Source organism: Anaerosalibacter sp. Marseille-P3206, from assembly GCF_900155565.1.
Classification (GTDB): domain Bacteria; phylum Bacillota; class Clostridia; order Tissierellales; family Sporanaerobacteraceae; genus FUHM01.
The window spans coordinates 346,029-461,371 of record NZ_FUHM01000002.1; the positions used below are offsets into that span (position 1 = coordinate 346,029).

The 115,343-nt window shown below is 30.4% G+C and carries 112 protein-coding genes, 1 tRNA gene, 1 other RNA gene, 1 riboswitch and 1 other annotated feature (1 of these 116 only partly in view); of the genes, 7 read left to right on the forward strand and 107 right to left on the reverse strand.

Annotation, left to right across the window (positions count from 1 at the left end; translation table 11 throughout):
- From BQ9840_RS02985 to BQ9840_RS03010, 6 genes are all read right to left on the reverse strand, one after another.
- Positions 1 to 213, reverse strand: partial view of a Na+/H+ antiporter NhaC family protein gene (locus BQ9840_RS02985; protein ID WP_077367909.1) — the beginning only. It extends 1,479 nt beyond the left edge of the window; only the first 213 of its 1,692 coding nucleotides appear in the window; its start codon is at positions 211 to 213; its stop codon lies beyond the left edge, outside the window.
- Positions 214 to 335: 122 nt separating this feature from the next.
- Entirely contained in the window at positions 336 to 908 is a 573-nt protein-coding gene (locus BQ9840_RS02990; RefSeq protein WP_077367911.1) for a hypothetical protein, read from the reverse strand.
- A gap of 19 nt (positions 909 to 927) precedes the next feature.
- Complete coding sequence (locus BQ9840_RS02995) at positions 928 to 1,953, reverse strand: C40 family peptidase (protein ID WP_143254308.1); 1,026 nt, start codon at positions 1,951 to 1,953, stop codon at positions 928 to 930.
- A 190-nt stretch (positions 1,954 to 2,143) separates the two neighbouring features.
- A complete protein-coding gene (locus BQ9840_RS03000) occupies positions 2,144 to 3,016 on the reverse strand; it encodes a cation diffusion facilitator family transporter (RefSeq protein WP_077367915.1) in 873 nt (290 codons plus the stop codon).
- A 207-nt stretch (positions 3,017 to 3,223) separates the two neighbouring features.
- On the reverse strand, positions 3,224 to 4,465 hold the full coding sequence (locus BQ9840_RS03005) for a metal-dependent hydrolase family protein (RefSeq protein WP_077367917.1): 1,242 nt from the start codon (positions 4,463 to 4,465) through the stop codon (positions 3,224 to 3,226).
- Positions 4,466 to 4,590: 125 nt separating this feature from the next.
- Entirely contained in the window at positions 4,591 to 5,418 is an 828-nt protein-coding gene (locus BQ9840_RS03010; RefSeq protein WP_077367919.1) for a carbon-nitrogen hydrolase family protein, read from the reverse strand.
- 251 nt (positions 5,419 to 5,669) lie between these two features.
- Positions 5,670 to 5,763, forward strand: a riboswitch (THF riboswitch).
- A gap of 67 nt (positions 5,764 to 5,830) precedes the next feature.
- Between BQ9840_RS03010 and BQ9840_RS03015 the strand changes: the two genes are divergently transcribed.
- On the forward strand, positions 5,831 to 6,349 hold the full coding sequence (locus BQ9840_RS03015; protein WP_077367921.1) for a folate family ECF transporter S component: 519 nt from the start codon (positions 5,831 to 5,833) through the stop codon (positions 6,347 to 6,349).
- Between the two features lie 44 nt (positions 6,350 to 6,393).
- Here the strand turns inward: BQ9840_RS03015 and BQ9840_RS12815 are convergent, their stop codons facing one another.
- The 44 genes from BQ9840_RS12815 to gpr all read right to left on the reverse strand — a co-directional run bounded on the left by BQ9840_RS12815 (position 6,394) and on the right by gpr (position 50,695).
- Positions 6,394 to 6,600 (reverse strand): arginase family protein, encoded by a 207-nt coding sequence (locus tag BQ9840_RS12815; RefSeq protein WP_234978608.1) that lies wholly within the window; start codon positions 6,598 to 6,600, stop codon positions 6,394 to 6,396.
- Between the two features lies 1 nt (position 6,601).
- Positions 6,602 to 8,101 carry a glycerol kinase GlpK gene (glpK, locus tag BQ9840_RS03025; protein WP_200804856.1) on the reverse strand — a complete coding sequence of 500 codons (1,500 nt, stop codon included), beginning with the start codon at positions 8,099 to 8,101 and terminating at the stop codon, positions 6,602 to 6,604.
- Between the two features lie 36 nt (positions 8,102 to 8,137).
- Positions 8,138 to 8,866, reverse strand: coding sequence for an MIP/aquaporin family protein (locus BQ9840_RS03030; protein WP_077367923.1), 729 nt, complete (start codon positions 8,864 to 8,866; stop codon positions 8,138 to 8,140).
- A 168-nt stretch (positions 8,867 to 9,034) separates the two neighbouring features.
- The gene (recQ, locus tag BQ9840_RS03035) at positions 9,035 to 11,170 is read right to left on the reverse strand and encodes a DNA helicase RecQ (protein WP_077367925.1); all 2,136 of its coding nucleotides are present in this window, start codon (positions 11,168 to 11,170) and stop codon (positions 9,035 to 9,037) included.
- Positions 11,171 to 11,293: 123 nt separating this feature from the next.
- Positions 11,294 to 11,634: RNase P RNA component class A (rnpB, locus tag BQ9840_RS03040), an RNA gene on the reverse strand.
- A 38-nt stretch (positions 11,635 to 11,672) separates the two neighbouring features.
- Entirely contained in the window at positions 11,673 to 12,401 is a 729-nt protein-coding gene (locus tag BQ9840_RS03045; RefSeq protein ID WP_077367927.1) for a zinc ribbon domain-containing protein, read from the reverse strand.
- Between the two features lie 15 nt (positions 12,402 to 12,416).
- Entirely contained in the window at positions 12,417 to 13,217 is an 801-nt protein-coding gene (locus BQ9840_RS03050) for a Nif3-like dinuclear metal center hexameric protein (protein ID WP_077367929.1), read from the reverse strand.
- Positions 13,204 to 13,902: a tRNA (adenine(22)-N(1))-methyltransferase gene (locus tag BQ9840_RS03055; protein WP_077367931.1), complete on the reverse strand. Its 699-nt coding sequence runs from the start codon at positions 13,900 to 13,902 to the stop codon at positions 13,204 to 13,206. The genes BQ9840_RS03050 and BQ9840_RS03055 overlap by 14 nt, the downstream gene beginning before the upstream one ends.
- A 60-nt stretch (positions 13,903 to 13,962) precedes the next feature.
- Positions 13,963 to 15,060, reverse strand: a complete 1,098-nt coding sequence (gene rpoD, locus BQ9840_RS03060; RefSeq protein WP_077370084.1) for an RNA polymerase sigma factor RpoD — start codon at positions 15,058 to 15,060, stop codon at positions 13,963 to 13,965.
- Between the two features lie 42 nt (positions 15,061 to 15,102).
- Positions 15,103 to 16,926: a DNA primase gene (gene dnaG, locus BQ9840_RS03065; protein ID WP_077367933.1), complete on the reverse strand. Its 1,824-nt coding sequence runs from the start codon at positions 16,924 to 16,926 to the stop codon at positions 15,103 to 15,105.
- An 86-nt stretch (positions 16,927 to 17,012) separates the two neighbouring features.
- Positions 17,013 to 18,029, reverse strand: a complete 1,017-nt coding sequence (locus tag BQ9840_RS03070) for a deoxyguanosinetriphosphate triphosphohydrolase (RefSeq protein ID WP_077367935.1) — start codon at positions 18,027 to 18,029, stop codon at positions 17,013 to 17,015.
- A gap of 137 nt (positions 18,030 to 18,166) precedes the next feature.
- Positions 18,167 to 18,994 (reverse strand): pyruvate, water dikinase regulatory protein, encoded by an 828-nt coding sequence (locus BQ9840_RS03075; protein WP_077367937.1) that lies wholly within the window; start codon positions 18,992 to 18,994, stop codon positions 18,167 to 18,169.
- A gap of 14 nt (positions 18,995 to 19,008) precedes the next feature.
- Positions 19,009 to 19,656, reverse strand: coding sequence for a helix-turn-helix transcriptional regulator (locus BQ9840_RS03080; RefSeq protein WP_369800162.1), 648 nt, complete (start codon positions 19,654 to 19,656; stop codon positions 19,009 to 19,011).
- 49 nt (positions 19,657 to 19,705) lie between these two features.
- Positions 19,706 to 21,787, reverse strand: a complete 2,082-nt coding sequence (gene glyS / locus BQ9840_RS03085) for a glycine--tRNA ligase subunit beta (protein WP_077367941.1) — start codon at positions 21,785 to 21,787, stop codon at positions 19,706 to 19,708.
- Positions 21,780 to 22,667 (reverse strand): glycine--tRNA ligase subunit alpha, encoded by an 888-nt coding sequence (gene glyQ, locus BQ9840_RS03090; RefSeq protein WP_077367943.1) that lies wholly within the window; start codon positions 22,665 to 22,667, stop codon positions 21,780 to 21,782. Before glyQ ends, glyS begins: the two co-directional genes overlap by 8 nt.
- A 59-nt stretch (positions 22,668 to 22,726) precedes the next feature.
- Positions 22,727 to 22,899 (reverse strand) — a binding site (T-box leader).
- 76 nt (positions 22,900 to 22,975) lie between these two features.
- Entirely contained in the window at positions 22,976 to 23,395 is a 420-nt protein-coding gene (locus BQ9840_RS03095) for a DUF4342 domain-containing protein (RefSeq protein ID WP_077367945.1), read from the reverse strand.
- 1 nt (position 23,396) lies between these two features.
- Positions 23,397 to 24,155, reverse strand: a complete 759-nt coding sequence (gene recO, locus BQ9840_RS03100; RefSeq protein ID WP_077367947.1) for a DNA repair protein RecO — start codon at positions 24,153 to 24,155, stop codon at positions 23,397 to 23,399.
- A gap of 14 nt (positions 24,156 to 24,169) precedes the next feature.
- Positions 24,170 to 25,054 (reverse strand): GTPase Era, encoded by an 885-nt coding sequence (gene era / locus BQ9840_RS03105; protein ID WP_077367949.1) that lies wholly within the window; start codon positions 25,052 to 25,054, stop codon positions 24,170 to 24,172.
- 10 nt (positions 25,055 to 25,064) lie between these two features.
- Complete coding sequence (locus BQ9840_RS03110) at positions 25,065 to 25,466, reverse strand: cytidine deaminase (RefSeq protein ID WP_077367951.1); 402 nt, start codon at positions 25,464 to 25,466, stop codon at positions 25,065 to 25,067.
- Positions 25,467 to 25,476: 10 nt separating this feature from the next.
- On the reverse strand, positions 25,477 to 26,511 hold the full coding sequence (locus tag BQ9840_RS03115) for a DUF3048 domain-containing protein (protein ID WP_077367953.1): 1,035 nt from the start codon (positions 26,509 to 26,511) through the stop codon (positions 25,477 to 25,479).
- 13 nt (positions 26,512 to 26,524) lie between these two features.
- Complete coding sequence (locus BQ9840_RS03120) at positions 26,525 to 27,223, reverse strand: diacylglycerol kinase (RefSeq protein WP_077367955.1); 699 nt, start codon at positions 27,221 to 27,223, stop codon at positions 26,525 to 26,527.
- 13 nt (positions 27,224 to 27,236) lie between these two features.
- Entirely contained in the window at positions 27,237 to 27,692 is a 456-nt protein-coding gene (ybeY, locus tag BQ9840_RS03125; protein WP_077367957.1) for an rRNA maturation RNase YbeY, read from the reverse strand.
- Position 27,693: 1 nt separating this feature from the next.
- Positions 27,694 to 29,799, reverse strand: coding sequence for an HD family phosphohydrolase (locus BQ9840_RS03130; RefSeq protein ID WP_077367959.1), 2,106 nt, complete (start codon positions 29,797 to 29,799; stop codon positions 27,694 to 27,696).
- Positions 29,800 to 29,825: 26 nt separating this feature from the next.
- Entirely contained in the window at positions 29,826 to 30,794 is a 969-nt protein-coding gene (locus BQ9840_RS03135) for a PhoH family protein (protein ID WP_077367961.1), read from the reverse strand.
- Positions 30,795 to 30,796: 2 nt separating this feature from the next.
- Positions 30,797 to 31,981: a sporulation protein YqfD gene (yqfD, locus tag BQ9840_RS03140; protein ID WP_077367963.1), complete on the reverse strand. Its 1,185-nt coding sequence runs from the start codon at positions 31,979 to 31,981 to the stop codon at positions 30,797 to 30,799.
- Between the two features lie 11 nt (positions 31,982 to 31,992).
- A complete protein-coding gene (gene yqfC, locus BQ9840_RS03145; protein WP_077367965.1) occupies positions 31,993 to 32,271 on the reverse strand; it encodes a sporulation protein YqfC in 279 nt (92 codons plus the stop codon).
- Positions 32,272 to 32,415: 144 nt separating this feature from the next.
- Positions 32,416 to 32,826, reverse strand: coding sequence for a hypothetical protein (locus BQ9840_RS03150; protein ID WP_077367967.1), 411 nt, complete (start codon positions 32,824 to 32,826; stop codon positions 32,416 to 32,418).
- A gap of 18 nt (positions 32,827 to 32,844) precedes the next feature.
- Complete coding sequence (gene floA / locus BQ9840_RS03155) at positions 32,845 to 33,828, reverse strand: flotillin-like protein FloA (RefSeq protein WP_077367969.1); 984 nt, start codon at positions 33,826 to 33,828, stop codon at positions 32,845 to 32,847.
- A 1-nt stretch (position 33,829) separates the two neighbouring features.
- Positions 33,830 to 35,119 carry an NfeD family protein gene (locus tag BQ9840_RS03160; RefSeq protein WP_077367971.1) on the reverse strand — a complete coding sequence of 430 codons (1,290 nt, stop codon included), beginning with the start codon at positions 35,117 to 35,119 and terminating at the stop codon, positions 33,830 to 33,832.
- Positions 35,120 to 35,260: 141 nt separating this feature from the next.
- The gene (locus tag BQ9840_RS03165) at positions 35,261 to 35,704 is read right to left on the reverse strand and encodes a GatB/YqeY domain-containing protein (RefSeq protein WP_077367972.1); all 444 of its coding nucleotides are present in this window, start codon (positions 35,702 to 35,704) and stop codon (positions 35,261 to 35,263) included.
- Between the two features lie 12 nt (positions 35,705 to 35,716).
- Complete coding sequence (gene rpsU / locus BQ9840_RS03170; protein ID WP_077367974.1) at positions 35,717 to 35,899, reverse strand: 30S ribosomal protein S21; 183 nt, start codon at positions 35,897 to 35,899, stop codon at positions 35,717 to 35,719.
- 112 nt (positions 35,900 to 36,011) lie between these two features.
- Entirely contained in the window at positions 36,012 to 36,356 is a 345-nt protein-coding gene (locus BQ9840_RS03175; protein ID WP_077367976.1) for a histidine triad nucleotide-binding protein, read from the reverse strand.
- Positions 36,357 to 36,402: 46 nt separating this feature from the next.
- Positions 36,403 to 37,710, reverse strand: coding sequence for a tRNA (N(6)-L-threonylcarbamoyladenosine(37)-C(2))-methylthiotransferase MtaB (gene mtaB / locus BQ9840_RS03180; RefSeq protein ID WP_077367978.1), 1,308 nt, complete (start codon positions 37,708 to 37,710; stop codon positions 36,403 to 36,405).
- A 10-nt stretch (positions 37,711 to 37,720) separates the two neighbouring features.
- Entirely contained in the window at positions 37,721 to 38,461 is a 741-nt protein-coding gene (locus BQ9840_RS03185; RefSeq protein WP_077367980.1) for a 16S rRNA (uracil(1498)-N(3))-methyltransferase, read from the reverse strand.
- The gene (gene prmA / locus BQ9840_RS03190) at positions 38,454 to 39,410 is read right to left on the reverse strand and encodes a 50S ribosomal protein L11 methyltransferase (RefSeq protein ID WP_077367982.1); all 957 of its coding nucleotides are present in this window, start codon (positions 39,408 to 39,410) and stop codon (positions 38,454 to 38,456) included. The genes BQ9840_RS03185 and prmA overlap by 8 nt, the downstream gene beginning before the upstream one ends.
- A gap of 110 nt (positions 39,411 to 39,520) precedes the next feature.
- Positions 39,521 to 40,630 carry a molecular chaperone DnaJ gene (gene dnaJ, locus BQ9840_RS03195; RefSeq protein WP_077367984.1) on the reverse strand — a complete coding sequence of 370 codons (1,110 nt, stop codon included), beginning with the start codon at positions 40,628 to 40,630 and terminating at the stop codon, positions 39,521 to 39,523.
- An 83-nt stretch (positions 40,631 to 40,713) separates the two neighbouring features.
- Positions 40,714 to 42,546 carry a molecular chaperone DnaK gene (gene dnaK, locus BQ9840_RS03200; RefSeq protein ID WP_077367986.1) on the reverse strand — a complete coding sequence of 611 codons (1,833 nt, stop codon included), beginning with the start codon at positions 42,544 to 42,546 and terminating at the stop codon, positions 40,714 to 40,716.
- Between the two features lie 28 nt (positions 42,547 to 42,574).
- Positions 42,575 to 43,165 carry a nucleotide exchange factor GrpE gene (grpE, locus tag BQ9840_RS03205; RefSeq protein ID WP_077367988.1) on the reverse strand — a complete coding sequence of 197 codons (591 nt, stop codon included), beginning with the start codon at positions 43,163 to 43,165 and terminating at the stop codon, positions 42,575 to 42,577.
- Between the two features lie 96 nt (positions 43,166 to 43,261).
- Positions 43,262 to 44,299, reverse strand: a complete 1,038-nt coding sequence (hrcA, locus tag BQ9840_RS03210) for a heat-inducible transcriptional repressor HrcA (RefSeq protein WP_077367990.1) — start codon at positions 44,297 to 44,299, stop codon at positions 43,262 to 43,264.
- 139 nt (positions 44,300 to 44,438) lie between these two features.
- Positions 44,439 to 45,575 carry a radical SAM family heme chaperone HemW gene (gene hemW / locus BQ9840_RS03215; RefSeq protein ID WP_077367992.1) on the reverse strand — a complete coding sequence of 379 codons (1,137 nt, stop codon included), beginning with the start codon at positions 45,573 to 45,575 and terminating at the stop codon, positions 44,439 to 44,441.
- Between the two features lie 39 nt (positions 45,576 to 45,614).
- Positions 45,615 to 47,429 (reverse strand): translation elongation factor 4, encoded by a 1,815-nt coding sequence (lepA, locus tag BQ9840_RS03220; protein WP_077367994.1) that lies wholly within the window; start codon positions 47,427 to 47,429, stop codon positions 45,615 to 45,617.
- A 400-nt stretch (positions 47,430 to 47,829) separates the two neighbouring features.
- Positions 47,830 to 48,378 (reverse strand): signal peptidase I, encoded by a 549-nt coding sequence (gene lepB, locus BQ9840_RS03230; RefSeq protein ID WP_077367997.1) that lies wholly within the window; start codon positions 48,376 to 48,378, stop codon positions 47,830 to 47,832.
- Positions 48,379 to 48,449: 71 nt separating this feature from the next.
- Entirely contained in the window at positions 48,450 to 49,637 is a 1,188-nt protein-coding gene (spoIIP, locus tag BQ9840_RS03235) for a stage II sporulation protein P (RefSeq protein ID WP_077367998.1), read from the reverse strand.
- Positions 49,638 to 49,720: 83 nt separating this feature from the next.
- A complete protein-coding gene (gene gpr, locus BQ9840_RS03240; RefSeq protein ID WP_077368000.1) occupies positions 49,721 to 50,695 on the reverse strand; it encodes a GPR endopeptidase in 975 nt (324 codons plus the stop codon).
- A gap of 163 nt (positions 50,696 to 50,858) precedes the next feature.
- Here gpr and rpsT point away from each other — a divergent pair, with 163 nt between their 5' ends.
- Positions 50,859 to 51,134, forward strand: coding sequence for a 30S ribosomal protein S20 (gene rpsT, locus BQ9840_RS03245; protein ID WP_077368002.1), 276 nt, complete (start codon positions 50,859 to 50,861; stop codon positions 51,132 to 51,134).
- A 63-nt stretch (positions 51,135 to 51,197) separates the two neighbouring features.
- Here the strand turns inward: rpsT and holA are convergent, their stop codons facing one another.
- From holA to arcA, 5 genes are all read right to left on the reverse strand, one after another.
- Positions 51,198 to 52,250: a DNA polymerase III subunit delta gene (gene holA, locus BQ9840_RS03250; RefSeq protein WP_077368004.1), complete on the reverse strand. Its 1,053-nt coding sequence runs from the start codon at positions 52,248 to 52,250 to the stop codon at positions 51,198 to 51,200.
- Positions 52,219 to 54,708 (reverse strand): DNA internalization-related competence protein ComEC/Rec2, encoded by a 2,490-nt coding sequence (locus BQ9840_RS03255; RefSeq protein ID WP_159436067.1) that lies wholly within the window; start codon positions 54,706 to 54,708, stop codon positions 52,219 to 52,221. The genes holA and BQ9840_RS03255 overlap by 32 nt, the downstream gene beginning before the upstream one ends.
- 27 nt (positions 54,709 to 54,735) lie before the next feature.
- A complete protein-coding gene (gene arcC, locus BQ9840_RS03260) occupies positions 54,736 to 55,674 on the reverse strand; it encodes a carbamate kinase (protein WP_077368008.1) in 939 nt (312 codons plus the stop codon).
- A 49-nt stretch (positions 55,675 to 55,723) separates the two neighbouring features.
- Entirely contained in the window at positions 55,724 to 56,716 is a 993-nt protein-coding gene (gene argF / locus BQ9840_RS03265; protein ID WP_077368010.1) for an ornithine carbamoyltransferase, read from the reverse strand.
- Between the two features lie 126 nt (positions 56,717 to 56,842).
- Complete coding sequence (arcA, locus tag BQ9840_RS03270; RefSeq protein WP_077368012.1) at positions 56,843 to 58,069, reverse strand: arginine deiminase; 1,227 nt, start codon at positions 58,067 to 58,069, stop codon at positions 56,843 to 56,845.
- 443 nt (positions 58,070 to 58,512) lie between these two features.
- Here arcA and BQ9840_RS03275 point away from each other — a divergent pair, with 443 nt between their 5' ends.
- Positions 58,513 to 59,712, forward strand: a complete 1,200-nt coding sequence (locus BQ9840_RS03275; RefSeq protein ID WP_077368014.1) for an alanyl-tRNA editing protein — start codon at positions 58,513 to 58,515, stop codon at positions 59,710 to 59,712.
- A 37-nt stretch (positions 59,713 to 59,749) separates the two neighbouring features.
- Here BQ9840_RS03275 and pcp read toward each other — a convergent pair whose 3' ends face one another.
- The 4 genes from pcp to BQ9840_RS03295 form a co-directional block, all read right to left on the reverse strand.
- On the reverse strand, positions 59,750 to 60,397 hold the full coding sequence (gene pcp, locus BQ9840_RS03280; protein ID WP_077368015.1) for a pyroglutamyl-peptidase I: 648 nt from the start codon (positions 60,395 to 60,397) through the stop codon (positions 59,750 to 59,752).
- A 67-nt stretch (positions 60,398 to 60,464) separates the two neighbouring features.
- Complete coding sequence (locus BQ9840_RS03285) at positions 60,465 to 61,427, reverse strand: DUF979 domain-containing protein (RefSeq protein ID WP_077368017.1); 963 nt, start codon at positions 61,425 to 61,427, stop codon at positions 60,465 to 60,467.
- A gap of 14 nt (positions 61,428 to 61,441) precedes the next feature.
- The gene (locus BQ9840_RS03290; protein WP_077368019.1) at positions 61,442 to 62,140 is read right to left on the reverse strand and encodes a 5-oxoproline transporter, DUF969 family subunit; all 699 of its coding nucleotides are present in this window, start codon (positions 62,138 to 62,140) and stop codon (positions 61,442 to 61,444) included.
- A 65-nt stretch (positions 62,141 to 62,205) separates the two neighbouring features.
- Complete coding sequence (locus tag BQ9840_RS03295) at positions 62,206 to 65,478, reverse strand: M14 family metallopeptidase (RefSeq protein WP_077368021.1); 3,273 nt, start codon at positions 65,476 to 65,478, stop codon at positions 62,206 to 62,208.
- A gap of 223 nt (positions 65,479 to 65,701) precedes the next feature.
- On the opposite strand from BQ9840_RS03295, the gene BQ9840_RS03300 reads away from it, so the two are divergent.
- Positions 65,702 to 66,292: a TetR/AcrR family transcriptional regulator gene (locus BQ9840_RS03300; RefSeq protein WP_077368023.1), complete on the forward strand. Its 591-nt coding sequence runs from the start codon at positions 65,702 to 65,704 to the stop codon at positions 66,290 to 66,292.
- Positions 66,293 to 66,373: 81 nt separating this feature from the next.
- Here the strand turns inward: BQ9840_RS03300 and BQ9840_RS03305 are convergent, their stop codons facing one another.
- From BQ9840_RS03305 to BQ9840_RS12355, 10 genes are all read right to left on the reverse strand, one after another.
- Positions 66,374 to 67,429, reverse strand: coding sequence for a hypothetical protein (locus tag BQ9840_RS03305; protein ID WP_077368025.1), 1,056 nt, complete (start codon positions 67,427 to 67,429; stop codon positions 66,374 to 66,376).
- Positions 67,430 to 67,543: 114 nt separating this feature from the next.
- Positions 67,544 to 67,924 carry a universal stress protein UspA gene (locus BQ9840_RS03310; protein ID WP_077368027.1) on the reverse strand — a complete coding sequence of 127 codons (381 nt, stop codon included), beginning with the start codon at positions 67,922 to 67,924 and terminating at the stop codon, positions 67,544 to 67,546.
- A gap of 239 nt (positions 67,925 to 68,163) precedes the next feature.
- A tRNA-Sec gene (locus tag BQ9840_RS03315) sits at positions 68,164 to 68,260 on the reverse strand.
- A 114-nt stretch (positions 68,261 to 68,374) separates the two neighbouring features.
- On the reverse strand, positions 68,375 to 69,235 hold the full coding sequence (locus BQ9840_RS03320) for a GerMN domain-containing protein (protein ID WP_077368029.1): 861 nt from the start codon (positions 69,233 to 69,235) through the stop codon (positions 68,375 to 68,377).
- Between the two features lie 19 nt (positions 69,236 to 69,254).
- Positions 69,255 to 70,562 carry a sensor histidine kinase gene (locus tag BQ9840_RS03325; protein ID WP_200804857.1) on the reverse strand — a complete coding sequence of 436 codons (1,308 nt, stop codon included), beginning with the start codon at positions 70,560 to 70,562 and terminating at the stop codon, positions 69,255 to 69,257.
- Between the two features lie 100 nt (positions 70,563 to 70,662).
- Entirely contained in the window at positions 70,663 to 71,361 is a 699-nt protein-coding gene (locus BQ9840_RS03330; RefSeq protein WP_369800215.1) for a response regulator, read from the reverse strand.
- A 72-nt stretch (positions 71,362 to 71,433) separates the two neighbouring features.
- The gene (gene selB / locus BQ9840_RS03335; RefSeq protein ID WP_077368033.1) at positions 71,434 to 73,341 is read right to left on the reverse strand and encodes a selenocysteine-specific translation elongation factor; all 1,908 of its coding nucleotides are present in this window, start codon (positions 73,339 to 73,341) and stop codon (positions 71,434 to 71,436) included.
- Between the two features lie 13 nt (positions 73,342 to 73,354).
- Complete coding sequence (gene selA / locus BQ9840_RS03340) at positions 73,355 to 74,767, reverse strand: L-seryl-tRNA(Sec) selenium transferase (RefSeq protein ID WP_077368035.1); 1,413 nt, start codon at positions 74,765 to 74,767, stop codon at positions 73,355 to 73,357.
- Between the two features lie 18 nt (positions 74,768 to 74,785).
- Positions 74,786 to 75,820 carry a selenide, water dikinase SelD gene (gene selD, locus BQ9840_RS03345; RefSeq protein ID WP_255371021.1) on the reverse strand — a complete coding sequence of 345 codons (1,035 nt, stop codon included), beginning with the start codon at positions 75,818 to 75,820 and terminating at the stop codon, positions 74,786 to 74,788.
- A 15-nt stretch (positions 75,821 to 75,835) separates the two neighbouring features.
- The gene (locus tag BQ9840_RS12355) at positions 75,836 to 76,489 is read right to left on the reverse strand and encodes a helix-hairpin-helix domain-containing protein (protein WP_083717923.1); all 654 of its coding nucleotides are present in this window, start codon (positions 76,487 to 76,489) and stop codon (positions 75,836 to 75,838) included.
- A gap of 151 nt (positions 76,490 to 76,640) precedes the next feature.
- Between BQ9840_RS12355 and BQ9840_RS03350 the strand changes: the two genes are divergently transcribed.
- On the forward strand, positions 76,641 to 77,912 hold the full coding sequence (locus BQ9840_RS03350) for a D-alanyl-D-alanine carboxypeptidase family protein (protein ID WP_077368037.1): 1,272 nt from the start codon (positions 76,641 to 76,643) through the stop codon (positions 77,910 to 77,912).
- 19 nt (positions 77,913 to 77,931) lie between these two features.
- Here BQ9840_RS03350 and BQ9840_RS03355 read toward each other — a convergent pair whose 3' ends face one another.
- The 28 genes from BQ9840_RS03355 to BQ9840_RS03490 form a co-directional block, all read right to left on the reverse strand.
- On the reverse strand, positions 77,932 to 78,312 hold the full coding sequence (locus BQ9840_RS03355; RefSeq protein WP_077368039.1) for a RidA family protein: 381 nt from the start codon (positions 78,310 to 78,312) through the stop codon (positions 77,932 to 77,934).
- Between the two features lie 42 nt (positions 78,313 to 78,354).
- Complete coding sequence (gene rsfS / locus BQ9840_RS03360) at positions 78,355 to 78,717, reverse strand: ribosome silencing factor (protein ID WP_077368042.1); 363 nt, start codon at positions 78,715 to 78,717, stop codon at positions 78,355 to 78,357.
- A 20-nt stretch (positions 78,718 to 78,737) separates the two neighbouring features.
- Positions 78,738 to 79,706, reverse strand: coding sequence for an LCP family protein (locus BQ9840_RS03365; protein ID WP_077368045.1), 969 nt, complete (start codon positions 79,704 to 79,706; stop codon positions 78,738 to 78,740).
- A 6-nt stretch (positions 79,707 to 79,712) separates the two neighbouring features.
- Positions 79,713 to 80,285 (reverse strand): bis(5'-nucleosyl)-tetraphosphatase (symmetrical) YqeK, encoded by a 573-nt coding sequence (yqeK, locus tag BQ9840_RS03370; RefSeq protein WP_077368048.1) that lies wholly within the window; start codon positions 80,283 to 80,285, stop codon positions 79,713 to 79,715.
- Positions 80,286 to 80,302: 17 nt separating this feature from the next.
- Positions 80,303 to 80,908, reverse strand: a complete 606-nt coding sequence (nadD, locus tag BQ9840_RS03375; RefSeq protein WP_077368050.1) for a nicotinate-nucleotide adenylyltransferase — start codon at positions 80,906 to 80,908, stop codon at positions 80,303 to 80,305.
- A 37-nt stretch (positions 80,909 to 80,945) separates the two neighbouring features.
- A complete protein-coding gene (yhbY, locus tag BQ9840_RS03380; protein ID WP_077368053.1) occupies positions 80,946 to 81,236 on the reverse strand; it encodes a ribosome assembly RNA-binding protein YhbY in 291 nt (96 codons plus the stop codon).
- Positions 81,237 to 81,254: 18 nt separating this feature from the next.
- Positions 81,255 to 81,437 (reverse strand): hypothetical protein, encoded by a 183-nt coding sequence (locus BQ9840_RS03385; protein ID WP_077368055.1) that lies wholly within the window; start codon positions 81,435 to 81,437, stop codon positions 81,255 to 81,257.
- Positions 81,438 to 81,460: 23 nt separating this feature from the next.
- Complete coding sequence (obgE, locus tag BQ9840_RS03390) at positions 81,461 to 82,735, reverse strand: GTPase ObgE (RefSeq protein WP_077368058.1); 1,275 nt, start codon at positions 82,733 to 82,735, stop codon at positions 81,461 to 81,463.
- Positions 82,736 to 82,821: 86 nt separating this feature from the next.
- Entirely contained in the window at positions 82,822 to 83,295 is a 474-nt protein-coding gene (locus BQ9840_RS03395) for a Spo0B domain-containing protein (RefSeq protein ID WP_077368061.1), read from the reverse strand.
- 85 nt (positions 83,296 to 83,380) lie between these two features.
- Positions 83,381 to 83,671 (reverse strand): 50S ribosomal protein L27, encoded by a 291-nt coding sequence (gene rpmA, locus BQ9840_RS03400; protein ID WP_077368064.1) that lies wholly within the window; start codon positions 83,669 to 83,671, stop codon positions 83,381 to 83,383.
- A gap of 4 nt (positions 83,672 to 83,675) precedes the next feature.
- Positions 83,676 to 84,023: a ribosomal-processing cysteine protease Prp gene (locus BQ9840_RS03405; protein ID WP_077368066.1), complete on the reverse strand. Its 348-nt coding sequence runs from the start codon at positions 84,021 to 84,023 to the stop codon at positions 83,676 to 83,678.
- A 5-nt stretch (positions 84,024 to 84,028) separates the two neighbouring features.
- Positions 84,029 to 84,340 (reverse strand): 50S ribosomal protein L21, encoded by a 312-nt coding sequence (gene rplU / locus BQ9840_RS03410; RefSeq protein ID WP_077368068.1) that lies wholly within the window; start codon positions 84,338 to 84,340, stop codon positions 84,029 to 84,031.
- Between the two features lie 111 nt (positions 84,341 to 84,451).
- Positions 84,452 to 85,678, reverse strand: coding sequence for an Rne/Rng family ribonuclease (locus BQ9840_RS03415; RefSeq protein ID WP_077368071.1), 1,227 nt, complete (start codon positions 85,676 to 85,678; stop codon positions 84,452 to 84,454).
- 15 nt (positions 85,679 to 85,693) lie between these two features.
- On the reverse strand, positions 85,694 to 86,389 hold the full coding sequence (locus tag BQ9840_RS03420; RefSeq protein ID WP_200804858.1) for a TIGR03936 family radical SAM-associated protein: 696 nt from the start codon (positions 86,387 to 86,389) through the stop codon (positions 85,694 to 85,696).
- A 2-nt stretch (positions 86,390 to 86,391) separates the two neighbouring features.
- A complete protein-coding gene (locus BQ9840_RS03425; protein WP_077368076.1) occupies positions 86,392 to 88,236 on the reverse strand; it encodes a TIGR03960 family B12-binding radical SAM protein in 1,845 nt (614 codons plus the stop codon).
- Between the two features lie 118 nt (positions 88,237 to 88,354).
- Complete coding sequence (locus tag BQ9840_RS03430) at positions 88,355 to 90,286, reverse strand: O-antigen polymerase (protein WP_077368078.1); 1,932 nt, start codon at positions 90,284 to 90,286, stop codon at positions 88,355 to 88,357.
- Positions 90,287 to 90,298: 12 nt separating this feature from the next.
- On the reverse strand, positions 90,299 to 90,505 hold the full coding sequence (locus BQ9840_RS03435; protein WP_077368080.1) for a hypothetical protein: 207 nt from the start codon (positions 90,503 to 90,505) through the stop codon (positions 90,299 to 90,301).
- A gap of 16 nt (positions 90,506 to 90,521) precedes the next feature.
- Positions 90,522 to 93,767 (reverse strand): UvrD-helicase domain-containing protein, encoded by a 3,246-nt coding sequence (locus BQ9840_RS03440; protein WP_159436068.1) that lies wholly within the window; start codon positions 93,765 to 93,767, stop codon positions 90,522 to 90,524.
- 4 nt (positions 93,768 to 93,771) lie between these two features.
- Positions 93,772 to 96,906, reverse strand: coding sequence for a PD-(D/E)XK nuclease family protein (locus tag BQ9840_RS03445; RefSeq protein WP_077368086.1), 3,135 nt, complete (start codon positions 96,904 to 96,906; stop codon positions 93,772 to 93,774).
- Positions 96,907 to 96,937: 31 nt separating this feature from the next.
- Positions 96,938 to 97,843, reverse strand: coding sequence for an ROK family protein (locus BQ9840_RS03450; RefSeq protein WP_077368089.1), 906 nt, complete (start codon positions 97,841 to 97,843; stop codon positions 96,938 to 96,940).
- Positions 97,844 to 97,857: 14 nt separating this feature from the next.
- Positions 97,858 to 98,508, reverse strand: coding sequence for a hypothetical protein (locus BQ9840_RS03455; protein ID WP_077368091.1), 651 nt, complete (start codon positions 98,506 to 98,508; stop codon positions 97,858 to 97,860).
- Positions 98,509 to 98,526: 18 nt separating this feature from the next.
- The gene (locus BQ9840_RS03460; RefSeq protein WP_077368094.1) at positions 98,527 to 98,967 is read right to left on the reverse strand and encodes a DUF523 domain-containing protein; all 441 of its coding nucleotides are present in this window, start codon (positions 98,965 to 98,967) and stop codon (positions 98,527 to 98,529) included.
- Positions 98,968 to 98,977: 10 nt separating this feature from the next.
- Complete coding sequence (gene nagZ / locus BQ9840_RS03465) at positions 98,978 to 100,204, reverse strand: beta-N-acetylhexosaminidase (protein WP_077368096.1); 1,227 nt, start codon at positions 100,202 to 100,204, stop codon at positions 98,978 to 98,980.
- Positions 100,205 to 100,320: 116 nt separating this feature from the next.
- Positions 100,321 to 101,238, reverse strand: a complete 918-nt coding sequence (gene glsA / locus BQ9840_RS03470; RefSeq protein WP_077368099.1) for a glutaminase A — start codon at positions 101,236 to 101,238, stop codon at positions 100,321 to 100,323.
- A 17-nt stretch (positions 101,239 to 101,255) separates the two neighbouring features.
- Positions 101,256 to 102,911: a nucleoside kinase gene (locus BQ9840_RS03475; RefSeq protein WP_234978610.1), complete on the reverse strand. Its 1,656-nt coding sequence runs from the start codon at positions 102,909 to 102,911 to the stop codon at positions 101,256 to 101,258.
- Between the two features lie 106 nt (positions 102,912 to 103,017).
- Positions 103,018 to 103,446 carry a CBS domain-containing protein gene (locus BQ9840_RS03480; protein ID WP_200804859.1) on the reverse strand — a complete coding sequence of 143 codons (429 nt, stop codon included), beginning with the start codon at positions 103,444 to 103,446 and terminating at the stop codon, positions 103,018 to 103,020.
- Between the two features lie 53 nt (positions 103,447 to 103,499).
- Positions 103,500 to 103,970 (reverse strand): GNAT family N-acetyltransferase, encoded by a 471-nt coding sequence (locus BQ9840_RS03485; protein WP_077368101.1) that lies wholly within the window; start codon positions 103,968 to 103,970, stop codon positions 103,500 to 103,502.
- Positions 103,970 to 104,917 carry an RluA family pseudouridine synthase gene (locus BQ9840_RS03490; protein ID WP_234978611.1) on the reverse strand — a complete coding sequence of 316 codons (948 nt, stop codon included), beginning with the start codon at positions 104,915 to 104,917 and terminating at the stop codon, positions 103,970 to 103,972. The genes BQ9840_RS03485 and BQ9840_RS03490 overlap by 1 nt, the downstream gene beginning before the upstream one ends.
- A gap of 137 nt (positions 104,918 to 105,054) precedes the next feature.
- Between BQ9840_RS03490 and BQ9840_RS03495 the strand changes: the two genes are divergently transcribed.
- On the forward strand, positions 105,055 to 105,510 hold the full coding sequence (locus BQ9840_RS03495) for a type IV pilin (RefSeq protein ID WP_077368107.1): 456 nt from the start codon (positions 105,055 to 105,057) through the stop codon (positions 105,508 to 105,510).
- A gap of 34 nt (positions 105,511 to 105,544) precedes the next feature.
- On the opposite strand, the gene BQ9840_RS03500 is transcribed toward BQ9840_RS03495, so the two are convergent.
- Both BQ9840_RS03500 and BQ9840_RS03505 read right to left on the reverse strand, forming a co-directional pair.
- Positions 105,545 to 106,096: a DUF6648 family protein gene (locus BQ9840_RS03500; RefSeq protein ID WP_077368110.1), complete on the reverse strand. Its 552-nt coding sequence runs from the start codon at positions 106,094 to 106,096 to the stop codon at positions 105,545 to 105,547.
- An 84-nt stretch (positions 106,097 to 106,180) separates the two neighbouring features.
- Positions 106,181 to 106,903 (reverse strand): pseudouridine synthase, encoded by a 723-nt coding sequence (locus BQ9840_RS03505; RefSeq protein ID WP_077368112.1) that lies wholly within the window; start codon positions 106,901 to 106,903, stop codon positions 106,181 to 106,183.
- Between the two features lie 135 nt (positions 106,904 to 107,038).
- Here BQ9840_RS03505 and BQ9840_RS03510 point away from each other — a divergent pair, with 135 nt between their 5' ends.
- Positions 107,039 to 107,215 (forward strand): DUF1540 domain-containing protein, encoded by a 177-nt coding sequence (locus BQ9840_RS03510; protein WP_077368115.1) that lies wholly within the window; start codon positions 107,039 to 107,041, stop codon positions 107,213 to 107,215.
- 36 nt (positions 107,216 to 107,251) lie between these two features.
- Here the strand turns inward: BQ9840_RS03510 and BQ9840_RS03515 are convergent, their stop codons facing one another.
- The 8 genes from BQ9840_RS03515 to proC all read right to left on the reverse strand — a co-directional run bounded on the left by BQ9840_RS03515 (position 107,252) and on the right by proC (position 115,291).
- The gene (locus BQ9840_RS03515) at positions 107,252 to 107,677 is read right to left on the reverse strand and encodes a hypothetical protein (RefSeq protein ID WP_077368117.1); all 426 of its coding nucleotides are present in this window, start codon (positions 107,675 to 107,677) and stop codon (positions 107,252 to 107,254) included.
- Positions 107,678 to 107,763: 86 nt separating this feature from the next.
- Positions 107,764 to 108,708: a TIGR01212 family radical SAM protein gene (locus tag BQ9840_RS03520; protein ID WP_077368119.1), complete on the reverse strand. Its 945-nt coding sequence runs from the start codon at positions 108,706 to 108,708 to the stop codon at positions 107,764 to 107,766.
- Positions 108,709 to 108,756: 48 nt separating this feature from the next.
- Complete coding sequence (locus BQ9840_RS03525; RefSeq protein ID WP_077368121.1) at positions 108,757 to 109,593, reverse strand: Cof-type HAD-IIB family hydrolase; 837 nt, start codon at positions 109,591 to 109,593, stop codon at positions 108,757 to 108,759.
- 18 nt (positions 109,594 to 109,611) lie between these two features.
- Positions 109,612 to 110,922, reverse strand: coding sequence for a M18 family aminopeptidase (locus BQ9840_RS03530; protein ID WP_200804860.1), 1,311 nt, complete (start codon positions 110,920 to 110,922; stop codon positions 109,612 to 109,614).
- 69 nt (positions 110,923 to 110,991) lie between these two features.
- Entirely contained in the window at positions 110,992 to 111,366 is a 375-nt protein-coding gene (locus BQ9840_RS03535; RefSeq protein WP_077368125.1) for a DUF1292 domain-containing protein, read from the reverse strand.
- An 85-nt stretch (positions 111,367 to 111,451) separates the two neighbouring features.
- On the reverse strand, positions 111,452 to 112,903 hold the full coding sequence (locus BQ9840_RS03540; protein ID WP_077368128.1) for an aminoacyl-histidine dipeptidase: 1,452 nt from the start codon (positions 112,901 to 112,903) through the stop codon (positions 111,452 to 111,454).
- Positions 112,904 to 112,933: 30 nt separating this feature from the next.
- A complete protein-coding gene (locus tag BQ9840_RS03545) occupies positions 112,934 to 114,331 on the reverse strand; it encodes a site-specific DNA-methyltransferase (RefSeq protein ID WP_077368129.1) in 1,398 nt (465 codons plus the stop codon).
- Positions 114,332 to 114,484: 153 nt separating this feature from the next.
- Positions 114,485 to 115,291, reverse strand: coding sequence for a pyrroline-5-carboxylate reductase (gene proC / locus BQ9840_RS03550; protein ID WP_077368132.1), 807 nt, complete (start codon positions 115,289 to 115,291; stop codon positions 114,485 to 114,487).
- Positions 115,292 to 115,343: the final 52 nt, after the last annotated feature.

A 115,343-nucleotide genomic window follows, 5' to 3' on the forward strand; every position in this document is an offset into this window, starting at 1 on the left:
CCAACCATTGAGCATCGTTGCGCCTATAAAAATACCTAAAAATAAAGATAGCAAAACTTGTTTAGTGACAAAAGCTAACACTATTGCTATTAACGGTGGTAAGATAGAAATCCAACCAAAGTTTGGTATTTCCTCTTCTCCTTCTGCAAATACTGGTAGGGATAATATTAGAACAAATAGTAATACGAGTACGAAAAATCTCTTTTTGTCCATTACATAACCTCCCTTATTTATTTTTGATAAAATTAGAAATATCACTCCTTTCTTAATTATCAATACTATTCGACATTTCTGAAAATTATCCTTCTTTTTTTGTATAATAATCTAAAAAACATTTAAAAAAAGCAAAGAGCAATAATTGTTGAAAATATACCAACAAAAGTTCCTGTTATTAACTCCTTAAAACTATGTCTATTTAAACTAATTCTCGCCCAAAAAACTATAGGTAATATCAGATATAACCATAAAACAGGACTGCCTAAAAAATGATATAAAAGTGTAATAGGACCAGATATACCACAGGCATGTCCACTTGCTTTAAATTTTATAAATTTGTTGATTAATGCCAATATTCCTCCTGAGGTTACATAAGCAGCAAACATCTTTTGTACAATAACAGGAGCCTTAAGTACAAAAGAAAATATTATACCTACAAAATATCCTATAACAGCTAATATAAAAGCTAGTTTTCTCTCTCCTTTTCTGCCTGCATTTTTATATTTAGGTAAAATATATTGTAATGGATAAGCTGACAAAGGAAGTATTGTTAAAAAGAAAATCGAATAGATATACCACCAAATATTTCTAAACTGCTTATTAAAATTTATATATAATATAGTTATTACAAAAAATGCTACAATAGGTACAACAGTTATAACGCTTATGAATTTTGCTATTTTCTTTTTCAAACTATCTCCCCCATATTTACTACTTCGTAATAATTCTTCTAGCCTTTACATATCTAGAGCTATAATACTTAGAATTAATATCCGCTATTTCAATTTGACTATTGCTTGTAGAAGCATGAATCATTTTTCCATCACCAATATAAAGCCCTACATGAGATATACCATTACCAGATGTATTAAAAAAGATTAAATCTCCTGGTTTTAATTCCGATCTCTCAACAGAAATACCATTTAATGATTGATCTCTTGAAGATCTATTTAGCTCTATTCCCATACTCGCTTCATAAACACTACATGTAAACCCTGAACAGTCAAATCCTCTACTACCCTTATCACCATATACATACGGTCTACCAATCTTACTATAAGCATCATTGATTACCTTATTTAAATTGGATGTTTTTCTTGATATTATATTTCTTGATGTAGATCCCTTACCATCATTTAATTTCATACAAGTTTTAGGTATACTAAACTCACATCCGTTTTCATCTAATGCTATAAACTTTTTATCTCTATAATCTTTAATCGGAGTAGTTTCTCCAATTTCTAGCACATAATATTTATTGTTATCATATTTAATAACCTTATCTACAGTTGCCAATCCATGTGATATAAAAGCTTCTTCTGATGGATTTCCCTTGAAATATTTTAACATGCCAAAACCTTTATTCATATCTTCAGTAACAAATATTCCCCAGTCTCCAACACTTCTAACTAAATTTACAATCTCCCCTGGATTCAATGTTTTTATAATATTACCACTTTCCTCTGGTTTGTCCAAAAGAAAAGTTTTTTCTAGTACTTTATAATCTTTTTTGCTAACCTTAGTTTTTAAAACCTCAGATTTTGGTACTTCAAAATATTCTGAGCCTTTTCCTATTATATATGTATTTTCGCTTTCTCTTTCTATATCCACAACGTCTTCTTCTGCAAACTCTGTAATAGTACCATTTTTATTTTTTAAACTAAAACTGTTAATAAAAACCCCTGTATCAGCAAACACTATAGATGATAACATGACAATAATAATAATTGTCGCCAAATAAGATCTTTTCCTCCCCACCGAAAACACACCCTTTACAAAATATTGTTTTACATATTTAATTATTTGAAATTTATATATGCTATTATATTATATATTTTATTTACAATCAAGTTTTTAGTTAACGATATTTTTGTATTATTCAGAATATTTATATTTGTTTTTTTGCCAAAATACAAAAACTCAAGAATTAATCTTGAGTTTTTGAAGGTTCAACATGAACCATACAATGTTTTACTTCTTCTATTTTTTCTTCTATATCATCATGGACTTTCTCTGCAATATCGTGGCCTTGTTCAACATTAAGATTACCATCTACTGTTATCTCAATATCTACATATAGTTTGTTTCCAAACATCCTAGTCTTAAGAGACTTTATACTATCTACTCCTTTTACTGAATGTGCAATATCCATTATCCTTTCTTCTGTTTGATCATCAGCTGACTGATCAACTAGTTCTTTAGTTGCCCTAAAATATAAATCTACTCCTACTTTGATTACAAAAATACTAACTACAACACCTGCTATAGGATCTAATATCTTAAGTCCCAATCTAGCACCAAGTATACCAACAAAAGTACCAACTGATGAAAATGCATCTGATCTATGATGCCAAGCATCAGCTTCAAGAGATAAACTTTTTATTTTCTTCGCTGCTTTTACAGTATACCAGTACATTCCTTCTTTTACGCCAATTGAAGCAATTGCTGCTACTAAAGCTATTAATCCTGGGGTTTTTATATCACCACTTATTAAAACCTTTATACTTTCGTATCCTATATACAATCCTGTTAAAACAAGCATTGTACTTAACAATTTTGCAAATATTGGTTCATATTTCTCATGACCATATGGATGTTCCTTATCAGCCTCTTTTGAAGAAACTTTTAAACCAAATATTACAACTATTGTAGTCAATACATCTGATAACGTGTGAACGCCATCTGCAAGCATCGCATTACTTTTTCCTACAATACCTGCTATAATTTTAAAAGCAGATAAAATCACATTAACAATTATTGTTATAAACGAAACCTTTATTCCTAAATTATAGTTCTCCATTCCCTTGCCCCCTAACATTAACATATATTATTATATGTTATATTTGTTTCAATTGATAATATTATATACCCGTTATTATCAAAAATCCACTGTTTTAGAGAAACAAAAGTATTTATCAACTGATAATGACTATTGTTATAAAAAAGGAATTATAAAAAAATGTGGGAAAAATTATCCCACATTTTTTATTTTAACCTATATTGTTTTTTAATTAATTTTCTTAACAAAACTTCCTTCTTTCATGATAACATCCATCTTTTCAACATCAACATCGTGAATGTCTTTTAATGGATTGCCATTTATAACAAGAAGGTCTGCAAATTTACCGTTTTCAAGAGTTCCTGTTATATCATCAATTCTAAGCATTTCAGCACCATTCTTAGTTGCAGCTACAATTGTTTCCATTTCTGTTAATCCAGCTTTATTTAATGCATACATTTCAGTAATAGCATATTTTCCATATGGAGTTAAGCTACTACAGAATGAATCTGAACCTACTGTTATTCTTATGCCTTTTTCATTTGCATTTCTAAGATTGTCTATAATACGATTTAATTCTTTTTCAGCAGTTGTCTTTCCAGGATATTTGTCATGAATTGGTCTATATGGTGGTTCATATACTGTAAACCATTCAAAGAAGAATTGTAGTGTTGGACAGAATGTAATATCCTTTTCTTTCATTATTTCAAGACATTCTTCATTTAATTCTTGACCATGAATGATTACTGATACTCCAGCTTTACATGAATCAAGTGCCCCACCATATCCTTCAGCATGAGACCATACAGGTAGCCCTACCATATTAGCTTCGTCTACAACAGCTTGTATTTCTTCCATAGAATAATGGGAGTCAGCCTTTGCATCATGTCTCCAAATTCCTCCACCTGTTGACCAAATTTTTATTGCATCTGGGTTTTCACGAAGTCTTTTTCTTATAGCTTTTCTTAAATCCCATGGTCCATCTACTCTTTCTGCCCATGGATGAGACTCATTATTGTATTCTAATGGAAGCTTATGTGAGTCTCCGTGTCCTGCTGTTCTACAGAAACCAAGACCTGTTGAAACCATACGAGGACCAGGTATTATACCTTCTTCAATCATGTTACGAATATGTAATCCAGATCGAGAAATTTCACCAACTGATGTAAGTCCATGCTCTAATGCTTCACGAGCTTGAGCAACTGCTACTATTGTTTTTTGAATTGTAGGTTCTAATACCCATTCTGAATCATTATCAGTTAGATTACCACTGAAATGTAGATGAGTATCAATAAGACCAGGCATAATAGTTTTTCCTGCTATGTCTACTACCTCATAGTCTCCTTCAACTTCCTTCATTTGACCAGCATATATAATTTTCTTGTCCTCTACAAGAACAAGTGAATTCTCTACAGGTGCTTTGCCTGTACCATCAATAAGTAAACCACCTTTAAAAGCAATTTTTGCCATTAAAATCCCTCCTTTTATTTATTCCAAAGATATTATATCACAATTAAAAAAGTCTACAACACCTAATGGTGTAAATACTATATTTATTGATATACTTGATTAATATATCTAAATTATAATCTTATTTACCTAATCTTATTTATCTCATATAAATCTGTTCTTCTATGATTTAACAAAGGCAATTCTCTTCTGACCCTTTGAACCAATTCTAAATCTATATCTCCATATATAATACATTCCTTTTCATCTGCCTCGCTTATGACTGTACCCCATGGATTTACAACACTTGAATGTCCGTAAGCATGGTAGGATGCAGATTGATTCCTTGCTGGGGACGCTGCAATAAAGTATACCTGATTATCTAATGCCCTAGTCCTTACTAACAATTCCCAATGAGCAGGACCTGTTGTCATATTAAAAGCCGCAGGTACTATTATTACTTCTGCTCCTTCTAATGCCATAAGCCTTATTAATTCTGGAAATCTCATATCATAACAAATAGCTACACCTATTTTACAAAACTCTGTAGGAAAAACAGTAACTTCTTTACCATATCCTAAAGTATCTGATTCTTTAAACTTAATTCCATTTTCTACTTGTATGTCAAATAAATGAACTTTTCTATGCTTACCAACTAAATTTCCTTCTCTATTATATATGTAGGAAGTATTATATATTATATTATTATCTTTTTCAGGTATAGAACCCCCTACTATATATACGCCTAATTCCTTAGATAATCTGGCTAATGTATTTGTCGTTTTTCCCGGAAATTCTTCCGCATACATTGGAAAATATTTGTTTTCATACGGACAATTAAACATTTCAGGTAGAACTATGATATCACTTCCATTACTAGCTGCATTCCTTATCATATTTGAAGCTCTTTTTATATTTTCATCCTTATCTTCCTTAACTATCATTTGACATATGCCTACTTTCATCTTTCCCATAATATCACCATCCTAATTAGAATTATTATATATTTTAAAACCTACAATTAATATTCTTTATAAAAGTCTTCCAATAATAATTTAGCATTATATTTTTATATTATCACATTGCATAATTTTTTTTAAAAAAAGCTAGATTAATTATATTATTTTAAAATAGCTTTCTTTTTCTAAAAAAATAACATTTCGTTGAAATATTCGCTTTTATCTGATATATTGTATGTGTAAGTTTCAAATATAAAACTTAAAATGACAGAGTAGATAATATGCGTAAAGTGTCAAAGGATGGAACGTTGCCTTTGAACGAAAAGCAAGCGCTTGCGACATATTATCGCGTTCGCTGACACTATCAGTAATATCTTCTTTCTGATGTGGCAGACTGTCATATCATATATGAAAGGAGGTATTTTTTGTGAAAAAGTTGAATCCAAGAATTATCGCTATTTCAGGTTTTTTGATTGCTCTAAATATTGTATTGTCTAGAGTTATTACTATCCCAGGCGTTATTAACTTTGGAGGATTCCCAATTATTTTCGCTGGTGTAGTATTTGGGCCTGTTGTTGGTGGAATTGTTGGAGCAGTAGGAGATGTGGTTAGTTTTATAGTTAGACCAACTGGACCATTTATGCCACATTTTGTTTTAACTTCAGCCCTTACTGGGATCATTCCTGGAATTCTTATGAAAGTGTTAAAGGCTGATTTGCCAAAACTACCATTGTGGAAAATATTTGTATCAATATTAGTTGGACAAGTTACTACATCTGTACTAATGGTTCCTTATTTTAGATACATTCTATTTGGTCATCCATTGCTTGTGACTATGTCAAAAGCAGCAACCAAACAAGCTATAAATATTCCTGCTTATTCTATACTAATAAAAACTCTAGTAGAATCATTAGCTAGAACAGGAGTACTTAAACAAGAGTGTTAAATACAAAACCCTTTGGTCTTTTTATAAGATCAAAGGGTTTATATTTACTTATAAATCTGTAATAAAAGTTCTCTTAATAATTTACAAGCTAATGCAGTTGAAGCTCCACTTTGGTCATAAACTGGAGATAACTCGTTTATATCAAAGGCAACAATATTTAAACCAGATATCATATGAATAGCTGCCAAAAGTTCCTTAGATATTACAAAACAAAAAAAGAATAAGGTGGCAGGAGAATCAACTCCTGTCACCTTATTCTTCTTCCCAATCTAAGGATCTTCCAACGGCTTTCTTCCAACCTTTATATATTTTCTCTTTGTGTGCTTCATCCATCTCTGGGTTAAATACTCTGTCTACATTCCATTTCATAGATATCTCCTCCATATCTTTCCAGAATCCAACTGCTAACCCTGCTAGATATGCTGCACCAAGTGCTGTAGTCTCGATTACTTTTGGTCTGTGAACAGGTACACCTAATATATCAGACTGGAACTGCATCAAGAAATTATTCGCAACAGCTCCACCATCTACTCTCAGCTCTTTTAGGTCAATTCCCGAATCTTCTTGCATCGCTTCAAGTACATCTCTTGTCTGATATGCTATGGATTCTAATGCTGCTCTTGTCAAGTGGTTTCTATTTGATCCTCTAGTAAGACCTACTATAGTTCCCCTAGCATACATATCCCAATATGGCGCTCCAAGGCCTACAAAGGCTGGTACTATATATACTCCATTTGTATCATTAACTTTAGTTGCAAAATATTCACTATCTGCTGAATCCACAATAAGTCTCAATTCATCTCTTAACCATTGAATAACTGCTCCTGCTATGAATATACTTCCTTCTAATGCATAGTTAACCTTTCCATTAATTCCCCAAGCAATTGTTGTTAAAAGACCATTTTTTGAAGGAACTATCTTCTCTCCTGTATTCATAAGCATAAAACATCCAGTACCATAGGTGTTTTTAGCCATACCTTCACTATAGCATGCCTGCCCAAATAATGCTGCTTGTTGATCTCCTGCAATTCCTGCTATAGGTATTTCCGCTCCACCAAAGGTCTTTGGATCTGTAACACCATATACTTCACTAGATGGTCTAACTTCTGGAAGCATGGATTTTGGTATATTTAATTCTTTAAGTATTTTTTCATCCCAACATAATTCTTTTATATTAAATAACATGGTTCTAGAAGCATTAGAATAATCAGTTACATGCACTTTTCCCCTTGTCAAATTCCATAATAACCAAGTATCAATATTACCAAATAGAAGTTCTCCCTTTTCTGCGCTTTCTCTTGCTCCTTCAACATTATCTAGTATCCATTTGATCTTTGTACCTGAAAAATATGCATCTATTACAAGTCCTGTATTTTCCTTGATATAATCTTCTAATCCTTTTTTCTTTAAATCGTCACAAATTGGAGCTGTTCTTCTACATTGCCAAACTATAGCATTGTATATAGGTTTTCCTGTATTTTTGTTCCAAACAACAGTAGTCTCCCTTTGATTTGTAATGCCTATAGCAGCAACTTCATTTGGTCTCGCACCTTCTCTTTCTAAAACTTGTCTAGCTACACCCATTTGTGTAGCCCAAATTTCCATTGCGTCATGTTCAACCCAACCAGGTTTAGGATATATTTGCTCAAACTCATTTTGTGCTACTTGAACAATTTCAGCATTGTGATTAAAAAGTATAGCTCTAGAACTTGTAGTCCCTTGATCTAATGCCATAATATATTTCTTTTCCAAAGTTACTTCCCCCTTAACATTTTGTATTTTAAAAAATTATACCCATAGTTTTAAAAATAACTGATAAATAAAAGCTCCTATAACTCCACCTACTATTGGTCCAAATACTGGTATTGGTGCATAAGACCAATCTGAATCCCTCTTTTTTGGTATTGGCAATATTGCATGAGCTATTCTTGGTCCTAAATCCCTAGCAGGGTTAATAGCATATCCTGTAGGTCCACCTAAACTCATACCTATTACCCAAACTAAGAAACCTGCTAATAATGCACTCAATGGTCCTACACCATTGTTTGCATGGTTGATTCCTAATATACCACCAACTAGCATAGCTGTTCCTATAACCTCAGTAATAAAATTTCTTGCATAATTCTTGATTGCTGGTGCTGTACAAAATACTCCTAGTTTTACATTTCCATCTTCTGTTGCTGCAAAATGATCTTTAAATGCTGCATAACAAAGCATTGCTCCAACTATAGCACCTAGCAACTGAGCGATTATATATCCTGGAACTAGTGCCCAATCTAAAGAGCCTATTGCTGCAAATCCAATAGTTACTGCTGGATTTAAATGTGCTCCACTTACCCAGCCTGTTGTATATGCTGCTATTGCAACAGCAAGACCCCAAGCTGCTGTAACAACTATCCATCCACCACCCTCAGCCTTTGATTTCTTTAGACTTACATTAGCAACTACACCATTACCTAGTAATATTAATATTAGTGTACCTAAAAATTCCGCAGAATACAAAGCAATATTTGACATTACCCTTCCCCCTTTTAATATTTTAATAATATATTTAACATTATTATCAGATATTTTTCCTTAGTTTACTTTTATCACCCCCTGTTATACTCTATGATGTAATAAGAAAATTTATTATTTATTTCTAACTTTTATAAAAAAAACATCAGTAAAATCTATTAATAGATTTTACTGATGTTTTCCATAAATCATCTTACATAATACTTTTTTAATATCTAAATATGAAATATTATCAGGAAGTCTTTCTTTAATTGGTTTTAAATATCTAGAACCAACCTCATCAACTACAGATAAAACTTGCTTTTCTATTTCTTTATCTACTATATTGGACCAATCAACGTCCTTTCCTTCTTTAGAACATATAGCTAAATGATTTATAACTGTATCTAAAGTCAACTGCCTATCCTCTGCTATTTGTATTGGAGATTTTCCCACGCTATATAGATTATAAGTAATTTCATGACTTTTTACCATATTTGAATTATCTTCTATACTTTTGTAATTCTTCTTTGGAGCAATACTGCCTGTTCTCTCTTTGTATTTTTGTATAGCATCAATAAACACTTCACCATAACTTTCGTATTTTTTATTACCCACACCTTTTATCATGAGCATTTCTTCTCTAGTCTCTGGAAGATACATACACATTTCCTTTAAAGTATAATCTGCAAAGATTATATAAGGAGGAACCATTTTCCTCATTGCTATTTCCATTCGAATGCCTTTTAATTCTCTAAACAATTCTTCATGTACAAGTAAATCTCTTCTAAATTGTTTGTCTTCAACTTCAACTCTTTTAAAAACCTTTTTCTTTCCCCTTAAAACTTCTACAGAATTTGCCGTCAACTGAACCACAGGATATTTCCCTTCTGTCAATTGTAAATACCCATCTGCTATAAGAAGTAGAATTGTTTCTTTTATGTCTTTTTCAGTATATTCTTTCATAATCCCATAAGTTGATAATTTGTCTAGTTTAAATTCTAAAATTCGCTTATCCATTGAGCCTCTTAAAACCTTAGCTACCATAGTAATTCCAAATCTCTGTTCCATTCTATATACACATGATATTATCTTTTGTGCTTCTATACTAATGTCCTCCAAATCTCTTTCATCCAAACAATTACTACAATAATTACATTTTTCATTGATTGGCACTTCTCCAAAATAATTTAAAATCCTTAACCTTAAGCAATCTCTAGTGTGACAATAGTCTACCATATATTGAAGATTGCTATAAGCTATTTCTTTTCTTTTAGGACTTGAAATACTCTGTTCTATTAAATATTTTTGTTTTATTACATCTTGAGGTGAAAAAAGTAAAATACATTCACTTTTCTCACCATCTCTTCCAGCACGTCCAGCTTCTTGATAATATGCTTCTATATTTTTAGGCATATTATGATGGATAACAAATCGAACATTAGATTTATCAATACCCATTCCAAAAGCATTGGTTGCAACCATTATTAATATTTTATCATATAAAAATTCATCTTGAGTTCTTTTTCTTTCTTCATTTGTCATTCCAGCATGATATATTCCTACCTTAAACCCACTATCATTTAGTAAATTTCCTATGCTTTCCACTTCTTTTCTTGTAGCACAATATATAATTCCAGAATCATCTGGATTTTTCTTTAAATAATTAAGTATAAAGGATTTCTTGTCTACAGACTTTTCCACTTGTAAATATAAATTAGCTCGATCAAATCCTGTTATTAGTTTTAATGGATTATCAAGCTTAAGTATATTAGAAATATCGTCTATTATTTCATCTGTAGCTGTTGCTGTAAATGCTCCTATTATTGGCCTATAGTTTAAGTTAGCAATAAAATTCGGAATTTCTCTATAACTAGGTCGAAAATCATGCCCCCATTGGCTAATACAATGAGCCTCATCTACTGCCACGAGTGATATTTTTACTTTTTTTGTGAAATTTAAAAACAATAAAGAATTTAGTCTTTCTGGAGCAATATATAAAAGCTTGTACATTCCTTGTACAGCTTCGTATATTCTCTTTTCTTGTTCTACAATAGACAATGTACTGTTTATAAAAGTAGCTGGTATGCCCAATTCATTTAGTCCATCTACCTGATCCTTCATCAAAGAAATCAGCGGAGAAATAACCAATGTTATTCCCTCTAACAATAATGCAGGAATCTGATAGCATATTGATTTCCCACCACTAGTAGGCATTATACCCAATACATCCCTTTTATTTAAAATTGATTCAATTAGTTCAGCTTGTCCTTTTCTGAAATTTTCAAATCCATAATACTTGTGGAGCACTTCCCACTGATTCATTCATATCCCTACCTTTGTTTTTTTATATGTATCAGTTGGTTATATAACTATCTATATATTATATTTGTTAAAAACATAAGTGTCAAAAAAACATCAACTCTTTGAGCTGATGTTTTATTCTCATGGGCAACTAGGTCTATAAGCCGAGTTCTGTCTCAAACAGTCATCTATCTATGACCTATTGTTGCCAATAGGTTCTTGCGACCTACCTACGGGACGACAACGGGCAGCTATCTTTTTATGTCCCTACTTGGTCTTGCTCCAGATGGGGTTTACAGAGCCAACTAGTCACCTAGTTGCTGGTGAGCTCTTACCTCGCCTTTCCACCCTTACCTAATATATTAGGCGGTATATTTCTGTTGCACTATCCTTAGGGTCGCCCCCACTGGGTGTTACCCAGCATCCTGCCCTACGGAGCTCGGACTTTCCTCATGCTAATAGCACGCGACCATTCGACCTAGTTACTCTATTCATTTTTTTAGCATTACTACTATAACATATATTACTCCTTATTGCAAATGCAATTTTTGTAATAAAGTATTCTTCCACAATTCTCACATTGAAATATTTCTTGTTCTTTTTTAACTTTGTTAATAAGAGAAGTAGATATAATCATATGGCAACCACTACATTCATCATCAAGAACTTCAGCTACTGCATAGCCTTTGTTTTTTTTAGCTATATTATACTTTTCCAATGCACTTTTTTCTAATTTTGATTTTATTTCACTTATAATTTCAATTTCACTATTAACTTCTTTTTTTAATTCTTCTTTTTTCGTTTTTTGTTTTACTCTAAATACCTCAAAATCCTTTTTTAGTTTTATATGTTCACATTCTACTTCATTTATCAATTCTTTTAAATCCTCAATTTCTTCCATCAGTGATAATATTTCTAATTCCATTTCATTTATTTCTTTCCTTAAACTTTTACTTTCCTTATCCATATAATCTAATTGTTTTAAATCAGTAATAGTTCCACTATATAAACTTTTTTCAACTTCTTTTAATTGATAATCAAACTGTTTTAGCTTTAAATTGTTTTCTCTTATTCTCTCATCATTCTTTTTTAAAGAATTCTTTTTCTTTATTATATCTCGTTCAAGTCTTTTTATTCTTAAGTTAAGATTGTCAACCATTATACCCTTTTCTAATTCATCTAAATTTTCCATAATACTACTTAATCTTTGTTCGTGAATCTGTAATTTCCATAACAATTCTAACTGATTCATCTAATCCCTCCATTGCTAATATATTGTAAATGGAGCCGCACTACTAATATTTATAATGATCTCTATCTCATCATTAGTTGATTTTTTAAGTTTTTCTTTGATTTTAGGTAATATTACTTTTTCTGTATCAAAGTGGTTTGCATCTACTAAAATTAGCCCTAGTTCATTGGCAAGTTGTGCTTCATGATATTTAATATCTCCAGTAATGTATATCTCTGCATTACTATCGAAAGCATCTTGAATAAAATCACCACCACTACCACCACAAAGAGCTACTCTATGCACTTTTCTATCTAAACTACCATATATCCTTAAATAATCAACTTCTAATTTTTCCTTTACAGTATCCAAAAATAAAGACACGTTCATTTCTTCAATATTTCCAATACGACCATGTCCATAAGAAACTTGTGAACAAACATCGTGATTAACTAATGGACTCAATATCTCCACATCTTTTAATCCCAATAGCTTAGCTAAAACATCATTGACTCCTCCCCTTGCCACATCCAAATTGGTATGAGCATTATATACCACTATATCTTCTTTTATTATATTATATATAAGCCTACCTTTGTAAGTTTCAGTAGTAATTTTATTTAAAGGATTAAATAAAATTGGATGGTGAGTAATAATCATATCTGCCTCTGCTTCTTTAGCCTTTTGAAAACTATATTCATCTAAATCTAGAGACACTAAAACTTTTTTTACGCTTTTTTCTGGATCTCCTATTTGAAAACCTGTATTGTCCCAGCTATCTATTAAGTAGGGTGGGGCCCAGTTATTCATAATATTTATTATATCAATAGCTTTCATATAAGCTTAAAACCTCCTTATATTTAGTTTTTTTAGCTAATAACTCATCTATTCTCATTTGAGCTTTTTCAGATGTTTCAAGGTTTATTGTATTTATTATCTCATCTATTTGTAAAACTTTATTTTCTATAAAATCTTTTAGTAGTAAGTCTCTTCTTTCTAAGAGGATTTTGCTTATTTCATAATATATCTCATCTTCTATAAATTCTTTACCCCATTTTGCATAAATTATCTCATAGTATTTATCTTCTTCTAATATTATCTTTTCATCCACGATAGTAAAATTGTGTTCATATAGATACTTTCTCAACTCCTTAGAAGCCACCATTGGTTGTAATATGAAGTTGTTAATAGTCTCTGCCTTTTTAAAGTTATTTTCTAATATATCAATAATCAAATGCCCACCCATACCTGCAATAATTACCGTATCTACTTCATATGGTCTTATAACATCTAAGCCATTTCCTGATCTAGTCTCTACATCATTTTTTAATCCTTTTAATCCTACATAATCTTCGGCTTTTTTAAGAGAACTACTACTTATATCAGAAGCTATAGCTTTTTTGCTTATATTATTTTCTAATAAGTAAACTGGTATGTAACCATGATCAGTTCCTATATCTGCTACAATTGATTTTTCCTTAACAAAACTTATAATTGCTAAAAGTCTTTCTGACAAATTCATTTCCTACTCACCTTCTATAAAAAATTTAAAATTAAAGATTCGCTAATAGCGAACCTTTAATTATTCTAAGAAATCTTTAAGTTTTTTACTTCTACTAGGATGCCTTAATTTCCTTAAAGCTTTTGCCTCAATTTGCCTAATTCTCTCCCTTGTAACATCAAATTCTTTTCCTACCTCTTCAAGGGTTCTTGCTCTTCCATCATCAAGTCCAAATCTTAGCCTTAATACTTTTTGTTCTCTAGGTGTTAAAGTATCTAATACTTCTAGAAGTTGCTCTTTCAAAAGAGTAAAAGTAGCAGCTTCTGCTGGAGCTTGAGCTTCATCATCTGGTATAAAATCTCCTAAATGACTATCCTCTTCCTCTCCAATAGGTGTTTCCAAAGAAACTGGCTCTTGTGCAATTTTCATTATTTCTCTAACTTTTTCTACTTCCATATTCATTTCCTTGCCGATTTCTTCTGGAGTCGGATCTCTACCTAATTCTTGGACTAATTGCCTTGATACCCTCATAAGTTTATTTATAGTTTCAACCATATGAACAGGAATTCTTATGGTTCTAGCTTGATCGGCGATAGCTCTTGTAATTGCTTGGCGTATCCACCAAGTTGCATAGGTACTAAATTTATATCCTTTTCTATAATCAAATTTTTCTACAGCCTTCATCAGACCTAGATTACCTTCTTGTATTAAATCTAGAAACAACATTCCTCTACCTACATATCTTTTTGCAATACTAACAACCAACCTTAAATTAGCTTCTGCAAGCCTTTTTTTAGCTATTTCATCTCCAGCTTCCATTCTCTTAGCTAATTCTACTTCTTCTTCAGCTGTAAGGAGAGGTATCTTCCCTATTTCCTTTAAATACATTCTAACTGGGTCATCAACACTTATTCCCTTAGGTGGTGTTAAATCTTCATTCTTTGCATCAGGTTCTTCATCATCAGTATCTAAAAGAATATCATCTTCCTTATCTCCTACTATATCAATCCCCATATCTTCTAAACTTTGATATATTTCATCAATTTGTTCTGTATCTAAATCTATTTCTTCTAGACTATCCATTATTTCCTTGTATGTTAGCAACCCATTCTTTTTTCCTTTACTGATTAGCGCTTTTACTGCTTCCATTTTTTCTTTTTTACTCTTTTCGTTTCCCATATGGTTCACTAGCCCTCCCTCCTTTCAGTGAAACTGTTGGCTTCAATTCATTTTCCTGTCTATTTCTAAAAGCTCTATACATAACTGTTTGAATCTTTCAACATCCCTTTCATTTTTATCTTTTTTTGACTCAAATATACTTATTTCACTTGTAATTTCATTTCTTCTGTGTTTTAACTTAGAATATATTATAGTTTCTATTAAATCTTCTATTAAACTATCAATATCCTCTTCAGAAATATTTATATTCTGGTTTAAAATTTCCATCATTTTATTGTCATCTATATCTTCTATCTCATGAAAATGTGTATACAGTTCCTTTAAATTGATTATTTGATTTTCTTCATAGGATGAAAAAATAAACTCTGCTAACTCCCTACATTCATAATTCAAAAAATCTTCTGGACTTAACTTATCTTTTATTTTCTTAAATATTTTTTCATTCTTTGCTATAAGATAAATAATGCATTTTTCTGCTTTTAAATGTGCAGGTTCTAGAACATTTTTTACAGGTATTATTTTATCTTTATTATTTCTATATTTATTTTTAATATACTTGTCCTCAGTATAAGTCATTCTATTGAACTTACTTGAAAACTCTTTTAAAATAGCTTCTTTTGAAATACCTGTTTCCAGTACGATTTTATCAAGAAATACATCTCTTTCTATGGGGCTATCAATTTCTTTTAAAAACTTCCCCATTTCTTTGGCAAATTGTATCTTACCTTCCACCTCATTAAAATTGTATTTAGTCTTAATATATCTAATTTTAAAATCTATATAATTTAAACTGTCTTTCAATAATTCCTCAAAGCCTTTTTTTCCTCTTTCACTTACAAAATCATCAGGATCTTTTCCTGATGGCAGTAAAATAACTTTTGCATTTATACCTTCTTCTTTTAGAATATCCATTGCTCTGTCTGTAGCTTTAAAACCTGCTAAATCAGAATCATAACAAATATAAATCTCATCATTGAATTTTTTTAAAATCTTTGCTTGATTTAGTGTAAAAGCTGTGCCTAAACTAGCTACACAATAATTAATACCATTATTATATAATGAAATTACATCCATATACCCTTCAACTAAGACAATCTTACTTCTATCTGTTTCCTGATTAACTATATTAAGACCAAATAAATTGTTACCTTTTAAAAAAACTGATGTTTCAGGAGAATTTAAATACTTGGGCATGGATGAATCTATTATTCTTCCTCCAAATGCTAATACTTTTCTATTGGTATCTATTATGGGAAAAATAATTCTATTTCTAAATCTATCATAAAATCCACTACTGTCTTTTCTTTTGATTATTAAACCAGCACTTTCTAAATCTTTTTCTGCATATCCTTTATTAATCAAATGTCTATATAAACTATCCCATGAACTATCAGCAAACCCTATACCAAACTTATTCATTGTTTTCTTATCAATAGAACGCTTTTTTAAATATGCTAATCCCATCTCATTATTATACAAACTCTGATAAAAAAACCTAGCAGCATCTTTATTTATTTTATAAATTAATTCTTTTTTCTTTTTCAATTCCCTGCTTTTTGGATCATCTTTTTCTTCTATTATTATGCCTAATCTATCAGCTAGCAATTTTACAGCTTCCGGAAAAGATAAATTTTCCTCTTTCATTATGAAAGAAATTACATCGCCTCCTTCACCACAACCAAAACAATGATAAAATTGCTTTGCAGGTGAGACAGTAAAAGAAGGAGTCTTTTCACTATGGAAAGGACATAATCCAGTATAGTTTGAACCAGTTTTTTTTAATGTAATATATTGAGATATGATTTCTACAATATCACTACTAGATCGCACCCTTTCAATTATTTCATCATCAATTAAATAATTCATAATCAATCACCATCAAAATTCTAAATAAATAAATAAGGAACACTTAAGTTTTATTCGACAAAACTTTTCGATTTCCTTCTTTTTTATTAATATTTTTCCCAAGGTTTTGGTATGAAAATATTGTAAAAAAGATTAATTGCGTATCTATCTGTCATTCCAGCAATATAATCACATACCATATCCTCTTTTAAAAAACCTCTTTCCTCGTAAAACATTCTATGCTCTAACGGGAGATTCTCTGGTTTCTTATAATAATATTTATATAATTCCAAAATAATATACTCTGCTTTTTCTTCCTCTTTTTTGGCTTTTCTATTTAAATAAACTTTTTCAAACATGAAATCTCTAAGCTTCATTGTATAATATTCAATTTCTTCACTCATATATATACTATTTTTACCCATAGAGTTATTTATAATATCCAATATCATAGTATTGATCCTCTCACCATGGGTTTCACCTAATACTTTTACACAATCTACTGGTATTTCGTCAGGAGATATAATATTAGCTCTAATAGAGTCATCTATATCATGGTTAATATAAGCTATTCTATCCGCTTTTCTAACAATTAAACCCTCCAATGTATTGGGTTTATTATTACCAGAATGATTGAGTATACCATCCCTTACCTCATGTGTCAAATTAAGACCTATTCTTTTAGCATTGTGTTCTAAAAAATCTACAATTCTTAAACTTTGCTCATTATGCCTAAAACCATTTGGGTGAACACTGTTTAATACATTTTCCCCTGTATGTCCAAAAGGTGTATGACCTAAATCATGTCCTAAAGCAATAGCTTCAGTTAAGTCTTCATTTAATCTTAATGCCCTTGCTAAGGTTCTAGAAATCTGCGATACTTCCAAGGTATGAGTAAGTCTTGTTCTATAATGATCTCCTCCGGGCGAAATAAAAACTTGAGTCTTATGCTTCAATCTTCTAAATGCTTTAGAATGAATAATCCTATCTCGATCCCGCTGGAAAACAGTTCTAATATTACAGTTAGGTTCTTCTATTAGCCTACCTTTTGAATTTTGGCTAAGGGTGGCAAATTCCGATAATATAAGATTTTCAACTTCTTCAGTTTTTAAACGTATGTTCATATATAATATACCCCTTTTTGTTGCATATATAATACCACTTGTTATATATATACAACAAATCTATCGATAATCCTTCATTTTTATAGTATTTTTTAATAAAATTCATTTAAAAAAGAAGTGCTGTATTTACAACACTTCTAGTTTTCTTTATCTTCTCCAAAATCCTGTTTTATCATATCAAGTATAATACCTGCAGTTTCTTCAACAGCTTTATTAGAAACATCTATTACCCTACAATTAAGCTTCTCCATTAATTGCTTAGAATATACAAGTTCTTCCTCTATTCTTGAAATACTTGCGTAGTTTGCGTTATTACTTAAGCCTAAAGATTTTAGTCGTTCTTGTCTAATTTCATTTAATTTTTCAGGATTTGCAACAAGTCCAAATACCCTCTTTGGATCTTTTTCAAATAGTTCAGCTGGTGCTGGTACTTCTGGTACTAAGGGTACATTGGCAACTTTATAGTTCTTGTGTGCTAAATACATACTTAAAGGTGTCTTAGACGTTCTAGATACTCCTACTAAAACTATATCAGATTTTTTTATCCCTCTTGTATCCTTGCCATCATCATATTTGACAGCAAATTCTACTGCCTCTACCTTTTTAAAATACTGTTCGTCTAATCTTCTAATAATTCCAGATTCCCTCTTTGGTTGAAATCCTACAACACTTTCTATTGCATTTAAAACTGGACTCATTAAATCTACAGCAGGTATGTTGAATTCTACAGATTTTTCCAAAACAAATTGTCTAAGCTTTTCTATTACTATAGTAAATACAATAACACTTTTTTCTTCCTTTGCCTCTTCAAATATTTCAGTTATTTGTTCCTCTTCTGTAATATAAGGAAATCTTCTAATTTCATATTTACCAGAATTAAACTGACTTGCTGCAGCTTTAGCTACTTGTTCACCAGTTTCACCAATAGAGTCAGATAATATATATACTACTACATTTGGTTCCATATATTATAACCCCCTCAATCATTTTTCCCTAATTCTACAAATAAACGGGTAATTGTAGTTTTTGAAACTTTTCCAATAATCTTATACTCTTCTTTGCCATCTTCCATCTTCAATTCTTCAACCACAGGAAGACTATCCACTTCATGCTCTATTAGTTTTATAGCAGCATCTAATGCAGTTTCATCAGCTGTTGTTATTACTATATTGGGCATTCTTGTCATTATAATCCCTACAGGTATCTTGGTTAAATCAATTCCACCCATTGCATTCTTTAAAAAATCTTTTCTCGAAACTACACCTGTTAAAAACCCATTTGAAGTAACAAATATTGAGCTTACATCTTCTAAAAATAGTGTCACCAAGGCATCATAAGTACTCACTTCTTCATCAACTGCTATTGGCACTGACTTAATATCTGATACCTTTATGGTCTTTATCTTTTCTGATACAAAACTGAGAGAGGTCTTGCCTGTATAAAAATATCCAACTTTTGGTCTAGCATCTAATATACCAGACATAGTAAGAATGGCTAAATCCGGTCGCAAAGTTCCCCTTGTCAATTTAAGTCTTTTAGCTATAGCTTCAGCAGTAATTGGCTGATTTTCCTTTACAATATCCAATATCTTTTCTTGTCTTTCACTTAATTGAATGTGAATCACCACCTCTCCCATGATGGTCTATTCTAACACAGTTCACAAAATGTGAACTGTATTATTTATAAACAATTTTTGATAAATCACAAATCAAAAGCATAGTATCTGATATTCTCTTTAAAAGCCCTAGTCTATTGTTTTTAATGTTTTCATCATCAACCATTACCATGACATGATCAAAAAAGTTGTCAATAGGTTCACTAAGAGATATCATCTGATCTAATGCTTTGTCATATTCTTTCCTATCTAAAGATGATAACACCTTTTCTTCTACAACATGGAATGTTTCAAATAGTTCAATTTCTTCTTGTTCTACTAGTAAATCTCTCTTTGAATCATCATTACTAGCTTTGTCCGCTAGTGTCTTAACCCTGTTAAATGCAGTAAGTATATCATTTAGGCCTTCCTTATCAAGCCAAGTATTCAACTTATCAGCTCTTAATTTAAGATCAAAAATATCATCTATTCCTGTTCCAAGTACTGCATCTACAATATCATATCTTATACCCATATCGATAAACATATTTTTTATTCTTCCATTAAAGAAATCTATTATTTCACCTTTAACCTTATTATAATCAAAAGCTAATCCATTTTCATCTACATAAATATATAATGCAAAGTCAATTAATTCTTCCATAGAGAGATTTAACTTTTTGTCTAATATTATATTGATTATACCTAGTGCTTGCCTTCTTAAACCATAAGGATCCTGAGAACTAGTTGGTTGTATTCCTATTGCAAAACAACCTGCTATTGTATCTAGCTTACTAGCAATGCTTAAAATAGCACCTGCAGTAGTAGTTGGGAGTTCATCCCCAGAAAATCTAGGTAGATATTGTTCATATATAGCTAAACTAGTTATTTCATTTTCACCTGATATCTTTGCATACTCTCTACCCATAACTCCTTGCAATTCAGTAAATTCATCTACCATATTGGTTACTAGATCTGCCTTTGAAAGATATCCTGCTCTTTCTATGTTTTTCTCTGTTTCTTCACCTACTTCAAGATAGTTACCTATCTTAACAGCTAATTTTTGAACTCTAATAGTCTTTTCATAAAGAGTACCTAATTTTTCTTGGAAAATGATGTATTTTAAATCTTCTACATAATCTTCTAAAGGTATTTTTATATCTTCATTGTAGAAAAACTTAGCATCCTCAAGTCTTGCACCTATTACCTTTTCATTACCCTTTATAACAGTATCTAGATACTCATCATTTCCATTTCTAACAGTTATAAAATATGGCAATAGTCTTTTCTTATCATCTACTACTGGAAAATATCTTTGATGTTCCTTCATAGGAGTAGTCACTACTTCTTTTGGCAATTTTAAATATTCTTCGTCAATCCTTCCTATCATAGGTGTAGGATATTCAACAATATTGGTTATTTCATCTAATAATGCTTCATCTGGCAGTAGTGTTCCACCTTTTTCTCTCGCTAATTTTTCACAACCATATTTTATCTTTTCTTTTCTCTTATTTCCATCGACTATTACATAATTATCTTTAAGTTTTTCAAAATACTCATCAACATGATTAATTTCTATATGATTACTTCCTAAAAATCTATGTCCTCTAGTTATATTTGAAGCAACTATACCTTCTAGAGAAAATTCCGCTACTCTATCATTTAGTATAGATAAAAGCCATCTTATAGGACGAGCAAAACGTAAGTTTTTTCCTCCCCATCTCATTGATTTAGGAAAAGATATACTTCTTATCATATTGCCCATATTTTCTTTCAATATATCTTCTACAGCTTTACCTTCTTTTACTTTATTTATATATACATATTCTTCTCCATTGTACTCTTTAATGATGACTTCCTCAATTGTTGCACCTTGACCTCTTAAAAATCCCTGCAATGCCTTTGTAGGATTGTCTTCATTGTCAAATGCTATTTTTTTAGAAGGGCCTTTTACTAATCCCTCTAAATTCTCCTGTCTTTCAGGCAAACCCTCTATAATGAGTACTAATCTTCTTGGAGTTGAATATAGTTTCATATCTTCAAAAGAGATTCTTTCCTCTTTAAATAATTTTTCTGTGTAGTTTTTTATTTGAGTTAATGTGCTATTTACAAATCTAGCAGGTAACTCTTCTACCCCAATTTCTAATAAATATTTATTATTCATTAGATACACCTCCCTTGTTTAAAAGGGGATATCCCAGTTTTTCTCTTTGTTCTAAATGCTTTTGTGCTACTAGTTTGGCTAAATTTCTAACTCTACTTATATAGTGTGTTCTTTCTGTAACACTTATAGCACCTCTAGCATCTAATACATTAAAAGCATGAGAACATTTCAAAACATAATCATAACTAGGAAGAACTAAGCCTTCTTCTATTATTGCTTTTGCTTCTTCCTCATACATATTAAATAGTGTAGAAAGTCTTTCAGTATTTGCCTTTTCAAAACTGTAAACTGAATGTTCATATTCAGCTTGTTTAAATATATCACCATACTTTATACCTTCACACCATTCAATGTCAAAGATATTGTCTACATCTTGAATATACATAGCTATTCTTTCTAATCCATAGGTAAGTTCTGCAGATTCTAAATCGCAATTTACACTACCTACTTGTTGGAAGTATGTAAATTGAGTGATTTCCATTCCATCTAGCCACACTTCCCATCCTAAACCCCAGGCTCCTAAGGTAGGTGCTTCCCAATTGTCTTCTACAAATCTTATATCATGTTTTAATGGGTCTATACCTATAGCCTTTAAGCTTTCTAAATAAAGATCCTGCACTTCAGCTGGTGAAGGTTTTAGTATTACTTGAAGCTGATGATGTTGATATACCCTATTAGGGTTCTCACCATATCTTGCATCTGCTGGTCTTCTAGATGGTTCTACATAAACCACCTTCCATGGTTCTGGCCCTAAAGATCTTAAAAAAGTATGAGGATTCATTGTTCCTGCACCTTTTTCAACATCATAAGGTTCTAATATAGTACAGCCTTTACTTCCCCAGTATTCAAGTAATTTCAGCATTAAATCCTGAAAATACATCTTTTACCCTCCTTAATTTTACATTTTCTATAATTGGCATAAAAAAACCTTTACATCCCTATAGGGACGAAAGGTTACTTCCGCGGTTCCACCCTACTTAATACCTATAAAGGTATCCTCTCATAAATATATGCTCAGAAGCGCCTTTCATCAATATAATATACTAGGCTTCCACCACCCCTAGCTCGCTATAATAATATAAATTGAATCTTCTCTTCTTCACAGCATACACTATTTATCTATAACTAATAATCTAGCAAAAAAAATACATATTGTCAATAGTAGGCTTAAACTACACTATCTATAGTTTAATTTCCTCTGAACTTTTGTTCAACAGTTTCATTTATATTAACAATTTCTCCGTCTTCTTTTACAATTTCAAAACTGCATTTTGAAAGTAATGCTGCACTAGCTCCTAAAAGAGCTATTTCAGGGGATAATATAGTTCCAATGGCACCAGCGGTAATAGGAATATTCATGATTATTTCTCCATCTTTTTTAATAATTATTTTAGTTACATTACCTTTTTTGATAGACTCCCTAATTTTATCAAGAATTTCTTCTCCTTTATTTCCTATATTCTCTGAAAAAGATTTATTACTAGATTCAATAAATATTATAGCTTCTACTACATCTCCATCAGATTTTTCTAAAGCTTCCTTTGCTTTGCTATAACTTACACCTGTTCTAGCAACTACCATGTCAACTTTTTCTATGGATACATCCATATTATATCCCTCCATTATTTTGTATAGATTTAATGAATTCTAATGTACAAAATTTATTTTTTTCTAAACAAGTTAGTATATATTTTACCATTAAATCTTGTAATTTAAACATGATATCCTTAGGTATTTTTAGGTTTTCTAAATCATCTAGAGATGTAAATAGTAATAACTCTAAATATTTTAACATAGCAAAATCCATTGGTTCGTTGAAATTCTCAATACTAAAACAATTTTTACATACTACTCCACCATGCCTTTTGCTAAATCTCATAGGTTCATTTATCTCATTTCCACATAATACACATTTGTCTAAACATGGTCTATAACCTATAAAGGAAATATATTTTATTTCAAAACTAATTATAAATTTTAAAAAACCAGTATTCATCTGAGACAATACACTTAATGCTTTTATTAATAATTTAAAAAGTTTTTCATTTGGTTCTTCTTCTACAATAGAAGACTCTACAAGCTCAAGTACATAAGAAGAATAGAGTAATCTATTCATATTTTTTCTAATATCATAAAAAGAATCAATAATATCTCCTTGATTTATATGATAAAAACTTTTTCCCTTAAAAAAAGTATAATCACTATAGGCAAAGACCTGACTACTAGCCAAGAGAGGACTGCGAGGTCTTAAAACTCCCCTTGAAATAGCATTGACTTTACCATATTTTCTAGAAAAAATAGTGAGAATTTTGTTTGTATCCTCAAATTTTACCTCTCTTAACACAATTCCTTCCGATTTAACAAGCATTTAGCCACTCCTAATTATTCATATCCAAAATACTTAATCTTATTTGCTTTATCTCTCCAATTTTTCTCTACCTTTACCCATAATTGAAGATTGACTTGACTACCTAAAAGCCTTTCTATATCCATTCTTGCACTTTTACCTATGCCCTTTAACTTTCTACCATTTTTGCCTATTATTATGCCTTTATGGGATTCTCTTTCACAATATATAGTTGCATGAACATCTATCAAATCTCTATCATCTCTTATATTCATCATATCAATTGCAACAAATATTCCATGAGGAACTTCTTCTTCTAAATAATTAAGAGTTTTTTCTCTTATGATTTCAGAGATAATAAATCTTTCCGGTCTATCTGTAATCATATCCTCTGGAAAATATTGTGGTCCCTCAGGTAATAAGTTTTTAATTACTTCAACATATTCTTTAACATTAGTACCATTTAATGCTGATACAGGTATAATCTCTTCAAATATATTCAATTTTTGATACATAAGGATTAACTCAGCAATTTCATCCATAGACAATTTGTCTATTTTATTTATTAGAAGTATTTTTGTTGTATTGATCCCTTTTAACTGAGATATTATAAATTCATCTAATTGACCAATTGTTTTACTATTGTCAACCATGAAAGTAACTACATCCACTTCTCTTAAAGTATTTTTTGATACATTCATCATGTATTCTCCAAGTCTATTCTTTGGTTTGTGAATACCAGGTGTATCTAAAAATACTATTTGATGGTCACTTTCAGTATATACACATTGTATTTTATTTCTTGTAGTCTGAGGTTTATCAGATATAATTGATACTTTTTCTCCTATTATATTGTTTAAAAGCGTTGATTTACCAACATTTGCTCTACCTACTATTGTAACAAATCCTGATTTATACATAGCATCTCTCCTATTTATTCTTTTTTTCTAAATCTTCTGGTCCAAAACTATGTGGAAGTAGTTCATCTAGAGTATATTCTAAATATTCATCTTCTGATTTTGCAATAATAATCTTTGCTTCTTTGCCAAATTCTCTTATAACTTGTCTACAGACTCCACAAGGGTATGTAAATCCTGAATCTCCTACTATAACAATAGCTTTTATATTTCTTTTCCCTTCTGATATTGCCTTAAAAATAGCAGTTCGCTCTGCACAATTTGTAGGACTATAGGAAGCAGATTCAATATTACATCCAGTGTATACACTATCATCTTCCATTAAAACTGCAGCACCTACATGAAAGTTTGAATATGGTACATATGCATTCTGTTTTGCATCTAAAGCTTTTTTTATAAGTTCATTTATTTTCAAGATATCACTCCTATTCAATAGTTATATTAGGATTAACCTTTGTTACTTGAATCCATGTAACACCAGAATTTAATTTAATCTCTACCCCATTTTCATCAAAAAACTTAGTTTTTGCACCCCTAGATCCCTTACTCCAAGTTATTTTTTGTCCCTTACCATTAGTTATATATATGCCATTTCCATCACCTATCAAATCAATACTTAATCTTCCTTCCTTATCTATTACTTTTGTCTTAGCTTCTTCTATGATAATATTCTTTGCTATAATTGGAGTTTTATCATATTCATCAATATGTTGTTTTCCATCTTTATATCTTATATATACCTTTTTTTCTTCATCATATACATATTGGGTTTTGTTCTCACCATTATAATTAATAGTTATATCTTTTGCGTCAAATCCATCTATATCAGTGTCATCATCATAAAATTTAAATTCACTATAATCGCCTTCTAATTTAAATCCTCTTTCTGTTTGTGTACTTCTTATTATATCCATACTAGAATATAAATTGTGAGGTCTTTTTTTATGAGATTTTCTATAAAATACTTTTCCTGAACTTGTAAGGCCATCTATATCAGCAACTTTTAAAGCAAGAATGTCTTTTTTAGCTTGCACACTTCCTCCAACTCTTACATATACAGGATCATATTCTAAAAGTGTAGTTACAAAATATGGCCTAGAACTTCTTATAGGCCCAATCTCCAATGGATCATTGATTAAATATATTCCCATATATCTAGTATAAGGTGCTTCCACCATAAACTCATATACTATTTCAGCTTGAGATAATCCTGCCTGCCAACGAGCTCTTGGGTGATTGTCGAACATAACAGCCACAGGCCTTCTCAATATCCTTTCCTCTGGCGCATATATACCACTAAGTGGTGAAGGTATACCTGATTTTTCTTCTGCCTTAATCTCTTCCTCTTCTTCCTCATCAATTATAAAAATATCATCATTTTCTTTCTCTGATTCATTTCTATTACAACCTGTTAATGTAATAGAAATGATTAGCATTAAAATAAGAAGTATTCTTTTCATGTTTTCCTCCTGTTTATCCAATGATTTGAAAAACTAGAATTCCTACTAATACTCCTAAAATTGCCCCCATAACTACTTCAAATAAACTATGAATCTTACCTTCTATTCTACTTTCTCCTACAAGAATAGCCATAAAATAGGCCAATGTTGTAATCAAAACATTATTCCCTAAAAAACTAATGCTAGTTGCTATTAAAAAACCTATAGCTGTATGTCCACTCACTATACCACCTTTAAAAGGAGTACCAGTTTGTGCTTTTGTTTTTATAGCAATCGTAATGAATATCACTAAAAAAAGAGCTATAAAAGTAAGATGTATTGGTGAATTTCTTATCTTATGCAATAATAAATTTGAAAAAGGATTTAGTCTATCAAAAAAAAGTAAATAACCTACTACTATAGCATTTACTGCTGATACAAGAACTCCTCCTGCAGCTACATTTTTTGATATTTTGGCTAGAGGATGATATTCTTGTGTTACCATATCTATTGCTTTTTCAATAGCAGTATTTATCATTTCAGCTGCTATAACAAAAGTAACGGTTATAAACAATATTAAAAACTCTAGTCTTGTAAAGTTTAAAAAAAGACTTAATATAAGAACAATAACTGCTAAAGTAAAATGAATTCTCATATTCCTTTGGGTTTTTAAAGTGTAAATTATACCATCTACTGCATAATTAAAACTCTCTATTATACTTCTAGATTTCATTCTACCACCTTTTTTATTTGTTTTTAAATATTTTTAAATTCTTCATAACTTGTTTTTCTTTTTCTCTCATTATACTCTTTTCTTCATCCGTCATATGATCATACCCTAAAAGGTGAAACATACTATGAGCTGTTAAATATGCAATTTCTCTTTCAAATGTATGCCCAAATTCAACTGACTGTTCTAATGCTCTTTCTAAAGATATAACAATATCTCCTAATATGGGTGTAAAAAAAGCATCAGAATCCTCATTCATAGGAAAAGATAGTACATCTGTTGGAGAATCAACATTTCTAAAATCTCTATTTAATTGTCTTATTTCTTCATTATCCACAAAAGATACACTAACTTCAACTTCTTTGGACTTACCCTCGATATTTAAGCTTTCTTCTATTACACTATTAATAATAGTTTCTACATCAAAATCTATTTGGATTTTATCTTGTCTATTGTCTATATAAACTTCCATTTTATATCTCCTCTTTCACTTCTTTTAAATCAAGTTTTGGATATTCAATTCTATCATGGAATATCCCTAGAAGAACTGTACAGAATATATTAGCTATAGTATTTAAATCTTTTAAAGTCAAATCACATTCTTCTAATTGTCCATCTTCTAACTTAGTTTTAATTACACTTCGAACCATTTCTTCAATTTTACCTTTGTTTGGCTCTTTGATAGATCTAACAGCTGCTTCTGATGAATCAGCTAGCATGATAATTGCCGCTTCTTTAGTCTGAGGTTTCGGACCCTTATATCTAAAATCTTCTATTTTTACATTATCACCGTTTTCACCTTTTAAAGCCTTATAATAAAAGAATGCTACAAAAGTATCTCCATGATGCTCTACTATAATATCTTTTATTTGCTTTGGTAAATTGTGTTCTTCTGCCATTGCTAGTCCATCTTTTACATGGTTAGTTATTATAAGTGTGCTTAGTGATGGATTTATTTTGTCATGGGGATTGTCAAAACCAAGTTGATTTTCCTTAAAGAAAAAAGGCCTCTTCAATTTTCCAATATCATGATAATAAGCTCCTACTCTCGTTATAAGTGGATTTGCACCAATTGCCTCTGCTGCCGCTTCACTTAAGTTTCCTACCAGAACACTATGATAATATGTTCCTGGTGCTTCTAATAACAATTTTTTAAGCAGTGGTTGATTGGGATTTGAAAGTTCTAGAAGTTTCAATGGTGTAAGAACTTGAAATACATTTTCCCAAAGAGGTAAAGTACCAATTGTTAATACAGCACAAAAAACACCATTTAATACTCCATAGCCACTCTTCATAAGAGTTTCTAGAATATCTGCCTTTTTTATTAATCCAAAAGAAACAATAGTCAATACATTAACTATTCCAATAGTTAATCCATTAAAAAAGATATTATATCGTTGAGATGCATTTAAAACACTAAATACACCTATACTACCACCAACTATTAACATAGCCACAACACTATCATCTGCTCCCATAATAACTCCCATTAAAAATGACAATATCAAATTAACTATTAATGCTAGTTTAGGATTGATGATGAGGGTTATCAACATTGCTGCTGCGGAAATAGGCATCATATAAGGTGATATACTATATACCCCTTCAGATATAAGTATGACACTTATAATAATAATATCTAGTATAATCAACTTTGAACTATATATTACTTCTTTATTGAAATGGTACAAATAAAGACCTACTATAGCTTGAACTAACAAAATAATTATCATAGTACCTATAATTGTGCTAAACTCATACCCATCCTTTTCCTTTAATAGGCCTGATTCTTTAATAAGATCATAGGAATTCGAATTAATTTTATCTCCTTTTCTTACTATAACTTGATCTTCTTTAACAATAATCGGCTCAATTTTTTCTGCTTCTTCAGCTTTCTTTCTCTGAGTAGCTTCCACATCTAAGAATTTATTTGGTTTAATTGTAGTCTCGATTAATGCTAAACCAAGTTCTTTTTGATCTTTACCCATATCTATAGATTCGAATATACTTGTTACATTTCCTAATTCATATTCAAGTTCTTCTTCTTTAATACCAGCACTCATTATTTGATTGATTATATCAAATATAACAGTTTCTAAATTGTTTAATTGTTTGTTTTCAATTCTTATACAAGTATTATAATGTTTTTCAGGTAACTTGATATTGGATTGTTCTTTCAAAAGATTAGCCTTCTTAGAAAAACTTAAATTTTCATAAGATTTTACATCTTTTACCGTCCCAAAAAAGACTCTAATATCATTTTTCATCTCCATTTGAATTGAAGGATTGACTCTAAATCTTGGCTCAACTCTATCCATAGCTTCATTTTTAAGTTTTTCCGTAGCTCCATTATCTGGTATATCTCTTGTTGCTCGTATTTCATAAGGAGCAGTGTCTCCAATTCTAACATTAACTTTTTTGGGTTCTATATTGTCAATTATTACAAGAAAAAAAACCAAGGTAAAAATTAATTGCAATATAAAAATGCTCAAAGGCCTTTTACTCTTAAAAAAACCGGTTATTTTTTTGGTTTTCTTAATCTTTTTTTTCTTTCTATTTTCATTTTTTTCTTTTAGCATGGGATTAACCCCCTAAAATATATGTGTTATTCTTTATTCTCAAACTTATCGTACGCTTCTATTATTCTCTGTACAAGAGGATGCCTTACAATATCTAATTTTGTTAAATATACAAAATCTATGCCCTTTATATCTGAAAGAATTTTTGATACCGTCACAAGTCCTGATGATTTTCCCTTAGGTAAATCTATCTGAGTTATATCTCCTGTAATAATAGCTTTGGAACCAAAGCCTAATCTTGTTAAAAACATTTTCATTTGTTCATTTGTAGTATTCTGTGCTTCATCTAGTATTACATAAGCTGAATCTAAGGTTCTTCCTCTCATATATGCCAACGGTGCCACTTCAATAAGACCCTTTTCTACTAATTTACCAAAAGTCTCAAAACCCATTATCTCAAAAAGTGCATCATATATTGGTCTTAAATATGGATCTACCTTTTCCTGTAAATCACCTGGTAAAAAGCCCAAATTCTCTCCAGCTTCAACTGCTGGCCTTGTTAAAATAATCCTATTAACTTCTTTGTTCTTATAGGCATTAACTGCCATTGCCATTGCCAAATAAGTCTTTCCAGTACCTGCAGGTCCAATACCAAAAACTATATCTCTTTTCTTAATAGCATCAATATATCTCTTTTGACCTAATGTCTTAGGTTTTATAGCTTTTCCTGAGGCTGTAATACATATAGTTTCGTTTAAAAGGTCTTTTACCTTTTCTTCTTTTCCCTCATAAATAAGCTGTATAGTATACATCAAACCTTGCTTTGTTAGTTTTTTTTCTCTCTTTAGAATATCTACTAACATATATAACAGTCTTTCTACTAATTTAGTAGATAATTCCTCTCCAATTATTTTAATTTCTCCCCCTCTAAGGAGAATTTCAACATTAAATTCATCTTCAATAATTTTAATATTTTCATCAAAATTGCCAAATAGTTCAGGTATTAAATTATTATCCTCAATACCTAAACAACGCTCCTGTATTTCCTTGCTCAAAATTAGTCCTCCTCATTATAGATTATTTGCTTCTCTCCTATATCTTCATATACTTCTAATACTACAACTGTAATAAGATTATTGCCCTCTATTGAATATTTTACATCTTTAGATAGAATTTTGCTATTCTCAGGCAATATCTTGTTGATTTCCTCTACCGCTAATACTTTTGTTCTAATCTTTAGTGAATCTATATTTTGCTTTATTTTATTTAATTCTACTTCTCGATATTCATGAGTGACAATTTTAATAGGTAAAATTTTCAATAAGCTCTTTGTCTTATCTATTATTATATACTCCTTGAAAGGAATATTACCTTCAATAAATTGGATACCTTTTTCTCCAAACTTAATTTCTCTTCTTTTTAAAACATTTCCCGTTTCTTCTTTTACATCTTTTTCTATAGGCTCTTCTATGATATGAGAATATCTAGTAATAGCAAAGACCTCACCATCTGCATGGAGAAACATATCCTTTTCAAACATTTCATCCTTTATTACTCCTGTAATCAAAAGCTGTCCTTTTTCAACTATATCACCTTCTGTTACAACGCTTTTGCCATTTTTAGCTACTATCTTTTCTATAATTCCCTTTTTCTTGGCAACTATATTACAAGGTGTTTTTAAATCAATTTCTTCTGGAGGTAAGTCCTGTTCTTTAACTTCTATAAATAGCTTTGTTCCCTTTATCTCCATAGAAACAAAAGATATATTGTTAAAATTATCTAGTATTTGGTTTCTTACATTATCAATATCAATAGAATATTTGATTTTACCTGTTGTTACATCTATTCCTTCAAGAAAATCTGTAATTTCTTCATCTACTATCTTTTCATTGCCTACAACTTCAATATTCCATATAAAAGATGTTAAAAATATAATTAGACCTACAAAAAGTAAAAAACCAAAGCCAAACATCTTTCTTTTTTTCAGCTTTTCCAATAAAAAAGGAAATCCATTTTTCTCAATTATATAAACCCTACAACCTACCCGTTTAACTACTTCTTTCAGTAACTTAAATCCCTTTATACTAACCTTTCCCTCTAGAACTGTATACTCAATTCTTTTTATATCCCATAGATATATATCTTTGTTTACAGCTAGATTTATAAACTTTTCAAGGGTTAGCCCTTCAACTCTAATAATAACATATCCTTTGAAATAATTCCATAATTTTATAGCTAACATACATGCACCCCTTAATATAAAAATTCTATCTTTTCAATGGTTCCTGCTATGATTATCTCTTCTGTTAAAATTGTCTTAAGGTACATATCATTACCTGTAATTTTTACTACACCTGTATTAGTATTAATTCTTATAATTTCATTCGAATACTCAATAATACCTTTATGATTTGATATAATTAATTGAATATTGCCAATAACACTGATTTTAGGCAAATCCATAATAATATCTTTTGGCAATTCAAATGTCTCAGAAATATTTGACTTAAATTCATCAATTCTGTTCTTCACCCCAAGCCCTCCTTTATTAAAATTTATGCTATTACTTTTATAGGTATTACTTTAAATATATAGAATAACTGTTGTATATATTTAAAACAAAAAAAGAGTAGGTAGTCTAAAACTACATACTCTTTTTAAATAAAATATTCAATTTTACATATTTTTCATACATTTTGGTTCTGATAATATCTCTTTTAAAATTATACCTTTTACCAAATCATTTTTAGTTAACTTATTAAAATTCAATTTTGTGCCTGTCTTTTCTATAGCTGATATTTCCTTGACTTGAACATCAGTTTTTATACCTACATTTTCTATTTTTTCTTCATAATTTTCATAATTAGATTCAGCTAATATAGGTTCTCTTTTTTCTTGATATTTTTCTTCATATAGAGATTTTCTTTCCTTAGCTAAATTTTCTCTTCTATCAGCTTTACTTGATGTAGTAGTTTTTTGTGTTCTTTTCCTTCTTGACTGTTCAATTCTCTGTTTCTCTTGAATAGATTTAGCCAATATTGGAAAAAGAAATACTAAAAATAGAAACAATACGTCTAAAAGAGACATATAAACACATCCTTAAGATTATTTTTCTTTATCTTCTTCAGTCATTTTAGAAATAGAACTTCTCATATCTGTATCAGCCAATAAGTTTTTCATATTGTAATAGTCCATAAACCCCATTTTCCCTTCTTTTAAGGAAGCTGAAATTGCCAATGGTACTTCGGCTTCTGCTTCGACTACTTTAGCCTTCATAGCTTGAACTTCTGCAATCATTTCTTGTTCTCTTGCTACAGCCATTGCTCTTCTCTCTTCAGCTTTTGCCTGAGCAATTCTCTTATCAGCTTCTGCTTGATCTGTCTGAAGTTTTGCACCAATATTTCTTCCAACATCTACATCAGCAATGTCTATTGAAAGAATTTCAAATGCTGTACCTGAGTCCAATCCCTTATCTAAAACAGTTCTAGATATGCTGTCTGGATTTTCTAATACCTCTTTGTGACTACTAGAGCTTCCTACTGTTGTTACTATGCCTTCACCTACTCTAGCAATTATAGTCTCTTCACCGGCTCCACCTACAAGCCTCTCTATATTAGCTCTTACTGTAACTCTAGCTTTAACCATAACTTCAATACCATCTTTTGCTACAGCAGATATTATAGGTGTTTCTATTACCTTTGGATTAACACTTACTTGTACAGCTTCCAGTACATTTCTTCCTGCCAAATCTATAGCTGCTGCTCTTTCAAATTCTAGTGGGATTTCTGCTCTTTGAGCAGCTATCAATGCATCTACCAATACATTAACATTACCACCTGCTAAATAATGGGCTTCTAATTCATTTATATTGATACTCAATCCAGCTTTCGTTGCTTTAATCATTGGATTTACTATTCTTGAAGGTACAACCCTTCTAAGTCTCATGCCTATTAAGTTTGAAATACCAACCTTTACCCCTGAGAAAAAAGCCGTAATCCATAATCCAACAGGAACAAAAGTAAAGAACAATATAATCACTAAAATAATTATTACTGAAATACCAATTGTAAAAGCTAAACTACCTGTCATATTATACCCTCCTTACAAAAATTTTTGAACCTTCTACTTTTACTACTTCTATCTTTGAACCTTTTTCTATATACTCCCCTTTTGATATTGCATCTATTCTTTCTCCATTTAATTCTATAATACCACTCGGTCTAAGCTCCGAAACAGTAATTCCTTCTTTACCTAAATAATCAGCTTTTGATTTAGCAGAAGTATAGCCCTTTTCAGTTTTTAATTGAGATGAAAGCACAATCTTTTCTAGATGTGGACTTTTATGACCGTATTTAATTAAGAATATTGTTATAACAGTGGTAATAATAATTGCTACACTCAAAGACATAAGAGCACTTTGTAGTGATTTCATAGCTAATACTACTCCTAAAGCAACTAATATTATTCCACTAATTCCAGGAAGACCAAAACCTGGCACCATCCCTTCAATCACTAATAGTATAAGCCCTGTAATAAATAGTATAAGAGAAGTCCATTGAGAATTCCCTGATAAAATATTGCCACCAAAGAATAGTCCAAAGGCAACAATACTTAAGGTTCCTCCCAATCCAAAACCTGGAGTAAATATTTCAATAATCATACCAACAAAGCCTAAAGTTAATAATAATGTACTAATATACGGATTTGAAATAAATTTTGCTATTTTTATTTCTGGTCCTTCTCCAACTTCTTCTATTTTAGCATAATCTATATTAAAATCTTTTAAAATTTCTTGATAATCATTTGCGATATAATCCGCTATTCCGTATTCCAATGCTTCTCTAGAATTTAAATTAATAAGTTTTCCTTTTTCATTTATCCCCTCTACTTCAATATCACTATCAGCCATAGCCTGAACTATTTCACTATCTCTACCCCTTAATTCAGCCACATCTCTTAATAGACTCCTCCACATAGACAAAATCTTTTCAGTATTTGGTATAGTTTCAGCCGAACCGATTGTTGAACTATTGGACATAACTACTTTTTCACAAGATAAGGTAATTAATACTCCTGCAGATTCTGCTTTAGTGTTTACATATGCGATAGTAGGTATCTTAATATTAACTATAAGATTTTTAATATTTTCTGCTTGATCAATTAATCCACCATAGGTATCAATTTCAAATATAATGGCACTTGGATTGTTATTTAACACATCATCAACAGTATTTTTTAAAAAATGATACGTGGCTTTATTGATTTCTCCTTTGATAGGAATGACATATACATTACCTTTCCCTTCGGAAAAAGATATAGAATTTACTAGTAATATGAGGATAGTTAATAATAGTATTGAAATACTTCTACTCCTTTTCACTTTAATCACCTCCTATTTAGTTGTTCTGTTATTCTTATTATATTATTAAATATGTAAAAAAACAATTTAATTATTCAAAATTCTGAAATTAAGCAAATATATTATTCAAAAAAACATAAACCTAGGTTATAAAACCCAGGTTTACCCTAATAACTTTCTTACAATATTATTTACCATGCCTCCATCAGCTTTTCCTTTGACCTTTGGCATAGCATTTTTCATAATAATACCTATATCTTTCATAGATTTAGCGCCAACTTCATCTATTGTTTCTTTAACTATTGCTTCTATCTCTTCTTCAGTTAATTGCTCAGGTAAATACTCTAATAGAATACTCATTTCTTTGTTTGTCTGTTCAACTAAATCTTCTCGTCCACCTTTTTTGAAATCTTCTATTACATCTCTTTTTTCTTTTACCTGTTTTGCAATAATATCTATTATATCTTCATCAGTTAGCTCTATTCTTTCATCAACTTCTCTTTGTTTGATACTTGCCCTAACCATTGTTATGGTATTCTTACGTAAGGTATCTTTATTTTTCATGGAAGTCTTTAAATCTTCCATAAGTTTCTCTTTAAGAGACATAATTACACCTTCTTAGTATCTTTTTTTGTTTTTTCTTCTTGCTGCTTCTGATTTTTTCTTGCGTTTTACACTAGGCTTTTCATAGTGTTCTCTTTTTCTAACTTCTGACATAACACCTGAGCGAGCACATTGTCTTTTGAATCTTCTAAGTGCATTGTCTAGTGATTCGTTTTCTCCAACTTTTATCTCTGCCATTTATTTCTCCCTCCCCTCATCCACTACAAGAGTACCTACTACACTATATGCAGTAAGCGGAATCCGGCACTAGATTATTATACATTATATATGCATTTAATGCAACATCATTTTAACCTGGTGGCCACGATAAATATCTTCCACCCAATACGTGGAAATGTAAATGCTCTACAGTTTGTCCTCCATGTTCACCACAATTATTCACTATCCTATAACCATCTTTATCTAGTCCCTTTTCTTTTGCTATACTATTAATAACCATTGTGATATGGCCTATAAGAGAAGCATTATCTTCATCTATATTTTTTATAGAGGGAATATGCTCTTTAGGTATAACTAAAAAGTGTACAGGAGATTGAGGTTCAATATCATTAAAGGCAACGACTTTGTCATCTTCATATATGATATCTGATGGTATCTCTCCATGTGCAATTTTGCAAAATATACATTCGCTCATCCTGTTCACCTCCCTATGTGTTCTAAATATATATTCTATATAAAAATTAAAATTCCTCTATTTTTCCTATTAAATTTTCGCCGTCTAATTTTGTCATTTTTACAGGAAAAATATTTCCTTTTAATTTTTCATCTCCAAGGGTTTTTATCCTCACATAATTAGTAGTATATCCTTCAATATACTCTGGATTTTCCTTAGATTCTTCCTCAAAAAGAACTTCAAGGGTTTTTCCTAATAGCTGTTGGTTAAAATCTTCCATCAATTTTTCTCCAACCTTTATAAGTTTTTCACTTCTTTCATTTTTGATACTTCCATGAACTTGGTCTTTAAACTTGCTTGCAGGAGTCCCCTTTCTAGGTGAATATTTAAAAACATGAATCCTAGAAAATCTGATTTTATTTACAAAATCCAATGTTTCGTCAAATTCACTTTCCCCTTCTCCAGGAAAGCCTACTATAATATCAGTTGTAATACCAGCATTAGGCATATACTTTCTTATTAAATCAACAATTTCACTGTATTCTTTAGTAGTGTACTTTCTATTCATCTTTTTAAGGATGGTATCTGAACCACTTTGTAGAGATAAGTGAAAGTGGTCACAAAACTTTGGCATACTAGAAACTGTTTTCATAAAGTTTTCGTCTATAAGAGTAGGTTCCATAGAACTCAATCGTATTCTCTCTATACCCTCTACTTTATTTATACCTTCTATCACATCTAATAAACCAATATCCTTTAAATCCTTGCCATAACTAGCTACATGAATCCCAGTTAAAATTATTTCTTTAAATCCTGCTTTGGATAATCTTTTAGCTTCATCAATAATATTTTCAAAATCTCTACTTCTAATAGGCCCCCTTGCATAAGGGATAATGCAATAAGAACAAAATTGATTACAGCCTTCTTGTATTTTCATGTAAGCTCTAGTTCGTGACTTTATTTCCTCTATTTTTAACTCCTCAAAAACTTTTAGTTCTCTAAAATCCTTAACTATATTAATTCTTTTTTTCTGTTCTTTTGCTTCTTCACAGTATTTAACAATATCTTTTTTATCACCTGTTCCAATGATTACATCAACATCTTCCATTTTTTCTATTTCATCAGGTGCTACCTGTGAATAACATCCAACTACTGCTATAATAGAATCAATATTTAACTTTTTAGCTCTTCTTATAAACTGTCTAGATTTTCTATCACCTAAATTTGTAACAGTACAAGTGTTAATCACATAAACATCAGCAACTTCATCTTCCCCAACCACTTTATATCCACTTTTCTCAAACAATTCTTCCATAGCTTCAGTTTCATACTGATTCACCTTGCAACCTAGGGTATAAAAAGCAACTTTTTTCATGATATCACTCCTATAAATCGCCTAACTCATATAATAGTACTGACATAGTAACTAACCCTGCAGTCTCTGTTCTAAGTATCCTTGGCCCTAGAGATACTATTTGACTATTGATTTCTTTTAATTTATCTATCTCTTCACATTCAAATCCTCCCTCAGGACCAATGAGAATGTGAATTTTTCTATCTGAAAATTTATTTATTATATTTTTTATGTGGATAGACTCCTCTTCTTCATAAGGAACTAATATATTTTCTTCATTATCTAATAGATGGATAACTTCTTCAAAGGAAATAATATTATGTACTATAGGAACAACATCTCTTTTGCACTGCTTAGCAGCTTCTAATGCTATTTTGTTCCATCTATCAACCTTCTTATTCTCTTTCTTTATATCATTTATTTTTACTACAGTTCTATTGGTTACCATTGGATATATCTCACTAACCCCAATCTCTGTAGCCTTTTGAATTATTAAATCCATCTTCTGGCCTTTTGCCAATCCTTGATATAGACATAAATGTATAGGGGCTTCGTTTCTTCCTTCATAACTATCTATTATATCTAATAGTATTCTAGCCTTTTCTATAGATTGAATATTACAAACATATACAACTTTTTCACACAATACTTCAATCCTATCCCCAACTTTAAGCCTCAATACATCCTTAATGTGTTTTACATCTTCTCCTTCGATATTGATTATATTTTCTTCTAATTGTAGTTGTTCTTTTTCTATAAAAAATCTATTCATCTCTTACATCCTTTTCTAGTTTTGAAACTATACAAACCCAATCTTTCATTATATCAACTTCTAATATTTGAAAACCTGCTTTCTCTAAGGCTTCTTTTACCATATCCATCTTTTCCACTATAATTCCAGACGCTATAAATATACTATTTCCATCTAGGTATTTTACAATGCCTTGAGTCAATTCTACTATTACTTCAGCAATTATATTTGATACGACCAAATCAGCCTTTTCATCTACAACATCTAATAAGTTTCCTCTTCTAACATCTACAATATCACTAACTTTATTTAGCTCAATGTTCTCTTTTGAAACTCTAACAGGAACTTCATCAATATCTACTGCAATAACCTTCTTAGCTCCTAGCTTTGCAGATACAATACTTAATATACCACTTCCACACCCTACATCAAATACAGTATAGTCTGGCTTAATATATTTTTCTAACTGTTTAATACACATACTTGTCGTCTCATGAGTTCCTGTACCAAAAGCCATACCAGGATCTAATTCTATAATAATATCTTCTTCTTCTCTTTCATACTCTTCCCAAGAAGGGACAATTACTATTTTTTCTCCTATTTTTTTAGGTTTATAATATTTTTTCCAAGTTTCCGCCCAATCTTTTTCGTCTACTTCTGAAACAGTAACTTCTCCTAAACCTTTGTCTAAGTTATATTGAGGAATTTTTTCTATATTTTGTTTGATTAATTCTATTTTGTCTAGTAAATCTTCACTCTCTGGAAAATATGCTTTAATGATTATTCCTTCAAAATCATGTTTTAAAAGAGATGGATCAATGTAATCCCAGTTATCTTCATTTTGAGTAAAGGCTAATATATCATTAGGGTCTTCTATAGCTAATCCACCCACCCCAGCTTCATATAATATATTAGCTACTACCTCTTCTGCTTCAGTTGTAGTCTTAATTTGCACTTCTATCCACTTCATAAATCTTCACATCCTTTTAAAGTATGTAAATCTCACATTATTATACCCTATTAACTAATAAAAATAAAGGTTTTTGAAAAAACAATCACCCTTTTATAGAGTGATTGTTTCTAACTAAAAGCATCTTTTACTTTATCAAAAAATCCTTTTTTACCACCTACATAAGACTCTCCCATTTCTTCAGCAAATTCTTTAAGTAGTTCTCTTTGCTTTTCAGTAAGTTTCTTAGGAACCTTTACTTCTACCTTAAAGTAAAAATCACCTTTTCCATAGCCTCTTACATTTTCAACACCCTTGTTCTTTAATTTAAATACAGTTCCCGTTTGAGTGCCTTCAGGTATATTATAAGTTATATTTTCCTCTAAAGTAGGTACTTCTATTTCTGCTCCAAGAGTTGCTTGAGTAAAAGTAATTGGGATTTCACAGTAGATATCATTTCCTTCTCTCTTAAATATATCATGTTCTTTAACTGTAATATATATAAATAAATCTCCTGGAGGTCCTCCATTTTCGCCTGTATCCCCTTCACCTCTAATTGAGATGATAGAACCATTGTTTACTCCTGCAGGAACCTTTACTTTTATTTTGCTTGTTTTTCTTACCTTTCCATTACCACCACATGTAGTACATTTATCTTTAATTATTTCTCCTCTTCCCTCACAAGCATCACAAGTTCCTACCCTTACAAACTGGCCAAAAGGAGTGTTTTGAGCATATTGAACTTCTCCTGTTCCATTACATTTGCTACAAGTACTCTTGCTACTCCCTGGTTTTACACCCGTTCCACTACAAGTTTGACATTCCTCTATTTTTCTCACTTGTATTTCTTTTTCAACTCCAAATACTGCTTCTTTAAATTCCAATGTCATATTGTATCTAACATCCGAACCTTTCCTAGGACCATTTCTCCTAGAAGAAGATGTAAAACCACCGCCAAAGATATCAAATATATCATCAAAAATATCTCCAAACCCACTAAAATCTCCAGTTTGACCTTCTACTCCTGCATGGCCAAATCTATCGTATTTAGCTCTTTTATCTGGGTTACTTAGTACTTCATAGGCTTCATTTATTTCTTTTAATTTTTGCTCTGCTTCCTCATTGTCAGGATTTAAATCCGGATGATACTTTTTAGCTAGTTTTCTATAAGCCTTTTTTATTTCAGCTAAATCTGCATCCTTTGATACATTTAAAACTTCATAGTAATCTCTCTTTTCCATATTTCACCAACTTTCACTACATACTAAAGCTATTTTACCAAAAATCAAAGCTAAATGGAACCATTTAGCTTTGATTTTATAATTTATTTGTCGTCATCATCTACTACTTCATAATCTGCATCTACTACATCATCATCACTGCCACCGTTTGTAGCATTTTCACTAGCTTGTTGTTGGTTTACTTGTTCATACAATTTTTGAGAAATTGCATAGAACTCATTAGTCAACTCTTCTGTTTTCTTCTTAATATCTTCTATATCATTACCTTCAATTGATTTCTTCAATGCATTTAATTTTTCTTCTACTTTTCCCTTTTCACTGTCAGAAATTTTTCCTTCTAAATCTTTTAATGTCTTTTCAGTTTGATATACTATTGAATCAGCATTGTTTCTAACTTCAATTTCTTCTTGTTTTTTCTTGTCTTCTTCAGCAAATTTTTCAGCTTCTTTAACTTTTTTCTCGATTTCTTCATCAGAAAGATTTGTAGAAGCAGTTAAAGTAATTCTTTGTTCTTTTCCAGTTCCTAAATCTTTAGCTGAAACATTTACTATACCATTGGCATCTATATCAAAACTAACTTCTATTTGTGGTACTCCTCTTGGAGCTGGTGGTATTCCTGTAAGTTGGAATCTTCCTAAAGTCACATTGTCCTTTGCCATTGGTCTTTCACCTTGAAGAACGTGTATATCAACAGCTGTTTGATTATCTGCTGCAGTTGTAAACACTTGGCTCTTCTTAGTAGGTATTGTGGTATTTCTTTCTATAAGTTTTGTTGATACTCCACCTAGTGTTTCAATACCTAAAGATAGAGGTGTAACATCTAATAACAATAGGTCTTTTACTTCTCCACTTAATACTCCACCTTGTATAGCTGCACCTAATGCCACAACTTCATCTGGATTAACTCCTTTATGAGGTTCTTTTCCAACAAGTTTTTTTACTGCCTCTTGTACAGCTGGAATTCTTGTAGAACCACCAACTAATATAACTCTATCTATATCAGCTGAAGTTAAATTTCCATCTTGTAATGCCAATCTCACTGGCTCTAATGACTTTTCAACTAAATGTGCTGTTAATTCTTCAAATTTTGCTCTTGTAATATCCATATTTAGATGTAATGGTCCTGCTTGCGTTGCTGTAACAAATGGTAAATTAACATTAGTTGTCATAGTACTTGATAATTCTTTTTTAGCTTTTTCTGCTGCTTCTTTAAGTCTTTGAAGAGCCATTTTATCTTGTCTTAAATCAATTCCATTTTCTTTTTTAAATTCTTCTGCCATATAGTCAATTAATTCTTGGTCAAAGTCATCTCCACCTAAGTGGTTATTTCCTCTAGTTGCTATAACTTCAAAAACACCATCACCAAGTTCTAGTATAGAAACGTCAAAAGTTCCTCCACCTAGGTCAAATACCATTATCTTATGATGATCTTCTTCTTCTTTATCCATACCATATGCAAGTGAAGCTGCAGTTGGTTCATTTATTATTCTCTTAACATCAAGACCTGCAATCTTTCCAGCGTCCTTAGTTGCTTGTCTTTGGCTATCTGTAAAATATGCTGGTACAGTAATAACAGCTTCTGTTACTGTTTCACCTAAGTAATTTTCTGCATCCATCTTTAATTTCTGCAATATCATAGCAGATATGTCTTGAGGTGTATAATTTTTCCCATCAATATTTATTTTAAAATCACTACCCATTTCTCTCTTTATAGACATAACTGTTCTATCTGGGTTAGTAATAGCTTGCCTCTTTGCAGTTTCTCCAACTAATCTTTCTCCTTCTTTTGTAAAAGCTACTATAGATGGTGTAGTCCTATTTCCTTCTGCATTAGGAATAACTATAGGTTCTCCACCTTCCATAACAGACACACATGAGTTTGTAGTTCCTAAATCAATTCCAATTATTTTTCCCATATAAAATCCTCCTTACTTAATTTTTCTTCTATTTTGAAACCTTTACCATACTTGGTCTAATAACCTTATCTTTAAACATATATCCTTTTTGAAATACATCTAACACTATGCCTTCATCAAATTCTTCAGACTCTTCTTGTAATGCAGCATGATGATAATTAGGATCAAACTTTTCATGAATAGCATCTATTTCTTCTAATCCTATTTCCTTAAGGGCTTTATCAAATTGATCATAAATCATTTCCATCCCCTTATAGAAGCTATCATCAGTATTTTCTACACTTTCAAGTGCTCTCTCGAAATTATCTAATACAGGGAGCAATGCACACAACAAATCTTCTGAAGCATGGGAATACAAGTTTTCTTTCTCTTTTTCTACTCTATTTTTATAGTTTATAAAGTCTGCTTGTAATCTTAAATATTGATTGCTTATTTCTTCCTTTTCCTTTACTAATTTTTTTAACCCATCTACTGATACTTTTTCTAATTTAATACCTGCTTCTTCAAATTCTTTTTTTTCTTCTTCTGTTACTTCTTCAATCAAATCATCTTCAATTTGATTTTCCTCCACCCTCCCATTTCTAACATCTTCATTGACTGTTACGTCTTTATTTTCCATTTAATCACCTCTATTTGCTCTATATTAAAGGCTTATCTTAAAATAGATAAAACCAATATCCTACTTTAAGTAAAAGATAGGATGGTTTACACCCTATTATTCTACAAAAAATTTGTCCATAATCTCATTTAAATTAATAGACAAAAGCCTTACAGCACTTATTACTTTGAAATAATCCATTCGGGTAGGCCCTATAACACCTATCTTCCCTATGGTGTTTCCATCTAACTTATAAGTAGCTGTTATTAGACTACATTCCTTAATCTCTTCTAATAAATTTTCTTCCCCAATAATTATTTCAAAATCATCAAAGATATTTTTAAGTAGCATATCTACTATCAAATCTTTATCTTCAATAAAGTTTAAAAAGCTCTTTGCTTTTGAGAGATCGCTATACTCTGGAAAATTAAATATATTTGTAACTCCATCAGCATAAACATCCACGTCTTCAATATCTTCTAGAGATTGACTTACTATAGGTATTATATTGTCTATTATATTTTTGTACTCATATAGTTCTTGGAATACAACTCCATCAATACCATAGCTAATCTCTTCTAATGTCAACCCTTTTAATTTTTCATTCAAAAAATTAGAAATTATACTTAATTGTCCTTCAGGTATATGACTTTCTACTCTGAAAATCGTATTTTTTACCATGCCAGAATCACTTACAATAACCACCAAGATCTTGTATTCATCAATAGGTATAAGCTGTATATGCTTAAGCGTACTCTTCTTAAATTGTGGTGCTATAGCTAAAGCAGTATAGTTGGTAATTCGCGATAGTATTCTAGCTGAATTCTGTAATAGTTGCTCAATCTCTTTTGTCTCCTTTAGCATATTCTTCTTTATCTCATTTTTCTTTCTCACATCTAAATGGTATCTTGCATCACTTAGTAACATATCTACATAAAGTCTATAAGCTTTGTCTGATGGCACTCTTCCTGCTGAAGTATGGGGCTTATTTAAATATCCCAACTCTTCTAAATCTGACATTTCATTTCGAATAGTTGCAGAGCTAACTCCTAAATCATATTTTTTAGAAATAGTTCTTGAGCCTATAGGTTCAGCACTATCAATATAACTATTAATTATGGCATGAAGTACTTTTAGTTTCCTGTCATCTAACATTATATCACCCCAAATATAAGCAATTATTATTTAATTGTGGGTTATTATTAGCACTCTTTATCATTGAGTGCTAATGCTTACGATTACAAGTTACCACTACTTTTAAATTTTGTCAATAGGTTTTAACAAAATTCTTGTATTAAGGAAGCAAATCTACTAAAACTAAATTAGATAAATCTAGTCCTTTTCTAGTAAATCTAATGTTTTCCTCATCTATATATAATAATCCACTATCTCTATGTTTTTTAAGCACTTCACCATAAACATCATCTACTGATATTTTAAATCTACTATAAAATTCCTTCTTTGAAATTCCACTTACAAGTCTAAGACCAAGTATTAAGAATTCGGCCATTTCCATATCTTTATTTATCACTTCTTGTCCTAATATTGGAAACTTCTCATCTTTTATATGTTTAAAATAGCTATCAAAATCTTCATAATTCCAATATCTCTTGCCTACTACATTTGAATGAGCACCTAGTCCTAAGCCAATATAGGGTTTTAACTTCCAATAAAATAGATTATGTTCACATTCAAAACCTTCTTTAGCAAAATTTGATATTTCATAGTGATTATAGCCTTTTGATTTTAAATAATTTATACCTTCATGATACATATTTCTTTCCTCATCTTCTTCAGGTAATGAAATTTTATTTGAATTATACCAGTTATAAAACTTAGTCCCTTCTTCTATTATCAGACTGTAAAATGAAATATGCTCTATATCTAAAGAAGTTATCTCTTTAAGAGTAGAAAGAACATCTCCTATGGATTGATTAGGCAAACCAAACATTGCATCTACATTTATATTAGAAAACCCATGTTTTTTTAGTAGCTCATACGTTGTATAAAAGTCATTACTAGTGTGTGCCCTTCCAATTGTTTTTAATAGCCTATCTTGAAGGGATTGGCAACCTATACTTATTCTATTTATTCCTATCTCTTTATATATTTTTAGTTTTTCATCATCAACAGTTTTAGGATTTAATTCAATAGACACTTCTGTTAAGTCTGATACATCAAAATTGTCATAAATATTTTTTAGTATTTCATATATATAAGCGCCATTTATTGAAGAAGGGGTTCCTCCACCAATAAATATTGTCTTTATTTTATATTTAAGCCCAATTTTAGAATACATTTTAATCTCGCTATTTAAGTTCTTTAAGTATTCAGGTATATATTCATTTTTGTCTGGGTATGAATTAAAATCACAATAATGGCATTTACTTATGCAAAATGGAATATGGATATAAAGAGCCAGTTCTTTCATATTTACCTCCTAAAATTTAATGCACACAAAATGTGTGCATTATTTCTTTTCATCATATTTTAGTACAGATAAGAATGCTTCTTGAGGAACTTCTACATTTCCTATTTGTCTCATTCTCCTCTTACCTTCTTTTTGCTTTTCTAGTAACTTTTTCTTCCTAGTTATATCTCCTCCATAACACTTGGCTAGTACATCTTTTCTTAAAGCCTTAACTGTCTCTCTAGCAATAATCTTAGAACCTATAGCTGCTTGAATAGGAACTGCAAATTGATGTCTTGGTATGACATCTTTTAGTCTTTCTGCAATGTATCTTCCTCTTTCATAGGCCTTTTCTTCATGAACAATAATCGAAAAAGCATCTACAAGTTCTCCATTTATCAAAATATCTAGTTTTTCTAATTCAGCTTGTCTATAGCCTTTTAATTCATAATCAAGAGAAGCATATCCTCTAGTTTTAGATTTCAGTGCATCAAAGAAATCATAAATAACTTCATTTAAAGGTAATTCATAATGCATAACTACCCTAGTCTCTTCTAAGTATTCCATATTCTTGAATACTCCTCTTCTATTTTGACAAAGCTCCATAACTGCCCCTACATAGGCTGTTGGAGTCATAATAGAAACATCAACAATAGGTTCTTCCATATACTCAATTTCTGTAGCTGGTGGAAGATTTGTAGGATTTTGAATTTCTATCATTTCACCATCACTCTTTTTAACTTTATATATAACACTAGGAGCAGTAGTGATGATATTTAAATCAAACTCTCTTTCTAGTCTCTCTTGGACTATTTCCATATGAAGCAATCCTAAAAATCCACATCTAAATCCAAATCCCAATGCTACTGATGTCTCAGGTTCAAAAACTAAACTTGCATCATTTACTTGTAATTTTTCTAAAGACTCTCTTACAGAGTTGAAATCCTCACCTTCTGCAGGATAAATTCCACAATAAACCATAGGAACTACTTTCTTGTATCCTGGTAATGCTGAGTCTGTAGGATTTTCTAAGCTCGTTATAGTGTCTCCTACTCTAGCATCTTTTACATTTTTGATACTAGCTGCAATATATCCAACATCACCTGCTTCTAATTTTTTAGTAGCTACTTGCTTTGAAGTGTTAATTCCCACTTCTGTAACCTCGTAAGATTTACCTGTTGACATCATTTTTATTTCCATTCCAGGTTCTATTGAGCCTTCAAACACTCTTATATATGATACTACACCTTTATAACTATCATAGTATGAATCAAATATAAGTGCCTTAAGTGGAGCCTCTTTATCTCCAGTAGGTGCTGGTACATCTGATACTATTTTCTCTAGTACATCTTCAATATTTATTCCATCTTTTGCCGATACAAGAGGTGCATCTGAACAGTCTATTCCAATTACATCTTCTACTTCTTTTTTTACTTCTTCAGGTCTAGCACTTGGTAGGTCAATTTTATTTATGATAGGCACTATTTCTAAATTCTGTTCTAATGCTAAATATACATTAGCCAATGTTTGAGCTTCAATTCCTTGAGTTGAGTCTACAATTAACAATGCTCCTTCACACGCAGCCAAGCTACGAGATACTTCATAATTAAAGTCTACATGCCCTGGAGTATCAATAAGATTGAAAATATATTCCTCTCCATCATTTGCCTTATATACCAATCTTATAGCCTTCAGTTTAATAGTAATACCTCTTTCTCTTTCCAAATCCATATTGTCAAGAAGTTGGTCATGCATTTCTCTAGAAGTAAGTAATCCGGTTTTCTCTATAAGTCTATCTGCTAATGTAGATTTTCCATGATCTATATGAGCTATTATGGAAAAATTTCTTATTCTCTTCTGTCTATCTTTGGTCATGTTTTTCCTCCTTAGAGTTTCAGATAATCATAACAATTATAGCAAAAAATCAAACTTATGTAAATTAAATGACCAGATAAATCTGGTCATTTAATAGTTTTAATTATATTTTTAACAAAACCTATAAAGTCTAGCACATAACTTTTACCAAATAACTGTATGTGCAAACTCTTTTCTTCTAAGCCTAGGGAAAATATTCTATTACTTTCCGTACAAGTTAGCTCTTGTATGGAATCCTCTGTAACCATTAGCCCAAATATGAAAAAATTTAGACATAAAATGAACAGTAGGAATTTAAAAAACCCTCTCTTTTTATCTTTTTTTCTGTTTCTATTTCGTTCCATCCTCGTTTCCATAATAACCACCAAAATTATTATGGTCAATTATTTCAAAATATATACTATTTTAGAACTCCAAACCTACTATCAAAAGGAAAATATCTGAAATTTGCCTTTCCTTTGATTGAACTAATAGGTATGCAACCAAAATATCTACTATCTTTGCTTGCACCTTCACCTCTATTATCCCCTAAAACAAATACATAATCTTCTGGGACTACCCATTTACTTTCATCATAGGTATGAGTATAAGCCCCTTCTTCTAAATAATATTCATCTAATACTTCACCATTTAAATATACTTTACCATCAATTATCTCTACTGTATCTCCTGGAAGACCAATCACTCTCTTTATGTAGTCTTTATTAGGATTGTCTGGTGCTTTCAATACTACAATATCACCTACATTAGGCTCTGAAAAATACAAAGTCACCTTATTTGTAAATAGTCTATCTTTTTCAAACAGAGTTGGATACATTGAACTACCTAATACATAAGTTGTATTAAAAATAAATGTCTTTATTAAAATAGCAACTACAACAGCAAGTGCTATACTCTTTATCCACTCTACAACTTCATTCTTAGCTTTTTCTTTTCTATCCTCTTCCATAAGATGTAACCTCCTAGTTTTAAATCAATTTATATCATTATAACATTTTTCTTTTGAAAAAAAAAGCTAATTTATTCCTGCAACTTTTCTATGACAATTGATAGTATCTCACTAATTAACTTTGCTGATTCCTTAGCTTCTTCTATAGTATTTAAATTGCTCCCTACTTCTATGAGGGCATAGTAATCTGTCACATACTGATTAAATCTTCCTGTTGGTTTAATTATTATCCCCTTACATAATCCTGGATACAGTTGATCTGATACAGATTTTATATATTTATTAAATTTTAAAACTTTGTCCATGTTTGGAGAATCTGGACCAATTACCAATGAGAAAGTAGCAATATCTTTTTCATTTATTACTATTTTTGATTGTTCTTTAGCTTTTTCAATATAACTTGCATCTTCTTCAATACCATCCCTATGTAAATCAAACACTACCTTTAAATTTTCGTTTTCTTTCATAGCATTGGTTATAGTGTTTAATGATCTTGCATAGGACTTATTATATGAAGGCGTATCATGATAAACATCGATATGCGATACTTTGTGACCATAACTTGTCAAACTATCAGATACAATCTTCCCAATGGTTAGCATGTTGTATTTCCTCTCAGTTGTATGAAATCTATTGTCTTTAATAGGCAAATATGCTTCTGTACCATGAGTATGATAAATTAAAACATAAGGCTTTTCTTTGTTAACTTTTAAGGTTTCTATTCCTTCTGGATTGGGAATTCCTTCAGTTGACAATTTCACTTCTCTTTCTTCAACTAATTCCCCTTCTTCACTTTCAGCTTCATCTTCAATATATATTAAGTCTTCCAATACCTCTGGATTTTGAATAATTTCCTTATCAGTAACACTATTATCATCTATTGATGTATCTAATTTGTTTTTAGAAAACGTAAATATTGCTGGAAATTGAGAGTTTAAATAAGACCTTAAATCCATTTTCCCAAAATATTCTCCTAAGTTTAAATCTATTATATTTGTATTTTCACCAAATTCTTCTTTAAAAAATAAACTTATAGATGAATTAGTTGTTGAAATTACTTTTAAAAAAAACCTATTTTCATTACCTATATTTAATCTTTCTTGACTAAATACTTCTCTAACTTCTACTCTTTGGCTTACCATATTAGTATCCTTTTTATGATATTTCATAACTAATAGTGAACTTGTTACAAAAATAATCAAACAAAATATAGCTAAGGATACATAGACAAATCTGGTTTTATTAAATCTTAAGTACATTTTAGACACTCCCTCAACTTTATTAAATTGAATACCTATTTTTAGCCGTCATAAAAATATATTCCTAAGTTGAGGGTTATATGCTACTTAATATATCTGTTTACATCTTTTAAGTCTATACCAGGATGCAATGCCATATTTACTCCATTTGCTAGTATTATAGCTAAATTGTCGATTAACTCATCAATCTCTTTGGGAGTAACAATAGTATTTGGCATGAAGGGTTCTAGCACTTCTTTTATTAATGAATACTTTTCATCTTTTGAAATATCCTCTAAGATCCTATAAAACTCCGTTCCAACCTCTGCCTCACTTTTCATGGAATGAATAATTAAATCCATTGTATCATTTACCATAGTTGCTGCATCTACTACTGTTGGTACTCCTATTGATATTACTGGTACATTTAAGTATTCTTTATTCAATCCTAATCTCTTATTGCCAACTCCACTACCAGGACTAATTCCCGTATCAGATATTTGTATTGTAGTGCTAATTCTGTTCATATTTCTAGAAGCCAGGGCATCTATACATATTACTAAATCAGGATTTGTCTTTTCTACCACCCCTTTTATTATCTCACCTGTTTCTATTCCAGTAAGCCCCATAACACCTGGAGATAGTGCAGAAACATTAGCAAAAGTTTCATCGCTTTGTTTGTTATAATTTATGAAAAAATGTCTAGTTACTAATACTCTCTCTACAACTTTTGGTCCAAGAGCATCAGGAGTTACATTCCAGTTTCCCAATCCTACAATTAAACTTTTAGTACTTTCAGTATTATTAATTAAAGCCTTCAACTCTTTAGCAATTTGTTGACTAATTTCATCTTTTAAATCTTCATCAGGATGTTTTAGACCAGGTACTTCTATTGTTATATAATTTCCTTTAGCTTTACCCATGTACTTTTCACCAATCTCATCTAATACTTTTACACGTACTATGGAAATTTTTTCACCTTCTTCTTTTTTTACCTCTACCCCCGGAACTTCCCTCTTTTTTTCTTTACTATATAATTCTCTTGCTTCTACCGCTAAATCTGTTCTTACTTGAAACATCTTTCTCCTCCTTGTATACTTAATATAGTTATACTCATACATATTTTTAGTATTTTCTCTAAATTTATGTATACTAAATATAGATGTATCAAAACAATTACCTTGCATTTTATAACTCTTCATGGTAAAATATTTCTTGTTAGAGAACGAGGAGGTGAAATTAGTGGCAAACATTAAATCTGCAGTGAAAAGAATCCGTGTTACAGAAACAAAAACTGAAACTAATAGAATGAGAAAGTCTGAAATTAAGACATATATGAGAAAATTTGATGAAGCTATAGAAAATGGTAATTTTGAAGAAGCTAATGAATTAATTAAGATCATAGATAGAAAGTTAAAGAAAGCAGTAGCAAAGAATACTGTTCATAAAAATGTTGCTTCTAGAAGAATAAGTCATTTAACAAAAAAATTAAACACATTAAAAAATGAAGCAGTATAAATAAAAACTTCGGCAATAACCCGAAGTTTTTTTATGCCAATGAGTCAATAGACGTCTATTGACTCATTGGCATAATTTTATTATTAACATCTCTATGGCCAATTTACTATCCATAGAACCAGTTTTAATCAACTTATCACATTCTAAACACAAGTCCAATGCTCTGTTTAATTGTTTAAGACTAAAGTTTTGACTCTGTCTAGCTATTTTATTGTATTCAAAACTACTTATTTTAAGTTTAGACATGGCATCTCCCCCTACATAACCACCCTTAGTAAAAACAATATAGTGTTTAATGAGGCGAAACTGTCTAACAATCATGTGAAGTATCTTTAAAAAAGGCACATCAGAAGCACACATTTCATTGTAAATTTTAATTGAATTATTAACATTTTTTGTACTTATGCTGTCTAACAATGCAAATATATTAGTCTCTAAAGACTTTGCCATTACATTATCAATATCAGTTTTTGTAACTTCTTTTTTATCTCCCACAAAATTTGAAAGCTTTAATATCTCATTTTCCAAATCATACAATGTTTTGTTACTATCTCTTGAAAAATAAAAAGAAAATTCGATTAAATAATTCAATGTATAAGGAGCTATTGTTTTTCCATATTTTTTAAAAGTATTAACAATCCATTCATTTAAGTTATTTCCTTTAAGTTTACTAAATTCTACTATTTCGCCTGTTTTGCCTATAGTTTTAACAATAGCTTTGCTCTTATCAACTTTACCTTCTTTTTCTACAAAAATAAGACAAACATAGTCTGCTAATGTTTGAAGATATTCTTTTAGAGGATCCTTTTTTTTAGATGGTTTTTCGTCTGCTACTTCACCTCTTTTTTTTCTACTGAAGATGCCTAAATCTTTCACTACAACTATTTTTTTCTCTGACATAAATGGAAGAGTTTCACAGGCATTTTGTATGTCTTCAAATTGAATATCTTTTCCTTCCAATATTTGATAATTTAAAGTTTCAAAGCTACTGTCAATATATTTATCTTTTAACAACTTTAAAGAATAATCAATGAGATATTCTTCTTCCCCATAAAACAGGTACAAAGTTTTTAGTTTGTTTTTATTAATATCTATTATAAAATCTTGATAAGTCATATTTGTTCAACTCCTCATTCAATTGCAAATCAATGCTAATAATAATATACCATAGGATAGTGTATAGTAATAGCATATTTATTTCTAGTCCATATTTTATGACTATATCTTTAAAAATGTCTTTCTCTTTAATATATTCATCTATATAATAAGCTTTAGGTGTTATCTTTAAAGTAATAAGACCAGATTTATCTGTTCTAAAAACTTTAATTCCCCTTTCTTCATATCTGTTTAGCACATCTTTATTTGGATGACCAAAATTGTTATTGCCAACCATTATAAATGCATTTGATGGTGAAAAACTATCCAAAAAATCTTCACAAGATGAAGTATTACTTCCATGATGAGGTACTTTTAGAAAGTCTATTTTTTCACTTTTTTCTACTAATATTTTTTCAATTTCATTTTCAATATCTCCAGTCAATAGTGTTTTGTAATTAAAGCTATTTAGCAATAAAACCAAGGATAGGTTATTTTCGTTGTCCCCATATAATGATATTACTTCATCTGAAGGGTTTAAGACTTTAATGTACACATTTTTCGCTATTCTCAATGTATCACCATCATTAATTTTATATATCGGTATATGATATGACCTAGCTCTTTCTACACTTTCACAATATAGTTTGTTTTCTTCTCTTTCGTATCCAATAAATAAATTTTTCACTCTAATATTGTCCATCAAATAAGGTAAACTCTTTACATGATCCTCATGAAAATGAGTAATAAATACTCCATCCAAGGTAAAAATTCCATTTTTAACGAGATAAGGCACTAAAATATTCTTTCCTATATCAAAGTTACCAAATAGATTTCCTCCAGTGTCTATTAAAAAATTTTTGCTACCTGTTTGTAATAATATTGAATCACCTTGTCCTACATCTATAAATCTCAATTCTACTTGATTTCTATAAAGAGGTAATATTGAAAATGCCAATATAAGTATTGCTAAAGAATAAAGATAAGCTCTTTTTATTAAATATGCATACTTCTTAATTTCAATTATATCAAATAAGCAAAATATAATAAAATAATATAAGGTGAATTCTAGTATATTTGGTGATTTAACCCTTATAGTTCCCATAGGTAGTAAATGTATGTAGTTTGAAACAATACTTTCAATAGATAATAAAAAGTTTAATATACTCCCTACAATAACAGCTAAAAAATTGCTTATAAATGAAATCAAATAAAGTATAAAACCTAATATGACTCCAATAGACATTATGGGAATAAGCAAAAGATTTGCTAAAATACTGACAACAGAAATGCTATTAAAATAATATGCAAGAACTGGACATATACCAATTTGAACTGCTAATATTCCAAATAGAGATGTATAGAACTTTCCTCTATATGGATAAAACTTATCTTTCAATATTTTAGAAAAAATCATTAATGAAAATGTAGCTGAAAAGGATAGCTGAAATCCCACGTTAAATAACCATAGTGGATTATAAATAAGTAGTATAAAAGCAGCAAATAAAAGAGTATTTACATTGTCATACGGTCTATTTATTATTTCTGAATAAAATAGTAAAGTACACATAATAAGAGATCTCAACACAGATGGTGGAAATCCTACTAAATATCCATAAAACCATATTAAAAAAACAGTAAATACATAACTGATTCTCCTATTTATTCCCACAGCAAGAAATAAAGACATTAAAAAAGCTGATATAATACCAATATGCAAACCAGAAATCGCCATCAAATGTGCCAAACCTAAATCACGATACTTAATTTGATTATTTTCATCTAAGTATGTCATATCTCCAAGCATAATAGACATCATAAGTTCACTTTTTTCAACATCTAAATATTTAGAAAAAGTTTCTTCAACACTATTTTTGAATTTTTTTCTTAATTCTTCTCCTGAACTTAAATTCCCCTTAGAAAGTACTTTAACTCTATAATCGTTAGTATTCATAGTAGTAAATATATCATTAGTTTCTAGATACAATTTATAGTTAAACAATTCAGGATTTGTATTTCTTTTAGCTTGTTTAAGAGCACCACTAACTACTAATTTATAACCTGTATCAACTTTCAAGTCTCCGTAAACTTTTAACATTATCTTTTCTTTTATAGTTCTTTTTTCACCATCTATGAATATATATTCACCTTTAAGAATAATATTAGAATATTCTTCAGTATCCTTTAGTTCTAAAACTACACCTTCAACCTGAACTTCTCTGCCTATATAGGGTACAATTACACTTTTCTCAGTTTTTTCATACATAAGAAAAATCCCTAAAACAAAAAATAAAAAATAAAGGATATAGTTTGTTTTTTTGTTTCTAAATAACGAAAATATATAAATCGACAATAAAACTGCCAATCCAATTAGAATAAAGTTAATATTGAATTTTATATAATAACAAAAAACTATTCCTATGGCCATAGGAATAGTTATCTGTATAAAAGGTTTATCTAGAAAAATTTTTCTGTACATTATAAACCACCTGAACATGCATGTTATTTATTTGTATATACGTGTTCCTTTATTTCCTTTGATAGCTTCTAAGCAATTGTCTAATGTAGATATTATTGCTACTCTTCCTTCTTTAGATTCAGCGAATTCTACAGCTGCTTCAATCTTAGGAAGCATACTTCCTTTAGCAAAATGTCCTTCTTCAATATATTTCTTAGCTTCTTCTACAGACATTTTATCTACATTTACTTGATTTGGCTTACCAAAATTTAATGCTACTTTATCAACAGCAGTAAGTATTAAGAGCATGTCAGCATCTAAGTCTTCAGCTAATTTTTCACTCGCTAAATCCTTGTCAATAACTGCTGGTACACCTCTTAGTTTTCCTTCTTCTTTGACTACTGGTATTCCACCACCGCCAACTGTAATAACTACTGTTCCTGCATCTATCAATGATTTAACTGAATCTATTTCTACTATTTCTACTGGCTTTGGTGATGCTACTACTCTTCTAAAACCTCTACCAGCGTCTTCAACTATGTCATAACCCTTTTCTTTCTTAAGCTTTTCTGCCTCTTCTTCAGTGTAGAAAGGACCAATTGGTTTTGTTGGATTTGTGAAAGCAGGGTCAGCTTTATCTACTACTACTTGTGTAACAACTGTAGCAACTGGCTTAGAACTATTTCTTTTAACTAGTTCATTTTTGATAGCTTGTTGAATGTGGTATCCAATCATACCTTGACTCATAGCACCACAAACATCAAAAGGCATTGCTGGTGTTACACTGTCAGCTACTTCGTTTTGTATTACTATTCTACCTACTTGAGGCCCATTACCATGAGCTATTACAACATTGTAATCGCCTTCGATTAAATCAGCAATATGCTCAGTAGTTTTTTCAACTACTTCTAGTTGGGCTTCAGCTGTAGCAGGTTTTCCAGATTCTTGTAGGGCGTTTCCTCCCAATGCTACTACGACTTTTTTCAATTAAAGTCCCTCCTAAAATAAGTAATTTCTGCTTTGTATTATATATGTCTTATTTTCCTAAAGTAGCAACCATAACAGCTTTTATTGTATGCATTCTGTTTTCAGCTTCATCAAATACTACTGAATGTTTACTACTAAATACTTCTTCAGTAACTTCCATTTCTTTTAGACCATATTTTTCATAGATTTCTCTTCCAACTTGAGTTTCTAGGTCATGGAATGCTGGTAAGCAGTGTAAGAATAGAGCTTCTTCGTCTGCCAATTTTAACATATCCATATTTACTTGATATGGTTTTAATAATTTAATTCTTTCTTCGAATTGGTCTTCTTCTCCCATTGATACCCATACGTCAGTATAGATAACGTCTACTCCTTTTACTCCTTCTTCTACTGAATCAGTTATTGTAATTTTTGCATTGTTTTCTGCTGCGATCTTCTTAGCTTCTTCTACTAATCCAGCTTCTGGGAATAATTCTTTTGGAGATACGATTCTCATATCCATACCCATTTTAGCTGCACCTATCATTAATGAGTTAGCCATGTTGTTTCTTCCATCTCCAACATATGCAAACTTAATTCCTTTTAAGTATCCTTTGTGTTCTCTTATAGTTAAGAAGTCAGCTAATATTTGAGTTGGGTGGAATTCGTCAGTAAGTCCATTCCAAACTGGTACTCCTGAATATTCTGCTAAAGCTTCAACTGTTTCATGTTTGAATCCTCTAAATTCGATACCATCAAACATTCTTCCTAATACTTTTGCAGTATCAGCAACGCTTTCTTTCTTTCCTAATTGGATGTCGCCTTTTCCTAAATATTCTGGGTGTGCTCCTTCATCAACAGCTGCAACTGTAAAAGCACATCTTGTTCTTGTTGAAGGTTTTTCAAATATTAATGCAACATTTTTTCCTTCTAAGTTTCTTCCTCTGATTCCTGCATATTTTTGTCTCTTTAGCTCATCAGCTAAGTCTAGTAAGTATTGAATTTCCTTTGGTGTGAAGTCCTTTAATGTTAAAAAGTTTCTTCCTTTTAGATTAAATGCCATAATATACCTCCTAAATTTTTTTATATATTTATTTTGATATATAGAGTATATATACCCTATATATCAAAATATCAACTCATATATTATATAGAGAAATACTCTATATTGTCAAGTTCTAAATACTAATTATAAATCTTCTCTTACAAGAGGCATACTCATACATCTTGGGCCACCTCTACCTCTAACTAATTCTGAACCTTCTATTTCATGTACAATAATTCCATGTTCTTTCAAGATTTTATTTGTAACAAAGTTTCTGTTATATACTATAACTTCTCCTGGAGCAATAGCTAATGTATTTGAACCATCATTCCATTGTTCTCTAGCTGCGTCTACTAAGTCTCCGCCACCGCATCTAATAAGCTCAACTTTATCTTGTTTTAGATATTTTTTAAGTATTTCTTCAAGTACTTGTTCTTCTTTTTCTATTTTTATTTCGCCTTCGCTATCACCCTTAGTTATTGAAAATACAGTTAAAGGTCCTTCTATTTCTGGATGTATTGTAAACTTATCTCTATCGATCATTGTGAATACAGTATCTAAGTGCATGAACGCTCTCTTCTTAGGTATATCAAAAGCTAAAACTGTTTTAAATCCACTATCACTCCATAGTAGTCTCTTTGCAATTCTTTCTACAGCTGCTGCATCTGTTCTTTGAGAAATTCCTATTGCCATTACTTCACTACTAAGAACTAGTTCGTCTCCACCTTCTACAGAATAGCTTTCATTTCTATTATACCATATTGGAACATTTGAATTCTTATAATCTTCATGATGTTCAAAAATATATTTTGCAAATAATGTTTCTCTATTTCTAGTTTCTGTTCTCATATGGTTAATAGTTACACCATTTCCTATTGTAGCAAAAGGATCTCTCGTAAAATATAGATTAGGCATTGGATCTATAATGAATGGATAGTCAGATTCTAACATATCTGCTATTGATCTAGCACTATGGCCTTTTAATTCCGTTTTTCTAACACCACTCATCATCTTATCAACTAGCTTCTTATTGTCAAATTGTGAAAAGTATTCCTTTAATGCTTCCTTATTGCCTTCTCCACTTATATTAGCTTCTTCTAGAAATTCGTCAATCATTTTTTCTCTTACGCTAGCATCTGAAATAGCTTCACTTGCTAAATCTTCTAAGTAAACTACTTCAATACCATTATCTTTAAAAACTTTAGCAAATGCATCGTGTTCAGCTTGAGCAGCTTTTAAATATGGTATATCGTCAAAAAGTAGTCTTTCTAAATAATCTGGAACTAAATTTTCTAGTTCACCACCAGGACGATGTAATAATACTGTTTTTAGTCTTCCAATTTCTGATCTTACATTTATACTTTTACTCATGTAAATCCCCCCTAATTTTTTAGACTGTATTCATTTGAGTAAACGTTTACAAAAGAAATAGCCTAACTAAAGTATAACTTTAATGTTATAGCTCTGTCAAGAAGTTTTTTTATATTAATTCATTCCTTGTATATTTATTCATTTTGTTTAACGTTTTTAGAGATTTGAGTAAAAGTTTTCCCTTTAGTATTATCGTTTTCGATTCATCCTGTTAAAAGACCATATTATAAGTAACATACCAATCATTATGAAAAGATATCCAGTAGTTTTCATTCCTCTTTACCTAATCCTTTCTATCTTAGTATCACATAAAAGTTTTAAAGTAATACATCCTTTTTTATTATAACATATATAAATCAATTTTGTTCACGAAATTATTTAACCTGTATTTTTTTTAAAAAAATGATAAAATAATATATAGAATACTATGATGAGGTGAATCTATGACGGAAAAAATCTATTTAGAAAATCCATATATTCGTGAAATAAGCGCAAGAATAGTAAATAAAAAGTTTATTGACAATAAATTCTTATTAATTCTCAATAGAACCATATTTTATCCAAATTTAGCTGGTGGGCAGCCTAAAGACAAGGGCACAATAAATGGAATCAAAGTAATAGATGTATATGAGGAAAACAATGAAATAATCCATGTTGTATCAGAAAATATAAATACAAATATTGTGCATTTATCTATTGATTGGAATACTAGATTAGATAATATGCAACAACATACTGGTCAACATCTGCTCTCCTCTGTTTTCTACAAATTATATAATGGACAAACAGTTGGTTTTCATATAGGAGAAACTACTTCAACCATTGATGTAACAGTTAAAAATTTTAATAATGAAATGGTTGAAAAGATCGAAACTATAGCAAACAAAATAATATATTCAAATTTCGATATAAAAAGTTACATTATTGACCAAGAAAATATAGAGAACATTCCTTTAATAAAAGATCCTCCTAAAAACGAAAATATCCGTATTGTTGAAATAGATGGCATTGATTATTCTCCATGTTGTGGAACTCACCACAGGAAAACAGGAGAAATAGGAATAATAAAAATAATCAGATGGGATAATTATAAAGACAATACAAGAATAGAATTTGTTTGTGGCAATAGAGCTTTAAAAGATTATTCACAAAAAAATATAGAAATTAATAATGTATCAACTCTACTTTCAAGCAAAAATATAGATGTATTTGAAAAAGTAGAAAAGCTATACTCTCAAAAAGAGTCTCTTGAAAAAGAAAATCGTATTTTAAAAGAAAAGATATTAGAATATAAAACTAAAGAACTATTAGATAAAGCCTTAATAGTTGATGATAAAAAATATATTATTAAAATATTTGATGACATCGATTTTAGAGAACTAGGTATTATTGCTTCTAATTTTAGAGAAGTTAATGATGTTATTTGCCTTCTAGGCATTAAAGCAAACAATAAAGGTCAATTCTTAATATGTAGAAGTAAAAACATAAACATCAATATGATGGATATTTTTAAAAGAATATCAAATAGTGATATTAAAGGTGGAGGAAATTCAGAAAGAGTGCAAGGTGGTTGTGATTTTGATGAAGTAGAATCATTGTTAAATAATGCATTTAAATGCATAAGAATAGAAGGAATCAAATAATATGTCCCTTCTATTCTTATATTAATATTTACTTTTACTATTGTATAGTTCCACCTAAATTGACATCTAAATCTTTTTCCTTGAATTCAACAATTGCTTCTATAGCATATTCAAGACCTTTAGCTATTGTCTCAACAGGCATAGAAGGCATTTTAGGTTTATCAAGGACTTGACCCATCTCAAATGGTACATGAATAAATCCACCTATCACTCCAGGAAATTCTTTGCTAATACTATATAATGTAGTATACATTACTGTATTACATACATAAGTTCCTGCAGTATATGAAATAGATGAAGGTATACCATTTTTCCTCATATTCTCAACCATTGCCTTAATAGGAAGGGTTGTAAAATAAGCAGTTTCACCATCTTCTTTAAGCATCTGATCTGATGGCTGATTACCATCATTGTCAGGAATACTCGCTTCTACATAGTTAATAGCTACTTTTTCTACAGTCATTCCACATCTACCACCAGCCTGTCCTACATTGAGTACTGCATCAGGTTGATATTTTTTCATAGCAGCTTTTACCGCTTCCGGACCTCTGTCAAATACTGTAGGAATTTCTATTGCTATTATTTCTGCTCCTTTGATTTGTTTTGGAAGTAATTTTACTGCTTCATAAGCAGGATTTACCTTTTCACCGCCAAATGGGTCAAATCCAGTTACCAATATTTTCATATTAATAATCATTCCTTTCTTTTTAAAGTATGTGGAAACACAGCTCTATCTATAAATTTAAAATCCACTACATTCCAAACATTAACATATAAGCAATCTGGAATACAATAAGTGCTAATGCAGGCACAATTTGTTTCTTGATAACACCCCACTTATCGTTCATTTCCAAAATAGCAACTGGCACAACGTTAAAGTTCGCTGCCATTGGAGTACATAAAGTACCACAATAACCACAAGTTAATGCAAGCATTCCACAGAGAACAGGATCAGCCCCTAATGCAAATACGAAAGGTCCACCTATACCAACTGTCATAACAGTGATAGCTGCAAAAGCATTACCCATAATCATAGTAAAGAGCATCATACCTATAGCGTATACAATAATACCTACTGCTAAATTTCCTTCAGGTATAATCTTACCAACTAAAGCTGAAATAACATCACCAACACCTGCTACAGTAAATATACTACCTAACACTCCAAGCAAACATGGAAGTAAACAAATAGGTCCAATTATAGAAAGAAACCTCTCTGAATCATCAAAATAAGTTTTAACTGTATTTTTACTATTAAATATAGTAAGCAAAATTATACCTATTATAACACCAACACCCATACCAACAAGTGAACTAATACCAGGAATAAATGCAAAAATTAAAGCAAATAAACCTATACCAAGAGCTGGCACGAATATTTTCATTCCTATTTTATTGAAATCAGCAACTTGTTGTTCTGGAGTAGCTACATTAGAATGTCCTGGCTTAACCTTCTTCAATATAGCAGGAAGCATCATCACAAGAACTATGATACCGTTAATAACATTACCATTTGGCAAATTACCTATAAATCTTCCAAATGACATAAGAACACCAAATAGAAACCAAAAAATAAAAGTACCCATTCTTGAAGGATTTTCTTTATCTTTTAAATTTTTGAATGCAGCATATAAACAGATAATACCGCAAATCATATATAATATTTCAAGTAACTTATCACCTAAAGTTACATCTACACTTGTAAAAAATGACATATAATTACCTCCTTCTATTTATTATCTATTTTTACATTGCTTTCACGATAATATTTTTTCATATATCCCTTATCCAAAATATTATAATATATTATTGTAAATAATACTGCAAAAATAGCAACTGGAATTTCAACAGCTGCAAGCTGAGGAAGTTCAACATTATACCCTATACTTTCCATGGCACCTTTTACTAACAATCCTCCTGAACCACCTATGAAAAGTACCTGAGTAAAGAACCATACAATGTTTTCAACGCCTGATGCCATACCTTTTACATGATCCATATGTTCTTCATTTGCTTTATAACCTTTAGTTTCGATTGACGCTTGGCACATAGGCATAAGCACAGGTCTAGTAAATCCTGCAACTCCACCAAGTCCAACATTGAAAGCTCCTAAAATACCTCTTAAGACACTATATACACCAAGTACATGAGCTGGAGTAGCTCCTTTAACCTTTCCTATAAGTTTTGCAGCGGCATGTCTTAAACCATTTCTCTCCAAAGTTCCTGTAAGCAATAATACAATCAAGAATACATTCATGTATCTTGAACCAACAAAGGTTGCACCGAAAACATCTAAGAATTCTACTATCCCCATTCCTCCAGTAATAGCAGTAACAATTGCAGCCACTGCAATAATTAGAATTGAATCAAGCTTTAATGCAAAACCAACGATTACAACTAAAACACCTAATAACACTAAATAATTCATATTAGTTCTTCCCTCCTATTTATTTAGACAGAATATCTGTCTTAAAATATTTATACTATAATTAACTAGACAAGTATCGGTCTTTGTCTCGTTAATTTAAGTATCAGCTTACCATTCAAATCATTATATTCATATCTATATGATTTTTTAACATCTGTCATAACATTTAGGATTCTCATATTGTGATAAAAGTGCGCATCCGTACATGTCTTAAGATAATCTCCCTGTGCTGTTTCATCAGCTACTTCACTTGTAAAATAAGCTGTATTTATCCACGGATGTCTCCATGAAACATAACTAGCGTCAGCACTATGATTCTTATAAATCCAGTAGAAGATCATATCATTGTAATAATCTGCTGGAAAAAGTTTAGGCATCCAGTTATGTGCATATTTCTCAAACCTTTCAGCCCATTCAAGATTAAGCTCTTTAAGTTCATTATGCAATGAAATTTCATAAGAGACTTCATCCTGTAGTTTATTGCATAAAATAATATTATCTTTAAATTCATCTTCTTTAGGTGGCCAAAAATATCCGTACAGAATAGATCTAGGTAGCCAAAATCCTTTATATGAAGGAGACGTATATCCTGAATACTGCTGCTCCCACTCATGAGAAGGTACACCGTGATTATCTACAATCAAATCAGGAAGAATTCGTTTGTAAATTCTACCAAAAGCATGCGCTTCAGTATGAATAGAATCCTTATTAAATATTTCACGGAAAAATTCCTTACTCAATCCATCAAAACGAGCTACATGAAACTTCCAATTAGGATTGATTTGCATAAGTTCATAATGAAGTGCAGTACCGTCCACATTTTCTACAGGTATAATTGTTATATTAAGATTATCTGCAATCTTTCTGCTTTCAGGATTACATACAAGTTCTTTTATAATCCTAAACGAAGCATTTGTTGAAGATACCTCATTTGCATGATGTCGGCAATTGATAAGTTCAGAAGGATTATATGTCAAAGACTTAACTTCTGATACAAAACCTGTTTCACCCTCAGGGATTATATCTATCGCATAAATCAGTCTTCCATTATAACTTTTGCCTGCAATATAGACCTTTAAACACGATACTTTTTTTAGTTCATTAATTATTTTTATATAATCATCATATCCTATAACAGAGCCCTCTTTAAAATCAATACCCTTTATTATTTCAACATCTCTTTCAATGTTTACTTCTGTCCTTTCCTCAGTCTGTTTAGTACATCTAATACCATATTCCTTCATGCTCATTGAAGAAATATATGATGTCTGTTCGGATGCTTCAAGAACTCCTTTACTCATTAAATCAAAATATTGTTTAAGCATATTCTTATCGCAGTTTTCAGTTTTAATATTGTAATTCAGTTCATCATCTTCATTAAAACTTATTTCATCAACATACATTTCAGGATTTTCAGCTTTATATGTTAAAAGTTTACCATCCTTTAACACACCGGCATGTTCAGCTTCTGTGCCATAAAGAGTAACAATAAGCTTAGGCTTACCTTGTGATTCCCTTAAATCAGGTAAAATCAATCCTGGAGCTTCAAAAGGTACTCCAGACTCAATAAAACCAAAATTTTTATAATAGTCAGTAGCAACAAAATACATGTCTTCGTGAAGTGCATCAAGTGACGATATCATATCTTCACGAGTACCTGTCCTAAAATTTGGTTCAGAAAGTTCAGCTTTTATTTCCAATTTTGAGAAAAAAGGTTCATTATCGCTTGTAACTTTACCATTATATTTGTCCAAAACAAATTTTTTACTTTCGGGAAGAATTTCATTTTGGAATATTTCCCATACTTTATCTGTATCTGTTCTGATTTGTCTATTAATTATTTCAGTACCTTCACAGTAAGCTTTTAAATATCCTGTAGCAGGATGAACTTTCCCTAGCCCAGGCATTTCTGATATATAATGTCTTTCATAGGTTTCAACTTTATATTGTTCGTTAAGCAATGTATTGCCTGATTTATCGAAAGCTATCAACTCATAAGTTATATCCTCAAAACCTTCATAAGCTTCAAATTTGATATCATCTTTTGAAATACCAAGCTGGCGAGCTGCAATTTCATCAACGGGATATAACTCTTGAAGAAATCTTATAGGAAGATCATACCACTTGTTTTCATCGTAGCTCCCAAAATTAGAATATGATGGTGTTGAACCATCTTCTTCAGACCATTCAGTATGACCTTTAGGAAGAAAAGGTTTAAATCTAACCTTTATTTCTGATACATTTTTTCCTTTTAGCTTAGGAACTATGACGTCTGAAATCCATGAATATCCTTGCTTATACGCACAGATTATTTCAATATCTGCATCAAAACCCAAATTAGAAAGCATTTTTGTTATTTCAGTTTTAAGCTTATCTCTTATATCATTATTTTCACTTACTGCAGCTATTATTTTTACTCTAGATCCGCTTTTAAGCTTAGGAATAAGTTCATCTTTAACTACTTCCTTAAGCTCATCCACTTCCCATTTTATGTCATATTCCTTGGAATATATCTTTCTATTGCCTTTAAAATTAATAAATTTTGCATTTTTGAACTCATCTTTATATTTATCATATCTTACACCTAAGTTAGGTTCAGCATAAACAGTAATTTCATCATCGGATGAACTCATAAAAGTTTTAGCATAGCTAAGCTGGCCATCCAAATTTCTTAACTTAAAAGAATTGAAAAAATCTTCTTTGTAATTTGTCCACGTATATCCGCATCCCATTTCAGGAAGCTCCTGGCACAATTTTGAAGTAAATTTTTCTAGTCTTAAACCCTTTCCATATACATGAATAATCTTTGCTTGTCCATCAGTAAATTTAATTAAAGGTTCTCCTGTTCCTTCAAAAACTATTCTACTGCCCTTATAATCTTCATCAGCAATAAAATTTCCACTAAACGATGTTACTGACATCCCATATCTGAAAGCTAGATTACATGCTGCAGCTAGAACTGATTTATCATTAAGATTTTTTATATCAAATCTGACGTTCATGCTGTCTGCAAGTAGATCATTATTCTCATCACTTAACACAAAGCCTTTATCAAAAAGACTTTCAAGACCTTTTTTACTATTGTCATTAAGCTCTTTCAGATAAACAGCTGAATCTGACGATGCAGTATAATTTTCTGGTGTATTATTTTTAGGTACATTTATTAAATCTTCCAGGTTAACGTTTTCCATATTGATTCCATTTTCTGATGATGCAACTGGGAATCTCGAAGATGTTGAATAAAATCCAGAAACAAATGATATTTTAAGTGCTTTTTCTATATACTCACTATCTAAACTATCTACTACTTTGAATATCTTTTTATTATGAAATCTCATAATTTCCTCCTAAAAGTTTAATTTGTTATATTGAATAATAATAAATTCTATCACCACCAAAATTAATAATGCGTTTCGTACTACAGTACAATTAATTTATAAATTATTCTACTATTTTTCAATATACATGTCAAGTTATAAAAAACAAAAACTAAAATTCAATATTCTTGCAACAAAATATATATTGTGCTATAATACAGAAAAAATCATGGAGGATAGAAATATGCTAGCAAATGTTAAAATGACAAAAGTTCGTGAAAAACTCCTTAATACTGCATTGGAGCTTTTTCTAGATAAAGGATATGATAATACAACCGTTAATGAAATAATCAAAAAATCAAAAACCTCTAAAGGCTCTTTCTATCATCACTTTAGAGGTAAAGAAGAATTGTTATTTTGTGTAGCATATAAATTCGATGAAGTCTATGATGACTGGCTTAAAACTGAAGATAGTACAAAAAGCGCATTACAAAGATTAAAGGATTTTAACGTATTTGTGTGTAATAATCTTGAGAATTCTCCATATAAAGTATTTTACTCTGATTTATATGGTATGCAAGTAAGAACTCAATTTGAAAGACATATCTTAAATCCTGACAGATTATATTACAAACTAGTTAATCGTTTATTCAAAGAAGCTATTGAAAACGGAGAGATTACTACTAATCGTTCATACTCTGAATTAGGGAAAATATATACATCTATTCAAAGAGGCCTCACTTATGACTGGTGTTTAAACAAGTGGAGCTACTCTCTAACTGACAGATCAAAGCAAATAATCAATGCTTATCTCGATTCTCTAAAACAAATTTAGCTTGAACTTAAGGAGACAATTCGAAACTACTAAATAAGTTTATGATTCATTATTCTAGGTTACGGATGCTCTCCTTTTGGGTCAAGCAAATCCATTTATCTTTTTTATAAGTTTTTCTTTCTCCTCCTCAATACCATCAAAGTCTATTACTTCATGATAGTATTCTTCCAAGATATCATGATTTGCTTTTGCATTTTTTAAATATTCTATTCCTTTGCCAATTAAACTTTCAAATATATTGTGATTTTCTACTAAATCTATTTTTTCTTTTAAACAATCATCTAAATCTATAACTTTCCTTTCGAATTTCACATCTATTTCATCCGTAATAATTGAAATTGATAATTGAGGAAGTATAATGCAATTTATTTTTTGTGGTATTAAAGGCTGGTGAAATACTTCCACATCATATCCTCTAAGTACTGCCCCTTCAACAACTCTTCTCAATAATGTAGATTTTCCGATACCATATTCTCCCTTTAAATAATAGATATATTCTATATCCTCTATCAAGGTTTCTGTATAATCTGTTAATCCTTGAGGTGTTAGAGCTCGATTAAATAAATGTCTAATATTCCCTACTTCTGAGTATATTTTTTTGTTTTTAAATATTTCATCAATTATTCCATAAGATATTTGATTTACTTTTCCAAACTCCATTCTCTCTTTATTGTTATCGGCTATTTCATTTAATATTTCTCTCCCCGCCCTAAAAAATGAATATGCACTTCTATAGCTACTCTTATTTTGATATTTTGCCTTTAGTATTCCTCCTTTATTCTTAGCAAGCTTTGATTCATCTATATACTTTCCCAAATCAACTAACTCATCTAACAATCCAGGCATAATTGGATCGATTATATGAGGTGCTGTTCCATCAACTATGCCAATACCTAATTCATTTATAACTAATCCATCTATAGAACTGGAATCTGATGGGCAATGATGAAATTCAACAGTATAGTCTTTTTCAATAGCCTTTTTTCCTATTTCTTTCATCAGTGAAGACTTTCCACCTCCAGGCATTCCTTTTAATACATACAACATCTTTCTATTCTGGCCTATTATATTATCATGAAGAGAATAAAAACCATTAGCTGTATTCCCTCCTGGAAACATTCTTTTTACCCTTGCCATATGAAAACCTCCTAAAAATTTTATAATATAATTTATTCCTATAGGATTATTATATGCATAAAACAAAAAAAGAACTCTATTAGAGAGTTCTTTTAGGTGATTATAAAATTACAGTTATAATATAATAAATTCTACTTTTGACAAATTCTTTTTTAATCTTAGAGTTATGTTCTGGTTTTCCATTATGTCAGCATCTGGCGAAGCTCCCATTAATATGTGAGTAATATCATTTTTCTTTGCAAATTCCTCCATAGCATTAATTACATCTTTTGACCTTAAAACAGTTAAATCAGCTCCTACTTTCTTAGATACATTAAATAAGTACTCTAAAGCTTCTCCATCACTGTCATTGTTTAAAAAATTATCCTTTTCATTTACTACATGTATTACAAATAACTTATCAGTATTTTGATTTAACATACTGTACCCACTAACAATTAATCTTTCGCAAGTTTTCTGTTGCGTTACACAAACCATAACATTTTTATTCTTCATGAAAATCCCCCTTTGAAAAATCACAGCATAATCTACTATAAGACTAAAGTGTTTTTCATAGAGAAAGGGCTTTAACCCTTATCACTTTTTTAATCTGTTGCATTTAATCGTTAATTGCCTACTCTAATAGTATATCATTAATTCTTAATTAGAAATACCATTTTTATATTTATTAAATTTTCTTAATCATTGTGAATATTTTGACAATATAAAAAGCGACAAAAGTCGCTAATTTTCTTTGGCGGGAGTATGTGAGAATCGAACTCACCCAAGAAGCTCCTAACCCCTCGCGCTGGTTTTGAAGACCAGAGAGCCCACCAGGACTCATCTACCCCCATATACATTTGTCAAAGGCTTTTATCGAAAAATATAGAACAAAGTAAACCTTTGTAGAAATTTAAGAAGCATATATCATTATAAAAGAAAACCACTTAATTTTCAAGGTGTTTTTTAATTTTCTAGTCCCTTTATCAAAAAAGTATTGCCATCATATTTTAAACTAATAGATTTATTGGAAGACTTCACATTATTTTTTTCATAAGTAAAAATAACAGACAAGTTTATAATTAACTCTTCTTCATATTTATTAATTACATAATTGTTTATAACGAACTTATTTGTACCCTTAAATTCATCAACAATATACGCTTTGGATGTATTATATCTAATTTTCTCTATATCACCTAAATCTAACATATCCATGGCCTTATCAAAATTTTCGTCAATTATAAAACTGTAATATTCATTGATTATAGAGATAGGACTTATATAATCTTTTATAACAATCATATCACTAAAATTTAATGGTTCCTTAATACTATAATGGTTACATAATACATCTTCTGCTTTACTATCTATCAATATTTGTACTTCGTCTATATTTGGCAAACTCGTCAATGTGTTAACTATAGAATATATAATTAAAGCTTCTTCCTTTTCTGTGTAGTTATTATCTATTAATTCTTTTGAAAAACTAACATAGGCTATATTGTCTGTTACATACAAGGTGTGAACTTTAGTATTAGCAGGAATAATATTAACTAAGTTTTTACTTTTAGTACCTTCTAATAACTCATTAATAGCTATTATTTCAACATCTTCACTTTTCTTGGGAACTGCCCTGAATTCTGGAACTAAGTATTCCATAGATGCATTGGGATAATAAAGTATTAATTCTAATTTATCATCTGGTAGAGGATTGATTGGAGGAAAATTATTGCTATTCTCATCTATTACATCATATTTATCACACCCAACTGAAAAAGAGCATATTAAAATAATTATAAATAGAAATAAAATTTTCTTATGCATATTAATTCCTCCATAACATTTAAGAATTATTAGGTAGTTTTATGTAAAATGTGCTACCTAAACCCACTACGCTTTCTACTTCAATAGTTCCCTGATGTAGAGTTACTATTTGCCATGAAATTGAAAGCCCTAATCCTGTACCACCAGTATCTCTAGATCTAGCTTTATCTACTCTATAAAATCGTTCAAATATATTAGGTATATTTTCCTCTGGTATCCCAATTCCATTATCTTTAATTTCTATAATGGACTCTTTACTTTTATTATACAATCTAAGTTCCACTACTCCACCAGATGGGGTGTATTTTATTGCATTTTCTATTATATTTATAATAGCTTGTTGTATTTTTTCTCCATCAATACTAATTTGTATTTTTTCATTTAATACCAATTTAAGATTGACATTCTTCTTTTCTGCCATAGGTTTTAGCCTTAAATAAATCTTTTCAAGTAAAAAATTTATATACGTAGGTTTATATTCTAATGTGATTTTTTCTTTATCCAAATCTACAAGAGAAAGTAAATCAGTAATGATATTATTTAACCTATCTACTTCAGAATCAATATCCTTTAAAAATTCCTTATAAATATCAACATCAAAATTTTCTTGGTTAATTAAAGATTCGGCTAGAATCTTTATAGAAGTTAATGGAGTCTTAAGTTCATGAGAAACATTTGCAACAAAATCTTTTCTCTGAGTATCTACCTGTTCTAAGCGCAATATCATCATATTAAATGCGTCCCCTACTTCTTTAAATTCATCATTTGTTTTTATATTAACCCTTTCCTCTAGCTGTCCCCTAGTTGCCATTTTTATTGCACCCTTTAAATCTTCTAAAGGCTTAAAAATAACCCCAGCAAATAAAAAAGCTATTAAACCTGTGACTAACATACTGATTCCTGAAATTAAATCTATTTTCCTAGATAGCTGCTTTACTTCTCTATAGATATCGTTTATGGATGTAGAAATAAGTGTAGCCCCTATAATCTTTCCATCAAATACAATTGGCACAGCTATATACATAATATGACCAATATTTTCAAATCTGTAAATATTGCTACTGTTTTTACCTTTTAACGCACTGTTTATTTCATCATGATTAAAAACATCACCAATAAAAATATTCTTTGAATCGCCTCGAACTACATGCTTATCATCAACTATAATAATTCTTGAATTAATCTCTTTACTATATTCCTTTATTGCTACTCTTGTTAAAGCTTCATTCATTGTATTAGAATCTAATTGATATCTCATTCTATTAGAAATAATATTTGCTTTAATAAAAATATCCTTTTCTCTTTGATCTATATACATCTTTAGCATCGTATTAGAAATAAAAATATTAATGATAATTAGAGTTATTAATATTAATAACAAATAGGTGGAAACTAATTTCCACCTTACACTAATTAATCTTTTATTTTTATTGAGGCCTACTCCTAAAATAGTAACCAACTCCCCATTTAGTAAGAATATATTCAGCTTGACTGGAATCTCTTTCGATTTTTTCCCTCAGCCTTCTTATATGAACATCTACTGTTCTTAGATCGCCAAAATATTCATATCCCCATATAGTTTCTAATAATTCCTCTCTAGTAAACACTTTTCCTGGATTAGAAGCCAATAACAATAATAAATCAAACTCTTTCGCAGTCAAATTGACTTCATTGCCTCTAACTGTCAGCTTTCTACCCAAAGGATTTATAGTAAAATCATCGATTTGAATTACTTGATCAGTAATTTTAGTACTTCTCATATTTGCCCTTCTAAGTATAGCTTTAATTCTTGCTTTCAATTCCAAAATATTAAAAGGTTTAGTTAAGTAATCGTCAGCTCCATATTCAAGACCTAATATCTTATTTATATCTTCTCCTTTTGCTGTTAACATTATAATAGGCACTTGAGAATCTTGTCTTATCTTTTGACAAACTTCTAAGCCATCAATTCCTGGTAACATTAAGTCTAAAATAATTAAATCAAATTGCTTTTTTTTAGACTTTTCTAAGGCTTCATACCCATCATAAGCTGTATCAATAACATATTGATCTTGCTCTAAGCTGTACCTTAAACCTTTTACAAAGACTTTCTCATCGTCTACAATTAATATTTTGGTGCTCATAATATCACCTCATATTCATTATCCTATACTCTATAATAATTAATTCGACACTTTTCTGTATTATCCTTTTTTATATTAGAAAAAAACTCTCTTATCATCAATTCTTTTAGTAATTTTGTTTTGATCAAAGTATTCAAGTAAAATAATTGAGATTTTTCTATTTGTATCCAGTAAATCTCTATACTGAGAAACTGTAATTGAATCATTTTTATTCAAAAATTCCACTAATAATTTAAAAGCATTGTCATATGTTTCTTTTAACATATAAGTATCATCCTTAATTTTTAATATTTCCCTTCTATCGACTAAGGATTCAAATACTTCAGAAACATCTTTTTCACTTTTATTTATATTTTCAAGAAGTTCTTCATATTTGGGTGGTAAGAAACCTCTTTCTTTAAATTTAGATTTAATAAGTTCAGCAATTTTTAATTGTTCTTCAGTATAGATTATTTGAAAATCTTTTAAATAGATAATTTCATTCTTATTTGCTATACTGCCTTTTTCAAGAAGCAGATTAAACAAACTATCTGCTATTTTTGCTTTTACATTCTTAAAATATTTACTCCTTATCTCTTCTTTGGAAATTCCAGCTTTTAAAGGTCTCCTTTTGTGAAAATTTTCTAATTCCTCTACTATTTTATAATTTAATTCATCTAGATAACTGTTGTGGACAATATAGATATCCTTTGATTGATGAATAGATCTAATCTTATTCTCTCCTTCTAATATTTTTATTTCTTTTATAACTTCTTCTTCAGGCATAACTGTATAAATAGAAATATCCTTTAAGGAAGGAACTTCTTCACTTTTATCTAAAATAATTTTTTCTAGTATATCTTTTGATTGTCCTATTTCCTTTATCTTTAATTCTTCCAATGAACTCTTTTCAAATCTCTTCTTTTTTTCTGGATTTGGTTCTAATATCTCTCCTCCACCAATAGTAAACATTGGTGAATAAAATCTTAGTATAAATCTGTCACCCCTTTTGGCAACAGTTGGTTCTTCCAGCCTCAATTGAGCATAACCAGTATCTCCTGGTGTCAAACATTCTTTGTCTAATAATACTATTCTACATAAAACTTCTTTTGTACCAATATACAATCTAAGCCTACTTCTATTTTCTATTATTTTAGGGGTATCTGGTAAAATTTTAAGTTTTACATCTAACATCATAGTTTCTTTCATGGAATTGATAGGAGCTATTACATCTCCTCTGTTAACTTCTGACTTTTTTAATCCTGCTAGATTAGCAGCAACTCTTTGACCAGCATATGCAATATCTGTATCCTCATCATGTACTTGGAGAGACCTAAGCCTTGCAGTTTTATTCCCAGGGAAAACTTGCACTTCATCTCCAACTTTAAATTTACCTGAAATCAAAGTTCCAGTAACTATAGTACCAAAACCAGAGATTGTAAATACTCTATCAATAGGTAATCTAGGTCTTCCTTCTTCACTTCTTTCTTCAACTAATTCTGTCAGTTTGTCTATAGTTTCTATAGCCTTTTCAATTCCAGTGCCTTTCGTTGAAGAAACGGGAATTATAGGGGTTCCCTCTAAAAATGTTCCTTTAACAGTATTTTCTACATCATCTATAACCAATTCCATCCACTCTTCATCAACTAAATCAGCTTTTGTCAAAACTATAAACCCACTTTTTATCCCAAGTAAATCTAATATTGCTAAATGTTCTTTTGTCTGTGGCATAACCCCTTCATCTGCTGCAACAACCAATATTACTATATCTATACCAATAACTCCAGCTAACATGTTTTTAATAAATTTTTCATGTCCTGGAACATCAATAATTCCTGCTCTTCTTCCACTTGGTAAATCAAAATAAGTAAATCCCAATTCTATAGATATACCTCTATTTTGTTCTTCTTTTAATCTATCAGTATTTCTTCCAGTTAAAGCTCTTATTAAAGTAGTTTTACCATGATCAATATGTCCCGCTGTTCCTATGATAATATGCTTCATAAAAGCACTCTCCTTATATTTCTAAAGCGTATAATACTCCATTTAATATTATTTCAAATTCAGAATCTTTTACAGTTCTTAAATCAATATATATTTTATCCCTATATACCCTAGTTATTATAGGTATCTCGTAGTCTCTCAAATTCTTCTCGAATTGAGATGAACTAACCATTTTAGGAGATAGTGTCACACATTTTGTTGGTAATTTCTCTAATGGAAGAGAGCCACCTCCTACTTCAGAAGTATCATCAACAACCTCTACTTCTAAATGGTCACTATCTACATCTCTACATAAAACTTCCTTTAAAGAATTGGCCTTAGATTCTAGTTGATCTAAAGTAATTGTCAACATATTGAGAGTAGAAATACTCTTAACAGCTTTTTCTTCATCTAAGTAGTACCTCAATGTACTCTCTAATGCAGATATAGTAAACTTATCTACTCTAAAAGCTCTAGTAAGAGGATTTTTCTTCATCTTATCAATATATTCTTTTTTACCAACTATAATCCCTGCTTGAGGTCCACCTAGTAATTTATCTCCACTAAATGTTACTATATCTACACCTTTTCTTATTGAGTCTTGTACTGTTGGTTCATATTCTAAACCATATTTTGATAAGTCTATTAATACTCCACTGCCTAAATCTTCAATAAGAGGTATGTCATACTTATCTTTTAGTACCTTTAGCTCTTCAATTGAAACTGAAGAAGTAAAACCTAGTATTCGATAATTACTGGTATGAACTTTTAAAAGAGCACCTGTATTTTCATTTATAGCATTTTCATAATCCCAAACATGAGTCTTATTTGTAGTTCCTACATCTACTAATTCTGCTCCACTTTGAGCCATAACATCAGGTACCCTAAAAGAACCCCCGATTTCAATTAATTCTCCCCTAGAGACAACTACTTCCCTATCCTTTGCCATAGTACTAAGAGCTAATAATACAGCTGCTGCATTATTATTAACAACCATAGCAGATTCTCCACCTGTTATATCTTTGATGATTTCTTCCAAGTGACTATATCTTGAACCTCTCTCACCTAAATTAAGGTCGTATTCTAAGTTTGAATAATTTGTGGCTACATCTATTATGTTTTTCATTATTTCTTCATTAATCAGAGATCTACCTAGATTAGTATGAATAACTACTCCAGTACCATTCACTACCCTTCTAAGTTTATATCTGTTTTTTCTAAGTATTCTGTCCTCAATAAACTGTGGTAACAAATCAATTCTTTCTTTAAGCTCGGCTTCAGAAAACTTTTTTTCCCTAATACGCTTTCTTAATAACTCAACTTCCTCTCTTATAGAATCAACTACAACAACCCTTGGAACCTCATTACTTAATTTCTCTATCAGTGGGCTTTGTAGTAAATCATCTACTTTGGGTATTAAAGTAAATAAATTTTTCTTCTCCTCCATATGCATCCTTCCTCATCATTATTCTACTTCCAAATATACATCTCTCTTCTCTATAACTTCACCTATTACACCAAAAGAAGTAGGTGTCTTTTTTAATTCTTCAAGTAATTTGTCTAATTGATCTTCTGGAACTGACAATAGAAGGCCTCCTGATGTTTGAGGATCGAATAGTGCATCCCTAATTTCCATAGGTACATCCTTAGTGAATTTTACATTTTCTCCAATATGCGCTTCATTTTTATATGCTCCTGCAGGTACTAGTCCCATCTGAGCATATTCAAGAGCTCCTTCGATTATTGGAACCATTTCGCTTTTGATCCTTATTGTTACATTGCTACCCATAGCCATTTCTAAACTATGTCCCAAAAGGCCAAAACCTGTTATATCAGTACAACTATTTACTTTAACCTTTTCTACAGCTTCACCAGCATATTTATTTAGTGTACTCATTACCTTTACTGCTTCATTATAACATTTTTCATCAGCTAATCCACCTTTTATGGCAGTATTAGCAATACCTATACCAATAGGTTTAGTTAATACTAATACATCCTTTGGTTTAGCATTGGAATTTGATAACACCTTGTCTGGATGAACAAAGCCTGTAACAGAAAGTCCATATTTAGGCTCATCATCTTCAACTGTATGCCCTCCAACTAGTATTGCCCCTGATTCCTGTACTTTGTCATGACCTCCCTTGAGTATTTCAACTAAAACTTTTGGAGATAGACAATTAGGAAAACATACTATATTCATAGCCAAAACAGGATTTCCTCCCATAGCATAAACATCACTCAATGAATTAGCAGCAGCTATCTGTCCAAAAGTATATGGATCATCTACCACTGGAGTAAAAAAATCTAATGTCTCTATAAGAGCTAATTCATCATTTATCTTATACACAGCAGCATCATCTGATGTATCCAATCCAATTATCAAATTATCATCATGCACTTTAGGTAAATGACGCAAAACTTGCGCCAAGGTATCTGGACCTAATTTTGCTGCTCACCCTGAACTCTTTGTAAGTTGTGTCAATCTTTTTTCACTCATCATATCCCTTCTTTCTCAATTTACAGTTATATAGTCTTTTATGTTTTCAAACTTTTTATTCCCAATACCTGATACATTCATTATATCATCAATTGATTTAAAAGTATTTGTTTCCCTATACTCTATTATTCTCGTTGCAAGAACTTCCCCAATTCCAGACAAACTCATAAGTTCTTCTTTTGAACAGGTGTTAATGTTTATCTTATCAGTATCTTTACTTGTACTACATTCACTTGAACTTGTGGTAGTATTAGCATCGATACCAGTTATTTCTTCCCCAATTTTAGGAATATAAATCTTCTCTTCATCAACTACCTTTTTAGCTAGATTAATTCTATCAATATCAGCTTCACTTTTTAATCCGCCAGCTTTATTTACAGCATCAATTACTCTAGAACCATTTTCAAGCTCTATAAGACCAGGTTTATAAACTTGTCCACTAATGTGCACCATTATAATACCATTATTTTCTTCAACATTATCTTCTTCAAGTTCTTTACTATCATTATTACTATTATTTAATAATTCATTTTCATCTATTGAACTTAGCTTATTTATTTCATCATCAAATCTTACATTTTTTTTATAAATACTAATAGATGTAATTAAAATAACTATTACGACTAGTAATAGTATAACTATTTGTTGCCTTTTTGTAAAGATTATCAATTAAACCACCTCTCATAAAGATTTTATAGTAGTTAAATTCTACTAATTTTCACTTTTTCCTCTTTTTATATATTATTTAATTTAATATATTAAAAAAAGTATAAATTTCTGATATACTTATATTAATATAAAATTAAGGTAGGTGGATATGTTGAAAAAGTTTTTGCTTATACTTGTAATTTTGATCACTGCATGTACATATAGTTTTTCATATGCAGACAGCTTAGACATTGTAGGAGAAGGTGCTATATTAATAGATGGAGATACCGGACAAATATTATATGAGAAAAATTCACATATGAAACTATATCCTGCCAGCACTACAAAAATCATGACTGGAATATTGGCTATTGAATTGGGAAATTTAGACGATATTGTTACTATTGACAAAGATATTATCAACGCAACAGACGGCACACATATTGCTCTAGATTATGATGAACAAATGTCACTTAAAAATTTAGTCTATGCTCTTCTCATAGAATCAGCAAATGATGCAGCTGCAGCAATAGCTAAAAATATTTCGGGAAGCATTGATGAATTTGCTACTTTAATGAACAAAAAGGCAACAGAAATGGGAGCTTTAGACACTCATTTTACGAACCCAAGTGGACTCCCAGATGAAAATCATGTTACTACTGCTTATGATTTAGCTATGATAGCTAAATATGCTATGAACAACGAAACTTTTAGAAATATAGTCAAACAGTATAGCTACACTATTCCTCCTACTAATAAAAAAAGTGAATCTAGGTATATATGCAATCATAATAAACTTCTATTCAGTAAAAAGAAAATTCAAGTTGATGGTAAAATTATACCTATTAAATATGAATGGGCAGATGGAATAAAAAACGGTTACACTCAAGTAGCAGATCAATGTTTGGTCTCATCTGCTACTAAAGGCAATAGAAAACTTATATGTGTTGTTTTAAAATCACATGGCTCAGATATATATGTAGATACTCATAAACTATTAAATTATGGCTTTAATGAATTTGAAAAAACACAACTAAGTTTTAAAAATGAGTTTATTGATAATATTGACATTCAAAATGGTTCCATCCCTCTAACTACGGGGATTATAGGTGATAGTTTATATACAATTGTTCCTAAAAATAACTTGAATAAGATAGAAAAGAAAATTAATATACAAGAAAACATAGAGGCTCCCATTGAAAAAGGACAGGTTTTAGGTAATATTGAATATACTTTAGATGGTAAACTTCTAGGACAAGCAGATATTATATCTACTATGGAAATAACTAAAGTAGAAGTAAAGTCAAAGCTTCTAAGTAAATGGTGGGTAATAATAATCGTTCTAATAATTATTTTATTTAAAATCTCTGAGATAGTAAGAAAATCAAAAAGAAGAAAGAGAAGAAAAACCCTATACAAACGAATAAATGACCCTATAAAATAGGGCCATTTTTCTTTTTATATTATATTATTGCAATTGCTTCAATTTCAATTTTTCCATCCTTTGGCAATTTAGAAACTTCTATGCAAGATCTAGCTGGTTTATGCTCATTAAAGTATTCACCATATACTTCATTTACTAGTGCGAATTCTCCCATATCTTTTATAAATATTGTAACCTTTACTACATCTTCTAGTGTTGCACCTGCTTCAGTAAGTATAGCTTTTACATTTTCCATACTTTGTTTTGTTGCCCTTTTGATATCATCAGATATCAATTCCCCTGTTTCAGGCACTATTGGCAATTGTCCTGATGTAAAAATAATGTTGCCACCCTTTACTCCTTGTGAATAAGGACCAATTGCAGCAGGTGCTTTATTTGTTTTAATTTGTGTATTATCCATAATTCTCCTCCTCTTTTTAGGATTTTTTTTGTAAAAAACTTCTCATTCTTGCGAAATGAGAAGATTAACATCTAATTCATCACTATCAGACCAGAGCCTCTCCAAATTATAAAAGTCCCTGTCTTCTTTTTTGAATATATGAACAATAATATCACCGTAATCTAATAAAACCCATGTAGAAGAATTATGTCCTTCTTTTTGGATTAGTATAAAACCAGCCTTAGCCATTTTTTCCTCTACTGCATCTGCAATAGCTGATACCTGTACAGCAGAGTTTCCACTAGCAATTACAAAATAATCTCCGATACTTGAAAGTTTACTTATATTTAATACTTTTATATTAAAAGCTCTTTTATCATCACAAGCTTTCACTATAATAGAAAGTCTCTTATCCAAATCTGTCACCCTAAATACCCCCTACAGTATTAGTTTTTTGATTCACCATCATTATTTTGACTATCAATTTTCTCATTATCAACAGTTCTATGTTCTAAAAACATATTCTTAACTATTTCTTCTGTCTCTTCTTTATAAGGTATATAATATGATATGCCTTTGATATTTTTTGGTTCTCCAGGTATTGTAGCCATTTCCATATTCTCACTACTAAAGTCCTTTGCCTTAGTTGCATAAATCATTATTTGATCTAGCGGAATATTTGTATCGACGTATTTATAGTAAGTACTGATTATTTTAGGTATCTTTACAATGTTTCCTGGCTTTAAAGTTTGCTTCATGGTAGCTTTAATAAATTGTTGCTGTGCCTTTATTCTACCTATATCTTGCTCTTTATATCCCTTCCTAAATCTTAAAAATTGCATCGCCTTGTCACCATCTAATACTTGTCTTCCTTCTTTTAAATGTATACGAAGTGGTGGATCTGCCACTAAATCCTCATAATTCATATCCATAGGCACGTCCACTTCTACCCCACCAATTAAATTCACGTACTCTTTAACAATTTTGTAGTCTACCCTTACATAATAATCTAAATCAATTCCTAACAAATCTTTAACAGCTTTAATTGATAATTCTGGCCCACCATAAGCATGTGCATGGTTTATTTTCTCTTCATTTTTTCTACCTCTTATATACGCTCTTGTATCCCTAGGAATAGATAAAATTGAAATACCACCAGTTGATCTGTCAATTTTACACAACATCATCGTATCAGATCTCTCTTTAGTATTTTTAGAAAGATCTTTAGTATCAATTCCTAATAGTAGAAAAGTCAAATCATCATTTTTTTCCTCAGCTATTTTGTCAAAAAAGGTTTCTTCTGTATCTGTGTCACTTTCAGCCTCTGTTTTTACAAAAAAGTGTACTACACCGCCATAAATGCAAGCAAATACTAAAAAAGAGATAAAAAAAGTTTTAAAAAATTTTTTCTTCACGTGACCTCACTCCAAATTCTTTTCTAATTTCAAATAGTTCCTAGCTTTTACTGTGTCTAAATGTAACAAACTCCCACCATCAATTACATATTTAATTGTGTTGTCCATTGCCTTAATAATACTCTCGTTAAGGTCCTTAAAGGCCAACTGTCTTATTTCTTTTACCCCTTCAAATTCTCTATTTGGCTCAATATAATCTGCAATAAATACTATTTTTTCTAGCAAATTCATATTCTCTTTACCTGTGGTGTGAATTTTAATTGCATTTAATATTTCCTCATCATTTACAAGATAAGTTCTTCTTGCAACTTCTGCACCTAAAGGTCCATGAATAAGCTTAGTATTGTATTTCATCACATTATCTAAAATTATACCAAAATCGATAGTCATTTTCAATAAATTTCTTTTTTCCTTGTATTTAGCACAATCATGTAATAGACCTGCTAATTCTGCTTTTCCCTCATCTACACCATAGGTCTTTGCTAATTTAACACAAGTTTCCATAACCCCTATAGAATGTATGTATCTCTTTTCACTAATATCTTCATTAAGTTTTTTTAACATCCAATTTTCTATCATACTGAACTCTCCTTAAACTATCTATAAAAATTATTTTTTCTTATGTATGTCTCTACACTATCGGGTACATAATACCTTATTGATTCTCCATTTTTTACTCTATTTCTTATATCAGTAGAAGATATTTCTATATAGGGTATAGATAATAGATAAACTGTCTCACCATATTTTTCATTTATCCTTCTTACAGCATTATCTAACTCACTATTTGGAATACCTCTTCTCTTAGTAGTCACAAATTTGCATAGTGTTAAAAGTTCATCAGCATTTCTCCAACTAGTAATATTAACTAGAGAATCTGCTCCTGTAATAAAATAAAAAATAGAATCACTATATAAACTTTTTAAATATTTCATTGTATCTATTGTGTATGACACTCCTTCTTTTTTGATTTCCAAAGCCGATACTTGAAAATTTGGATTGTCAGTTGTAGCAAGCAATGTCATTTCATATCTATGAATTGGCTCTAAAACACTTTTGTTTTTTTTGTGAGGTGGTTCTCCAGTAGGTATAAACACCACTTTATCTAAATTCAATTGAATTCTAGTCTCTTCAGCCAATATTAAATGTCCTAAATGAATAGGATCAAAAGTACCACCCATTATGCCTATTTTTCTTTCCATCTAAATCCCTCCAAAAAAAAGATTGGCTTTGCCAATCTTAAGGTAGTTCTATCTTCTTTTTATCTTTTGACTCCCTATATAAAACAAATTTGTTTCCTATACTTTGAACAAATTCAGAATTTGTCAATTCAGCTACTTCATTAGCTGCATCTTTTGCATTTAAGAAACTATTATTCAAAACATTTACCTTAATAATTTCCCTAGCTTCAAGGGCATCATCTACTTGCTTAATAAAATTATCATTAATTCCATTTTTACCTATTTGAAAAATAGGATCAATACCATTTGCAATACTCTTTAAATAACTTCTCTGTTTTCCTGTTAACAATAGTTACACTCCTTATAATTATACTTCTACTTCAGTTCTTGATTTTCTTCTGTGAACTTCATATTCCTTGCTTCCTTTTTTCCAGCCAGTTCTATTTCTATCTTCTGGTACATAATTCTCATTTATAACCACTTCATTCCTAGCTGGACAATAATAAGTAGGTTGATTTTCTTTGCAATTTCCACAGTTGAAGCACTCCATTTTTATCCTAAACCTCCATTTTATTATTCAAAAAATTCAAATTCATATCCACAAATATAAACAGGATCATTTTCTGCAACTCCTAGCCTTTTGAGCTCATCTATTATTCCCTTCCTCCTCAATGTGTTTTGAAAGTATCTTAATGAATCTATATCATCAAAATTTGTAGAATATAAAACTTTTTCAATAAAATCGCCTTCCACAATGAATTTTCCATCTTCAACTCTTACAATTATATCATCTACTTCTTCTTCAACTTCATCATATTCTATAGGTTCATCAAAAGTTTCGTATGAAGTTTCTATAGTTGAAAGCTTATCCCATATAGCATACTTAAGGGCACTTACACCTTCTCCAGTAGCAGCTGAAATAGGATAAATCTCATATCCTTGTTTTGCTAATTCTTTTTTCATACTATCATACCATTCTTTAGATGTTTCTATATCCATTTTGTTGGCAACAACTATTTGAGGTTTTTCCGATAATTTTTCGCTATATTTTACCAACTCCTCATTTATCTTATAAAAATCTTCAATTGGATTTCTTCCATCTATACCCGAAGCATCAATTAGGTGAACTATCAACTTAGTCCTCTCAACATGACGAAGAAACTCATGTCCTAATCCAGCACCTTGATGGGCACCTTCTATAAGCCCTGGTATATCGGCAATCACAAAGCTCTTACCTTCTTCAATCCTCACTACACCTAAATTAGGTTTTAGGGTAGTAAATGGATAGTTTGCTATCTTAGGTTTTGCAGCTGACAAAAATGAAAGTAAAGTTGATTTACCTACATTAGGAAAGCCTACTAAACCTACATCTGCAATAAGCTTTAATTCTAGTAATATAGTTCTTTCTTCACCTTTTTCTCCTGCCTCGGCAAACCTAGGAGCTTGCCTAGTAGAAGTAGCAAACTTAGCATTACCTCTACCACCTTTACCACCTTTAACTATAGTAAAACTTTCACCATCTTCTTTTAAATCTACTATTACTTTTCCTGAATCCTTATCTTTTACAATAGTTCCTCGTGGTACTTTAAGTATTAAATCATTTCCCTTTTTACCATATTGTTTTTTAGTTCTTCCATTTTCACCATTCTCTGCTTGATAGTGTTTTTTGTATTTAAAATCCATTAATGTTCTTATACCATCATCAACGACTAGTATAATACTTCCACCGTTACCACCATCTCCACCAAAAGGGCCTCCTGATGGTTCAAACTTTTCTCTTCTAAAGGCAACGGCTCCATCTCCGCCTTTTCCCGCTTTTACTTGTATCTTTGCTATATCTACAAACATAATATCATCCTATCCCACTCTTCTTATTCTCAATAATTTTATTATACCAATTCTTATAGGCCTGTCAATATATTAATTGGCTTATTTTAAGGTCTAATAGTAAAGGCATAAGTTGAACTTGATTTATTTTTCCCTACAAATAAAAATCTTATACTATCTTCAAATTCTTCCACTTCAATATTAATTATACCGACATCATCACTATCCATAAAGCCTTTAAAAATACAATCTAAGTCATCTAATATTTCTTTCTCATTATCTATAAGTCTTAAGTCATAATCAGTATGATTGTTTACTTTTATTATTATTTCATGTTCTAAATCATCTAATTCTCTAACCATCCTATCTAGATATACACTTACATGAAATAACGACAGATTATATATATTACTTAAACTCATATTTAAACTTATTACTTTATTTATACTATCAATAGCTTCATTTGTCTTCCCAAGTTGAATATATGCATATACTATTTGAAAATAGTTCATAAAATCATGTCTTTGACCCCTAAGACTTTCTTTTATATAAGCAATATAATCCATTTTCCCCTTTTGCACATTATTCCTCCTTGTTTTGAACTAAACCAGCTAAAAACACATTAAGACAAAAAAAGCTTACCTTTGTGGTAAGCTATAATTTCGACTATGCTAGTTCTTCAACTGGATATACACTAACTTGTTTTTTATCTTTACCTTTTCTTTCAAAAGTAACTACACCATCTACTTTTGCAAATAAAGTATCGTCACTGCCTCTACCTACATTTTCACCAGGATGAATTCTAGTTCCTCTTTGGCGTACAAGAATATTTCCAGCTAATACAAGTTGTCCGTCTCCTCTTTTTACGCCCAGCCTTTTTGATTCACTATCACGGCCGTTTCTTGAACTACCTACTCCTTTTTTATGAGCAAATAACTGTAAATTTAATTTTATCATCTCTTTACACCTCCCCATATCTGAGAGTAATATATTTTGGGTAACTTTCGATCAAAGCTTTTATTCCAACTTCCATTGTCTTTAGTATAATATTTGCATCGTAAATCTGTTTTTCAGGAAGATTCCTTGGAATAGAAACTTCTAGTATTCCTTTTTTCTCATCAATATTATAATCAATATTATTTTCATCAATTTTACTTACTTCATTTAGTGCAATCAATGTAGTCTGTACAAGCATAGAAATAGCTGCACACACTATATCGTTTCCACTTGTTGAATATCCAGCATGGCCTTCAACAGTATATTTAAAAATACTGCCATTAACATCTTTATATAATGTAATTCTAGTCATTTCAATTAACCTAATATCTTTTCAACTTTTACCTTTGTATAAGGTTGACGATGACCTTGTTTCTTTCTGTAATCTTTCTTTGATTTGTATCTAAAAACAACTACTTTCTTTCCTTTTCCTTGTTCTAAAACAGTTCCTTCTACTTTAGCACCTTCAACATAAGGTTTTCCAACAACTACATCATTTTCTTTTGAAACAAAAAGAACTTTATCAAAAGCTACTTTTTCTCCTTCAGAATGATTTAGTTTTTCAACAAAGATTGTATCTCCTTCTTGAACCCTATATTGTTTTCCTCCTGTTTCTATTACAGCATACATTTATATTGCACCTCCTCTATCCAGTCTCGCCAATGTTAGGTGACTATGCTTTAAAACCCACATTGTGCGGCTACCTACAGACTTAGATTTTATCAAATTCACATTTATTTGTCAATCATTAAATTCAATTATTTTTCCTGTTCCTTTACAATAAGGACATAGTTGAGCAAAATTCCATGAAAGTCTGTTTCTAACTTTTTTTCTAGTCATCTCAACCAATCCCAATTTTGTAATGCCAAACACATTAGATTTAGTCCTATCTTTCTTAAGTTCTTTATCTAATTTATTTAATACTATTTTAATATCTTCTTCATCATCCATATCTATAAAATCTATTATTATTATTCCACCTATATCTCTAAGTCTTAATTGTCTTGCTATTTCCTCAGTTGCTTCTAAATTAGTCTTTACTATAGTCTCTTCTAAACTTAAATTCCCAATATATTTACCAGTATTTACATCAATAGAAGTCAAAGCCTCAGTTTCATCAATGACAATATATCCACCACATTCTAAGGGGATTTCTCTGTTAAATATATTTTTAATTTTCTCCTTTACATTGAATATCTGAAAAATATCTTCTTTATCTCTCAGTTCAACCCTATCATTCAATTCTGGTGAAATATATTCTAGCAATTCAATTATGCTTTCATATTTATCCTTATCATTAACAATCATTTTGTCAGTTGGATTTACAAAAACATCCCTAACAATCTTATGAATCATACCTATTTCCCTATAAACCAGTTTAGGTGTAGGGGCAAAATGTCTTTCTCTATCTATTTTATTGTATATATTTATCAATAAGTTTAAATCCTTTTCTATTGATTCCCTATCTACATCTTTTGCAGCAGTTCTCATGATAAACCCCATCTGATCTTTTTTAATCTCATTGCCAATTTCTGTAAGTCTATTATTTTCCTGAGGATTAGTAATCTTCCTAGAAACTGATATCTTGCTAGAATAGGGAGTTAAAACAACATACCTACCAGGAAGAGTTAAATGGGTAGTTATTTTAGGTCCTTTGCTGCCTATAGCTTCTTTAATTACTTGTACTATTATTTCATCTCCACATTTTATTATATCATTTATAGAAACATTTTTGATGTCTACATTTTTAGGCAATGCATCCTTTATATATAAATAAGCATTCTTGCCTACACCTATATCTACAAAAGCAGCTTCCATACCTGGAAGTACATTTATTACCCTGCCTCTATAAATATTCCCTAATATTTTTTTTTCCTCTACCTCAATATAGCATTCTACCAGCTTTTCTTCTTCCAATATTGCTATATGATTTTTTTCTCCTCTAACGTCTATTAATATATTTTTCATAATATCTCTCCTTATTTAAAGGGGACTTACTATTTTGTTTTCCTCTTCAGTGTATAAATCGACTCTGTGTATCTTTATAGAATCATCTATTATTTTTAGGCCAGTATACTCAGCTAACCCCTTAAGAAAATCTGTTGGTTTTAAATTTCCACTATCACCTGTTTTAAGAAGTACATTTAATTTTACAACATTATTATCTATAGCCTTTAAGATAACATTTCCTATTTGTGGTCTTATATTTACTTCTCTTTCAATTAGCTTTTTTCTTTTTCTTTTCTCTTTTTTAATTATTATGCTCTCTTCTGATAAAAATGACTTCATCACTTCTTCAAGTTTTTCTTGAGTCATTTCCTCATTACCGATTTCAAACTGTATATTATAGTATCCCCATCTTATCAATGATGAAATAGATCTATTATCCTCAGTATATTTTGCATCCAATATTCTAACATTATCAGGTAACACTCCATTCATTCTTTCAATAAATGTTTCAACAGGAATACTCTTTTCAAGCTCAATGTCCATATACTCACCTTGACTTGATATTCCTAAGGAAAGAGCAGAAGCTATAGAAAACTTTGGATGAGGATTGAATCCTTCAGAATAGGCAATAGGAATATCAGCCATTCTAAACATCCTTTGAAAAAACCTCATAGTATCAAGATGGGATATATATTTTAAATAATTTTCTTTAGTAAATTTAACTCTCAAAATCAATTGCAAACACCACCTGAAAAGTTTTTGTTAACACCACAACCAGTACATCCTAATCTACAATCTCTTGTCAATTCTTCTCTTTGTGCTTTCTCATATTCTCTCTTAAGATACTCTTTCGAAACTCCTGCTTCAATAAAGTCCCAAGGAAATACTTCATCTAAACTTCTTTCCCTTGCAGCATAAAAATCCGGATCTATATCTAGCTTACGAAAAGCTTCTATCCATTTATCATAGTCAAATAAATCTGACCAGCCATCAAACTTACATCCACTTTCCCAAGCAGCAACTAATGCTTTACAAATATTCCTATCTCCCCTAGCCAAAACTGCTTCTAAATAGCTCAATTCAGGATTATGATAGTTAAATATAACTTTTCTATCTCTAATATTGTCCTTTAGTAAATCTATTTTTCTACTAAACTCTTCAATAGAGTTTTGACCAACCCATTGAAATGGTGTAAAAGGTTTTGGTACAAAACAAGAAGCACTAACTGTAACAGTAAAATTACCCTTTCTTTGTTCTTTTGGAATACTGAAAAATATGTCTTTTACTTTATATCCAAGCTCCTTTATGCCCAAAACATCTTCATCAGTTTCTGTAGGCAAACCTATCATAAAGTATAGTTTTACCCTAGACCAACCTTCTTGAAATGCATAAGTTACAGTTCTTTCTAAGTCTTCTTCTGTTACGCCTTTATTGATTACATCCCTAAGCCTTTGACTTCCAGCTTCTGGTGCAAAGGTAAGCCCTGTTTTTCTAACCTTTTCAATCTCTTGTATGACATCCTTAGTAAAAGAATCTAGTCTTAAAGATGGCAATGATACTCCAACTCTCTTCTCGCTATATTTATTTATCAATTCTCTAATCAAAACCTCTAAATTTGAATAATCGCAAGAACTTAAAGATATTAGAGAAATATCCTCATAACCAGTAGACTCAACAAGTTTTTCAGATAAATTGATTAGAGTTTCAGTGCTTTTTTCTCTTACAGGTCTATATATCATGCCAGCTTGGCAAAATCTACAACCTCTAGTGCAACCACGAAATATCTCTAATCCTATTCTACTGTGAACAATTTCAATATATGGAACCAACATTTTTTCTTGATAATAGGATTTATCTAAATCACTCATTATTCTCTTTTTAACTTTTTGAGGAACCCCATCGGCATTTGGTAACATCGACTTTATAGTACCATCTTCATTGTAATTAACATCATATAACTTTGGTACATATACCCCTTCTATTCTACTTACACGAATTAAAAATTCATCCTTACTAATATTTGATTTCTTACAAGCTTTATACTCATCAAATATTTCATACAATACTTCTTCTCCTTCTCCTATAACAAACATATCAAATATATCTGCGAGGGGTTCTGGATTGTATACACAAGGACCACCACCAATTACAATTGGGTCATCATCTGTTCTATCTTTTGCATATATAGGGATATTACCCAAATCCAGCATATTTATTATATTTGTGTAGCTCATTTCATATTGAAGAGTAAACCCAACAAAATCAAAATTATTAATTGGTTCTTTGTTTTCTAATGTAAAAAGGGGAATGTTTTCTTGCCTCATTTCATTTTCCATGTCAACCCAAGGTGCAAATACTCTTTCACAACAACAATCTTCTCTTTCGTTTATAAGATTATAGAGTATATGAAGCCCCAAGTGAGACATGCCTACATCATATATATCTGGAAAAGCAAAGGTAAATTTTACATCTATATTATCAAGATCTTTCTTTATCATATTCTGTTCCATGCCAATATATCTTGCAGGTTTTTCAACTCTATTTAATACTCTTTCAAATATATCTAAATCTATCATGCAATCACCTTTCTATTTTTTCTGTAAATATTATGTTACCACTTTTTATCCCTTTTTAATAGTTATTTATAAAAATACTTTTTAAACATGAAAAACCAGCCAAAAAACTATGGCTGGATTATACTTCTTTGGATATAGAAATATTTACAAACAATGCCAAAAGGTATTGAATCATATATATAAAGGCAATAGAACCTGTGTCATTAACTAATAAAGCAGTAATAGCTGTTATAATAAATATTATATATTCTTTACGTATTTCAGGTCTAATATCCAAAAGGCAAGGAAATCTATTCTTTGCTTTTTTCCAAAAACTCTTTATAAATAATATTTGACTAACTAAAACCAAACTCCATGGTGGTAATATTGTATAAGCTAAAAGTTCTTTTAATTTTACCTTTATAATATTATATACTTCTTTTTTACCTAATATTTTTGCTCTATAGATAAGACTTCCAGCATGACTTTGTTCTACGCTATATAAATCAAGAAATAAATTTAAAAACAGTATTAATCCTCCAATCAAAACAAGGATAATCAAATTTTTAAAAGTGAATTCTTTTTTAAAAAATACCATATACAACATAACTAAAAACAGTACAATAGAAGTGAAAAATCCCCCAGTATTTGCTCCAAACTTAGCAGATAAAGCAAATATATTTAATAAAAAAATAACAAGAACTAAAAACTTTTCTAATACTTCATTGCTAAAAGTATCTTTTATAGAAAAATAACTAATTATCGAAGTTGCCAATAAAACAGCCATTGCCCCATTATTAAATCCATAAAATCTACTACCTACTACTAGATTGTCATATCCTATGTAGGAATTATACAAAAATTCAGGTCTAAAAAATATACCTATCAACATAGTTACATATGTTAAAAACGAAAAAAACACAACTGCATTTAATTTCTTTTGTGTAACAAAATAAGATATACTATAGCTTAACATAATACAAGTAATCATGTAGATGAATAAATTCTTTTGTAAATTAAAGACTCCTAACATAAGGGAGACAAATATAGTTATTATAATAAAGTTTAAATAAAAAGTAATTTCCCAATACATATCTCTTCTATCTTTTATAAAAAAATAAGCAAAACATAACTGTATCAAATATACAATTCCATGGAATATATAAGTAATCCATGTCATATTAATTACTTCTTTAAATATCATAGAAAGTTCTTCTTTTGTGTTGTCACTTGAATAAATACGAAAACTCTTTCCGATACTAGTCTTATCTTTGATATCATAAATACTCATCACCTGTGAAGAAACATCCAAACTGGTGATAATTCCCTTTCTTCTTGTAGAATCACTAGTAAGAATTCCAGGCTTCAAATTTAAATTACTATACAATATGGGAACTAGTGAACTATTTGTCATCTTTTTCATTGAGCCTGAAACTTCTTTTGGAAAAAGGATTATATTGTATTCCTTAATATAATCTAAATAGTCCTTAAGTAACTCTATTCTTTCACTTTTCTCTTCTAAATCATAAGACAATACCAGCACATTAGAATTTGATAAATGATATTTAGTCTTCTTTTTAAGCCATTTTTCATCATATAGTACTTTCGTTTCCCCAAAATCTATTTTTCCATCATTGTCACAGGCTATAAGAGAAGAAGCATCTTCTCCTATGTATGAAATGCCTTCTTTATTTAATTTTTCTCCTAAAGTATGAATCTTTTCAATATGTTGAGGAGATAGCTTTTCTAAATCAGATTTGATTGTTTCAAAACCATGAACTTTTATACTGCCATCATCTATTTTTTCTAGTCCTTCAAACTGTCCCTCTTTTATCTTAACCTTTCTCCCTAAAGCAATAGTCATAAAATAACTTATCTCATCATATGAACCCCTATTTTTAGAATTCATTAACCCCATTGAAAAATTATCATTATCTAATTCATTAACCAAGTCTAAATCCAGTTCATCTAATACTATAATTATAGTTTTTTCTTCACTTATCCCATGAGCTACATTACTTGAAAATAAGATGAAAATTATTAAAAACAATAATATTTTTCTGTTCCCCATCATAAACACCCTTTAGTAGATAATATAGTTGAGAATACTAAACACTCCAAGTACAGTAGAAAATAATCCTAATGCTATCTTATATCTATAAAGTCTATCTTTTTTAAACTCTTCTTTTATTACAAATTCCTTTACACCATTATTATTTACTAATTTATATTTATCACTAATTATAACATACATCCCAAATAGGATAAATAATATTCCTATGATAAGCATAAAACACCTCCTAAACTTAAACCTGATTGCAAATCAATTTAAATGGGCAATAATTACTACAATCCTTACCTCTTTCATACTTTTCAATTTCACTATTATTTGAAACATATTCTATAAAATCATTTAAATTAGCTATGGTTTTTTCTAGAGATTCTTCACTAACATCAATATCGACTAATTCACCACTTTCTAACAATAATAGGCTCGCTCTTACCTTTTTCCCAAATATATCATTACATACTTTAGCATATAATTGCAATTGAGGTTTATATTTATCAATGAGAACTTGTTTATTATATATCCTATTGGTCTTAAAATCTACTATTTCAATCATATCTTCTTTAATATATATTCTATCAATAATTCCATATATAATGCCCTTGTCAAGTCTATAGTAAAACTCCTTTTCATTGTACATATCATCATAATCTTCAACATAATTACTTATATAATTTTCTATATAAGGATTAAGTTCTTGAATGATATTATCATTGGATTTCAAGCCATAAGAACGAATAATCTCTTCAAGTAACGACTTAGATTCCATCCCATTCCTATATATTTCACAAAATTTGTGTACTATTTCTCCTCTTACAGTTGGTTTAAGTATATTTGTACTTGTTTCTTCATAAGAATCAACTTCTTCATACTGAACTAATGGTAATCGCTTGTAATAAGTCATGTAAAATCTCCTCTTACATTCCCTAAAAGACAAATATTGAGATACTGAAAAACTGGCAAAACTCCTTTGATTATATCCTGGAATCTCTCCTATCAATGGAAAATCTTCTTTTCTAAATTGTAATGTGTGTTTAAATTCATCATCTAATGCTTTTACTTCTTCTGTTAACTCACTATCCATAGATATATCTTCGATTAAATCATATTTGACAAAATCTAATAGTTCACTGATAAACTTCTTAAATCCAGCTTCACTTCCTTGATTGCCCAATATAAGCTTTTCTTTTGCTCTAGTCATAGCTACATATAGTATTCTCTTATTTTCTTCCTCGTCTTTTTCATTCATTACAGCTTTTATTTCATTGTATCTTGGTGAAGAATCTTCCTGTTTTATACCTAAACCTAAATTCTTATCAAATAATATATTACTTTTATCCGTATTAAATCTTTTAGACATTTGAGGTATGATGACAACTTTAAATTGAAGCCCTTTAGACTTATGAATTGTCATCAATTTCACGCTATCTCCATCTTCTGATTCTATTTTGGCCTGTGATTCATCAATATCACTTCTATTTAATTCATCTATATAATCAATAAAATCAGTTAATGTACCATTCTCCTCTTCAGAGTACTGTCTAGCCAATTCAACAAACTTATGAACATTGGCTAATCTCTGTTTTCCACCATATTTAAGCAGTAAAACCTCTTTATAATGAGTTTTTTCAATTAGTTCATTTAATAGTTCATAAGGGTTCAATAAATCACTTTTCAATATTAATAAGGAAAGTACATCATAAGCATCTTTTGCCCTTTCCTTTAATGAATCCAAAATACAATCTCCCTTTTCTCTTAATATCCAATAAATAGTTTCATCAGATAAGCCAAACATTGGACTTCTAAGTGTTCCTACAATAGAAATATCATCATAAATATTACTTATTCCTTTAATGGCATTAATCAAATCAACTATTTCTTCTTGCTTAAAAAATCCCTTTCCACCTAAATTATAATATGGGATATTGTACTCTTTCAATGCCTCTTCATACATGTAATCATCTGTAGTGGATCTAAATAATATGGCAAAATCCTTATATTGGTACCCTTCTTCTACTAATTGCTTGATTCTCTTTGCTATCAATCTACTTTCATAATACTTGTTAAAATCTCCTTTTGTCTCGCCTTCAGGTACTTCTAACTCACTATTTTCAAGTATTTCAACATCCACACTATTAGATGACTCATTAACCGGTTTTAGTGGATCGTATTTTTTTATCATAAGCTTCTCAAATATTTTATTTATAAATTCAAGTACAGTATTTACACTTCTATAGTTTTCCTCCAAATTGATTGGTGCTATGTTTGAAACACTTTCAATATCATCCATCACATCATAAAAAACCTCTACATCAGCCCCTCTGAAAGCATAAATAGACTGTTTTGGATCTCCTACTACAAATAAGTTTTGTCTATCTAATATAGTATCTCTACTAGTTAACTTATATATTATCTGTTTTTGCAGTTCATTGGTATCTTGAAATTCGTCAACCATAATATATTTGAACTTATTTTGATATCTACTTTTGATGCCTTCATCTTCTAATAGCTTCAATGTTTTTAATTGCAGATCTTCATAGTCTAAATAACCAAGTCTTCTTTTTTCTTTAGAGTATTCTTTGTCTATTTCTTTCAAGATAAAAATAAGAGTACTATAGAGTACTATATTTTGTTTTTCTTTAATCAATAATGTCTTTTCAATAGCAGTTTCAAGTGCTTCTATTCTCTCAGCTTCACTCTTCATGGATCCAATATTTTCTTTTAGATATGGAAGTATATCAACCACATCTTCATCATATTTATCCTTTTGAGCAAACTCAATCCATATAGGATCATTTTTAAGTTTTGAAATCTTTGAGTTTTTTCTTCCTTTTGGTATCAAGTATTCAAACTCATCTTTTATGTGTTTAACATCTTTTTCATCAAAAGTGATATTCTCAATATTATTTATAGTTATTTCTCCTACTTCTTCAAAAGACAAACCCGTACTACGAATCTTTTCATAAAGATACATCAATGTATTTATCAAATTATCTAAATTATATACATTGAAAAACTTAACAAAATCATAAACTTCTTCACTTGTTTCAATACCCTTTAATATAAGCTGTTTTGTAGCTTCATACAATATATTGTCTGATTCATAATCTTCTAATACACTAAACTCTGGATCTATACCAGCTTCAATTGGATTTTCTCTAAGTATTTTTGAACAAAAGCTGTGTATTGTAGAAATATTAGCCTTTTCCAAATCCCTATATAATCTTCTCCACTTTTTATCTTCTGAGAATTTTTTTCTTATATCTTCTCTTATTCTCTCTTTCATCTCTTGACTAGCCTTTTTGGTAAAAGTAATTGCAACTATTGATTCTATTTCTTTTCCTTCTTTTAGTTTTCCCTTTTCTAGTATATATAAATATCTCTCAACTAATACTTTGGTCTTTCCTGAGCCAGCACCAGCATTTACCGCAACATTTTTGTCAATAGTCTCTACAGCTTTCTTTTGATTTACATTAAGTTTCATATTCTCACCTCCCCTTATATCTGCAAATATTACTATAACTGCAATAGGCATCACAAGCCTTTGGATTTATAGAAAAATCACCTTCGAATATACTCTCTATATAGTCTTTCATGGTTTCTACTACACACTCCATAAGACTATTCCATTCCTCTTCATCTAAAACATATTTGTTTTTTCTTTTTATTCCTAATATTTCTTTTTCACTTTCCTTAACTATCTCCATTGAAACTTCCTTATTAGATATAGTTATATAGCCACCACCAATTACATTATCCTCCCCTTGTGCCATTATATACACAGGTAGCTGAAAGGATATTCCTTCTAACATATCTACAATTTTATTAATTCCATAAGTAGAAGTTTTGTAATCATAGAGTACATATTTTTCTTCTCCTACAAGCTTGTCTATTCTATCAATCTTCCCTAATATCCTTATATTATCTCCTTTCACATTCATGGAAAATTCTTGTTCAAATCCAAAAGGCACTTCAAAATCAACAGGTATCATCTTATCAGTTAATTTTGACATTCTATCCAAATCCATCTTAACTAATTCTACAATAGAATTAGTCATATTTTCTATTCTCAATTCCCATAGTTTATCTATCTTTTTTACACCATTTTTAATTAACAGTTCTCTTATATAATTACTAATTTCATCTAGGGTATTATCAACTGTAAATTCACTTTTACCAAGTATATGATTGGCAATTTCTCTATTATGGTTTGAATAATAATATTTAAGAACCATATGAAAAATATTTCCTCTGTCTAAAGGTGTAAAATCCTCTAAAAATCTTTCAATACCTTCTAGCTTTAATATTCTCTCCATTAAAAATTTGTATGGACATTTGCCATATGTTTCAAAATAGGTAATGGAATAGTTTAAATCCTTGTGATACTCTCTTATATCCCTTTTTATCTCTTCAGAACCAATATAGCCCCTGTAAGGATTCAACTCTTCTCTTGCTCTTTCTACTTCACATTGAATTTTCCCATCTATCTCATCCAGTACACCCTTATGAAGACTATTATATCTTTGGAAATATTCAGTTACTTCTTCTCCTTCAAAATACTTATAAAGTATATGGTTTATATATTCACTTTCTGTTGTTATTTCTGAAATATCATTCTTGATCAAATAATCCATACTCACTTTAATCTCATCTATTTTCCCATCTTCAAAAACACTTTTAAATTCATCTAAAAACATAGATGGAATATTCACTTCATCACTAGTAGAACTAGCTGAAAAAGATAAATACAATAATTCATTACATCTAGTTACTGCAGTCACAAAGAGTAAACTCTCTTTGTCAAATCTCTCATAATAGTTTTTGATATCAAAACCAATATCACACAATTTTTCATGGTTTTCATCTTTAAAGAAAAAGTTGTTCCCTTTTAAAATAGGGTATTTGCCTCCAACTAATCCAGCAATAAATATAACATCATATTTTACCCCTTGGACAGTAGAAGGAGTTAAGATATTTATGCCATTTTTATTACCTATAGTTTTAACTATAGTCTGGTTTTCTAAATATCTTAAAAACATCTCATAAAAATTATCTATGCTGATTTTATTGTAAATGATACTTATTTCTAATTTCATTTTTTCAAGAACTTCATAAAGTACAGATAATGCTGAAATATCCCTGTGAAACAAATCATAATCTCTGGTTTCATTGTATATATTAAGTATTTTCCTACTCAATTCATAACTATCAATAACAGCCTCTAAAGAGTCAATAAGCTCTTCTGGGCTTCCATTGACTATAATACTATTGGTCTGTTCTATAATCTTATCAAGAGAAGTATTTAGAAACCTTAACCACTCATATCTTTCATTAGCTTCCTCGTTATCTAAACTCTCACTTATCAAATACTCCGCATTTCTCATTTCTTCTTCAACAATAGATTTTAAATCCTCTATTTCACTATAATTTAACTTATACAGTAGATATTCGACTTTGTCCTTATCTCTACCATTATAAACACTAAAATAGCTGTTTTTTATCCTCTTTACAATACAATCCTTGTCAAAATTATTTAACTTGACTTTTATGATATTTAAAAATTCCTTTATAAGAGGTACATCTATAAGCCTCATTTCTTCATTTGAAGAACAAGGTATACCTTCTTCATTAAATACATCAAAAAGAATCTTTTCATATTCATTTTTATTTGTCAAAACTATAGCCATATCTTTAAGTTCTACACCATCATTGTATAAGGCCTTGATTGCCTGGGAAATTCGTTTTAGTTCCAAGTATTTATTAGCTGCACTAATCATTTTTATCTTATCACTCTTAGGTAATGGTGATACCTCTTCGCAAAACAACTTATCCCCTATGCACTCAAAGATATTCTTATCCTTCTTATCTATTTCTTCAACTTCAAACCCCATCTCTTTTAGAAGTTTTAAAGTATTAACTACAGTAGAAAACTCTGTTTCTCTTTTGTATGGAATGTTAATATAGACATCTATTGGATATTTTATAATCTCCTTTAGCAATTCTATTTCCTGTGGTCTAAAATCGAAAAAGTCATCAATAATCACAAATTCTAAATCACTAAAATATCCATCTTTTTTTCTTAAAATTTCTAATCCCAAGAAAAATGCTTCTTCTACATCTATCAATTTATTGGCTTTTAAAAACCCTTGATACTCCTCATACACCAAGGCTATTTCTCTATAAAAAGGAGTATCAGGTATCCTTTCTTTGAACTCTTCAGGAGTTATTAAAGATCTTTTTATTTCACCAATTATGTAACAAACAGAATTAATAAATCCTTCCATTTGTGATACATTCTTATAATGATTTATTTTACCTTCATCATCTAATTCTCCCAATATCTTTTCAACAATAGACTCTCTCACTTCTGCTCCTATTGTAGTATACAATTCTCTTTCCAATAGATTGTTTACAATATTATCAAAAGTGAACAAATTGGCATCTAGTACTACCCTATTGTCCTCTATCATCTTTTCTTTATACTTTAAAAGTAACTTTCCATTAGGTAAAATATAATAAAACTTATTTCCCTTGTTTTCATTTATATATTCTTTGCATTTTTCAAGTATGTCATCTCTTTTGTTGTTATTAAATGGTCCATAATACACAATTCTCTTAGGCATACTAATCCCCCTAATATTCTTTTAATGCTATTTAATCACCTATATAATCAAAAGCTAATTTTGCAGCTCCAATAAGTCCAGAGTCATTTAAGTATTTTGCAGGCAATATCTTAACTCCACCAGTATTATTACAATTGCTATTGAACTTTTCCACTACTTCATCCCACCAAAAATCCCTTGAATTGATTACCCCTCCACCTATGATAATTCCCTCAGGATCAAAGATATTTTTAATACTAATTAAAAAAACTGATAAATCGGTGGTAAATTCACTTACTACTTCCCTGCAGATAGGATCATCTGTACTTTGTAGAAATATATCTACTCCTTTTAACCTCTGTTTTGTCTTTTCAAAGTAATTATTTTCTATAGCAGAACCAGAAATGTATTTTTCAACACAACCTCTTTGTCCACAATTGCAACTTTTACCATTTGGATACAGGATTGAATGTCCAAATTCTGCCCCTTGAAAATGACTGCCATTCCAAATAGTTTCTTTACTTGTCCAAATTCCTCCGCCAACTCCTGTTCCTAAGGTTATCATAACAAAACTTTCAAGGTTCTTTCCTGCTCCTAACCATTGTTCACATATAGCAGCTACATTTGCATCGTTTTCTATAATAATTGGAATTTGTGAAAATTCAATTGATAATTCCTCACGAATATTGGTACCAGGCCATCCTGGTATATTTCCTCCAACAGATAGAACTTTTCCTTCCTTGGTATTAATAAAACCTGGAGAACCTAAACCTATGGCTTCAATTTCCTCTTTCTTCACAAGTTCCCTTATCAAATACTTTAAATCCTTTAGCACACCATCTTTACCACTTTTTCCGTCAGTTTTTATTGTCACCTTTTCTAAAATATTGCCAGTTTCATCAACTACTCCACCATTTATCTTTGTGCCACCCAAATCAATACCTATTACCTTTTTCATCATAACACCCCTTGCTATTTTGATATTATCTCTAATTCATTTATATAATTTTCTAAAAACATTGGGTTAGCATATCCTGTACCAACCAAATAAAGATAATCTAATATTTTAGGGTGATATGAAAGTTTAAGTAGTTCCTTGCAAAAAATATGTGCAGCTATATCGCTACATTTCATAACAGGGTATCTTTTAGTTAAAAAAACTCTTATATCTTCAAGTTTATCATATGTTGCACCAATTTCCTTATCCTCCAAATAGTGATACAATTCATGAGCAATTTGTATTTCTTTGATTTCATCATAACTCAACTTAAGCCCTACTTTTGAATCACTTAAAGCACTTTCTACTTTTTTTATAGACAAATCATATAAAATAATACTATTTATATCACTGTCATATTTCCCTCTTAATCTAACAATTTCAAAGTCATATTCTTCATCTGGTTTATCTAATCTTATTTTATTTTCTTCACATATCTCTATAACATTTTTTCCTTGGAAAGTATTCAACATATCTCTAGCTGCTTCTTGTCCTATTTTTATAGATTCATCTATATAATATTTAACTCTATCATCTGGTATCTTTTTGAAATATAAATCTTCCTTTAATTCTGCTAATGACATTAGCTCATCTGTAGCCCTGTCAACAATCTTTTTCTTGTCCAATACGACCAGCTCCTTTTGTTATTTATCTAATCTATAGTCTTTATCACTATATACTTTTATCCCATTATCAATAAATAAATCTGTAGTTACTCCATTGCCCTCTACAAGTTTTCCACAAAAGTTACCATCATATACGTAACCACAACCACAAGAAGGGCTGTTAGATTTTAAAATTGCAACTTTGGCTCCAACAACTCCTGCTATAGCCAATGACTTTTTAGCACCTTCTAAAAATTCAGTAGTGCGATCTACCCCATCTTTATCTATTACCCTTGTATTACCTTTTTCATCTTTAATTATTTCACAAGGTACCCTAGGCGTAGGAAGTCCTCCTAATACTTCTGGACAAACAGGTATTGCCTTTCCTTCTTCCACCAATTTGGATATAGCTTCATTTTTGTTATCCTTACCATTATACTTACATTTAATACCTGCCAAACAAGCACTAACTATATACATTATACCACCTCTATTTTATATACTTATCAAGTAATTCCTTAGTTCTATTATTTACATCTATCACATTGGGAACTTCAATTTCATTATCCTTTAGATTATATTTGTCTTTTAACTTAAGAATTCTATATACTTTTTTATCTATTTCATCTTTAGATATATCATTATTGTTAACAGCTTCCCTTATAGCATTCAATACTTTTAGTTGTTTTTCATGTTCAAAACACACAAGTACTATATCACTTCCAGCTTTCAAACTCCTTACAGATGCACTACCAATATCAAAATTTTTAGTAATAGCTCCCATGGTCATATCATCAGTTACTACTACTCCATCAAATTTTAATTCTTCTCTTAATATATCATTTATAAGACTTTTTGAAAGAGTGGCAGGATACTCCTCATCTATATTAGACAACAATATATGACCTATCATAACAACATCTGCTCCATTATTGATAGCCTCTTTAAATGGTATGAACTCTAGCTTTTCAAGTTCTTCTTTCGTCTTATTTACCACAGGCAAATTTACATGAGAATCCATATATGTGTCTCCATGACCTGGAAAATGTTTAACCACAGGTATAACATGAGAATCCTTGATACCATTCATAACTAATAAACCGTGTTTTGAAACAATCTGAGATGTAGAACCAAAGGCTCTATCGCCAATTACAGTATTTTTACTATTTGAATGTATATCTAGTACTGGTGCAAAATCCATATTAATTCCCAGTAAGCTAAGATTATTGCCAAGTATTTTGCCTATTTCATAGGAAAAATGTTCATCATCTATTAAACCTATATCTCTTGCTTTTGGTGTTTTAATAATTTCCTTTGGAATCCTAGATACTCTTCCCCCTTCTTCATCTACTCCTATAAACATAGGTATAGTATTCTTAGAATTAATACTCTTTATCGAATTTGTCAATTCTACAAGTTGCGAAACACTATTAATATTCTTCTTAAAGAGAATAAATCCTCCTACATAATAACTCTCTATTAGCTCAACTGTCTTATCATCAAGCTCCACTCCATCTAGTCCAACCAAGACTAATTGTCCTATCTTTTCATCTATAGTCATTTTCTCTAACTTTTCCATTATAGGATCAACTTCTTCTTCCTCCATTTCCTCTTTTACAAATTCTCTATCAGGTTTTTTCTCAGTTTTCTCACTACATCCTGTAAATATTATGGTGATTACAAGTAGTAAAATTATACACTCAATCCACTTCTTCATAAAATCGCTCCTTAAACATTACTACATCTATTATCTATATTATAGAATATTGTATACTTATTTTCTATTGGATTATTAGAGAAAAAACAAACTCTGGCAATTGCCAGAGTAATTAATCAAAAAATACTTAAGTCTAATTGTTTTGATAAGCTTTGTAAAACTCGTAGTCCTGCTACAGAATTGCCTCTCTTGTCTAACGCAGGGCCATAAATACCTATGCCCATTCTATGAGGTACTGAAGCTAGTATACCCCCTCCAACACCACTCTTGGCTGGAATACCTACCTTTATAGCAAACTCTCCACTAGAGTTGTACATTCCACATGTTACCATATAGGTTTTAATGATTCTAGATATGTGTTCATCAACTACAACTTCTCCAGTCTTAGGTATAGTTCCATCATTAGCTAAGAATAAACCCATATTGGCAATATCAATACAATCCATTTCAATGGAACATTGTTTAAAATAAACATCCAATGCCTCTTCTACATTGCCATCTACAATCCCCATGTCCTTCAATAAATAGCCCATGGCTCTGTTTCTATTTCCAGTTTCTTTTTCAGATAAATATACTTCTTCATTAATGACTATATTGTCGTTGCATGAAATCTTTCTAAATAGAGAAAGTAATCTGTCAATTTTTTCTTTAGAATCCCTACCCTTAATCAAAGATGTAACTGCTATTGCTCCTGCATTTATCATTGGATTTAAAGGTTTTGCTATTTCCTCTACCTCCAATTTATATATTGAATTAAAAGCATCCCCAGTAGGTTCCATCCCTACCTTCTTGAAAACTTCTTCTTCTCCATTGTCCATAATAGCTAACATCAACGCAATGGTCTTAGATATACTTTGTATAGTAAATCTCTTTCTATATTCGCCAGCAGTATAAATATTGCCATCCATATCAATAATACATGCTCCTAAATCCCTTGGATTAGCTTTGGCTAATGCAGGAATATAATCTGCTACCTTACCTTTCTCTGTCACTTCTATATTTTTATCAATAATCCCCTTTAACAAATCTTTCATATGCTCACCTCTCTAACTTATCTAAAGCAACTCCCGCCTATAAATTCCCTCAATATAGATGTAGGAGGTATAATCGATTCATCTTCTACATCTTTTAAATAACTCAAAAACTTTAATAGTCTCTTAGCTTCTGAATAATACTCGCTACTTTTGTCTACTTCTTTAAGAAGTGGAACTGCATATTTCTTAAGCACAGACAATTCATAAGATAATGCTGAATTGAACATAACATCTGCTTCTTCTTGAAATGGGAAAATGTTCTTTTCCTCTCCAATTCTAACTTGTTCCCATAGTTTAAAAGTCCTTAACACGTCATTTCCTCTGTATTTGTTATCTCTAACCATTCTTCTTAGTATTCTAGTATCTGTTGTAGGTATCCTATTATGAGCATCTATATTTAGCTGAGTTAGTGCACTTATATATATTTTAAACTTATTCTTTTCTGGAATAGCATTGGTCATCTTAGGATTTAATGCATGGATACCTTCAATTATAATTGGATGGTCCTCGTCTACCCTTACCCTTATTCCTGAAGGTTCTCTTACACCTTCTAAGAAGTTAAATCTAGGCAATTCAATTTCTTTGCCTTCTATAAGTGCTATCAAATCCTCATTGAACTTTTTCAAATCAATTGCTTCAAGTGCTTCAAAATCATATTCACCAAATTCATTTTTTGGAGTATCTACTCTATTTACAAAATAATCATCTACTGATATAGATATGGGTTTCTTTCCATTGACCTTTAACTGAACAGCTAATCTTTTAGAAAATGTTGTCTTTCCAGAAGAAGAAGGCCCTGCAATCATTATTAAATTTACATTGTCATCAGCACAAATCATATCTGCAATACTTGCGATCTTCTTTTCATGAAGAGCTTCAGAAATTCTAATCACTTCATCAATAGAATCTTTTCTTATTTTGTCGTTTAAATTCCCAATATACCCTAAGTCCAAAATATTAGCCCAATCCTCTGCTTCTTTAAAAACTTTAGCAAGCTTTCTCTGCTCAACAAACTCTGGAACAGTAGTTTTGCTTTCCTGTGTAGGACCTAATAATATCGCTCCCGGATAATAATACTTAACATCAAAAACATCTAAATACCCTGTAGATGGGGCAACATATCCATAGATAGTATCAATATGCTCCTCAAGTCTATATACATCTATAAAATCTCTATCTAAAGAATTATAAAGTCTAACCTTATCATCATAACCTTCTTCCTTAAATATCTTAATTGCTTGTTCCTTTGATATCCTTTCTCTATAGATAGGTATGTCTTTTTCAATCATTTCACTCATTATTCTCTTTATTTCTTCTATATCTTTAAAACTTATAGTCTTATCTCCCTCAACTTCTGTATACATTCCTTTTCCTAAAGAATGCTCAATGTTTACAGTATAGTCTGAAAACACTTTTTCACAAGCAGCTATATACACAAGGACTAAGGTTCTTCCATATATTCTATGCCCATCTTTATCACTAATATCTAAAAACTCTATATTTTTTCCCTCTTTTACTTTCTTCTTTAAATAGACTATTTCATTGTCTACCCTAGCTCCTAAGTACTTTTTGTATTCATCCTTAAAAATCATTTTTGAAAGCTCTTCATAAGTTGAACCTTCATCAACAGTAACTTCTCCTACCCCTTCAACAATAACTTTGAAATTCTTCACAATAACTCTCCTTCCTTATTTTAGTTCAATAAACTAAAATCGTATATATATTATACCTTATTTTAGAAAAAAAATATAGCAGAGATACCTCTGCTATTTGTTATTTCTAAATATTTGGTCTACTAGGTTCTGATATATTTGATAAAGCATCTCCTGCTTCATCAATCAATCTATCTCTTACAGCCACATCTCCAATAGATACAATACCTACTAACGAATCTCCTTCCACTACCGGAAGACGTCTAACTTGATGTTCTGCCATGAGATTTGTTGCTTCAGTTACATCTGTATCTGGAGTTACAAAAACAGGATTTGCAGTCATAACATCTCTAACTATAGATTGACTTGCATACCCTTGTGTCAATCCCCTCACCACCATATCTCTGTCTGTAACTATTCCCAAAAGCTTACTATTGTTATCACAAACCGGTATACTCCCAACATTTAAATTCTTCATTTGTCCTGCTACTTCTCCCAAAGTTGAATTTTGACCTACTGATGTAACTTGCCTAGTCATAATATCTCTAATCTTCAAACTACCAACTCCTTTTTTATAAATTACTATTAGGATGTGTAGTTTTTTTCTTTTTACTCATTTATTTTTAAAGCTAAAATTTTATTTACTTCTTTAAACCCAAATTTTTCATAAAATCCAATTGCCCTAATATTTTCGGAATTGACATTTAGTCTAACAGTATTAACTCCATTTTCTCTAAACCAAGAAACTATTTCACTTAACAAAGTCTCTGCTACACCTAACCCCCTGTATTCATACTCTATAAATACATCGCTAATATATCCAAAAAATCCTCCACTAATTAAATTAGAATTTACCCTCAATTCTCCCCTTATAAAACCTATATTTTCACCACATTCACCGGCAACCAAAATGCGAATACTAGGATTACTCATATCCTCCCTAAAATTTTCACACATAATCTCCCTATAATTAAAAGAAGGAGAAATATAATCTATAAAGTCTTTATGACAATCAGAAAGCTTACCCCACATTTCAACCAAAGAGTGTAAATCCTTAACTTCCCCTTGCCTTATAAGCATTAAAACCACTCCTTCTCTATATTATAAAATATAGCTGGACTCATTGCCTCAAACTCCCTGCCGTTTAAATAATCTAATTTAGTAAGTCCATTGAAACAAATCTTATATGCATGTAAAAATTGACTTTCCAATCTATATTTTTTCTTAAAGAACTCATTTATCTTTCCATCTCCATACTTTCCATCTCCTACAATAGGATGACCTATTGATGAAAGATGAGCTCTAATTTGATGAGTTCGTCCTGTTATCAAATCAATTTCCAAAAGAGAAAAATCATTGTTTTTATCCAATACCTTTATACTAGTTTTAACTTCTTTTGTTCCTTCCATTTCTTCACTATAGATTTTAACTTTATTTTTTTCTTCATTTTTTAGTAAATACCCACCTAAAAGAATATCCTTATCCACTCTTCCCTTTACCATACATTTGTAATACTTCTTTATATCTCTGTTTTTAATGGCCTCATTTATATCTTTTAGAGCTTCATAATTCTTAGCACCAATAATAATACCACTTGTGTTTCTATCAAGTCTATTACATATAGATGGGGTAAATGTCTTTTCAATTCTAGGTACATAATCCCCTTTTGCAATCAAATAGCTCACCATACTATCTACAATATTGTCGCCATAATCTTTATTGACAGGATGTGAAAGGATGCCTTTAGGTTTATTAATAAGTATTATGTTTTCATCTTCATAAATAATATCAAGTTTTACGGAACCTTTAACTATTTCCATATCAGGTATAAATGAGTCTAATGTTTCATCTGCTAGATAAAACTTAATTGTATCTCCTTCAAATATCATATCTTCTGGTTTTGCTTTTTTGTTATTTAACTTTATCCTCTTTTTACGAAGAAACTTATATATAGTACCTTGAGGTGCTTTAGCTAAGTATTTTTTTAAAAACCTATCTATCCTTTGATCATTTTCATTTTTATCCACTATAATCTCTCTCAAATTATCTCACCTTTTTCCTTTTCATATGTTATAATAATATATGTTATAATGATATTATACACAAGAATAGAGTAAAAACTCTACTTATTTGTTTAACAATCCAGCAAAAAAGAGGTGGAATTATGAAGAAGTTTAGCGAAGTACTAAAAGATTTTTTCTATGACGCAATTGACTATATACTTATGGTTGTAATAATAGTAATTGTAGCTGGAATTATTGGTTGGAGACTTAATGTATTGTTTGATAAGGATAAAACCAAAACTCCTACCGTTGGCAACGAAATAGAAATCTCAAAAGATGAAAAAAACATAGATAACAAAGATGGAAAAGATAATGATAAAAACCAAGATAAAAAAAGCGAAGAATCATCTAAAGAAGTAGTGAAAATCGTCATACCATCAGGTTCTCCTGCTTCAAGCATAGCAGATATTTTGTTTAAAGAAAAACTAATAGAAGATGAAAAACAATTTATATCAAAGATGATTGAACTAAAACTAGACACAAAAGTTAAATGTGGAGAATTTGAAATAAAAAGAGGCAGCTCAATAGAAGAAATTCTAGCAACAATTACAAAATAGTAGAAAAAAATAGTAGGAAAATCCTACTATTTTTTTAATATGTTTCGTTGATATATTCATCAATCAAAGATTTCTTTACCCCTTCTATAAATACATCTTCTTTTTTGAGTATGTCTAACAACCATCTACTCTTTGAATGAAAAATTGCATACTGATAATCCTTTAAAACAATTTCATATAATTTGTTCCTTAAAAACCTAGACTCTACTTTGATAAAATATGCATCAACATTTACAAAGTTTAAATAACGTAAAAGATGAAGTGTAGCTCTATCTTTTTCATTATAATAATAATTCCCTTGATTTAAATAATAAATATAATACTTATCATGTTTCCCTTCTTTTCTCATATCCTTTGCTAGCATAGTATAATACTTAGCCAATACATTGTAATACTGATAGTTATACATTCCCTTCTCATAACTATCAATTCGTTTAAAAGGTTTCACCTTCATATCTTGAACAAAATCAAAATTCCCTTCTAAGAACTCTCTCTTGCTTATATCTCCATTCTTGTACTGAATAATAAGGGAATTCCTGTGATCAAAAAAGGTATCAAAAATGCCCTTTTCCTTATAATAAGCCAATTTCAAACACCCTATCTAATATTAATTTTATCAAATAACATTAATTATATTATATCATTAATAACATAATTAACAAACATAAGATTAACTTTTCTTTAAAAGAAGTACTTCCTCATCAGAAAGCTCTCTATATTCTCCTGGTTGTAAACTATCATCTAAAACAAGAGATCCCATAGAAATTCTCTTTAAATATAGTACATTCATTTCCAGTGATTCAAACATCCTCTTAACTTGATGGTACTTTCCTTCACTTATAGTTAAGTATACTTTAGATACATATCCAGATTCTATTATCTCAAGTTTCGCTGGTTTAGTCTTGTATCCATCATCTAAAACTATTCCAGATTCAAATACTTCAAAGTATTTCTCATCTACATAGCCATCCACTTCTACATAGTATGTTTTTTTTACATTCTTCTTTGGTGATAGAAGCTCATGGGAAAGTTTTCCATCATTTGTTATAAGCAAAAGACCTTCTGTATCCTTGTCAAGACGTCCTGCTGGATGTGGATTAAAAGCTAAATATTTACTGTCTATCAAGTCTAAAACGGTCTTACTTATAGGATCATTTGTTGAAGAAACTACATCTTGTGGTTTATTTAGCATTAAGTAAATAAACTCTCTATAATAAACTTTTTCTCCTTCAAAATAAATTTCTTCTACAGTAGGATCAACTTTTATAGAACTATCTTTAATCAATTCATTTCCTACACTTATCATTCCTTGTTTAACAAAACTCTTGATTTCTTTCCTACTTCCATAACCTAAATTAGAAAGTATTTTATCTACTCGTTCTTTTTTTCCCATTTTGACCTCCTTAATATTCCTCTTACTATATTATATACTATTTAAATCTTAAAAATATAGCAATATAAAAGAATAATTTAATAATCTCAGGGAAAAATAAAATAGAATTATATAATCTATGAAAGGAGATAATATATGAGAATAGAAAAATCTGATACACCAATTGAAGGTGTAAAATGTGTTGTTAACACTTGTAAATATCATGCATCAGGTGACTATTGTACAGCTTCTTCCATAGAAATACAACCAAGAAATGCCAGTTCTACTGAAGAAACAGACTGTGCAACCTTCTATCCTAATACTAGGGGATAAATAGATAAAGGCAGGGTAAAATCCTGCCTTTATCTTTTAATCTAATTTTAATTCTTCCGTTTGATCTTTTAAAGAAGAAGGTAAATCTTCTTTAGTATAATCTATTCCAATATAGAATTCAGTATTGAATTTACTAGAGATTTTTTCTAGTGAATCTGCTAAATTAACCAAATCTTCAGGTTTTAAATCTATCAACTCATAAATACCATCCACATAAATCTTCTCTACATCATAGTCCATCCCAATAATTCCACATAAAAAGCCATAGAATGATTCAATACTCTTTATATTGAATTCCATGGCATTAATAAGTCTTACATCATAATCAAGACTAAATATATGGTTGTCGTCAACATCAATGAATGCAATGTTGCCATTGCCCTTTTTGATTTCTTCATTTGCCATATCTATAAGATATTTTGTCTTACCACTGCCTTTAGTGCCACATATAAATTTAACCATCTCTACCAACCTCCAACCTTATATTTTTTTTGCTTATTACAATATTCTACATGAAAACCGTTTTTCCTTCTTTATTTTTAAAATATTTAAAATTTTATTGCTTTTCCATTTAAATAACTACATTTATCCCCTTGTCGTACCTTCCTTGTTTCCATTATATCAACTATTTCATCTCTTATCTTCCACCAACTTTCATTCCAGTTGACAAAAAGAGAATTTTCCTCTGGTGCTCTTCCTATTAATCTTTGGATTACAATATCACTATCAAGATACTCTAAAAATGTAATTACTCTTTCTATATATTCATCCTTGGATATAACTTCTATTTCTCCATTTTTGTACATATCTCCAAGTATAGTGCCTTCTAGAATATACAAGGCGTGAAGCTTTACTTCTTCTACTCCCAATGCAGAAAGTACTTTTGCATTTTCAATTACATCCTGCATATCATCCCAAGGAAGATTTAATATGAGATGAGTACAAGTTCTAATTCCATATTTTTTATTTCTCAAAACAGCATCAATGAACTCTCCCAGTGTATGACCTCTATTTATCTTATATAGAGAATGGTAGTTAACAGTTTGAAGACCTAATTCAATAGTTATTTCCAAACCATGTTTTTTCCCTATATTAGATAAATATTCTAGGTATTCATCATTGATACAATCAGGACGAGTAGATATAGAAATACCTACTACATCCTCTATTATAGCTTCTTCTATACATTCTTTGAATCTATCAAGTGGCATATAGGTGTTAGTGAAATTTTGAAAATAGCTGATAAATTTCTTTGCATTGTATCTTTCACTTATATAATCTTTGTTTTTTAAAAGCTGTTCTTTTATTGAAATGGTATTTGAAAGATTCTCAAAAGAGCCTCCCTCTTCACCACAAAATATACATCCACCTACTCCAACACATCCATCCCTATTTGGACAAGTTAACGGAAGGCTTATAGGAAGCTTATATACTTTTTCACCAAATTTGTCTTTTAAGTACTTGGAATAAACATTGTATACTTCTATATCCATTCAATCACCTTTTCTAATTATACATTCCCCTAATTTCTATAAAGCTAACTATATTTTTAATACTTCCTTCAATATATGAGCAACTCCATCTTCATTATTATCCTTTTCTGTTATAATATCTGCAACATTTTTTACACCTAAAGAAGCATTTTTCATGGCTATTCCCAAACCTGCCTGTTTAATCATCTCAATATCATTGTTGTCGTCTCCTATAGCTATTATCTCTTCCTTAGATATTCCCTTTTCCTTTGAATACTCCTCCAAGCTCAACCACTTTGAACCCAATGGGTGCATCACTTCAAGTAATGCACCTGCAATTGTTATATTTTCCATCACATGAGAACTGTATTTGTCTGGATACTTAGTATTTACTTCTAAATTAAATGACTCTAGTTTGTCCTTATCTCCTAAATATACTACAGTTAAAGCTCTAGGATCCTCAATTTTCATAAAGTCCTCCACCCTTTTATATCCATCAATACTTCCTGTAAGATAATTAGAATATTTTCTATCGTTAACATCTAATTCAATTAAAATATCATAACCTTCATCAAAATAATCTGAATGAATAATTGGATAGAGTCCCTTCTTTTTTCCTTCCCTAATCAATGTATGAAAATCATCTATATCTAAATACTTTTTTAAAAGTACTTTATCATCTTTAATGTTTCTAACGATATTTCCATTGTTTGCTAGTATAACTAGGTTTTTATCTACTACTTCAACAAATCTCTTTGCCGTACTATATCTTCTTCCAGTCGCAATAACTATTTCGTATCCACTTTGTATTAGCTTTTGAAGAGTGTTTTTATTTATTTCTGTTATTTTTTTATCGTCATTAAGTAGCGTGCCATCTAAATCTAAAGCTATTAATTTATACTTCATCTACACCATCCTTAATTATTAATACTTATAGTATTCAACAAAAGATTTGTAAATATAATATTGATCATAAACTCCTCCGAGCTCTCTTATAGAGTGCATACTAAATATAGGATTCCCTATATCTACAGATCGAATATCTAATTGAGTTGATGAAATAGGCCCAATTGTTGAACCTCCTCTTTCATCAGATCTATTTAAGAACTTCTGAACTGGTACTCCTGCCTTATCACATATACTTTCATATACAGTCAAAGAAACACTATCAGTAGTATAAGATTGATTTGAACTTATCTTTATTGCTGGTCCCTTATTGATTACAGGTCTATTTGTAGGATCTTGTTTTTCACCATAATTAGGATGAACTGCATGTGCTAAATCTGCTGAAATCAAGAAGGAATTATAAATACTTCTATAGTAATCTTCTCTATCTAATCCAAGAGACAAACAAATTCTTTCAAGAATATTTCTAAGCATTGGACTAGCTGCTCCCTGTTTAGTAGTACTTCCTACCTCTTCATTGTCAAATAGTACAAGTACATTAGTAGCATTATTGACCTTTGCATCTAATAATCCTTTAAGCCCTGCATGACACATTGCTAAATCATCTAACTTTCCTGAAGATATAAATTCATCATTCAATCCGACAATACTTCCTTTTGCATATTCATATAAGAACAATTCAAAGTCTAAAATATCTTTAGCATCTACATCTAATTCCTTTGCTATAAGTTTTACCAAAAAACCATCTTTCTCAAACTCTTCATTTACCATAGCCATTAGAGGTAATGTTTCTTTTTGAGTATTTAGCTTAACTCCTTCATTTACTTTTCTATTCATATGTATAGACAAATTTGGTATGATCATCAATGGCTTGTCTATATTGAGAAGATGAACCTCTGGCTTAAAAGCATCCTTTCCTCTAACAACTACTCTTCCTGCGATTGAAAGAGGTCTATCTAGCCAAGTATTAATAATAGGGCCCCCATATACTTCTGTATTAAGTCTTAAATATGAACCTTCTTCTACCATCTCTGGATTAGGTTTTATTCTAAAAGTAGGTGAATCAGTATGTGCTCCAACAAGCTTAAACCCATCCTTTGGTAACTCTCCATGTCCTACTACAAAAGCTGTGATAGCTGAATCATTTGTAGTTACAAAATACTTGCCACCTTTTTTTATATCCCATCTTTCTCTACTATCAAGCTCTACAAAACCATTTTCCACAAGCTCATCTTTCACATTTTTTACAACATGAAATGAACTAGGACTTTTTTCAATAAACTCCAATAAGTTTTCAGCAAATTTTACTTCCTTAGTCAATTGAATCATCCTTTCTAGTTATTTTAAGAAAGTACTTCAACACATTAGTTGAAGTACTTTCCATATTTTTTGTTTTAATTAATCCTCATCCTCATCTTCAAAATCATCTTCATCATATTCTTCATCATCTAGAAAAAGAGCATTAAAAGCTTCTGAAACTAGTTCAAACTCTTCTTCACTTTCTATTTGACCAAGTTCAAATTCTTCTCCTTCTTCTATATATTCATATAGTAATATTTGTTCATCTTCTAGAGGTATTAACGCAATATAAGATTTATCTTCTACTTCAAATATCCCTAAAACACCACATTCCATTTCACTACCATCGTCTAATGTAAGATAAATTACATCCATTTCTTCATATTCATGTTCATGTTCGTGATCACAGTTACAGTTAGATCCACAATCACATCCATGATCACATGAGTTATGTTCATCAAATTTATTTGTCATTGTCATTCTCCTCTTCAAATTATTTAATACTTAATATATGTTATAATACCCCATTTTAATCCTTTAGTATATAGATATTGGAAAATTATTTTATTTCTTTTAAAACATTTAATAATAGTTCCCAAGTTCTCTTAGTTGAAGATATACTTAGTTTCTCATCTGGAGTATGAACAGCATACATATTTGGACCAAAAGAAACCATATCCATTTCACCAAATTTTTCTTTAAACAATCCACATTCTAAACCAGCATGAATTGCTGCTATCTCTAGCTCTTCACCTGTCATCTCTTTATATACTTTTTGGAATAAATCTCTTATATAAGAGTTAGGTGAATATTCCCATTCTGGATAAGCTGCATAAGCATTCCATTTGCCTCCAGTAATCTTAGCGATAAGTTCCATTTGGTTAGCCATCTTTTCCTTTAAACTTCTAACTGAACTTCTTATTGAACTCTTAAAAGATACAGAATCATCTAAAGTTGTCACTATTCCTAAATTGTTTGAACTTTCAACAAGTCCTTCCATTTCTTTACTCATTGTTTGAACGCCATTAGGAATAAGCATAAGTGCTGCAATCATCTTATCTGTAGTATCATTACTAAATACTTTCTCTACAGCTTTATCTTTTTCTATTTCTACTACTAAATCAGGATCAGCTGACTTATATTCATTTTTAAATGCATTTTCCATTTCTCTTACTACTTCTTTAAATTTTTCTTCATCTTTTGAAGAAACTACAACAACTGCCTTTGCTTCTCTTGGTATTGCGTTGGTTTTTGAACCACCATCAACACTTACCAATCTAAACTCAATATTGTTGTTTAATTCAGCTAAAACTCTACCCATAAGAACATTGGCATTTGCTCTTCCTTCATTTATCTCCATGCCTGAGTGTCCACCCTTTAGGCCTTTAAATGAAATACTGCATGGAATAAAACTTTCATCAAAAGCTTCCCATTTAATAGGAATCTCTATTTCGTCTCTTTCTCCACCAGCACAGCTAACCAATGCTTTTCCTTCTTCTTCAGAATCAATATTTATAAGAATTTTCCCTTCAATATTCTTTGGATCTAATGCTATTGCTCCATCCATTCCAGTTTCTTCAGAAGTAGTTAGAAGAACTTCAAGTGGAGGATGAGGAATATCCTTTGATTCTAATATTGCCATACACATAGCAGCAGCTATACCATTATCGGCTCCTAATGTAGTACCAGTAGCCATTACATAATCCCCTTCTACTCTAAGGGCAATTGGATCTAAACAGAAATTATGCTCAACATCTGATCTCTTCTCACATACCATATCTATATGGCCTTGTAGTACTACTGTAGGTGCATTTTCATACCCAGCTGTACCAGGTTTTTTAATTATTATGTTCAAAGCCTCGTCTTGAATAACATCCAAATTATATTTTTTTGCAAAATCAACTAAATAATCGCTAACCTTCTTTTCATTTCCTGAACAACGAGGTATTCTAGATAGCTCTTCAAAATTATAAAATACCCTTTCTGGTTGTAAATTTTCTAATATCCTCATTATTATCCCTCCATTTTTATTTTATATTAATTATACTTCTAATATGTATTCACTATGATATCCAAATACATCTACAACTCTTATGCAAATAGTCCTATTATCTCTTTCTTCTACTTTCAACTGTATACTATCATTTATCATTAGATTCTCTAGTTTTCTATAGTCTTGCCATCTACTAAAAAAACACTTTCCATCATAATCTGTATCTATACTTATAGTATCTATAAGAGCTAGAGAATTTTCCTTCATTACCTCAACTACTATATCTTTATACTTTTCCACTATAGGTATTTTACTCACCTCTATATCATACCCTTTAAATTCAATGTTAATTATTTCTTCTCCATTTCTCTCTTTTAATTTTTCTAATTTTCCTATTTTTAAACTTCCTAGCTTTGGAAAAACAGCACTCTCTATTTTTTGTGTTAAAAACTCACAAGCGTTCATATCTATTAACCTTTTCATAATAGTTAAATGAGAAGTAGTCCCTAGATCTGACAATATCCACTTTCTATTATGTTTTTCAGCTACAACAGCTGTAGTACCACTTCCACCAAAAAAATCTGCAACAATAGAACCTTCCTCAGTTGAAGATAGAATCATCCTCTCCAATAGTTTTTCTGGCTTTTGTGTATCATAACCCACCCTTTCCTTTGAAGTTCTTCCAACCATATCAACATTCCAAACATCCTTCATATTAACAAGGGTATGCCAACCTATTTCGTCCTCATACTCCTTGACACCTTTAAATCTATATGGTTTAAAACCTCTATTATAGGATTTTTCTTTTTGTGGATTAAAAATATAATTTTTAGTCTTTGAATATAGTAATATTGTATCATGTTTTCGGGAAAAATATTTTTTACTTACTCCACCAGATTTATAACTCCAAATGATTTCATTTAAAAACATATCTTCACCAAAAATTTCGTCCATTAGAATTTTTACATAGTGTACCATTCGCCAATCCAAGTGAACATAAATACTTCCCCTTTCACTTAAAAGTTCTCTCATAAGAACTAGCCTCGGGTATAACATTTCTAAATAGGAAATATTTCCATCTTTCCAAGTATCAGAGTATGCAAATACTTCTATAGTTACAGTATCATCTCTTAGTGGTAATTTTACCTTTGCTTTGTAATCAGCTTTGGACAAAAATGGTGGATCTATGTATATAAGATCTATCTTTCCCCTCATAGATTCACAGCCGTCACCCTTCACAAGAGCCCCTAAAACATCTATATTATCTCCATATATAAATCTATTGTAATAATCCTTCTCCCTAAAAGTACCAACCTTCCCCTTAGAAGGAATCACTACTTGATCAGTTTTAATAAATACATCCCTTGTACTTAGCAATTCTTTAACTTCTTCATTTCCACATTTCACTATATTTAAAAGTTCATACATTGTAGAATTCCCAGCCATCTATACCTCCTTTGTGAGTCAGGGGACTGTCCCTTGACTCATTTGTATTCCATATACTTATATTATAGCCTATTTATTATATTATGGAATGAAAAAAAGGCAGAGTTGTCTCTACCTTTCGTAATAATACTTTTTAAATATCTACTATTCTCTTTATTTACTCATCTCTCTTGATTTGTCTGCGCATTTTTTCATTGCAGCTAATACAGCATGTCTAAATCCTTTTTCTTCTAATGTAGCAACCGCCTCAATTGTAGTTCCTCCAGGAGAACATACATTGTCCTTAAGCTTTCCTGGATGTAAACCTGTTTCCAAAACCATCTTTGCAGAACCAAGTACTGCTTGAGCTGCAAATTTGTAAGCCATATCCCTTGGCATACCTTCTAATACCGCACCATCAGCCAAAGCTTCTATAAACATATAAACATACGCTGGAGATGATCCACTTACAGCTGTAACTGCATCCATCAAATCTCCATTTACAACTTCTGCCTTGCCAAAGCTTTCAAATATACTTATTACCTCTTCTAGTTCTTCCTTTGTAACTTCCTTGCTAGGATTAATTGCAGCCATACCTTCACCTACCATAGCAGGAGTATTTGGCATAACCTTAACTACCTTTACTTTTCTACCAAAAGCCTCTTGAGTATCTTCAATATCTTTTCCAGCTGCAATAACTACAATTATTACTTCTTCTTTTATATTCTTCTTTATCGTTTCGATAACAACAGGATAAATATGAGGTTTTATTGATAAAACAATTATATCAGCTTTTTTTGCTACTTCTAAATTATCTGTAGTAACATTTACCCCATAAGCTTCTTTTACCTTAGCTAATTGCTTTTCGTTTAAATCTGCAACTATAATATTTTCGGCAGGAACTAAGTTTGAACTTACTATTCCTCCAATCATGGCATTCCCCATATTTCCTGAACCTATAAAACCAATTGTTTTATTCATCTCAAAACTCCCTCCTTGATTTTTGTACTATCTTAATTTTATCACAAAAAGT

Excerpts from the sequence above, each read along its gene's own strand:
- BQ9840_RS03000 (WP_077367915.1), bottom strand. The coding sequence starts at position 3,016 with ATGGAGAACTATAATTTAGGAATAAAGGTTTCGTTTATAACAATAATT.
- BQ9840_RS03005 (WP_077367917.1), bottom strand. The coding sequence starts at position 4,465 with ATGGCAAAAATTGCTTTTAAAGGTGGTTTACTTATTGATGGTACAGGC.
- BQ9840_RS03010 (WP_077367919.1), bottom strand. The coding sequence starts at position 5,418 with ATGGGAAAGATGAAAGTAGGCATATGTCAAATGATAGTTAAGGAAGAT.
- BQ9840_RS03030 (WP_077367923.1), bottom strand. The coding sequence starts at position 8,866 with ATGTCAAATATTGCTTTGTATTCTGCGGAATTTTTAGGTACACTAATA.
- recQ (WP_077367925.1), bottom strand. The coding sequence starts at position 11,170 with ATGAATCAGTGGGAAGTGCTCCACAAGTATTATGGATTTGAAAATTTC.
- BQ9840_RS03045 (WP_077367927.1), bottom strand. The coding sequence starts at position 12,401 with ATGAATCAGTTAGAATTGTTATGGAAATTACAGATTCACGAACAAAGA.
- BQ9840_RS03050 (WP_077367929.1), bottom strand. The coding sequence starts at position 13,217 with ATGAAAGCTATTGATATAATAAATATTATGAATAACTGGGCCCCACCC.
- BQ9840_RS03055 (WP_077367931.1), bottom strand. The coding sequence starts at position 13,902 with ATGAATTTGTCAGAAAGACTTTTAGCAATTATAAGTTTTGTTAAGGAA.
- rpoD (WP_077370084.1), bottom strand. The coding sequence starts at position 15,060 with ATGGGAAACGAAAAGAGTAAAAAAGAAAAAATGGAAGCAGTAAAAGCG.
- dnaG (WP_077367933.1), bottom strand. The coding sequence starts at position 16,926 with ATGAATTATTTAATTGATGATGAAATAATTGAAAGGGTGCGATCTAGT.
- BQ9840_RS03070 (WP_077367935.1), bottom strand. The coding sequence starts at position 18,029 with ATGAACATACGTTTAAAAACTGAAGAAGTTGAAAATCTTATATTATCG.
- BQ9840_RS03075 (WP_077367937.1), bottom strand. The coding sequence starts at position 18,994 with ATGGAACCAAATGTAGTAGTATATATATTATCTGACTCTATTGGTGAA.
- glyS (WP_077367941.1), bottom strand. The coding sequence starts at position 21,787 with ATGAATAATAAATATTTATTAGAAATTGGGGTAGAAGAGTTACCTGCT.
- glyQ (WP_077367943.1), bottom strand. The coding sequence starts at position 22,667 with ATGTATTTTCAGGATTTAATGCTGAAATTACTTGAATACTGGGGAAGT.
- BQ9840_RS03095 (WP_077367945.1), bottom strand. The coding sequence starts at position 23,395 with ATGGATGTATCCATAGAAAAAGTTGACATGGTAGTTGCTAGAACAGGT.
- recO (WP_077367947.1), bottom strand. The coding sequence starts at position 24,155 with ATGCTTGTTAAATCGGAAGGAATTGTGTTAAGAGAGGTAAAATTTGAG.
- era (WP_077367949.1), bottom strand. The coding sequence starts at position 25,054 with ATGTATAAATCAGGATTTGTTACAATAGTAGGTAGAGCAAATGTTGGT.
- BQ9840_RS03115 (WP_077367953.1), bottom strand. The coding sequence starts at position 26,511 with ATGAAAAGAATACTTCTTATTTTAATGCTAATCATTTCTATTACATTA.
- BQ9840_RS03120 (WP_077367955.1), bottom strand. The coding sequence starts at position 27,223 with ATGAAATCTAGAAGTATAATAGAGAGTTTTAATTATGCAGTAGATGGT.
- ybeY (WP_077367957.1), bottom strand. The coding sequence starts at position 27,692 with ATGGAAGTTTATATAGACAATAGACAAGATAAAATCCAAATAGATTTT.
- BQ9840_RS03130 (WP_077367959.1), bottom strand. The coding sequence starts at position 29,799 with ATGCTAAAAGAAAAAAATGAAAATAGAAAGAAAAAAAAGATTAAGAAA.
- yqfD (WP_077367963.1), bottom strand. The coding sequence starts at position 31,981 with ATGTTAGCTATAAAATTATGGAATTATTTCAAAGGATATGTTATTATT.
- BQ9840_RS03150 (WP_077367967.1), bottom strand. The coding sequence starts at position 32,826 with ATGTCTCTTTTAGACGTATTGTTTCTATTTTTAGTATTTCTTTTTCCA.
- floA (WP_077367969.1), bottom strand. The coding sequence starts at position 33,828 with ATGACAGGTAGTTTAGCTTTTACAATTGGTATTTCAGTAATAATTATT.
- BQ9840_RS03165 (WP_077367972.1), bottom strand. The coding sequence starts at position 35,704 with ATGTCTCTTAAAGAGAAACTTATGGAAGATTTAAAGACTTCCATGAAA.
- rpsU (WP_077367974.1), bottom strand. The coding sequence starts at position 35,899 with ATGGCAGAGATAAAAGTTGGAGAAAACGAATCACTAGACAATGCACTT.
- BQ9840_RS03175 (WP_077367976.1), bottom strand. The coding sequence starts at position 36,356 with ATGAGCGAATGTATATTTTGCAAAATTGCACATGGAGAGATACCATCA.
- mtaB (WP_077367978.1), bottom strand. The coding sequence starts at position 37,710 with ATGAAAAAAGTTGCTTTTTATACCCTAGGTTGCAAGGTGAATCAGTAT.
- BQ9840_RS03185 (WP_077367980.1), bottom strand. The coding sequence starts at position 38,461 with ATGAATAGATTTTTTATAGAAAAAGAACAACTACAATTAGAAGAAAAT.
- prmA (WP_077367982.1), bottom strand. The coding sequence starts at position 39,410 with ATGAAGTGGATAGAAGTGCAAATTAAGACTACAACTGAAGCAGAAGAG.
- dnaJ (WP_077367984.1), bottom strand. The coding sequence starts at position 40,630 with ATGGAAAAGAGAGATTACTATGAAGTTTTAAATGTATCAAAGGATGCA.
- dnaK (WP_077367986.1), bottom strand. The coding sequence starts at position 42,546 with ATGGGAAAAATAATTGGAATTGATTTAGGAACTACAAACTCATGTGTG.
- grpE (WP_077367988.1), bottom strand. The coding sequence starts at position 43,165 with ATGGAAAATAAAGACGTAACAGTCAATGAAGATGTTAGAAATGGGAGG.
- hrcA (WP_077367990.1), bottom strand. The coding sequence starts at position 44,299 with ATGTTAGATGACAGGAAACTAAAAGTACTTCATGCCATAATTAATAGT.
- hemW (WP_077367992.1), bottom strand. The coding sequence starts at position 45,575 with ATGAAAGAACTGGCTCTTTATATCCATATTCCATTTTGCATAAGTAAA.
- lepA (WP_077367994.1), bottom strand. The coding sequence starts at position 47,429 with ATGACCAAAGATAGACAGAAGAGAATAAGAAATTTTTCCATAATAGCT.
- lepB (WP_077367997.1), bottom strand. The coding sequence starts at position 48,378 with ATGGAAGAGGATAGAAAAGAAAAAGCTAAGAATGAAGTTGTAGAGTGG.
- spoIIP (WP_077367998.1), bottom strand. The coding sequence starts at position 49,637 with ATGTACTTAAGATTTAATAAAACCAGATTTGTCTATGTATCCTTAGCT.
- gpr (WP_077368000.1), bottom strand. The coding sequence starts at position 50,695 with ATGTTTCAAGTAAGAACAGATTTAGCGGTAGAAGCAAGAGAATTATAT.
- holA (WP_077368004.1), bottom strand. The coding sequence starts at position 52,250 with ATGACTTATCAAGATTTTATAATAGATATTAATAAAAACAAACTAAAA.
- BQ9840_RS03255 (WP_159436067.1), bottom strand. The coding sequence starts at position 54,708 with ATGTACAGAAAAATTTTTCTAGATAAACCTTTTATACAGATAACTATT.
- argF (WP_077368010.1), bottom strand. The coding sequence starts at position 56,716 with ATGGCATTTAATCTAAAAGGAAGAAACTTTTTAACATTAAAGGACTTC.
- arcA (WP_077368012.1), bottom strand. The coding sequence starts at position 58,069 with ATGAGTAAAAGTATAAATGTAAGATCAGAAATTGGAAGACTAAAAACA.
- BQ9840_RS03275 (WP_077368014.1), top strand. The coding sequence starts at position 58,513 with ATGACGGAAAAAATCTATTTAGAAAATCCATATATTCGTGAAATAAGC.
- pcp (WP_077368015.1), bottom strand. The coding sequence starts at position 60,397 with ATGAAAATATTGGTAACTGGATTTGACCCATTTGGCGGTGAAAAGGTA.
- BQ9840_RS03285 (WP_077368017.1), bottom strand. The coding sequence starts at position 61,427 with ATGTCATTTTTTACAAGTGTAGATGTAACTTTAGGTGATAAGTTACTT.
- BQ9840_RS03290 (WP_077368019.1), bottom strand. The coding sequence starts at position 62,140 with ATGAATTATTTAGTGTTATTAGGTGTTTTAGTTGTAATCGTTGGTTTT.
- BQ9840_RS03295 (WP_077368021.1), bottom strand. The coding sequence starts at position 65,478 with ATGAGATTTCATAATAAAAAGATATTCAAAGTAGTAGATAGTTTAGAT.
- BQ9840_RS03300 (WP_077368023.1), top strand. The coding sequence starts at position 65,702 with ATGCTAGCAAATGTTAAAATGACAAAAGTTCGTGAAAAACTCCTTAAT.
- BQ9840_RS03305 (WP_077368025.1), bottom strand. The coding sequence starts at position 67,429 with ATGGCAAGGGTAAAAAGAATGTTTCCAGGAGGGAATACAGCTAATGGT.
- BQ9840_RS03310 (WP_077368027.1), bottom strand. The coding sequence starts at position 67,924 with ATGAAGAATAAAAATGTTATGGTTTGTGTAACGCAACAGAAAACTTGC.
- BQ9840_RS03320 (WP_077368029.1), bottom strand. The coding sequence starts at position 69,235 with ATGCATAAGAAAATTTTATTTCTATTTATAATTATTTTAATATGCTCT.
- BQ9840_RS03325 (WP_200804857.1), bottom strand. The coding sequence starts at position 70,562 with ATGCTAAAGATGTATATAGATCAAAGAGAAAAGGATATTTTTATTAAA.
- selB (WP_077368033.1), bottom strand. The coding sequence starts at position 73,341 with ATGAAGCATATTATCATAGGAACAGCGGGACATATTGATCATGGTAAA.
- selA (WP_077368035.1), bottom strand. The coding sequence starts at position 74,767 with ATGGAGGAGAAGAAAAATTTATTTACTTTAATACCCAAAGTAGATGAT.
- BQ9840_RS03355 (WP_077368039.1), bottom strand. The coding sequence starts at position 78,312 with ATGGATAATACACAAATTAAAACAAATAAAGCACCTGCTGCAATTGGT.
- yqeK (WP_077368048.1), bottom strand. The coding sequence starts at position 80,285 with ATGATAGAAAATTGGATGTTAAAAAAACTTAATGAAGATATTAGTGAA.
- nadD (WP_077368050.1), bottom strand. The coding sequence starts at position 80,908 with ATGGAAAGAAAAATAGGCATAATGGGTGGTACTTTTGATCCTATTCAT.
- BQ9840_RS03385 (WP_077368055.1), bottom strand. The coding sequence starts at position 81,437 with ATGGAGTGCTTCAACTGTGGAAATTGCAAAGAAAATCAACCTACTTAT.
- obgE (WP_077368058.1), bottom strand. The coding sequence starts at position 82,735 with ATGTTTGTAGATATAGCAAAGATACAAGTAAAAGCGGGAAAAGGCGGA.
- rpmA (WP_077368064.1), bottom strand. The coding sequence starts at position 83,671 with ATGATAAAATTAAATTTACAGTTATTTGCTCATAAAAAAGGAGTAGGT.
- BQ9840_RS03405 (WP_077368066.1), bottom strand. The coding sequence starts at position 84,023 with ATGACTAGAATTACATTATATAAAGATGTTAATGGCAGTATTTTTAAA.
- rplU (WP_077368068.1), bottom strand. The coding sequence starts at position 84,340 with ATGTATGCTGTAATAGAAACAGGAGGAAAACAATATAGGGTTCAAGAA.
- BQ9840_RS03415 (WP_077368071.1), bottom strand. The coding sequence starts at position 85,678 with ATGAAAAATATATTAATAGACGTTAGAGGAGAAAAAAATCATATAGCA.
- BQ9840_RS03425 (WP_077368076.1), bottom strand. The coding sequence starts at position 88,236 with ATGATAGATTTAGATATATTTGAAAGAGTATTAAATAGAGTTGAAAAA.
- BQ9840_RS03430 (WP_077368078.1), bottom strand. The coding sequence starts at position 90,286 with ATGGGGAACAGAAAAATATTATTGTTTTTAATAATTTTCATCTTATTT.
- BQ9840_RS03435 (WP_077368080.1), bottom strand. The coding sequence starts at position 90,505 with ATGCTTATCATAGGAATATTATTTATCCTATTTGGGATGTATGTTATA.
- BQ9840_RS03440 (WP_159436068.1), bottom strand. The coding sequence starts at position 93,767 with ATGAAACTTAATGTAAATCAAAAGAAAGCTGTAGAGACTATTGACAAA.
- BQ9840_RS03445 (WP_077368086.1), bottom strand. The coding sequence starts at position 96,906 with ATGCCTAAGAGAATTGTGTATTATGGACCATTTAATAACAACAAAAGA.
- BQ9840_RS03450 (WP_077368089.1), bottom strand. The coding sequence starts at position 97,843 with ATGAAAAAGGTAATAGGTATTGATTTGGGTGGCACAAAGATAAATGGT.
- BQ9840_RS03460 (WP_077368094.1), bottom strand. The coding sequence starts at position 98,967 with ATGTATATAGTTAGTGCTTGTTTGGCAGGTATTAAATGTAAGTATAAT.
- nagZ (WP_077368096.1), bottom strand. The coding sequence starts at position 100,204 with ATGAAGAAGTGGATTGAGTGTATAATTTTACTACTTGTAATCACCATA.
- glsA (WP_077368099.1), bottom strand. The coding sequence starts at position 101,238 with ATGAAAGATTTGTTAAAGGGGATTATTGATAAAAATATAGAAGTGACA.
- BQ9840_RS03485 (WP_077368101.1), bottom strand. The coding sequence starts at position 103,970 with ATGCTTATAAGGCAAGGGGAAGTTAAGGATTTACACTCTTTGGTTGAA.
- BQ9840_RS03495 (WP_077368107.1), top strand. The coding sequence starts at position 105,055 with ATGAAGAAGTTTAGCGAAGTACTAAAAGATTTTTTCTATGACGCAATT.
- BQ9840_RS03505 (WP_077368112.1), bottom strand. The coding sequence starts at position 106,903 with ATGGGAAAAAAAGAACGAGTAGATAAAATACTTTCTAATTTAGGTTAT.
- BQ9840_RS03510 (WP_077368115.1), top strand. The coding sequence starts at position 107,039 with ATGAGAATAGAAAAATCTGATACACCAATTGAAGGTGTAAAATGTGTT.
- BQ9840_RS03515 (WP_077368117.1), bottom strand. The coding sequence starts at position 107,677 with ATGGTTAAATTTATATGTGGCACTAAAGGCAGTGGTAAGACAAAATAT.
- BQ9840_RS03520 (WP_077368119.1), bottom strand. The coding sequence starts at position 108,708 with ATGGATATAGAAGTATACAATGTTTATTCCAAGTACTTAAAAGACAAA.
- BQ9840_RS03525 (WP_077368121.1), bottom strand. The coding sequence starts at position 109,593 with ATGAAGTATAAATTAATAGCTTTAGATTTAGATGGCACGCTACTTAAT.
- BQ9840_RS03530 (WP_200804860.1), bottom strand. The coding sequence starts at position 110,922 with ATGATTCAATTGACTAAGGAAGTAAAATTTGCTGAAAACTTATTGGAG.
- BQ9840_RS03535 (WP_077368125.1), bottom strand. The coding sequence starts at position 111,366 with ATGACAAATAAATTTGATGAACATAACTCATGTGATCATGGATGTGAT.
- BQ9840_RS03540 (WP_077368128.1), bottom strand. The coding sequence starts at position 112,903 with ATGAGGATATTAGAAAATTTACAACCAGAAAGGGTATTTTATAATTTT.
- BQ9840_RS03545 (WP_077368129.1), bottom strand. The coding sequence starts at position 114,331 with ATGGCTGGGAATTCTACAATGTATGAACTTTTAAATATAGTGAAATGT.
- proC (WP_077368132.1), bottom strand. The coding sequence starts at position 115,291 with ATGAATAAAACAATTGGTTTTATAGGTTCAGGAAATATGGGGAATGCC.